Below are 115343 nucleotides of genomic sequence, written 5' to 3'. Positions count from 1 at the left end.
TTTCGACGATGCGCTGGCACAAAGCTATGTGGATGAAGCAGTGCAATGCGCTCTGACTAACCTTGATGCACGTCCAGCGCCCGCGGGCGAGATGAGTGTGGTGTTGGGCTCAGGCTGGCCCGGCATCTTGTTGCATGAAGCGATTGGCCACGGCTTAGAAGGTGACTTCAACCGCAAAGGCTCTAGCGCATTCAGCGGTCGCATCGGTCAGCGCGTTGCTGCCAAAGGCGTGACCGTGCTCGATGACGGAACCATTCCAGACCGCCGTGGCTCACTCAATGTGGACGACGAAGGCAACCCGAGTCAGCGCAACGTGCTGATTGAAGACGGCATCTTGAAGGGCTACATCCAAGACGGCATGAATGCCCGCTTGATGGGCGTCAAGCCCACCGGCAATGGCCGCCGCGAAAGCTACGCCCATGTGCCCATGCCACGCATGACAAACACCTACATGCTGGGTGGCGATAAATCGCCTGAAGAAATTGTGTCGAGCTTGAAGAAGGGCTTGTACGCCGTGAACTTCGGCGGTGGCCAAGTGGACATCACCTCAGGCAAGTTTGTGTTCTCGACATCTCAAGCGTTTTGGGTGGAGAACGGCAAGATTCAATACCCTGTTAAAGGTGCCACCTTGGTGGGCAACGGCCCCGATGCATTGACGCGCGTGAGTTTGATTGGCAACGACATGAAGCTTGACCCAGGCGTGGGCACCTGTGGCAAAGAAGGTCAGAGCGTGCCAGTGGGTGTGGGGCAGCCGACGTTGCGTATTGATGGTTTGACAGTCGGAGGAACAGCCTAAAGGCTGTGTTTGGGACCACGTAAACCCTAGCAACTTGTCAGCAAACTGCCAGATTCCTTGTGCTACATTCAAACCCATGAGTTCAGCCCGTTTTTACTTTGCTTACTTTTTTATCTCACGCCCCCTCGGCGGTCGAGAGATCTGAACGTAGCCCAAACGCTCTGAACTCCCAAACCAACCGCCGGACCCCGGCGGTTTTTTTTTTGCCAAATTCTTAAATCACTTTTTTCAAACTTCAGGACGAGACCATGAAAACGAACACCAGTTATCCAAGCCACGTTGAAAACACCAGTCAAACCGACGACCAACGTATCAAGGACATCACCGTGCTGCCTCCTCCCGAACATTTGATTCGCTTCTTCCCCATTCAGGGCACGCCCGTGGAGAAGCTGATTACCAAGACCCGCAAGACCATTCACAACATCATGCACGGCAGCGATGACCGTCTGCTGGTGGTGATTGGTCCATGTTCTATCCATGACCCCGCTGCCGCGATTGACTACGCACGTCGTTTGCAACCGCTGCGCGAAAAATACGCCGACACGCTTGAAATTGTGATGCGCGTGTACTTCGAAAAACCACGTACCACCGTGGGCTGGAAGGGTTTGATCAACGACCCGTATTTGGACGAGAGCTACCGCATCGACGAAGGTCTGCGCATTGCTCGCCAGCTGCTGATTGAAATTAACCGCCTCGGTTTGCCCGCAGGCAGCGAGTTCTTGGATGCCATCAGCCCGCAATACATTGGTGACTTGATTTCGTGGGGCGCGATTGGCGCGCGCACGACCGAGAGCCAAGTGCACCGCGAATTGGCCTCTGGTATTTCTGCGCCCATCGGTTTCAAGAATGGCACCGACGGCAACATCAAAATCGCGACTGATGCGATTCAAGCCGCTGCAGGCGCGCACCACTTTTTGTCGGTGCACAAAAACGGTCAAGTGGCGATTGTGCAAACCAAGGGCAACAAAGATTGCCACGTCATTTTGCGTGGCGGAAAAGCCCCGAACTACGACGCAGTTAGTGTGACCGCCGCCTGTGAAGAATTGGCCAAAGCTAAGTTGCCAGCCACCTTGATGGTGGATTGCAGCCACGCCAACAGCAGCAAACAACACGAACGTCAGTTGGTGGTGGCTAAAGACATCGCCGAGCAAATCAGTGGTGGTTCAAACCAAGTGTTTGGCGTGATGATTGAAAGCCACATTCAAGGCGGTGCTCAGAAGTTCACGCCAGGAAAGGACGATGTGTCTAAGCTGGAATACGGCAAGAGCATCACCGATGCGTGCTTGGATTGGGATGACTCGGTCGCTTCGTTGGACGTGTTGTCTCACGCTGTGGCTGCGCGTCGCAAGCGCGGTTAATTGCGTGTTGCTTTCCTTGCGCTGGGATTTGAATTCCTCGCGCAAGGTTGAGCTTCTTTGATGCCCGTACGGCGAGAGCGCGGTGTCTGACTTGGCTTAACGTCCCTTCGGGCCGTGATGGCGCCAAATCAGACACCGCGCTCTCGGCGTTTTGGTTGTACGAAAAACCTCGTGCATGCAAATCTGCGGTGCTCACTGTGTCATCGAACTGAGAAGCAGGAGCAAATACCAACACAGTTCTAGCGCTCACTTTCAGCGCGCAGAGTGGTCAGCGCCTGATACGGCGCCATCACGGCCCGCAGGGACGCTAAGCCGTGTCAGGTGCTGGCCGCTCTGTGTGTGTGCGAAAGAAATAGTAGCAACACACACACAAGCAGCGATAGAAGAAGAGAAGTTAAGAAGCCAGAGCAGCCAGCAACTTCGCGTGAATCCCACCAAAGCCACCATTGCTCATGCACAGCACATGGTCCCCTGCACGCGCAGCAGCCACGACTTGTGCAATCACTTCATCCACAGACCCCGCCACCGAAGCCCTTGCGCCCATGGGCGACAAAGCCTCGACGGCATCCCAGTCCAAACCACCTGAGTGACAAAACGCGAGGTCTGCGTCTTCCAAACTCCAAGGCAGTTGCGACTTCATCGTGCCCAGCTTCATCGTGTTGCTGCGGGGCTCAAACACCGCCAAGATGCGGGCGTTGGGTCCTACTTTGCGGCGCAGACCATCGACCGTGGTTCGAATGGCGGTGGGGTGGTGCGCGAAGTCGTCGTACACCGTGATGTCGCCACCCGCGCGAGGCACCGTGCCGCGCACTTCCATGCGTCGGCGTACGTTTTGAAACTTGGTCAAAGAGGCTGCCGCTTGTGCGGGTGATACGCCCAAGTGCTCTGCTGCGGCAATCGCCGCCAAAGCGTTGAGCTGGTTGTGCACGCCGGTGATGTCCCATTGCACGCGGCCTACTTCTTGGCCGTGGTTCAGTACTGCAAAGTTGTCGGGCTCACCTTGCACAGACCAACCATCTTGGCCGGTTGCGTTGGCGCTTACGCCAAACTTGGCCACGCCGCTCCAGCAGCCTTGGTCCAACACGCGCTGCAAACTGTCTTCATCTGCATTGACCACCACACGGCCACTGCCGGGTACCGTACGCACCAAGTGGTGGAACTGGCGCTCGATGGCGGCGAGGTTGTCAAAGATATCGGCATGATCGAACTCGAGGTTGTTCAGAATCGCTGTGCGGGGGTGGTAGTGCACAAACTTGCTGCGTTTGTCGAAGAAGGCGGTGTCGTACTCATCGGCTTCAATCACGAAGGGTGTGCGCTTGTGCGCGGCCACATCGGCAGCGCTGCTCAAACGACCCAAGCGGGCCGACACGCCAAAGTTCATGGGCACGCCGCCTACCAAGAATCCAGGCTCCAAGCCAGCCGCTTGAAGAATCCAAGCCAGCATGGAAGTGGTGGTGGTTTTGCCGTGTGTGCCAGCCACAGCCAGCACATGGCGGGGTTGGCTGGGGTGGTGCAGCACGTGTTCTGCCAGCCATTGGGGGCCGCTGGTGTAAGTGGCGCCGCTTTCCAAAATGGCTTCCATTAGCGGGAACTTTGGGCTGCCGTCGCCCAAGCGTGCGCGTGAGACGACGTTGCCAATCACGTACACATCGGGCTTCAAAGCCATTTGGTCAGCGCCAAAGCCTTCAATCAGTTCAATGCCTAAGGCGCGGAGTTGGTCACTCATGGGCGGGTAGACGCCCGCGTCGCAACCTGTCACTTTGTGGCCCGCTTCGCGTGCCAACGCAGCCAGTCCACCCATGAACGTGCCGCAAATTCCCAAAATATGTATATGCATCTACCCATTTTAGGAGGGTGTTTCGGCTGCGCTTGAGCGGCTTGGTCTGGGTGGCCCCACAATCGCGTCTATATGAATACGGTTCAAGAAGAAATAGCAGCCACGGCTGCACGCATGGTGGTGGAAGAAGGGCTCGAATACGGCCCCGCCAAACGCCGTGCGGTCAAACAACTGGGTTTGAACGCGCGCGCGCAGTTGCCCAACAACGACCAAGTCGAAGACGCGGTGCGTGAATACTTAGATTTGTTTTGTGCTGACACCCAACCCGCAGAACTGCAAGCCTTGCGTGAACTGGCTGCGGTGTGGATGGAGCGCATGTCAGCTTTTCGGCCGCATTTAGGTGGGGCGGTTTTGCGGGGTACGGCCACCGGTTTGTCCGATATTTATCTGCAGTTGTTTTGTGATGACCCCAAATCAGCAGAAATTAGCCTCATTGACCACAATGTGCGCTACGAGGTCAGCACGGTTCAGGGCTTTCAAGGCGAGGCAGTGGACGCCCTAAGTATCTTGAGCAGTTGTCCAGGTTTGTCGCAAAAAGTGCTGGTCCATCTGATGATTTATGACTTGGACGATATGCGTGGCGCCTTGAAGTCTGATGGGCAAGGCAGAACCTACCGTGGTGACTTGGCTGCACTAAATAGACTGATGAAGGAAGTTGAATGACGTTCAATGCAAATAGACGTACCGCCATGTATGCAGGCGTTGCCGCGCTGGCTGCCATTGCAGGTGCTGGGGTGGCATGGAAACGGCAATTATTGGATGACATGGCGCCTGAGGTCATGGCTGCATTTTGGTCTGCTGAGTTTGATACCCCCAATGGCGAGTCCTTGCCCATGACTACTTTTCAAGGAAAACCGCTTGTCATCAACTTTTGGGCCACATGGTGCACGCCTTGCATTGAAGAAATGCCTTTAATTGAGGCTTTTTTTCGTGAAAATGAATCAAAAGGCTGGCAAGTTCTCGGCTTGGCGATTGATCAACCCAGCCGTATTCGTCAGTTTTTAAGCCAGTTTCCAGTCAATTACAAGATCGGACTCGCTGGCTTGAATGGTACCGATTTGGCCAAGAAGCTAGGAAATGACGTCGGCGGATTGCCTTTTACGATCGTTTTAGATGCAAAAGGACAACTTAAGCAACGTAAGCTAGGAAAATTAACGCCCGATGACATCAAAAAGTGGACTGAATAAGCGGTTTTGGGTCGCACAAATTTGCAAATTGGTGTAAATTAGCACCTTATTTACAACAAATAGGATGTAGTTATGGATTTGCGAAAACTCAAGACGTTGATTGACCTGGTCTCCGACTCCAATGTGTCTGAACTCGAAATCACCGAGGCAGAAGGCACGGTCCGTATCGTTAAGAGTGCACCTGCCCCCGTGGCGATGGTGACGCAAATGGCTGCTCCTGTTGCGGTGGCCGCGCCTGTGGCTGCTGCCCCAGCACCTGCTGCTGCCCCTGTGGTTGATGCTGCACCTGCCGGTCACACCGTCAAGTCGCCGATGGTGGGCACGTTCTACCGTTCTTCTAGCCCTGGCGCCAAGGCATTTGCCGAAGTGGGTCAGCAAGTCAAAGAAGGCGAGACCATCTGCATCATTGAAGCCATGAAGATCTTGAACGAGATCGAGGCGGACAAGTCCGGCACCATCACCAAAATCTTGGCTGAAAACGGCCAGGCTGTGGAATACGGCGCACCCCTGTTCATCATTGAATAACAGGCGGGCTTCCCATGTTTAAAAAAATCCTGATCGCCAACCGTGGCGAAATCGCGCTGCGCATTCAACGCGCCTGTCGCGAGTTGGGTGTCAAAGCGGTGATGGTGTACTCCGAAGCCGACCGTGATGCCAAATACGTCAAGTTGGCTGACGAAGCCGTTTGTATTGGCCCAGCGTCATCGGCGCTGAGCTATCTCAATATGCCTGCCATCATTGCAGCCGCTGAAGTGACGGACGCCGAAGCCATTCACCCTGGCTACGGCTTCTTGAGCGAAAACGCCGACTTTGCCGAGCGCGTTGAAAAGAGTGGTTTTCAGTTCATTGGCCCGACCGCTGAATCCATCCGCATCATGGGCGACAAAGTGTCGGCCAAGCAAGCCATGATCAAAGCAGGCGTGCCTTGCGTGCCAGGCTCTGAAGGCGAATTGCCTGACGATCCAGCTGCCATCAAGCGCATTGCCAAGAGCGTGGGCTATCCCGTCATCATCAAAGCCGCTGGCGGTGGCGGTGGTCGCGGCATGCGCGTGGTGCACACTGAAGCTGCCTTGATCAACGCCGTGGCGATGACCAAAGCCGAAGCGGGCACTGCCTTTGGCAACCCTGCGGTGTACATGGAGAAATACCTCCAGAACCCACGACACATCGAAATCCAAATCTTGGCTGACAAGCATAAGAACGCTGTGTACTTGGGCGAGCGCGATTGCTCGATGCAACGTCGTCACCAAAAAGTGATCGAAGAAGCACCTGCGCCTGGCATTCCACGCAAGTTGATCGACAAGATCGGCGAGCGTTGTGCGGCGGCTTGTAAAAAGATCAACTACCGCGGTGCGGGCACGTTTGAGTTCCTGTACGAAAACGGTGAGTTCTATTTCATTGAAATGAATACCCGCGTTCAGGTCGAACACCCAGTGACGGAATACATCACCGGCGTGGACATCGTGAAAACACAAATCATGGTGGCTGCTGGTTTGAAACTGCCTTTTGCGCAGCGCGACATCCAAGTGCGCGGCCACTCGATTGAGTGCCGTATTAACGCGGAAGACCCGTTTAAGTTCATTCCGTCGCCTGGCCGCATCACCATGTGGCACGCCCCTGGTGGTCCTGGCGTGCGTGTGGATTCGCACATCTATACCAACTACTACGTGCCACCAAACTACGACTCGATGATCGGCAAGATCATCGTGCACGGTGACACCCGTGACGAAGCCTTGGCGCGTATGCGCACGGCCTTGAACGAAACTTTGGTTGAAGGCATCAACACCAACATCCCGCTGCACCGCGAGTTGATGGTGGACGCCAAGTTCATGGCTGGTGGTACCAACATCCATTACTTGGAAGAGTGGCTCGCCGCTCACAAGCGCTGATGTTTGAGTTGCGACTGATGTGCCCCGAAGACAGCGTCGAAGCTGTTTGCGAGGCACTGGATGCACTCGACGCTTTGAGTGTGTCCGTCGAAGATGCGGATGCCCAAACCGATGCCGAGCAAGCCTTGTTTGGCGAGCCCGGCATGCCGCCTCCCAAAGAAGGTTGGAAGCGTTCGCGCATTGTTGCCTTGTTCGCTGAAGAGTCCACGGCTAAAGATGCATCACGTTTGTTGGCCCTGCAAGATTTCTTTGCGGACAGCCAAGTGTTGGGCATTCAGCCTGTGGCCGATCAAGACTGGGTGCGCTTGACGCAGTCGCAATTTGCGCCGGTCGAAATCACGCCTGAGTTTTGGATTGTTCCTACGTGGCACGAACCACCTGAGCAAGCCCAAAAAGTCATTCGCTTAGACCCAGGTCTGGCGTTTGGCACAGGCACACACCCCACCACCCGTATGTGTTTGCGCTGGATCGCCACGCACGATGTGAAGAATCAACGCGTGCTTGATTACGGTTGCGGTTCAGGCATTTTGGCCATCGGCGCTGCTTTGTATGGTGCCAACACCATTGATGCCGTGGATATCGACGACGCGGCTGTGACAGCCACAGTGCTCAATGCCGACGCTAACAATGTGCAATTGCATGCTGGCTTGCCCGACAAGGCCACAGGTCAATACCAAACAGTGCTAGCCAACATTTTGGCCACGCCGCTCAAAGTGCTGGCACCGTTGTTACGCAGCCATGTCGCCGCTGGTGGAAACCTCGTGTTAGCGGGTATCCTTGAGCGACAAGCCCAAGAACTCAAAGACGCTTATGCGCCTTATTGCACTTTGCAAGTGAGCGACTCTGAAGATGGCTGGATTTTGATGACCGCCCACTGCTGATGCACATTACCCACTGCCCCCAATGCGAGACCGCCTTCAAGGTGTCGCCCCAACAGCTTGAGCTGGCCAAAGGGTGGGTGCGGTGTGGTCGTTGTGCGCATGTGTTCGAAGCGGCACTGTATTTTGAAACACCGCCTGATATCCCCGCGCCGCCCTTGCCTAGCGCAGATGCGCCTTCTTTGTTTCGTGCCGCCATGGCTCCTGCTATGGCCGCTCAAGAAGTCAAACCTTCTCATTTGAAAACCGAATCGGTTCAAACTACAGATGAAGCATTGCCGTTTAAGTGGGTTGTGGCTGCAAGTGTGTTGGTGATGGCGTTACTCATGCAGTTGGTTGTGTCTCAGCGTGATTGGTTAGCTGCTGAGGAGCCTGCTTTACGTCCTTTGCTCTCAGCGATGTGTAGCTGTGAAGTGAAATGGCCTCGTGAGCCTGAGGCTGTGTTAATTGAGAGTAGTAGCTTCACAGAAAATCCACAAGGCGGATACACCGTACAGCTACGCTTGAAAAACACCCAGCACCATCCAGTCGCCATGCCTGCCTTAGAACTCAGTTTGACTGACTTACAAGACCAAGTTCTGGTGCGTCGTGTGTTTACCGCCGAAGAGTTGTCGGGCAAAGACCATGTGCAAGCGTTGCGTGATGTACGTTCAACCTTAAATTTTGAGTTGGACGAGAAAGTCAGCAAACGCATCACTGGATTTCGCGCCTTCGTTTTTTATCCTTGATTTTTTGAAAGTAATTTATGGCATCGCTGATTTGCGGCTCGCTCGCGTTTGACACCATCATGGATTTTGAAGGCCGATTTGCTGAGCAAATCTTGCCTGACCAATTGCACATTTTGAACGTGTCGTTCCTGGTACCGGCTTTGCGTCGCGACTTTGGCGGCTGCGCTGGCAACATTGCCTACAGCTTGAAAAGCTTGGGCGGTACGCCCGTGCCCATGGCCACATTGGGCACCGATGCGGCGGACTATTTGCAGCGCCTCAAAACCTTGGGTATCTCCACTGAGTACGTGCGCCAAGTTGAAGGCAGCTACACCGCGCAAGCCATGATCATGACCGATCGTGACAACAACCAAATCACGGCCTTTCACCCTGGTGCAATGATGCAAGCGCACATCACCAAGATTGAAAAACGATCAGACATCAAATTGGCCATCATTTCCCCTGACGGTCGTGATGCGATGGTTCAACACGCGGAACAACTCAAAGCGGCTGACATTCCTTTTGTGTTCGATCCAGGTCAAGGTCTGCCGATGTTTGATGGCGACGACCTCAATCGTTTCATCGATCAAGCCACTTGGGTGACGGTCAATGACTATGAAGGCAAGATGTTGAGTGATCGCACAGGTCTGAGCCATGCTGACATTTCACGCCGCGTAAAGGGGTTAATCGTCACTTTGGGCGCAGAGGGCTGCGAAGTGTGGGTTGACGGCGAGAAGACCCTTGTGCCGCCTGTCAGGGCTGCTGCCGTGGTTGATCCCACGGGCTGCGGTGATGCTTGGCGTGGTGCCTTGCTGTTTGGCTTGGAGCAAGGTTGGTCGTTGGCCAAGTGCGCAGCCTTGGGTAACCAAGTGGGTGCGCTAAAAATTGCACAACGCGGGCCACAGAACTACAACGTGGATAGTTTGCGCATCGCTTAATTCGAATCGTTTAACTCGCCAAAGCTGACCAATCGGCTTTGCCACAAGCAGCTGCGCTCACCCGCAGCTGTTTTCGTTTGGACGTTTGTCCTCGAATCAATTCCACATCACGTTTGGCAATACCTAATGCAGCCGCTAACCACGCTACCAATGCCAAGTTGGCCTTGCCATCGACTGGCGGTGCATGCAAACGTATGCGCAACGCACCATCGTGCTCGCCATCTGCCTGTGTGCGTGAGGCGTTGGGGATCACGTGGATGTCAACGATGACATCGCCTGTTTTTTCTAGACGAAGGTAAGTGGTTGTTGGAAGTGTCATGGAGGAGAGCCAAAGAAAAAGCCCGAGACCTTGCGGCGTCGGGCTTGAGCTTCGGTAAACCGAGCCTTGATCCGTGAGGATTAAGGCTTGCTCGCTGTTGGGAAAGGCCAAGCAGCTTGCGGGTTCAACGTGGTCTGTGCGCGGGCAGCGGGTGCTTTCGCAGCTTTCTTTGCAGCAGGCTTTTTAGCGGCTTTTTTCGCAGCTGGTTTTTTGGCAGCAGGCTTTTTAGCAGCAGCTTTCTTAGCGGCTACTTTCTTAGCTGCTGGCTTTTTAGCTGCGGCTTTTTTCGCAGCAGGCTTTTTAGCGGCTACTTTTTTGGCTGCTGGCTTCTTAGCCGCAACTTTCTTAGCAGCTGGCTTTTTGGCCGCTACTTTTTTAGCTGCTGGCTTCTTAGCTGCAACTTTTTTGGCAGCAGGCTTCTTAGCCGCTACTTTTTTAGCTGCTGGCTTTTTAGCCGCGACTTTCTTAGCTGCTGGCTTTTTGGCCGCGACAGCTTTCTTTGCAGGGGCCTTTTTAGCGGCCGGTTTTTTTGCAGTTGCCATTTCTGTTCTCCTAGATCGAATTTAGATCATTGGGTGATAAACACTTTGCACTGGTTTTTGTGTGCAAAGCGATTCATGGCGCTGGACCCGGGTCCAACCCCATGAACAGGGTACGTCTACCACCACACCTCGATGGGTGTTTGTGTTGGTGGATGACAAGTTCGTTGACATGTATGTATTTAGGCAATCAATCCCAAGACAGAGCACCACCAGATTGGTACTCGATCACGCGGGTTTCAAAGAAGTTGCGTTCTTTCTTGAGGTCGATCATCTCGCTCATCCAAGGGAACGGATTCTCTTCGTTAGGGAACAGGGCTTCCAAACCGATTTGTGTGGCACGGCGGTTGGCGATGTAGCGCAAGTAGCCTTTGAACATGGATGCATTCAAGCCCAACACGCCACGTGGCATGGTGTCTTCGGCATAGCGGTACTCGAGTTCAACGGCTTTCATGAACAAGGCGTTGATCTCTTCCTTGAACTCGGCTGTCCACAGTTGTGGATTCTCGAGTTTGATCTGATTGATCAAGTCGATGCCAAAGTTGCAGTGCATAGACTCGTCACGCAAGATGTACTGGTATTGCTCGGCAGCACCGGTCATTTTGTTTTGACGGCCCAAAGCCAAAATTTGTGTGAAGCCCACGTAGAAGAACAAGCCTTCCATCAAGCAAGCGAACACGATCAACGATTTCAAGAGCGTTTGGTCGGTTTGCAGAGTGCCCGTGTGGAAGTTGGGGTCCATGATCGCGTCGATGAACGGAATCAAGAACTCGTCTTTGTCGCGAATCGATTTAACTTCGTGGTATGCGTTGAAGATTTCGCCTTCGTCCAAGCCCAAAGACTCGACGATGTATTGGTAAGCGTGTGTGTGGATCGCTTCTTCAAACGCTTGGCGCAGCAAGAACTGGCGGCACTCGGGTGCTGTGATGTGGCGGTAAGTGCCCAACACGATGTTGTTGGCAGCCAATGAGTCGGCCGTTACGAAGAAGCCGAGGTTACGCATGATCAAACGGCGCTCGTCGTCGGTCAGACCGTTGGGGTCTTTCCACAAGGCGATGTCGCGTGTCATGTTCACTTCTTGCGGCATCCAGTGGTTGGCGCAAGTGGCGAGGTATTTTTCCCAAGCCCATTTGTATTTGAACGGCACCAACTGGTTGACGTCGGTTTGGCCGTTGATGATGCGCTTGTCAGCAGCCGTCACACGGCGCGCGCTGGCGGCAGACGAAGTAGGCGCTGGCGTGGCAGATGGTGTAGGTGCTGCAGTTGAAAGCGGCACGGTTGCGCCGTCATTCAAAGTGCGAGTAGCAGCAACAGGCTGCATGGCAGGTGTCGCAGAAACAGGTGGGAGTTCCATCGAGCGGTTAGGTAGTCCGCTTGCAAGAGGTGATGGCGATGAGGGCTTGACTTCTTCGTCCCAGGTCAGCATATGTATTTATCCAATGTATGAATTATGAATGCAACGAAGACAAACGCAAAGCATTCGTGAACTTCGTTGCAAGTTTGTGTTGTATCACTGACACGATTCGCAGGTGGGGTCATCCACACCGCAGAATTTGATGTCGGTGGCGGGGATGGCATTCATCTGCGCTTGCGCAGCAGCGGCAGCTGCTTCGAGTGCGCTCATACCACCTGCTGCTGGGCCTGAAGACACAGCGTTGTGTGAGCCAGCTTGCACAGTTGATTTCTCGACTTGTTGTGCGCTTGAGGTACGGAGGTAGTACGTGGTCTTCAAGCCGCGCAACCAAGCGAGCTTGTAAGTCTCGTCCAGCTTCTTGCCTGATGCACCAGCCATGTAGATGTTGAGTGACTGCGCTTGGTCAATCCACTTCTGACGACGTGATGCAGCTTCGACCAACCATGTGGGTTCGACTTCAAATGCGGTGGCGTACAAGGCTTTGATTTCTTGTGGCACGCGGTCGATGGGGCGCAAAGAGCCATCGAAGTGTTTCAGGTCCATGACCATCACGTCGTCCCACAAGCCAAGGCGCTTCAAGTCGTGCACCAAGTAGTGGTTGATGATGGTGAACTCACCAGACAAGTTGGACTTGACGGACAAGTTACCAAAGCAAGGTTCGATCGACGCGTCCACACCAATGATGTTGGAGATGGTCGCTGTAGGAGCGATGGCCACGCAGTTGGAGTTGCGCATACCGTCTTTGGCGATCTTGGCGCGCAGTGCGTCCCAGTCCATGGTCTTGCTGCGGTCGACTTCGAGGTAGCCGCCACGTGCTTGAGACAACATGTCGAGTGAGTCGATCGGCAAGATACCTTGGTCCCACAACGAGCCTTTGTAGCTGGCGTATTGGCCGCGTTCTTTGGCCAACTCAGATGATGCCCAGTAAGCGTAGTAGCAAACGGCTTCCATCGAGCGGTCAGCAAACTCAACTGCGGCTTGTGAGGCGTAAGGCACGCGCATTTCGTACAAGCTGTCTTGGAAGGCCATGATGCCCATGCCCACCGGACGGTGACGCAAGTTGGAGTCGCGTGCTTTCTTGACGGCGTAGTAGTTGATGTCGATCACGTTGTCGAGCATGCGCATAGCCACTTTGATGGTGCGCTTGAGTTTGTCGTGGTCGAGTTCTTTGCCGTTAGGACCGTCTTTCAAGTGTTGAGACAGGTTGACGGAGCCCAAGTTACACACCGCAGTTTCAGTGTCGCTGGTGTTGAGTGTGATCTCTGTGCACAGGTTGGACGAATGCACGACGCCCACGTGTTGTTGAGGTGAGCGCACGTTGCATGGGTCTTTGAACGTGATCCATGGGTGGCCAGTTTCAAACAACATGGTGAGCATCTTGCGCCACATGTCGGTCGCTTGCACGGTCTTGCAAGGCTTGATTTCGCCGCGCTTGGCTTTGGCTTCGTAAGCCACGTAAGCGGTTTCGAAGGCGGTGCCGAACAAATCGTGCAAATCAGGCACATCAGAAGGAGAGAACAAAGTCCACTCACCTTTTTCCATCACGCGACGCATGAACAAGTCTGGAATCCAGTTGGCCGTGTTCATGTCGTGGGTACGACGGCGGTCGTCACCGGTGTTCTTGCGCAACTCGAGGAATTCTTCGATGTCCAAGTGCCAAGTTTCGAGGTATGTACACACAGCGCCTTTGCGCTTGCCGCCTTGGTTCACAGCCACAGCGGTGTCGTTGACGACTTTCAAGAATGGCACCACGCCTTGCGATTCGCCATTGGTGCCTTTGATGTGGCTACCCAAAGCGCGCACACGGGTCCAGTCGTTGCCTAAGCCGCCAGCAAATTTAGACAGCAATGCGTTTTCTTTGATCAACTCATAGATGCCGTCCAAGTGGTCAGGCACGGTGGACAAGTAGCAGCTAGAGAGTTGTGAACGCAAGGTGCCGCTGTTGAACAGGGTCGGCGTGCTCGACATGAAGTCGAACGACGACAGCACTTCATAGAACTCAATGGCACGGGCTTCGCGGTCCACTTCGTTGAGCGACAGGCCCATGGCGACGCGCATAAAGAAAGCTTGTGGCAATTCAATGCGGGTCTTGCGCACGTGCAAGAAGTAGCGGTCATACAGGGTTTGCAGGCCGAGGTAATCAAATTGCAAATCACGGCTGGCTTTGAGAGCTGCGCCCAAACGTGGCAGGTCGAACTGCAACATGGCTGGGTCGAGCAAGTCGTTGTCCACACCTTTTTGGATGAACTGTGGGAAGTACTCGGCGTAGTGCTGGCCCATGTCGGCGTGCAGCACTTCTTTGCCCAACACTTCTTTGGCGATCGTGTGCATCAACAAACGCGCGGTAGCGTAGGTGTAGTCTGGGTCTTTTTCGATCAGCGTACGTGTAGCCAAGATGGCGGCTTTGTACACCTCGTCCATCGGCACACCGTCGTACAGGTTGCGCATGGTCTCGGCCATGATGGGATCTGGTTTGACGTCAACGCCTAAGCCAGCGCATGAATCGTTGATCAAACGCTTGAGGTTATTCATGTCCAAGGCCACACGTTGGCCGTTGTCAATCACGTGCAACATAGGAGCTGCAGGCGCTTGTTCTTCTTTGATGTGGGCACGCTCTTGGTTGCGGCTTTCGCGGTAGAGCACGTAAGCACGTGCGATTTCGTGGTGGCCGCCACGCATCAAGCCCAATTCCACTTGGTCTTGCACGTCTTCAATGTGGAAGGTGCCACCGCCTGGGCGTGAGCGCATCAGCGCACGCACCACGGCTTGGGTGAGCGCCTCGACCATTTCACGAACGCTGGCAGATGCCGCACCTTGGGTGCCGTGCACGGCCAAAAACGCTTTCATCATGGCGACCGCAATTTTGGCGGGTTCGAAGGGAACCACAGCGCCGTTACGGCGAATGATTTGGTAATGGGCCAACATGGTGGGATTTTCATTAGCTGCGCGGTCTTGCGCCACGGATGGATTGACCATGGGGCTTGTTGCGTGCACAGAGGTCTCAGCTGTTTGCATGTCTTTTTTCTTTCGGGTGGGCAGTTCAATAGAGCGTACAAAAACGGCACTTTGGCCGGTTTTTTGAATGTCAGGCCGACACTATATCTGGTGTTCGAGTTGATGCCAAGACGCTACCGGTAGTGTTTTGGTAGGAAATACTTACATTTGAAATTTCACAAAATGAAGTCGTCCTAGACATTAATTTTTCATGCCCGTATGAGCTTAGTATTTGCGGGAATTTGAATTGGCGATCAAGCGTTTACGCCGTGTTCCGAGTTGTTTGCGGCGCAGATGCGCATGGCGTCTCAAAATGAAAATGATGTGCACAAACTCAGTGCAAAATTTTTTTTTTCGCAGATGATGAAAAATTAATTTTTCTGCGGGAAAGAATGATCAGTCCAACCTAAAGATTGCTGCAAATGTTTCCAATTAAACCCAGCCCCCGGGTCTTGCTTGCGTGTTGGTGCCACATGTTCGTGACCCGCAATGTGATGCAGTTGGTAGTGTTGTGCGATGGCTGCACACAAGCTGCTGAGGGTTTCGTATTGAGGTGATTCAAAAGTCTGGCCTTCTAAACCTTCAAGTTCTATCCCAATCGAGAAATCGTTGCAGTTGTCGCGCCCTTGGTAGTTGGAGCGACCTGCGTGCCACGCACGGTCATCGCAGCTGACAAATTGGATGAGAGCACCGTCGCGGCGGATCACAAAATGCGCCGAGACCTCTGCACCACGAATTTGCTGGTAGTAGGGGTGTGCATCCCAATCCAGGGTGTTTGTGAACAAGGCTTCAATTTCAGGACCACCGTATTGCCCTGGCGGCAAGCTGATGGAGTGCACGACCACCAAATCAATGGAGGTATTCGCGGGGCGAGGTCCAAAGTTGGGCGAGGGCGTGTGCTTGGCAAACCGATACCAGCCATCGCGCCAAAGGGAGGTCATGGCATCAGCCTTCATGGCTGTCGCGATGCGCAGCGCTGCAATACAGGCCACGCGAGCCACGTATAGCATCGTCTTCAGGCACATGAGTGCCGCAGTGGGCACAAGGCACCATCACTTGCGGGCCTGAAGGTTTGTGGCTGGTTTGATCGGGTTTTCGTTGCTCGCGAATCCACCAGATACCGCCTAACACGATGAGCAGCAGAACGAGGTATTTCATGTCACACGTCCCAACACCACTTCCAGCACAAAGCGTGAGCCTGCATAGCCCAACAGCAACAAGCCTGTGCCGATGTAGAGCACGCGCACTGCTTTGCGGCCACGCCAGCCAAAGCGGCTGCGTCCCACCAGCAGCACTGCAAATGTGATCCAAGACAGCAGTGAGAACACCGTTTTGTGGTCCCAGCGCCAAGCGGCTTGGGCGCCATACAAACTATCGCCAAAGAGCCAGCCTGCGCCCAAGGTTGCGGTCAGCAGCGCAAAGCCTGCGGTGACAAAGCGAAAGGTCAAACGTTCTAGGGTGAGCAAAGGCAAGCCCACATGGGTGTCTGCACCCAAACGCATATTCTTCTCAGCACGGGTCATCAGCCAAGCATGCACCACGGCTGCAGCAAACAAACCGTAAGAGGCCACACCTAGTGCCAAGTGCAGCGGCAGCAAGGGCGAGCTTTGTGTTTGCAGCACAGTGCCAGGGAAGGCCGTCGCCAACAAGACAACGACCGCGCCCACGATTGACAACGTCCAACGGGTGCGCAGTTGTGGAAACCAATGCTGTTCCAGCACATAAAACGTCAGCATGAGCCAAGCTGTGACCGACAAAGCCGGTGCAAAGCCAAATCGCAATCCACCGTCTTGTGGGGCAAACAAAGCGAATACAAGACCTAAGCCGTGCAGTGCCCAAGGCACGCTCAAGAGGCGGTGGCCCATGTCGGGCGCGACGCGAGGCCCAATGAGGGCGGTCAACGCATAGGCCGCTGCCGTGGGCAGTGCGAGCCAAAGGTTAAGCGGGATGTCGCTGGCTAAAATCATGGCAACAGTTTAGCGTTTCGCTACACACGAAAAACCAAGCCCTATCAAGGGGTACATATGGCATCAGCCCTTACCGACAAACTCTCACGCCTCGTCAAACACATCAGCGGACAGGCCCGCATCACCGAAAGCAACGTGGCCGACATGTTGCGCGAGGTGCGCATGGCCTTGCTCGAAGCCGACGTGGCCTTGCCTGTGGTGCGCGATTTCATCGCGCGCGTCAAAGAAAAAGCCCTTGGCCAAGAAGTGATTGGCTCTTTGCAGCCCGGCCAAGCCTTGGTGGCAATCGTCAACCAAGAGTTGGCCGCCACCATGGGCGAAGGTGTGAGCGACTTGAACCTCGCTGCTCAGCCACCCGCCGTGATCTTGATGGCAGGTTTGCAAGGTGCAGGTAAAACCACCACCACCGCCAAGCTGGCGCGTTGGCTCATCAACCAACGCAAGAAAAAAGTGCTGACGGTTTCAGGCGACGTGTACCGCCCAGCGGCGATTGAGCAGCTCAAAACTGTCACGGCCCAAGCCGGCGCCGAATGGTTCCCCAGCACGCCCGACCAAAAGCCCGCAGACATTGCCCGTGCTGCGCTGGACTACGCCCGCAAACATTACTTTGATGTGTTGCTGGTCGACACCGCGGGTCGCCTGGCCATTGACGAAGCCTTGATGGCTGAGATCAAAGATTTGCACAGCGTGTTGAACCCGATTGAAACCTTGTTCGTGGTCGATGCCATGCAAGGTCAAGACGCCATCAACACCGCCAAGGCGTTCAGCGATGCATTGCCATTGACTGGCATTGTCCTCACCAAGCTCGATGGTGATTCACGTGGTGGTGCGGCGTTGTCTGTGCGCCAGATCACGGGTGCGCCCATCAAGTTTGCGGGTACCAGCGAGAAGCTCGATGGCTTGGAGTTGTTCGATGCCAACCGTCATGCCGGCCGTGTGCTGGGCATGGGCGACATCTTGGCCTTGGTCGAGCAAGTCACCGCCGGCGTGGACATGGCGGCTGCGCAAAAGCTGGCCGAGAAGGTCAAGCGCGGCGATGCGTTTGACTTGAACGACTTCCTTGCGCAAATTCAGCAAATGCGCTCCATGGGTGGCTTGTCCAACATCATGGACAAATTGCCCACGCAAATGGCCGCTAAGGCAGGTCAAGTAGACATGGACAAAGCCGAAAAAGACATTGGTCGCAAGCAAGGCATCATCCACAGCATGACGCCGCTGGAGCGCCGCAAGCCCGACCTCATCAAAGCCACCCGCAAGCGCCGCATTGCGGCCGGCGCAGGCGTTCAAGTGCAAGACGTGAACCGCTTGCTCAAAGAGTTTGAGCAAATGCAAACCATGATGAAGAAGATGAGCGGCGGCGGCATGATGAAAATGATGAAAAAGCTCGGCGGTATGAAAGGCATGATGGGCGGCGGCGGTGGCTTCCCAGGTATGCGCTGAGCTTCTAATCGCCAAAGAAAAAATCCCTGATGCTTTTCAGCTTCAGGGATTTTTTTCATGGTGCACGCCAAACGCATCGCAGCGTCATGGTCTCACGTTTGTAACAAGGCCGAAGCTTCATCAATCAGTGAGTCATCGCTTTAAGCCGACTCTTTCACAAACACCTCGCCACGCAACGAATGCGGGTTGGCTTCCGTGATCTTCACGTCAATCAATTGGTTCATCAGGCGCTCAGGGTTAGGGCCTGCTTTGAAGTTGACGATGCGGTTGCACTCGGTGCGGGCGCGTAGTTCGGTCACGTCTTTTTTGGCGTAACCATCCACCAACACACGTTGCACCGTACCCACACGTTGCACATTGATGTCGCGCATGTTGTCTTCTATGATTCTTTGCACCTCTTGCAACCGGCGCAGTTTCACCTCGTGTGGTGTGTCATCGTGCAGATTGGCCGCAGGCGTGCCAGGGCGGGGGCTGAAGATGAAGCTAAACGAGTTGTCAAAGTACACATCGTGCATGAGCTTGATGAGCTTTTGGTGGTCCTCTTCTGTCTCACCCGGAAAACCCACGATGAAGTCCGAGCTCATCGCCATGTCAGGACGAATGGCGCGCAGCTTTTTCACTGTGCTCTTGTATTCCATGGCGGTGTAGCCGCGCTTCATGGCCATCAAGATGCGGTCGCTGCCGTGCTGCACGGGCAGGTGCAAGTGGCTCACCAACTGAGGCACCTTGGCGTACACATCGATCAAGCGCTGTGTGAACTCGTTGGGGTGGCTGGTGGTGTAGCGGATGCGCTCGATGCCAGGAATCTCGGCCACGTATTCAATCAGCAACGCAAAGTCGGCAATCTCAGCCGTGCCGCCCATGGTGCCACGGTAAGCGTTGACGTTTTGACCCAAGAGCGTGACTTCTTTCACGCCTTGTGCGGCCAAGCCTGCCACTTCCACCAACACATCGTCAAACGGACGGCTCACCTCTTCGCCGCGGGTGTAAGGCACCACGCAGTAGCTGCAATATTTGCTGCAGCCTTCCATGATGCTCACAAAAGCGCTACCGCCTTCCACGCGCGCGGGTGGCAAGTGGTCAAACTTCTCAATTTCTGGAAAGCTGATGTCCACTTGAGGCTTGGCCAAGCTTTCGCGTTGGTTCAACAATTCAGGCAAGCGGTGCAGGGTTTGGGGCCCAAACACCACGTCCACATAAGGCGCGCGGGCAATGATGGTGTCGCCTTCTTGGCTAGCCACGCAGCCGCCCACAGCAATCTTGACGCCCTTGGCTTTCAAATGCTGGATGCGGCCAAGGTCAGAAAACACCTTTTCTTGGGCTTTTTCTCGCACTGAGCAGGTGTTGAAGACGATCAAGTCGGCTTCCTCGACATCGTTGGTTTTTTCGTAACCTTGGGCTTCGCCCAGCACGTCGACCATCTTGTCCGAGTCGTACTCGTTCATTTGGCAACCGAAGGTTTTAATAAAGACTTTGCGGCTCATGGCTGAGCCTCCCCGTAGGGATAAATGCAGCGGTTCATGGCGTTGATCCAGAGGCTGTTGATGAAGCTATCAATTGTAGTGGTGGCTTCTTTTGCGTACGTTTTTTGCTTTTGTCATTTGCGGCAATAATTTGCCGACATCTGTGGTGATTAAAGCTTGTGTCAAATCGAGCCGATACTCACTCACTTGCCCGAACAGGGGCGCGTGCTGCGCGTGTCTGTTTGGCTTTATCAAATGCACCCACTCAAGTGAATGGCCATGAAAAAATATTTACGACTGATCATTGAAATCGTCATGGGTCTGCTTCTCGCAGGCGCCTTGGCGTTTGGCTACTGGAGCTATACCGGTAAAAACCACATCCTGAGCGAGCTCACAGAAGCAAGCGAAGGCGCGAGCGAAGCTCAACAAGAGCTTGAAAAGCTCACCAAAGAATTGGAAGAAGCCAAAGAAAAGCTGGAAGAGTACGAACCTGCTGCTCAGCAAATGGCGGCGGTCAAAGAATCGTTCAGCAATGGCATCGTGTTGCAAGACTACGAAGCGTTCATCAAGGCCCAAAAAGGTCCAGTGACGAGCGAACGCCAATTGGGCTTGGGCGCTTTGCGTTTGCTTACCAAAGGTGCTGAAGACCCAGACACCGTGAGTGCTTTCCAAAAGGCGCTGGAGATGGCTGAGTGGTCGTCGCGCGTGAAATCCATCTGTGCTGCGCAAAACGCGTTGGCTGCAGCTGGTCAAAAAGTTAAGGTCTTGGCGGACTGCGCTGCTGAGAAGCCTGATGCAAAAGCCCATAAAAAAGGCCATGCAGTGCATTGGGATTACGCTGGTGACATGGGTCCAGAAAACTGGGGTGACGAATTCCCAACTTGCGGCAAAGGCCAAAAACAATCACCTTTGAACATCACCGGCCCTTTCGAGAAGTCGAAAGACGTGTTGGTGGTGAACTACAAAGAAGGCCCGCTGAAAATTTTAAACAACGGTCACACCATCCAAGTGAACGTGGAGCCAGGCAGCACCTTGAAGATCAACAAGGATGTTTACAACCTGTTGCAATTCCACTTCCATCGTCCTAGCGAAGAGCAAATCGATGGCAAGCCCATGGCCATGGTGGCGCATTTTGTGCACAAGAATGCCGATGGCAAACTGGCTGTGTTGGGCGTGTTGCTCAACGACGGCAAAGACAACGCATCCATCCAAACTTTGTGGGACAGCGCACCTAAAGCCGAAGGCCCAGAAGTCGTGTTTGACAAGATCAAGTTTGACCCAAGCAGCTTGGTTCCAGCCGCTTTGACACATTACAGCTACGAAGGTTCGTTGACCACGCCCCCTTGTACAGAAGGCGTGAACTTCTACATCTTGAAGACGCCGGTGGACATCGGCAAGAAGCAGGTGGTGGAGTTTCCATTTAAGCGCAACGCACGCCCAGTGCAACCTTTGAATGGCCGCAAGATCAACGCCAACTGATCGTTATTGCCCTCCATGAAAAACGCCTGCAGATGCAGGCGTTTTTTTATGGGGCCTAAAGAATCAAGAAAGCTTAGGTGGTGGTGAGGGGAGGGTGTAAAGCAACGGCATGGCAACGGCCACCAATAAAAAGACCATCACCACAAAGATCAGCAGAAGCTTGAAAAATTCCGGTGAATCAGGAAATTTTTGTTTGGGCGCAGGTGGTGTCTCAAAGTTAACGTGGGGCATTTGCAATCCAAGGCCTTCAGATCCTGCGTGCGATCGAAACACATTGACCACGGGCATGCCGTTAGGTTGTGCACCACTCAATGCGCATGCGAATCTCAATGCAGCCTGAACTTTCAATTCGCGTGAGGCAAATTGACTATATCCACCGTCTTCTAATTCGCGAACTTGCGCTACGGTTAATCCGCACAAATTTGCTGCACGTGCATGGTCTAACTTGCATACGGTTCGAAGGCGCAGCACGGCTTGTGGGTCAATCAGTTCAGCATTCATGGAATCAACTTTTTATATCTTTAAGCCTTATGGATTTATACGCCACAAAGCGTATAGACCTCGTAAATTTTTCAAATGACAATCTTGTCATATTTTGCGATTAACTTAAATACTTTTCTTTTTTCTATTTCTAGATGAATTTCCAAAAAATCAAAGAAAGCGACGAGGTTGAGTTGCCCTTGCTTTTGAAGAGCAGGCTAGTTAGCTTGGTGGATTACATCCAGCAAAAAATCAATGATGGCAAGTTTGATGCGCTGTCATTGGCAGAGATCGCTAAAGATAATCGCATGACTATCCCACAGCTGATGGAGTTTGGTTTTACGAAAGCCAATTTGGTCTGTCATGCTGTTGTTGTCAAGAATGACGCCATGATTAAAAAAATGATCGGCATGGATTTATCTGCAATGGGTAAGACGCTGACCGAGCAGGTCAAGGCTTATTTGCTTCAGATGTTTCAATATGACCTCGATCAATTGGTTTTTCGTACAGCGATCCAACCTTATGCATGGGTGTGGTCTGTGGTTGATGAAGAACGTGTGACCAACCAAGCCATGAAATTAATGACGCCTATATACATCGCACTGCACACACATGAGCTAGATCGAATTGATGCACGTTGCCAAAGTATTTGGGCGCTTTATATGCGGGGTCTGCGAACAGCAGCCCTAAGTAAAGGCACTGCCGACGATTGCTTAGCGGCTATTGCAACATCTCTCGAATTAATCACTGAAAGCTAAAAATGAACGACCAAAAAGACATGTCCAAAGAAAACAGTATCTTCATTGGTGAAGGTGTTGTGTTCAAAGGATCAATCAAAGCGCCGAATCAAGCCATTATTTCGGGAAAGTTTGATGGCGAATTAGATGCACGCGATGTGCTGATTGGAGCTTCAGGTGTCGTGACTGGAAAAACGACCGCTCAGTTCGTCGACGTCAAAGGTGAACTCAATGAAAGCGTAATCAGTCGCGAATTGTTGATTGTGCGAGGCACAGGCCGCGTACGCGGCACTGTGACTTATGGCGAGATTGAGATCGAGCGCGGCGGTCAGGTCAAAGGTGACATGATCCAACGCTAAATCAGCCCAACCAAGCTCTAGGCTTAGCGCTTAGATCAGTTTGAGGCGCTCTGAAGAGGGCACCACACGCGTCAGGCGAACACCGTAGCGGTCGTTTACCAAGACAATCTCACCTTGGGCAACCACTGAGTTGTTGACCAGCAGATCGAGTGGTTCGCCCGCAATACGGTCGAGCTCTACCACGCTACCTTGCGTGAGACGCATCAAGTCCTTGATCTTGATCTGTGCACGACCCACTTCGATGGATAAGTTCACAACGATGTTTTGCAGAACTTCAGGGTTGATGTTGCCCGGCATGGTGGGTTTGAAGTCCTCCAAGCTGGGCTCAGTATCTTCCTCTTGTGTAGCAACTTCGGCCACTTCTTCGTGTTCAGTCGCCTCAGCGGCTTGCGCAGCAGCAGTCTCGGCTTCGTCGTGTTCTGGAGTTGGGTTTTCTTTTTCGTCAGTCATGATGTATTCCTGTCTCAGGGTTTGCCGTGAACGTGTTCGTGGTCAATTTGAACGGCCACTTGTGAGCCGCGCGTGCCCACATTGACGTGGAAGGTTGGGACGCCATTGGCTGTCATCAGCGCTGTATCGTCCTTCTTGAAGAACAACAAATCGCCTTCTTGCAAATGGTTCAAGTGGTGCAGCGTGGTTTTGATTTCACCCATGGTGACTTGCAATTCCAGCTTGGCATCACCGACCGCAGCAGCAAGTTCTTTACGCCATTTTTTGTCTGACTCTTCGTTGCCTTCGCCACTTTGTACACGGCTGCTGAGCAGTTCGCGTACGGGCTTCAAGGTCGCGTAGGGGTAGACCAAATCAATGAAGCCTTTGCCGCCGCTGACGGTGGCGTCGGCTTCAAAGCGGCTCAAGACCACCAAGTCGTTTTCATCGGCAATTTGTGCGAACTGAGGGTTGATCTCAGAGCTCACGTGTTCGCATTCGATCGGCATCAAGGGGCCCCACGCTTCGGTGAGGGAGCGGAAGAACACTTCAAGAATGATCTTGATGATGCGTGTTTCAGTTGGAGTGAACAAACGGCTAGGCGGTAATTCGCCCACGCCTTTACCAAATCCACCAAAGAAACTGTCGAGCGAGCTGAACACCACATTGGGGTCAATGATGATCACCGAGTTGCCACGTAGTGGATTCATGCGAATCATATTGACTGACAAGGGCGCACGCAGGCCTTTGAGGTAGTCGCCAAACTTCAAAATTTGAACGCGTGTGGGGTTCACGCGTGGGCTGGTACGTAGCACTTCTAGCAGGCCAAGACGGAACAGTCGGATGAAGCGTTCGTTGATCATGTCGATCGACGAAACGTTCACACCTAAGCTGCTGTCTTCGCTGGCGAGGTCGTGCTTACGCACCCGCACGCTTTCATTGAAGCCAGTGTCGGTCTCGATCGAACCGTCGCGCACGCCTTCCGACAGTGCGGCCAGTTCTTCGTCCGAGAGCAGGTTTGATTTCATGGGTGTTAAAGAGTTACTGCATCACAAAAGAGGTGAAGAACACGTCTTCGATGCCGCCGAAGTCTTCGTACTTCATCAAAATTTCATTCATCACAACTTTGATTTTCGCAGCCATGTCTGTCCGGAAGTCGGCTTTGGACACGTCGGCTTCAGTGCTTTGACGCATCACGTCCAGTACAGCAGCGCGAATAGCAAATTCATGCTTTTTCACATTGTCGAACACGCGCGAATCGTAGTGGGTCATGATTGCCACTTTGACGACCATGATTTTTTTCGAGTTCGTGATATTGGTCATGAACTCTTTGTCGATTTCCAAGTAGGTGTTCTCAAAGCGCGTGGCTTCGGCTTCCTTCTTGACTTTCGATGGGCCTTCTGGTGTAGCGTTGTGTGCGTTCTCCGCTTCTTTCTCTAATTCATCCACTTTTTCATGGACTGCCGCTTCGCTCTTGTGTTCGAAGTAACCAGAGAAAAATAAGGTGCCGAACATCACTGACATGATCAGGATGATCACGGACAACACAATGACCAAAATCAAAAGAATGGGTTTCTTTTTCTTGGGTTCGCCTTCAACAACTTCTTCTGTTGCCGGTGCTGCTTCTGCTTCTGCCATATCGTTCTCCTAATGTTCAGATTGTCATGCGTAATTTATGCATAGAGGTCAAGCAAGGACGCATTGGCCTTGTTACGGGTTGAAGTAGCGCCAGAAGCGCTGCCTGTACCGCTGACTTGCGATGGTGAATTGTCTCTAACTTGGGTATTCCTATTGGAATTTCCAGAATTGTTTTGTTGGGTGTTGCCGCCGCCTTGACCCACGTTCACTTGTCCGGCATTAATGCCAAAGTTTCCAAGTGCTTCTTTTAATCGCTGGCTACTGTTTTGCAGCAAGTCGCGCGTGAGCGGGTTGTCAGCACGGAAAACAGCATCGAGTTTGCCGTCTTTCATTTCGAGTTGAATTTCTACGCCGCCTAAGTTTGAGGGACGCAGCGCAAACTTCATCTTCCACTCGCCATCGCTGAGCTGCTTGTGCATGCGAGCCGCCATTTCGGTGGCCATCTTGTCACTCAGCTGGTCATAGACCTCGCTCATGTTGGAGGCAGAGGCTTGTGCGGCATTGGCTGGGTTTGCATTCGCGGCATTTTTGTTGCTGCCGAGTGCTTGGGCAAAGCTGCTGAAGTTATTGCCTTCACCTTGTGAGGGCTGTTGGTCTGGATTGCTGTTGCCGCCGGGGTCTTCAGAGAAGCGAGTCAAGAGAGCGCTCACATCTTTTTCGTCCACGCCGGTGCCTAACAGAGACAACATATCGATGGTGCTCGGCGTTGGCGTGTTCGCTGCGCTGGTGTTCACGGGCAACACGACGGCAGGCAAGACGGTGATTTGTAATTGTTGGATCGCTGCCATGTCGGTAGGCGTCAGTCCACGTACCGTAGGCGCCACCAAAGTGGTGGCCGCTGCTGCCAAGCCCGCACCAGACACCACAACGGGTTGGTCGGCTGAGGCTGTCATGGCAGCTAACTGTGCAGCCACAGCGCTGTCTGCTGTCGCAGTTACGTTTTGTGGCACACCATTGAGGAGCACACCGCTCATAGCTGCTGGCTGTCCGTTTGGCATAGTTAGTTGTAAACCTGTGGCGTTTGCAGCGGTGGTGCCGACGAGCACAGTGGCCGGTGTGGCAGGTTGCTGCGCCAATAAGTCTTGAATGGCTGATTCATCCAGTCCCATTGATTTCGCAAAAGCGGCCAGGCTTTCTGGGCTAGGTGCCTTCTTGGGGTCGGTGATGATGCGCATTTGTGGGCTGAGCTCAACCGTTTGCAACAAGGCTGCGTTGGCGGGAGCGGTTTGTTCTGCTTGAGCTGACGTGAGTTCTGCCGCGGTGATGGCTGTATTCGCAGTCCCGATGGCGTTGGCCGCAGCTGTTTCTGCTGAAGCCACAGGTGCGGGGGCAACGGGGGCGCCTTGCATCAGGCCTGCCAAAAGCACATCTACATCGGTGTGTTCTGTTTTGCGTGTGTTGTCTTTGCTGCGCTGACGGGTGTGGCTAGAAGATGTATCGCTGTCATCAGCCTCAGACGTGGTGTTGTCTGCACGCGCCTGCTGAGTGTCTGTTTCTGAGCGATCTGCGCTGCGTTTGTCTTCAATTGGCCGTGAATCTTGTTTATCAATGACGGGTTCGGCCTGTTCGGTCGTATCAGCGGCAATAGTTTGCCGCTGCAGCGGAACCAAGCGCTGAAGCTGTCGCGCCATCACATCGGCGAAATCGAACCCCAAATTGGCACCCGCAGACGGGACCACACCAGTGCGCGCGCCTTGAGGCACCGCATTTCCGGTGTTGTTTGGCACCAGCGGCGCTGGTGGCATTTGGAGATAGCTGGACAGGTTCATGGTGGTCTTTAAACGAGTTTGCCAAGGAGTTAAGCAAGAACCGTGACAGGACAGTTCTTGCCGTTCTGGGCTGAGAGGTTGATCAGTGTCAGTTTGACTTGGCACATCGATTGCTTAATGAACATGCCTCGAAAGTATTTTCAAAGCAAAAAGAAACCTAAACGTTCCACTTTCAACTGGATTCCTTCAATGAGCACTCTCACTCTGTCAACGATTCGACACAACTTGTCGAAATTTGACCTCTCCGGACTAAGTATTCCGGTGGTGGTGCTCGTCATCATGGCGATGCTGGTCCTGCCACTGCCGCCTTTGTTGTTGGACTTTTTGTTTACTTTCAACATTCTTTGCAGCTTGGTGGTGATCATGATCGCCATCGGCACACGTAAGCCGCTCGAGTTTTCATCCTTTCCTACGGTCTTGTTGTTTGCCACCATGTTGCGCTTGGCGCTGAACGTGGCATCCACTCGTGTGGTGTTGGTCAACGGCCACGAAGGCGCTCATGCTGCCGGTAAGGTGGTGCAGGCTTTCGGTGAGTTCGTGATCGCTGGTAACTATGTGGTCGGTTTCATCATCTTCGCGATTTTGATGATCATCAACTTTGTGGTGGTGACCAAAGGTGCTGGCCGCGTTTCTGAAGTGAACGCCCGTTTTACTTTGGACGCCATGCCCGGTAAACAAATGTCGATCGACGCTGACTTGAACGCTGGCGTGATTGACCAAGATACCGCCAAACAACGCCGCGCCGAACTGGCCCAAGAATCTGACTTCTTCGGTTCCATGGACGGTGCTTCTAAATTCGTGAGCGGCGACGCCATGGCCGGCTTGTTGATTCTGTTGATCAACTTAATCGGTGGTTTGATCATCGGCGTGGCTCAGCATGACTTGCCAGTCGCAGAAGCCGGTCGCATTTACACCTTGCTCACCATTGGTGATGGCTTGGTTGCTCAAATTCCATCGTTGTTGTTGTCACTGGCCACTGCCATCATCGTGACCCGTGTGACGACCGCTGAATCTATTTCTGAGCAGGCTTCTGTTCAGTTGGCTAATCCAACGGCTTTGTTTATCTCTGCTGTGATCTTGATGATCTTGGGGATGGTGCCTGGCATGCCGCACTTGATGTTCATCACTTTGGCTTTGGCTTCTGCCGGCTTGGGTTTAATGATCGTCACACGTGAAGTACAAGACGAACAAGCTGTGCAAGCTGAAAAAGACGCTGCACCCACAGACGCTCCCAAAGAACTCGACTGGGACGATGTGGACCAAGTCGACCTCATTGGTTTGGAAATTGGCTATGGCCTGATTCCCTTGGTCAACGCCGAAACTGGCGGCGAGCTGATGACACGCGTCAAAGGCGTGCGCAAAAAATTGTCTGCCGAATTGGGCTTCTTGGTTCAACCCGTGCGTATCCGTGATGACTTGAACATCGACCCAGATGCTTACAACATCGTGCTCAAAGGCGTGGTGCGGGGCAAGGGCGAAGTCAAAGTCGGTCGCGAGCTGGCGATTAACCCAGGCCACGTGTATGGCCAATTGGAAGGTATTCCAACTCGCGAGCCAGCATTTGGTTTGGAAGCGGTGTGGATCGAACCTTCACAACGCGACCAAGCCCGCACCCTCGGTTACACCGTGGTCGATGCTGCCACCGCTATTTCGACCCATCTCAACAAAGTGTTGCGCGAAAACGCTTCTGACTTGTTGAGCCATGACGAAACCCAACAGTTACTCGACAAGTTGGCGGCCAAGTCACCCAAGATCGTCGAAGACTTGGTGCCAGGCAAGTTGTCACTCGGCATCTTGACCCGCACCTTGCAAAATTTGTTACAAGAGTCGGTGTCAATTCGCGACATGCGCACGATTGCGGAAGCTTTGACCGAAGCCAGCACCCGCACGCAAGACCCAGAACAACTGACCGCCATGGTTCGCCCCAAACTTGGCCGCATGATCATGCAAAGTTTGATTGATGGTGACAACGGTTTGCAAGTCATGACGCTCGAGCCTTCTTTGGAGCAATTGCTGCACAACGTGTTGCAGCAAAGCCAACCAGGCCAAGCCGTAGTGATGGAGCCAGGCCTATCAGAAAACTTATTTGCCGGTCTGCGCGAAGGTGCGCGCACCGTAGAAGAAATGGGCCACCCCGCTGTGTTGGTGGTGTCCCCCGTGATCCGTGGCTGGCTGTCCAAAGCCGCACGATTCCGCGTGAACGATTTGACTGTGCTGTCTTACAGCGAAATTCCGGACGATCAGGCCGTCAAAGTGATCCACACCGTGGACGCCAAAGCCCGATAACCCGTAAACCTATAACAAAGACAGAGTGAGCTGACCTATGGAACTCAAACGCATCCTTGCCCGCGACATCCGCACCGCGAACGAAAAGGCCGTGGCCCAATATGGCCCCGACGTGCTCGTCATCTCGAGTGGCCAAGTCAATGGCTTGACCGAACTGATCGTCGCGGTCGATTTGGCACCTTTGACGCCTGAAGAGGCTGATCCGTTTGTCAAGTCGGAGTATTCCAAGCCCGGCAAGCCTTCTGGCAAGTTTGATGTGTTGTTGGGTCAAACCATCGACCAAAACAAGCGTGATGCACGTGAGCGCCAAGCCACCAAAGTAGCCAAGCCTCTCGTAGAAATGGCTGCCAAAGCTGCTGCGCCTAAGGCCAAGCTCGCTGCCAAAGTAGCAGCTCACCCTGTGGACGAAAAAGCCCAGCGCGCCGCCGAAGAACACGACACCTTGCGTGGCCGCGAAATCGTGGCGCTGGTGCGTGAAGAACTCAACTCCTTGCGTCGTGAATTTAAACTCGGCCAACAAATGGCCGCTTGGCAACAAGGTGGCATGCAATTGCCTGCAGCCATTGCACCTTTGCGTGATGCCTTAAACGACGCCCCCATTCCTGTCGCCTTGCGCGCCTTGTTGATCGACAACATCAAAGACCACGACAACATGGCTGATGCCATGGGTGCGTTGAGCCGTCAATTGGCCCACTCTGTGGAACAAGAGCAAGCGCAAACGCCAGTGTCAGGTATTCATGCCTTGGCTGGCCCATCGGGTGCTGGCAAGTCGATGATGGTGGCTCGTTTGGCCCAACATGCAGCGCAATTGCACGGCAGCGAAAAAGTCATGGTCATCAGCTTCCAAGATCAGCGGGCTGGCGCTTGGAATCAAACTCAGTTGCTGTGTGCCCAGTCCGGTGTGGATTCATTCCGCGCCACCAACGCATCAACCTTGGAGTTGTTGCTCGACGAGCACACCGATCGCAAACTCATCTTGATTGACACCGCAGGTGTGCAAATGAACGAGCGCTTGGCCGAAATTCGCGCCTTTAACCTGAATGTGCAATGCCACGCTGTGATTCCCGCTGATGCATCCGCAGCCAATATCCGCCGCGTGTTTGACAACGCCGATAACGTGTGGGCCTCTTTGATGCTCAGTAAGTTGGACGAGTCCACTCAGCCATGGGCTTTGTTGCAGTTCTTGACCGACAAATCTTTGAGCGTGTCTGTCGCCAGTCATGGCGAGCGCACCTTAGATTTGGTGCAAGACGTGTCTTTGGCAGGCTTGGTGCAATGCGCTCTCGACAACCTGCCATTGCCAGAAACCGAAGAGCAAGCGCAACAAAACGCACGTGATGCAGCTGTCAATGATTTGGCTGCTTCCAAACTGGCGCAAATCGCCGCTAAATTTAAAACCGAAACCACAGGCTTGACCCATGAGTAATCCACGTAGAACAGAAGTCATCGGCATTGCCAGCGGCAAGGGCGGCGTCGGTAAAACCACTACCTCCATCAACTTGGCGGTGGCGCTGACTCAGCTCGGTCACAGCGTCATGCTGTTTGACGCTGATTTGGGTCTGGCCAACGCACAAATTGCACTGGGCGCTCGCGCTGAGTACAACTTGGGTCACTTCTTGGCAGGTCAAAAAACCTTGCAAGAAATTCTTATTACCACTCGCCAAGGCGTGAAGCTGATTCCTGGTGCCTCCGGCATGCAAGAGTTGGCTGGCTTGAGCGACATTCAAGCGGCCAGCATCGTGCAGTCGTTTGGCGTGTTGGCAGACGATGTCGATTATTTGATCGTTGACGTCGCCGCCGGTATTTCACCCTCGGTGCTGTCTTTCTTGGCTGCTTGCCAACGCCGCTTCATCGTGGTCAAAGACGACCCGTCGTCGATTGCCGATGCCTACGGCACCATCAAGATCTTGAGCAAAGAGATGGGCCTCGACGAAATCTACCTCTTGCCCAACATGGTCAAGAGCCAGTCGGAAGGCTGGAAACTGTACAAAAAGCTCAACGACGTCTGTGTGCGTTTCTTGGGCGAGTCGGTGCACTACCTCACCTCGATCGAAGAAGACGAGATGGTGTTGCGTGCCCTCAAAAAATACCAGTCGGTGATGGAACTCGCCCCTGGTACGGCCGCCGCTCGTGATTACATGCGCTTAGCTGAGGCATGTACGCACTTGCGTCCGATTGACCACCCATCCGGTGGTCTGCAATTCTTCATGGAACGACTGATGAAAAACAGTTCGGCTGACGCATGAGAACACTATCTCCCGTACAAATGTACGAGTCCTGCAAGCCCAAAGGCGAGGACTTGGTCATGGCCCATTTGGGTCTGGTCAAGCGTGTTGCCTTGCACTTGAAGGCCCGTATTCCTGCATTCATGGAGCTCGATGAGCTAGTCCAAGTGGGCATGATTGGCTTGCTTGAGGCTTCTCGCGCTTTTGATCCGTCAAAAGGCATTGAGTTTGAAAACTTTGCACACAGCCGTGTGCGTGGTGCCATGCTTGATGAGGTACGACGTTTGTCGTTCTTACCCCGTTCAGCCGTGGCCTTTAACAAAGAACACAACACCACGGTGCACGCCTTGGCAGCCGAGTTGGGCCGCACGCCCACGCAGGCTGAAATTGCCGAATACATGGGCAAAGACCTTGAAGAGTTTCATAAAGAGCGTGGCAAAGCCAAACGCTTTGAAACCTATTCGATGGAAGTGGTCACCGAAGAGGTGATGACGATTGCTGACGACAGCTCACAGCAACCCGAAGTGATCGTCGAAGAAGCCCAGTTCATGGATGCCGTGACCGATGCGATTGCCCAACTGCCCGAACGTGAGCAGTTGGTCATGCAGCTCTACTATGTGGAAGAGTTCAACCTCAAAGAGATTGGCGAAACATTGGGTGTGAGCGAATCTCGCGTCAGTCAAATTTTGTCTTCTGTTGTGAAGAAATTGCGTGGCACGCTGAAGGTGGGCGATGCTGAAGAAACAGAGAAAGTTGAGACAAGGAGACGCGCATGAGTAATTTCATGATGAACATGATCTCTTGGGTCTTGCTGATCTTGGTGATCTTGACTTTGTATCTCATCGACAAGATCAATCACTTGGCTCGGATGTATGAGGCACCTAAGCCTGAAACGCCAGGTCTACCTCAGTTCGAAACAGAAATTCCGAGCGACTTGCTGTTTTCTGGCTTAGAAGGCAAAAAGTTGTGGGACGCCATGAACGGCAGGCAGGTTGACGGCTTTGATGCAACGTTGATTGAAGCTTTACGCCCACACTACGAACCTATCTTGCGCGAGCACATCACAGCCACCTTCAAAGATGGACTTGAAGAGGAAGGCAGTGACGAGAGTAAGGTGCCAAGCTCATTGCGAAAAATATCAACTGTGCGTGGCTTTATCCAATCTTGGTTGCCACCACAGCATCTGGGCAGCATTTATCGTTCGGCGGTGGAATTCGCTGGCACGTATGCCAACAATCCTGACCCCGAGGTATTGCTCCGTTTGAAGCAAACCGTCGATAGCGTGGCAGACATGCTTTATCAACGCGTAGGTATTACCAATGAAGTGCCGTTCTCAGACTTCTTGTTTGATGATGTAGAAATTCATGAGCCTGAAGAAGAAATGCTCGCATTGACAGATCAATCGGGTGCAGCACAGACTCTGGGCGAGGGCGTTTTGGAAAACAGTGACACCTTTGAACCTACGCCGCTAGAGCTTGCGCAGGGTTTAGAGCATGTGCAGGCTTACGAGGATGAACAGCGGCAAGAAATTGCCGCCGAAACAGTCGAGGCGGTGATGATTCCTGAAGACACACATGAAGAAGCATCAGTGGTTGACGTATCAGCTGAGGCGAAACCTGCTTAATATGAATTCATCTATCGTTGCTGCGAATATCTCTCAAGTTTGGGGTGACTCTTCCGATACTGTCTGTGTACGCTAAGAAATACACAGGAGTTATCAGATGCGAGCCAATTCACGAGCCATTCAAAGTTACGGCGATGTCAAAGTCAGTAGCGGCGTAGCCACAGCGAACAATGTGCAATTGATTCAAATGTTGTTTGATGGCTTGTTGGAAAGTCTGTCCACTGCACGTGGCCACATCCAACATAAAAATATCAATGAAAAATCTAAAGCCATTGCACGTGCCAGTCGCATTGTGATTGGCTTGCAAGGTGCTTTGGATTTTGAAAAAGGCGGCGATCTGGCCAACAACCTCAATGAGTTGTACAGCTATGTGACCCGTCGACTGTTTCACGCAAACGCCCACAATGATGTGGTTGTTTTGGATGAAATTTACGGTTTGATGCGCGAAATTCGCGATGCTTGGGAGGGCGTGCCTTCCTTGGTGCCAGCGAGCAACCGACCAGCCGGCATGATGAATTGATAGGGCTTTTCTGCTTTCCAGCAGATTTGTCTTGTTTATCAGTTAATCTTGCAGGTTGTGAGGGACAATTTATAGGCGCATCCAAGTTTTTTGCTTGGATGCGCCAACCTGCTTGGGGAGAGTGTTAGATGTCAGCAATTATTGGTTTGGTCGTTCTGTTCATTTGCGTGTTCGGTGGTTTCGTGATCGCCGGCGGTAGTTTGGCGCCCATTATCAAATCCACTCCCTACGAGATGTTCATTATTGGTGGTGCGGGTGTGGCCGGCATGATCACAGGTAACTCGGGTGCCATCTTTAAGGGCGCTTGGGGCGGCATGGGGCGCGTTTTGAAAGGTCCCAAGTACCACAAGGAAGACTATATTGGCATCATTGCCGTCATCTCCAAGCTGATGAAAACACTCAAAGCTGAAGGTGCTGTGGCGATGGAATCTCACGTCGAGAACCCTGAGGCGAGTGCCATATTTGGCGAATGTCCCAAGATGTTAGCTGACCACGGACTGGTGGGTTTGATTTGCGACACCATCCGTTTGATGGTGGTTTCTTCCGGTACTTTGAGCCCTTATGCGGTGGAAGACGTGATGACCGCTTCTATCAAGCATCACCACCACAGCGAAATGCAAAACGCAGATGCGTTGTCTACCCTTGCAGGCGCGCTGCCCGCGTTGGGTATTGTGGCTTGCGTGTTGGGTGTGGTGAAGACCATGGGCGCGATTGACCAACCTCCACCTGTGCTGGGTGCCTTGATTGGTGGCGCGTTGGTGGGTACGTTCTTGGGTGTGTTCTTGGCTTACGGTATTTTTGAACCTTTTGGCAAGCGCTTGGTGCAAATCATTGATGAAGATAGCGAAGCTTTGAAAGTTGCTCAGCAAGTCATCATTGGCAATATGCATGGTTATCCAGTTCCTTTGGTGATTGAAGCTGCACGTGTGTGTATCAATCACCACGCTCAGCCGACCTTTGGCGAACTCTTTGACGCATTGAGGAAATAATGGCTGACGAAAAAGACGCGGCAGCCGCCCCAGCGGATGCCGATAAAGCAGCACAAGAAGCCGCAGCAGCGGCCGCTGCCGCTGCTGAAGCTGCAAAAGCGGAAGAAGAAAAAGAAGAAGCACCAGCCCCTGTCATCATCATTAAGAAAATCATTGATGAGGGCCACGGTGGTGCTCATGGTGGTGCTTGGAAGATTGCGTTGGCCGACATGATGACGGCGATGATGGCCTTCTTCTTGTTGATGTGGCTGTTGGGCGCGTCTAACGAAGATCAGCGCAAAAGCATTGCCGATTACTTCAAACCCACTTCACAAAGTTTGGTTGCTATCGGTCAACTGGCGGGCTCCAACGGCGTGTTGGGTGGCCGATCCATCATTGATCCCGATGGCTTTCCGTTTGCAGCCAAGCAAACTGCGTTGCTGGAGCGTTTGACACCTCGCTCTGAAGGTGGCCCCAACCCTAGCACTGACCCCGGTCAAGAAAACAACAATCCCTATTCAGACCCAGACAAGCTGACGCCTGAACAGAAGAAAGAAATTGCCCAAGCCCAAGAAAAGGCCGACTTTGACAAGCTTGAAAAAGAGATTGAGCAAAAGCTGTCGGAAAACAAAAAGCTGGGTGGACTGAAAGACCAAGTGTCTGTCACGCGTGACAAGCAAGGCTTGCGTATTGAGATCATCGACAAAGCCGACTTTGCCATGTTCCCAAGCGGTGGCATGAGCATGCAAGGCAAAGCATCTAGCTTGATCACTGAAATCGCAGCTTCATTGGCGGATATGCCCAACAAAATAGCGATTCGTGGCCATACCGACAGCGTGCCCTTCAACAACAAAGAAGGTCGCAACAACTGGTCGCTCTCTGCCGAGCGTGCAGAAGTGACCCGTGCTTTGCTGGAAAAGAGTGGGATCAAAGAAAGCCGCTTCGCTCGCATTGAGGGCGTAGCTGACACCGATCCTTTCAACCCGAAAGACCCGCGTGATCCTCGCAACCGTCGCATGAGTATCACGGTGCTTTACAACGAACAGGACTGATCAGTCTTTTTCAAACAAAAAAAGGCAGCTTGATGAGCTGCCTTTTTTGTGTCGGAAATTAGCTGTGGTTTTTAAGCAGGACGCAACTCATACTTGTTGATTTTCTCAATCAAAGTGGTGCGCTGCAAATTCAACAATTTAGCTGTACGTGACACATTGCCAGAGTTACGAGTGAGTGCCTGCTCAATGATGCTGCGTTCAATTTGCGCCATACGTTCTTTGAGTGACATGCCTTCTGGCGGCAGTTGAGGCATACCTTGCGCCAACATGATCAAGCCTTCGATTTCGTTTTCCTCTTCCTCAGGCTCGTCTTGCATTTCTGCCAGAACTTCTGGGGGCGGCGTCATTTCGAGCTTGGCCAGCAGTGGCGCTTGAGCTTGCAACTCAGCTTGTGCAGAAACCAACCCCTTGGGCAGCAGGGTAGGAGGAATGGCGCGTAAATCGAGTTCTTGGCCAGCGTAGAGCGTGCTGAACCGGTCCACAACGTTGGAAAGCTCGCGAACGTTTCCAGGCCAGGGGTATTTTTGCAAAGCCGCTAAAAAATCGGGTTTGAATCGAATCGGTTGCTTGCCAAAGGTGACACATTTTTTTGCAAAAAAAGCCAACAATTCTGGGATGTCTGTGTTGCGTTCACGCAACGGAGGCGTCACCATGGGCAGCACATTGAGGCGGTAGTACAAGTCTTCGCGGAACCGACCTGCTGCAATTTCGTTTTCTAAGTCACGGTGCGTCGCGGCGACAACACGAACATCGACTTGAACTTGCCGTGTTCCACCGATGGGGTCGACGGTGCGTTCTTGCAAAACGCGTAGCAACTTCACTTGCATGTCTAAAGACATGTCGCCGATTTCATCGAGAAAGATCGTACCGCCATGGGCCAATTCAAAACGACCAATGCGATCTGCGACGGCGCCCGTGAATGCGCCCTTTCTGTGGCCAAACAGCTCACTTTCCAGCAAATCCTTGGGGATTGCGGCACAGTTGATGGGTACAAAGTTAGCGCCACAGCGGTCAGATTGCTCATGCAGCAGCCGAGCTAAAAGCTCTTTACCTGTTCCGCTTTCACCAGTGATCATCACCGTAGCGTTGGAGTTGGCCATCGTAGCGACCAACTGACGCAGAGCTGCGGCTGATTCGCTGGAGCCAATAAAGTTTGTTGTGGGCTTCATGTCAAAAATTCCTACACATGATTGTCGGTGACAACAAATCTTTCACAAGACAGAAAAAGTATTCGTATTGCAAATAATTAAAGATGCAACGCTCGGTGCCGAATCTAGGGGGAGACCTCTCAAGGACATAAATATGAACCGCATCACCATTTGGGCTGTGACAGCCGCCACCATCCTGTTGACAGCTTGCGCCAACACGCCGCCACCCATGCCTGCACCAGCGCGTGTCGATGAATCGGCCAATATGATCACGCCCATGACCCAAAAACGTGAGACTTTGGTGGCAACTGGCTACGCGGTCATTAGTATCCAAAATCATCGCAATCCAGCCCAGCAGCGTTTGTTGGCCATTCGTGCTTCAAAACTTGACGCTTATCGCGCTTTGACGGAGCAGGTCTATGGTCAACAACTGGACGCCAGTACCACTGTGGCAGATATGACCGTCATGAGTGATACCTTCCGAGCCCGCGTGGAAGGTGTGATCTATGGCGCTGTTTTAGTCAGTATCACGCCTGTGGGTGATGACACTTATGAAACCACCATGTCACTGGATCGCAACGTGGTCAATGACTTACGTGCTTTGTACATAGCCAGTTTGAGCAGCAAGCGTAATTAAGCATTGCCAAAGAAGCGTTTTTATGTGGACTTCGCCTTATCGACACCTTTATTTACCAATCCTGTTGGGGTTGTTGGGTGTCAACTTTTCAGTCGCAGCTGCAGACTTGAGCGCTGAAGAGCGACTCAGGGCTATTCGTGCCGCCATGGTGGAAGCTGCTATGAAGTCCAACACCCGTGTCAGCGCTACCAGCTGGATGGAAAGCGATGGCAAGCTGCGTGAGTTGAATCGTTTTTCATCAGAAATTAAATTGCGTGATTTGCAGGTGGCTCAATACGTGCGTGACGCAGGACAGCAACCTCGAGCGGAGTTGGCAGTTACTAACAACGTAGAAGCAGTCCAGCCGGGTCGATGCGAAGCACCTCAAGCCAAAGCCCCTTTGCGTCAGGTCATGACAGTGGGCGTTGATTTATCCCCAGGTCTGGCCCCAGCGCAACGCTATCAAGCGCAACAACTTGTATTTGCCGCACGTACAAAGCTCATGCAAGCTGGGGCAAGAGCTGATCGTTGGCATTTGATCAGTGCGCAAGCTCAAACACGGACTTATGACAGATTGGTTCATGGCCATGGTGAAGAGCATGTGCAGTGGCATGCGCAACTCACTGTCACGCCAGTACCTTTGGCAGGTGTTTCCGATGACTATTCTGCATTTGGTCTGAATTTGTCTGTGAGTGGGCCTGGTAAGCGCCAAGCTTGGTTCAATGCACAAGAAGTGGTGATGCCGAGTATCCCTACGCAAACCTATGGCACACCTAAGATGGACACTGACACCAATGCAGAGATTGCCCGTGCAGTCTCTGCCATGGTGCAGCAACTGGATAAACAATTGGCTTGTGAACCACAAACCTTCACAGTTCAGCAAACACAAGGACGCTTAGCGCTCAATGCTGGTGAAAACGCGGGACTTCGCGTAGGCGATAAGCTCATGGTGGCAGATCCATCTGTCCTGCCGCGCCATACCTTGGAGCCGGGTGCACTTGACGCGGCTGTCCTGGCCGAAGTCAAATCAGTCAGCGCGTATCAAGCCGAAATCAAACAAGTGGCTGGACGCAAACAAAAATTCAATGGGGCTTGGGTTGCTTGGCCTTACACGTACTAAGAGATGACGGGAGAACCGACTATGAACATGACTACCACTTCCGTTCGCACCTTGCTGAGCTGCATCGCCTTGGCTTACCCATTGTGGGCGATTGCTGCAGGCCCAACGACTCGGACCACATATCAAGTGGAGACGGGTGAAACGTTGGATAAGGTCATCCGCAAAACGATGCCCGATAGTCCACTGCGTATCGAAATTTTGCGCAATGCCTTTGTTCAACAAAATCCTCAAGCATTCACCAAATCTCCTCCCCGTTCTTTGATGGCGGGCGCTATCTTGAATGTCCCTAGCCATGATGATCTCTTGCGCAGCTATACCGTGCCAGGCCACTCACCGGGCAACAGCGGCCTACACAGAGGTGGTGGCTATTCCACGGCTGATATCAACATGAACGAGCGCAAAAACTGGGTGCGCTTTCCCTAAAGGGCCAACATGGCCATCATGGGACCAGAAGGCGTCCACGCGATTGCGCGTGTGGCGCCTATTCATTTGGAGACGCGTACAGTTTATGTAGAGGCACCTGTTGCGCGTCAGTTGGGGCTGCATGATGGGCAAATTGTGCAAGCTGTCGCAGCCATGCGCAACGATCAGCTCAAACTGGTTCTGAATGAGCACAGTTTCAATATTCCCCTGTTTCCGTACATCAAAGAGGGTGACCACCTTCAGTTGCGTGCGCAGGAATTGAGTAACGGCAAATGGGCTTTGCAGTTGCTGCACACTGGTAGTTTTGCAGGAACTGAAGCATCGCAAGCAGCTATTCCGACGCGCCTGAATGCACTCATGTTTCAGCCCGGTGGTTTTGCAAACCTATTGACGTTGCTACGTCCTGGGGTGCTCGAAAGTCTGGTTCCTCCTGTTCAAGATGCGGCCGAGTTAAAAAAACGTATCAATGCACAGCGCCTAAGCATGGGTGGTTTGCAAGCGCAAACTTTGAAGCGCTTTGTACTGGGCCATGCCAAGACAAGTGAATCAAGCTTGGCTGATGGTGATGCTGTGCCAGACAACACCAAAGTTTTGCTGCGCTTATTAATGGCGGAGCGCGAAGGCATCGAAGACAAAGATGCCGATTCTGAACATAGTTTGCATCATGCCTTGGATGAGCTAGAGGCAGCGCAAGTTCAGTCGGCTCAAAACCTGCATAAAGGTGATTTGAATTTAGCTTTGGTGATCCCATTTCGAGATGCGGACCCTGTGGAGTTGCACTTCGAACAAAAAGGTAACAAGCCAGGGCAACCCAAAAACCCATTGGTGGTGAACATGCACACGCAAAGTCGGGTGCTAGGTGAAGTCTGGCTAAAAACCACGATAAGCAATAGCTCTCAGGTCGACCTCACCATGTGGGCTGTAAAAAAAGACATTGCTGAGTTAGCCAAGTTCAATGCCAGTGAGCTTACTTATGAGCTTGAAAATGCAGGCTTGGTTATGGGCAGTTTTCAGGTCTTTAATGCACCAAGACCAGATGCCAAACAAGATAGACCAACACCAGATCACGGTGCATTGGTGGACACCCAAGCATGACCGACAAACACTACACGCAAGCCGTAGCGCTGGAATATGGTCGTAACAAGGCACCTGTGCTGACAGCCAAAGGCGATGACGAACTCGCGCGTCGGATCGTGGCAGAAGCAAAAAAACAGGGTGTCTATGTGGCAGAAGACCCGAGACTCTTAGCCATGCTGAGTCGACTCGATGTAGGTCAGGAAATACCGCAAGATATGTTTACGGCAGTCGCAGTGATTCTTGCTTGGGTGTATTGGCTCAAGGGCATGCAGCCCGGTGATGAAAAGCCTAATCAGGCTTGATAAGCAGTATTTACGCCTCTGCGTAGCCGCGTCCACCGCGGCGTCCGCGCGAGAGTTTGCCCAAACGGTCATAAATTTCAACCGAGCTCGTGGGGTCTTCCACTTGCAGGCTTTGCAAAGCGCCGCGGATGGCGTCAATTTTTCGAACGATCAGCACTTCATTGCGGCGATGCAGATCGCGGCAATGAGCCATGCGTTCTTTGAAGCCATCCCACTCGGGGCCGAGTTCATCAGCAGACTCGGGACCGTGAATACCCGCCAACTCTGCGAGCTGTTGCAGTAGCGAATTTTTAGTGGTCTGCGATGCTTCAAAGGCATCTAAGTTTTGCGCTTTGAGTTGCTCAAACTCAAGTTCGAGCATGTCCTCAAGCGTTTGCGCCAGCGCCAAAGCCTGCTCCAATGAGGAGGCCTCAGTCGCGGCTGTTGTTGTCATCTCGGGCAAGGCCAGATCAGTTAGAAATCATTTTTTCCAAGGCCACAAAGTTTTCAGCAATGCGGCGTGGATTAACGGGGTATTTGCCGTCTTTGATCGCTTGTTTGATCGCGTCCACTTTCGAGCGATCGAAGTCAGGCTGAGCCATGACTTTTTGGGCGACGTTGCTCAAGCTCACTTTGTCTGCTCCTGTGGAAGATGCTTTATCCATAGATGGAGCCAAGTCTTCTTTCGCCTGAGCGGCAGAAGGGCTTCGTTTTTCGACTTTATCGATGGTACTGCGCAGCGCAGCATTCGACTGGGTCATACGACCATAGTTTGAAATAGCGTCATTCATGATGTTTTCACTTTCTTAACCTGTTAGCAGGTCAAACTTTTTCACAACACTTCAATCGACTCCAAATTCTAGAACTTGAGAGTTTTTTTGAAATATTTTTTTAATACCGCTTTTTACTTAACCTTTGCGGCATTCGGTCCAGTGATCACGCCATAGAGTGATCGACCCGACTCGACATTTTTCAAGCGAATTTGTTCACCTAAACCACCATCTTGCAACGCTTCAGCGCGCATTGTGATGGAAAAGCCTCTTCCTTCGCCAGCTGTCACTTGAACCTCTTGCCCGCGCTTCACGAGCACGGCATTTTTCACGTCATAGGAGCGAAGAGGTGTATTGGGCGTGAGGTCACGCACCAATTCCATGTTTTTTAATAAATTAGCATCAGAAATGATTTGGTTTTCCATGCCTGCTGCTGGCATCTCTGCGTAACTGAACATCGAGGGCGAGATCACAGTCCCACGCTTGAGCAACTCTTTAGACACCAAAACTTTGGACAAAACTGGCGCAGAGGCAACAGTTCGATTCACTTGTGCAGGGGCTTGTCCAGTATTCAGGTTGATGAAAAGTTGCCAAACAGGCTGTGCGCAGCGCACCCGTACAGCAGGTTGATTGGGAAAAGGATGCTCAAACTGCAGGTTTTGTTGACAGTTTTGTACCGCGATGCGTGGGTCAACAGGGACAACTTGCACCTGTTTTCCTTGAAAAGAGGGGTGGCTTGCAGCCCATTCTTGGGCTTGTTTTTGCAGAACCTCAAAGGCACTGTCATTCGTCACCAAATCGGCAGCAAACCCAAGCTGGGCTTGGCTTAGCAAGCATGCAGCCAGCCATAGACCCACGCTTGAAGCGCGAGGGGTGTCGGCATTTTTTAGGCACAGCAATTGCATAGTCGTTAGGGTCAGTGTGAATGTTTTGACATTTGTTCAGATACACACCCTCATGCAAAAACGAAGCCAACTTTTAAAACGGACCGAATAAACGGAGCACTCCATGCGACTCGACCCGTCCTATAACCCGCAGGTGAATACCGCCGACGCCTCTGGCATGCCAAAGCTGCCACGCAGTCAGCTGGCCTACGCGCGCACTGCGCCAGCCTTCACCCGTGCGTTGGCGAGTGCAAATCAATCAGGGGCATTAGCGCCAGAGGGTAGTACCGCGGCATGGAACACGCAGGTGCGTTCTGGTCAAACTTTGACAGGGATCGTTCGAGAGCAAATGGCGCAACGCGGCGTCAACGTCTCCAGCAATGAAGCCATGCGTTTGGCGCAAACCGTGGCGCGATCGAACAACATCACCAACGCGAACATGATTCATCCAGGTCAACAATTGAACCTGGACAGTCTGAATTTCTCTTTGCAGCAAGCTATGGCCGTGAATCAGGCCATCGCAGCCAATAAAGCTGCAGCGGCAGTGGCGGCATCTCCAGTCGTCACGCCTGCCGCCAATGTGAATACGCTCAATACCAACACGCCCATGGGTGCAACTGCCCTAGCGGGTACTGCCCAAGTACAGTTACTCACGCGCTCAGACCGCAGCGGTAACGTGGTGCTCGAAAAAACCATCGATCGCGCCATTGAAAAGGGCTTCATCCCCGCACAAGACAAACAGGCTGTGATGAACAAAATTGTTCAGCTCTCGCAAGAGCACCGCTTTGCCCCCGATGACTTTGCCCGCCTCACCTTGATGGAGAGCGATGGCATGAACCCCAAAGCCTCCAACAGTCGTTGTCACGGCATCATTCAGTTTTGTGATGGACCTGATCGCGGCGCTGCAAGCGCAGGCTTTGGCGCGAACCCCAAAGCGATTTTGGGCCACAGCGTGTTGCAGCAGCTCGACATGGTGGGTAAGTATTTTGAAGACACGGGCCTGAAGAACTTTGGCCCTGTAGGTTTGGATGATCTGTACTTAACAGTACTCACCCCAGCGGCGCGCAACGAAACGCGACCCAATGCGGCGTTGAACATTCCAGGTCAGCAAGCGGCTTACTTGCATGTGAACCGCGACATGCGTGCGCCCATCACGCGCAATTCAATCTTGGCGGGTTTGCATCAAAACGCCAATGAACGTTTAGGTACGGAAGTGGCGCAACGCCCCTCCATGCAGGCAGCTCGCTTGAGCGCCTATGCCGCACAGGCGGCTGTGACGGAATCTCGCTAATTTCAGTTCAGCGGCAAAAGATTGCCGCTTAAACCGTCAAAACCGCCGTGGCACGGCTCTTGCATTAATCGACATGAGGTCTCACAACTTGAGGCCATGTGTCAATAAACAGGAGTCTTGTTATGGACGTTTTTTCATCTGCTTTCGGAATACATGAGCGAGCGCTCGGCGTGAGAAGCCAGCGCATGGAAGTATTGGCGCGCAACATCGCCAACGCTGACACGCCCAACTACAAAGCACAAGACGTCGATTTCAAGGCCATGCTCAAAGAAGCCAAGACTGAATATTTGACGGCCACCAATGAGAAGCACTACGCCGGTCTGCAAGAAGCCCCAGACAACGGCATGCGCTATCGCACACCTTTTAACAGTTCATTCGACGGCAACACCGTTGAGATGAACGTCGAACAAGCCCAATACGGTAAGGCAGCTGGTGACTACCAAGCCACCTTGCAGTTCCTGCAAAACCGCATCGGCGGCTTGCGTAAAGCCATGCGCGGGGAGTAATAAACCATGCAACTCGATAACGTCTTTGGTATTGCAGGCACAGCGCTAAACGCGCAAGCCATTCGCATGAACACCACGGCCTCTAACTTAGCCAACGCCAACTCGGTGGCAGGCTCAGAAGAAGAAGCCTACCGCGGCCGTCGCCCCTTGTTCAAAGCCTTGATGGAAGAGCAAATGACACACGGTGGCGCTCAGTTTGTTGGCGGCGTCAAAGTTGACCGCATCGTCAACGACCCAGCACCCATTCGCAAAACTTGGGAGCCAGGTAACCCACTCGCTGACAAAGAAGGCTACGTCTTTCACTCCAACGTGAATGAAATGTCTGAAATGGTCGACATGATGGCTGCATCGCGTTCATACCAAAACAACGTTGAAGTGGTGAACACCGCTCGTCAATTGATGATGCGCACCCTAGAAATTACCAAGAGCTGATTCAAGCTAAACCGGAGTCTTAAATGGCCATCGATACCTCATCATCTATTAGCGGCATCATGACGACGGCGCAATACAACGCGCAAAAGGCAGCAACCCCGCAGAAAACGAGCATGGGTCAATCTGAGTTTTTGACACTGTTCACCACACAGCTCAAAAACCAAGATCCAACAGACCCTGTGAAAAACGAAGCTTTCGTGGCGCAGCTTGCACAGTTCTCGCAACTTGAAGCGACAACAGGCATGAAAACCAGCATGGAAAGCTTGGTTTCTAGCTTGGCGAATGATCGTCTCTTGGGCGCAACCTCATTGATTGGTAAGACAGTTGGTGTGCCTGACGGTCCTGTGGAAGTGACAGATACCACCGTTTCACAAGGCACGATCAATCTTCCAACCGGTGCCGATGGCATCAAGTTGCAAGTGTTTGATGACAAAGGCATTTTGGTGCGCTCTCAAATCATGGGTGCACAAGCTGTGGGTGATGTCACTTTGTCATGGGATGGCATGACCGATGGTGGAACTGCAGCAGCCAATGGCCTCTATCGCTATGTGGCCACAGTCAACAGCAACGGCAATGTGACCAAACCAACTGTCAACACTTACGCCACCGTCAAGGGCGTCAGCAGTGCAGGCACTTCAGACGGCACCATGCTGCTGGAAGTCGCAGGCGGCAAGACTGTCAACTTGGCCGATGTCAAACGCATCAGCAACTAATTTTCAGAACAAAGAATTTCTCTCAGGAGCTAAAGCACCATGTCCTTCTATACCGCACTCACAGGTTTGAACGCAGCCACCGCCCAAATGGGTGTCACGTCCAACAACATTGCCAACGTTTCCACCACTGGTTTCAAACGCAGTCGTACCGACTTTGGTGACATTTTTGCGACATCGCCTCTGCAAAAAGCCTCGGCCACGATTGGTCAAGGTGTTGCGTTGAAGAAGGTGACGCAAGAGTTTGGTCAAGGTAACTTGGTGTTCTCGTCAAACACACTTGACTTGGCCATCAGCGGTGACGGTTTCTTCCCCTTGAAATCTCAAGACGGTTTCCAAGACATCTTCACGCGTAACGGTGTGTTCATGATGAACGACCAAAACAACGTGGTGAACACGGCAGGTCAAAAGTTGATGGCGGCGTCAGTCGACTCGTCCGGCAAAGCGAACTTGGACGACATGAACGTGTTGACCATTCCTCAAAAAACAACGGGCATGGCCAAGCAAACCAGCAAAGTGTCATTGGGTTTGAACTTTCCTGCTGACGCCACGGTGATTACCAAAGATTTCAACCGCAATGATCCAACCACCTACAACAAGAGCACGGCGCTCACGGTGTATGACGCCGGTGGTAACTCGTATTTGGCGTCTGTCTATTACGTGAAGACTCAAAACGCGAGCCAGCAAATGCCAAACAACAAGTGGCAGACCTATGTGTATGTAGGCGACAAGTTGGTCAATGCGTCTCTGCAACAAGCTACCAATAGCCTTGGCGAAGAAATGTACGTCAACAAGTATGGTGAACTGCGAGCGAAAAGCGAATTCAAAACACCAGAACAAATTGCCGAATTGAACAGTAGCTTCTCCAAGAAGACCATCAAGTTTTCTTTGGACCAACTGACCGATGTGCGAGTGTCTAAACCTGCAACCGTAACCGGTGGTATGGCTACCGACCTGGGCACAGGCTCTAACGACGGCATTGACTTCGGCAATTATTTGAACATCAGCAAGTCTGATTTGCTGCGTCAACAGGGCAGCAGTGCTGTCACTTACTCCATGGATTCCAACATCACAGGCGCACGTTCTGTCGAGTTTGGTCCAGATGCCGCTCGCGTCACCGTGGATATTCCTGCAACAGGTTCTACACCTCCAACGCCAGAAGATGTGGCTTCTGCATTGAACCTCAATGCCAGTTTTGCATCGACCTATGTTGCGCAAGCGGCCAAGCCCTCAGTCACGCTGCAAGGCATGAACTTTGGCGCTACCGCACCAACTTCAAACCCATTTGCCAGCTTCAGTATCAACATCGGTGGCAAACAGATGGACTTGAAATCTCTGTCTGTCGACACCGTAGCTGGTGCAGACATGGCCACAGAGCTGCAAACCAAATTGCAAGCCATGGACGAAGGTCGCACAGACATCACCGTGACTTGGGATGACGCAGCCAAATCAATCACGGTCACAGATGCCGCGCAACGCAACATCAGCGGCGCAACGCTGACCAAAGTCACTGGTGCCGCCTCGGACGTGTCTGTTGGCTCCACCATTAAATACGCCGATTCCATCCTGAAAATCACAGCCCTAGACCCGAATGTCTCGGCTGCTGATATCAAGGGAACAACGTCTGCAAAAGGTGTGGTCATCACGCAAGGCACGACGGTGATGACTGCTGACAAGATCACCGCTCAAAATACACCATATACCCGCGCAACTGCTGCATTCACATTTGATGATGCAACCAAGGGCTTTAAGGTGACCTTTGGTACAGCAACACCGCCACTGTTTGAAGAAGCCGCATCAGGCGCTGATTTGGCTGACAAATTGAATACCAATGCAGCTTTCGTGACCGATTACATCGCCACTTATTCAGCAACTGACAAGGCGTTGACGATCAAAGCAAAAGATCCATCAAGTGCCAGCTCACAAGCCATTGCGAATTCAGTCAAGGTTTTCCAAAGCGTGACCGATGTCACGGGGCCGTTTGCTCAAATCAATGATGTCGATGCAACGACAGGCGTGTCTAACAATCCTGTATTGACAACAGGTGTGGCATCTGCACTGGACAGCAGCAAACGCAGTATTGATGATTTGCGAAATCTCTTCACAGTGAACGTGGACAACTCCATTGATTCAGTCACAGTTGGCTTGGATCATTTGGTTGAAACCATGAGCAAATTGCCAGCATCTGCAAATAAGAAGCTGTCAGGTACCCAGATCGCTGCCGAATTGACGAACGTCATGGCACGTGCATATGGCGACGAGAAACCATTCAACTTCTCAACCATTGGCGCGCCGACATTCGCGCTCACACTGACTCGCGCTGATAAATCCACGTTGCCAACCTTGCCCATCGATCTCTCTGCATCCAAAGACATGCGCAGTGAGGACATGGTGCGTGAAGTGCAAAAGCAAATTGATGCAGATCCTCAGTACAAAGGCAATGTTGCAGTGAGCTATGACACTGCCATGCAAAAGTTAATCTTTACACCAACCAATAACTCAAAGCTCAAAGTTTCTAGCGATCAAGCTGCTATGAACTTGGCAGACCCATTGGTGCAGGGTGTGAACGATGGCGATGTGGGCTTGACTCTGTCACCGTCTGTCTCTACATCGCCTTTCCGTGCTATGAATGATCAACGCTACGGCATGAAGGTTGAGTACGACTCTGTCAAACAATCTTTCGTGTTCCAGTCTGGCACAACAGGCGACACATCTGGCTTGTCGGTCACAGGTATCCGTCCTGGCAGTTTGGCCACGCAGATTTCCAAAGGCTTGGGCATGACGGGTGACCCTGCTGCCTATATTGTGACGCCATCAACAGTGGATGCTTTGCGCGGTGTGACATCAAAACCAGCAGTTTTGACTGCCAATCCTCTGGCAGTGAACGTAGACAACAACTTCTCAGTGGACAGTACCAACAACCAATTCGTGGTGTCTGTCAACGGCATCACGGGCACGGTGGTCATTCCTCCAAAAGATAACTACACCTTAGGTACGTTCATGGAGGCATTGCAAAACGGCATCAACAACTTGCAAGGCCCTTCCAAAAATGGACTGACTCCAGACTCTGTCAACGGCGTCAAGGTGAGCTACAACAGCAAGAGCAATGCACTCGAATTCACCACAGGTACAGCATCCAATAGCTCTTACGTCAAGATCACCGGCGATTCACGCTGGGGCTTAGACAACTTAGATGCCAAATTTGGCACAACCACAACTTGGATCAAACCCACACCGTTCAAGGACGATAAAGGTGCAACGGTCTACATCGATGGTTTTGGTGCAGAGTCATCCACCGCGACAGGCTTTGACACATTGCCTTCATGGTCACCGGTCTATTTCGACAAAGGTGAGCTGACGTTTGACACTGCGGGTAACTTGATCTCCCCGAAACAAGGTGCTCAGTTGGACACGGTGTACTTGCCAAACGGTAAGGGCGCTTTGACCATGAACATCGACTACTCCAAGTCAAGCCAATTTGCGTCACCATTCTCTGTGTTGTCGCAGTCGCAAGACGGCGCACCTGAAGGTGACTTGGTCGGTTTGGCCATTGGTGACGATGGCCTGGTGACTGCTAGCTTCTCCAACAGCTCACAAAAAGCCCTAGGCAAAGTGGTGTTGGTGAACTTCTCCAACCCATCTGGCCTGCGTCAGATTGGTGATACCAACTACTACAAAACCTCTGATTCTGGTGTGCCTCGATACGGCGAAGCTGGTGCAGCAGGTTACGGCACGGTGCGCTCAGGCGCCACAGAACGCGCCAACGTCGACTTGACCCAAGAATTGGTGGACTTGATCACCGAGCAGCGTAACTTCCAAGCCAACGCCAAGGCCATGGAAACCAGCACCTCGATGACCAACACCATCATTCAGATCCGTAACTAATAAGTTGCATTAAGAGCCTGATATGGACCGCTTATCCTTTAACGCGATGGCTGCGATCAACGAAGATCGCTTGATTCGACAGCAGCTGTCGAACGACATCGCCAACGTCACCACCGTCGGTTTCAAGCAAACCTTCGAAGCCACCATCCAGCCGCATCAAGCAGTGGGTGAGGGCTTTGATTCACGCTTGCAACCCCGTCTGTACACCACAGACCGTGTGCGCTTGGATGCGGGCCCTTTGATGGTCACAGGCCGCGATTTGGATGTGTCCTTCAACCACAAAACCGTTTTGGGCGTGACCGGCAATGACGGAAAACTGGCATTTACTCGCCGCGGTGATTTGCGAGTCAATCCCAACGGCGTATTGGAGACAGGGTCGGGCCATATGGTTCAAAGCCAAGATGGCGGCCCTATCACCATCCCCGTAGGGTCAGTGGTCAACATCACCAATACGGGCCAAATTTATGCCTCAGACCCCACACAGCAAGGCGTTCCGCAAGAGCAGCTCATTGGCAACTTGTTGCTGCGCGATGCGAGTACCACGCACCTGATCAAACGCGAAGACGGCTTGTATCGCGTTGACGAAAAACCACTTGGCACGGACTTTGCAACTGGTCCTGAGCCAGTTTCTTTGACACCGAAGGCCCTCGAGGGCAGCAGTGTCAATCCAATGGCATCGATGGTGAAGCTGATTGAACAGAGTCGCTCTTTTGAGCATCAGATTCGAATGATCAAAGAAAGCAAATCCAACGATGAGTCGGGCGCCTCCATGATGAAGGTGTCCTGAATTTGACAGATTAAAGGGGGCGATAAGCCATGGACGCATCATTATGGGTAGCCAAAACGGGTCTTGACGCGCAGCAGACGCGCATGAACGTCATCTCGAACAACTTGGCGAACGTGAATACGACCGGCTTCAAACGCGACCGTGCCGTTTTTGAAGACTTGCTCTATCAAAACGTCAAACAACCCGGTGGTCAAACCACCAACAACACCTTGTCACCTACAGGCTTGATGCTCGGTACCGGTGTGAAGATCAATGCCACCGAGAAGCTGCACTTGCAAGGTAACTTGGTCAACACCCAATCGCCACTGGATTTGGCGATCATGGGCAACGGCTTCTTCCAAATTCAAATGCCAGACGGCACCACGTCCTACACACGTGACGGTAACTTCAAAATCAGTAACACCGGTCAAGTCGTGACGGCCTCTGGCTTTCCTCTGATTCCTGCCATCACCATTCCAGCCAATACGGCCGCTGTGACCTTTGGTCAAGATGGCACCGTGTCTGCTGAGCTAGATGCAGGGGCTGGTTCTCAAAACATTGGACAAGTACAAATTGCCCGCTTCGTGAACCCAAGTGGTTTGAAGCCCATCGGCAATAACTTGTATGAAGCCTCACAAGCCAGTGGCGTTGGGCAAATTCTCACGCCAGGTCTCACGGGCGCAGGTGCGTTGAAGCAAGGTTCTTTGGAAGCTTCTAACGTGAACGTGGTCGAGGAAATGGTCAACATGATCGAAACCCAGCGCGCTTACGAGATCAACTCTAAGGCTATCTCCGCTGTGGACGGCATGCTGAAGTTCTTGAACCAAAACATCTGATCAAGGTTCAACATGATTGCTCTTCGCCTTCTCGCACTCGTCGCCATTGTTTATTTGCTGCAAGGCTGCGCCGCCGACCCCGTGGATTTGGTCTTACGACCCTCCCCAGAGTTTCAGCCTGTCTATCCACTTGCCGCTGACCGGCAAAAAGTTGCCACCGGCGGCATTTATAGCAACCGGCAAAGTGATGCCTGGTTCGGCCGTGGCCGCAATTACCAAGTGGGCGACATCATCACTGTTTTGTTGAATGAATCGACTCAAGCCGCTCGCACCCAAAACACCGATGTCAGCCGTGAGTCTAAAAACTCATTGCCATCTGGCTTCAATACCAAGATCGGCAGCATGTCTCCTTTCTTGAATGGTATTGATGTCAACAATAACAACAACAGTTCCAAGGGCGCAGGTAAGGCTGACCAACAAGCTTCTTTGTCTGGCTCTGTGGCTGTGACCGTGGTTGAAATTTTGGCCAACGGTAACTTGATGATTCGTGGCGAGAAAAAACTCGGCCTGTCTGAAGGCACCGAAGTCATTCAAGTCTCTGGCGTGATTCGTCCAGAAGACGTGGGCCCCAACAGCACCGTGCAATCACGCCGTTTGGCCAATGCACAAATCGCGTACCGCGGTTCAGGTGATTTGGCCAATGCCACCAAAGCAGGCTGGGGTACCAGTTTCATGCACAAATACTGGCCGTTTTAATCATGAACATCATGTCTACATTCCTGCGTATCGCGTTAGCTAGCCTGTGCCTGATGGCTGCAGGTGCTGCACAAGCCGACCGCGTCAAAGACATTGCCACGCTCGCCGCCCAACGCCCTAACCAATTGATTGGTTATGGTTTGGTGGTTGGCTTGCAAGGCACGGGCGATGACGCCTCTGTACCCTTCACCACACAAAGCATGAAAGCCATGCTCTCGCAAATGGGTGTACGCATAGACGGCCCATTGACCGACTTTGAACAAGCCGCTACAGCTGCACGTGTAGACATCAAAAACACGGCTGCAGTGTTGGTGACTGCTGATTTGCCAGGTTTTGCCAAACCAGGCCAACGCATTGACATCAACGTGTCTGCCATTGGTAAGGCTTCCAACCTTCGCGGTGGTAGCTTGATCATGACAGCCATGCGTGGTGTGGACGGAGAAATCTACGCCTTGGCACAAGGTGCTTTGACAGCCACGGGTATTGACGCCAGCGCTGCTGGCTCGAAGGTGCAAATTGGTGTTCCCACATCAGCCCGCATTCCTGGTGGCGCGATTGTGGAACGCATTGTGGACACACCGTTTGAATCGGCAGAGCACGTGATCTACAACATCCGTGAAAACGACTTTTCCACGACGACTGCTATCGTCAATGCGATCAATAAAAAATTTGGCGGTGACGTGGCACAAGCCATTGATGGTGTATCGGTATCGGTACGAGCCCCCCAAAACTTGAATCAACGCGTGGCATTTATGAGCATGGTTGAGGCCTTAGAGGTCACGCCAGGTGAGCCACCCGCTCGCGTGGTGATCAATTCACGCACAGGCACGGTGGTGATTAACCGCTCAGTGCGTGTCACGGCTGCAGCGGTGTCACACGGCACCATCTCGGTAGCCATCACGGCCACCAATGAGGTGTCACAACCCAACATGCTCGCAGGTGGTCAAACCACCGAAGTGCAAAACGCCGACATCAAAGTGGCTGAGCCAAACAAGCCTATGTTCTTGTTCCAGCCCGGTGTCGAGCTTCGCCAAATTGTGGATGCGGTCAACCAAGTGGGCGCCACGCCTTCGGCTTTGATTGCCATTCTTGAAGCTTTGAAAAGTTCTGGCAGCTTGCGCGCCGAATTGGTCATCATCTAAACGAGACGAATCATGAGTAACTCCGTCGATACCTCCACCTCTAAGTCCTATATGGACTTTTCGGGCCTGGGCGAATTGCGCGGCAAGGCTCAGCAAAACCAAGACAAGGCTCTGAAAGAGTCGGCCCAACAGTTTGAAGGACTCTTCATCCAAATGATGATGAAGTCCATGCGCGAAGCCAATGCGCCGATGAAGGATGAAGACAACCAATCTCAAGCCATGGAAACGTTTGAAGGCATGTTCGACAAAGAAGTGTCCTTGCAAATGTCAAAACGTGGCGCGATGGGCGTGGGTGCATTCATGGAGCGTGCGGTGAAGCAACAAACATCAGCACCGCCCAGCACCGAGGCTTTGCTCAAAGCCCGCGGTAAAGCGATCCCGCTCAACCCTAAGCAAGAAGCCATGCCATTGCCGACAGCGGCTGATTTAGCCAAAGGCATTCTGATGGATAAGCCTGCACGCATCAAGACTTTGCAAGAGTTCAAGATGCCATTCTCTGGGGGTGCTAAATGAGTGACATGCTCGGCATCAGCAGTGGTGCAATCGGTGCTTATCAACGTGCACTGACCACAGTCAGTAACAACATTGCCAACGTCAATACCGAAGGGTATTCACGTCAAGATGTTGTGCTGCAAGACTCAGCCCCCAAGAAGTTGGCTGGCATGTACATCGGTACCGGTGTCATGCTGCAGACGGTCAAACGTCAGTTTGATGCATTTGCAGAATCGAACCTGCGCAACAGCACCAGCGATTTATCCAGTCAAAAGCCGATGGTTGATTACGCCAAGCGCGTGATGGACATCATGGGTGACAAAAGCATTGGTTTGAGCTCTGCTTTTGATAATTTCTTTGCTGCTGCAAGTGCCTTGTCAGCAGATCCTGCCTCTACGGTCCAACGCACCAGCTTCATGCGTACTGCAGATGGCGTGGCCTCACGTTTTGGTGAATTAAACACACAGCTCGACTTGATTTCTACGGAAACACGTCAAGGCTTGGAAAGTGCAGCGACTCAAGTCAACACCCTGACAAGTCAATTGGCTTTGATTAACCAAAGCTTGACCAAGTCACCAACCTTGGCTGGACAACCGCCAGAATTGTTAGATCGCCGCGATTTGACATTGCGTCAGCTGTCAGACTTGGCACGCATTAAAACCAGTTTCGCACCTAACGGCGCGGTCAGCGTCAGTATGGGCGCGACCATGACACAAGGTCTTGTGGTTGATGGCAACAAAGCCCGTCCCATCGGTTTGAACAGTACGGTCAAAGACAAAGTTGAACTGATTCTTGATCCATACGGCAAGACTGAATCACTGGCAAGTGCGAGTGGCGGCCAAATCGGTGGCTATCAAAGCTTCATCAGCCAAGTGCTCGAACCTGCACAAAAGAATTTGTCTGCATTGGCTCAAACCTTTGCGACCGAGACCAATAGCATTCAAAAGAATGGTATCGACGGTTACGGTCAAATGGGACAAGATTTGTTTGCATTTGACCCCGCAGCTTCTAGCCCCGCAGCAGGCCTGCGTCTGGCGATGAATGATGGCATGCGTGTGGCTACCGCTTCACAATTTCGTGTGAGTGAAGGTAATACCAACATCACCACCACACGTGCCACGGTGAAGTTCACAGGTACTACGCCCACGACACCACTGAGCAACTCCAACCTCGTCAACAACGGTAACGCAACAGCTGGCGTGACCTTCAAGGTTGACGGCGCGCAGGCTTATGCACCCGTGACAACACTGTCTGGTGGTGTCGGCGCGACGTTTTACTTAGATGATGCAGCGGCAGGTCAGCAACTCCAAGTCATGACCCGTGACGGCCGTCAATTGCTGGGCCAAACCCTCAATGAAAACGAAAAATTTCAACTCTTCAAGCCAGCCAATGGTTTTGCAGACAACGCCACCTACAGCGATCAATACCTGAATAAAACAGGGCCTAACGCTTATCGCAATCTAGATTTGTTCTATGGTGCCAAGGCGAAGGTCTTGTTTGGTCAAAACTTTGACCAATATGGCGCAGCAGGTGCACCCATTCCTATGCCTGCAGTCATGGAGACCTCACGCATTCCTGGCAATGGTGACTACATTCCAGATGGTGCACTCTCGCTCAATGGCGTCAAGCTGGGCGAACTCAAAGCTTTGGCGATCCCTGCAGATGTGGCTGCTTGGATCAACGACAAAACACCAGATACCAATATTCGCGCTGAGGTATTCAGTGAAATTCGTGTCCCTACAGGTCAAATTGACCTCAAAAAAGGCCTGACCATCAATGGTGAGGTGATCCAGGGCTACCACGACCTAAAAGGTTTGGTGGATGCGATCAACAGTTCGCTCAACCCTGATCAAACATCCTCACTTGATGTCAGCAAGCGCGTCGAGGCTTCGCTCACTTCTTCAGGCGAATTGGTGTTGAGAAATTCGAATGGTCAACCCATTCAAATCAATGCAAACGTCGGCACTTTAGAGCCTGCAGCCAATGCATTGAATATGCAACTTGGTACCTATAACGCTCAGGTACGCATGACGCAAATCGTGCGTGATTTGCATGTGCCAAGTGGCAATTTGCAGTTTGCTAAATCATTAGAAATCAACGGCGTTAATCTGAGTCAAGCTTCTTATAGCTTGGGTGCTGATACGTCTTATAAAGTCAGCTTTGGCTATCCACAGCAAGATTTCACGGGCACACCGTCAGAGCTGATGGCAGCCATGAGCGACCGCACCAAAGCATCAATGTCTGGCATTGATTTCGGTACCGTATCACCTGCCGATGCATTCAAGTCATTCAACATCGAAATCAATGGCGCAAAAGTCAACTTAGACAACATTCATCCTGCGACAGGCGATCTGGCTGGGATGGCGACTGAACTTGAAGCCCGTTTGAACGAGGCAGATGCAGGACGTAACGCGCTGCACGTCAACGTGTCCGGTAACCAATTGGTGTTTACCGATGATCTCGGGCGTAATTTGACCAATCTGAGTTTGACAACCAGCGAATCAGCAGCCTTGGCCGGAACTAAAACAGGTCAAATGGATCAACGCTTTGGCGATGAATACCATGCAGAATTTAACAACGGTGAACTGGTCATCAAGGCCTATGACGCCAAAATGTCTGATGCAGACATTGCCAATAAATTCAGCATCAAGCTTGGCAACCTCACCGTAGACGCGAAGGCAGGCATGTCATCAATGGATGATTTGATTGCTCGCATCAATAGCCACCAAGCCGATACAGGGGTCACCGCTGGTTACGACAGTAACCTAGATTTGAAATTGACGGTCACCGATGAGAAGGGCGTCAAAACCATCTCGATTGGCCCTGGTAAAAATGCCGATGGCACATTCACCAGCAATGCCTTGGGTCTTGAACCCATGGACTATTCTGCAACCGAGCGCTTAAAGCGCATGTTGGCAGACGATCCGACTAAAACAGACATTCGTATGTCGTTTAGTACCTACACCTATGGTGATCCAAAGCACGAGCAATTTGGCAGTCCAGCAGATTTGGCCAAAATCGGTTTGCGCACGGGTGCGTATATCGAAGGTGGTTCACCGGATGATTTGTTGCTGTTCGTCACTGGCAAAGGCTCAGCCAAGGTAGCAACCACTTTCAGTGGTGAGCCTGCCAACGCACGCGATACTTTGCGCAGCCAAACGCTCACCGTTAAATTTACTGCGGCAGACCGCTACAGCATCTTTGATGCAAAAACTGGAACCGAATTGGCTAGCCGTCAGTACGACCCAACATCTTTGGAACCAGTGATCGAGTTTCAAGGTCTGAACATCAAACTGACGCATGCTGCGTCGGTGGGTGACAGCTTCTCCATTGATGGCAACTTCGATGGCTTGGCAAACAACGTCAACATGCTTGACATGGTTGATTTGAATAAAAAGCCAGTCACCAATGGCAAAACGATTGCCAATACCTACATTGATCAAATCAACAACGTCGGTAATTTGGCGCAACAAGCCATCATCACGCAACAAGCTTTGACAGTGGTCAACGACCAAGCTGTTGCAGCGCGTGACAAAGTTTCGGGCGTGAATTTGGATGACGAAGCTGCGGCTTTGATCCGCTACCAACAGGCCTACCAAGCATGCGCAAAAGCACTTCAAGTTTCGGGCGAACTGTTCGACACGATTGCCCAAATTCGCTGATAAAAGAGAGCTCCTATGAAAATCTCAACCTCACTCTACTTTGACCGTTCGACACAACAATTGGGCAACGTACAGGCCAATTTGTCCAAAGTGCAGGAGCAAATGTCGACGGGTTTGCAAATTGTCAAACCCAGTGATTCACCTGACAAAGCGGCATTGGTCACACGCATTGAGTCCGAACTTGCCCGTCAAACCAGCTACCAAGACACCCTGAAAGCTGTGAACGTGCGTTTGACTGCACAAGAAACAGCACTCACCAACACCAGTGATGTGTTGTCGCGCGTCAAAGAGTTGGCAACACAAGCAGCCAACGACACACTAAGCCCTGCTGATCGTCAAACTGTGGCTATTGAGCTGAGTTCGCTGCGCGACCAAATCATGAGCTTAGGCAATACACAAGACAGCAATGGCAACTACCTTTTCTCAGGTAGCAAGGCCAGTGTTCCGCCTTATTCAAAAGATGACAAGGGCGTGGTGACTTACCAAGGTGATCAATCGCGCATGAAAGTCAACGTTGGCGACAGCCGTCGCATGAACTTGAACATGCCCGGCACAGACGCTTATGTTCGCTTGGTTCGCGATGACGGAAAAGGCGGAAAAGTCGGTGTTGATTTTTTCCAAGCCTTGGATGATTTGGTGACTGCCGTTAAAAGCAGTGATCACACTAATATCCAGCGTGGTATTTCGGAAGTAGACGGTATGCAGCAAGGCGTCAGCGATGGCTTGGCGCAAGTCGGTACCGACCTCAGCGTGGTAGACATGCAAAACAGTGTGTTGGACCAAGTGGTGCTGCGTTTAAAAACCACACGTTCAGACATTGAAGATTTGGACTACACCGAAGCTGCAACGCGCCTCAATAAAGATCAACTGTCTTTGCAAGCTGCACAAAGTAGCTTTGCCAAGATTTCGCAGCTGAGCTTGTTCAACTTCATTAAGTAAAGACGCTCAAGTTTTTACTTAAGCTGCCGATTCGATCGTCGATAAGCCTTTAAAGAAACCCAACACCATGGCCACCACCGCAGTTTCATCCAGCACCACGTCAGCCACCTCGGCTGCCAGCACTGCGAATAGCGCGGCCACAACTGCGGCTGCCAATCGTGCGGCTGCGCAAAAACTGTTGAGTTCATTGGGGGCTGGTTCGGGCGTCGACGTTGCATCATTGGCTCAAAACTTGGTGGATGCTGAAAAGACACCGCAAGCCAACGCAATCAATCAAAAAATCACCAAGAACGAAGCTCGCATCTCTGGTTATGCAGCCATTTCTTTCGTGATGTCGGGTTTGAATGACGCGTTCACTGCGCTCAAAGACCAAAATAACTTCAGCTCGCTCACTGCCAGCAACAGCCAGCCAAGTGCATTCACCGTCACAACCACGGCTGCTGCAGTGGGTGGCAGTCATGACATCGAAGTCATGCAGCTGGCCAAGGCGCAACGCAGCATCAGCGGCGGTTTTTCATCTGCCGGTGTGCCCATCAACGGCGGCAACGCCATGTCGCTCACCCTGACCGTCGGCGGAAAAGCTGCACCTGCCATCAGCTTGGCTGCTGGCAAAGACACGCCGCAAGACATTGTCAATGCCATCAATGCTGCTAAAACTGGTGTGACAGCCACCTTGGTCAATACTGGCGATGGATCAGCTAACCCATTTCAAATTGTGCTCACAGGTGCCAAAGGCGCTGCGAATAATTTTTCACTGGCCACTTCTTACACACAGATAGACGGTTCGAGCAGCAGCAGCCCTAACACGGGCTCGTTGGGTTTGAATTTCACAGGCAATGCCGCTGATCAAGTGGCGGCAGATGCCAAAGTGAAGGTTGATGGCATTACCTTCACACGCAATACCAATACGTTGACCGATGTGCTGCCTGGCGGCACCTTGGATCTGAAAACAGTCACCAGTGGCTCTGCATCACTGAGCTTGGTGCGTGACACCACAGCGATCAAAGACAAATTCAAGGCATTGGTCACCAGCTACAACGATGCAGCATCCATGCTCAACGTGGTGTCTGACCCTAAATCCACGGTTGATACCTATGGCGCGACTTTGGTGGGTGACTCCACTGCACGTAGCGTCAAAGCGCAAATGCGCGCGTTGGTTCAAGGCGTGTCCAATACACCTGGCACAAAAATCACTGCCATGTGGCAACTCGGCATCAGCACTGATCGCAGTGGTGTGATGGCCTTGGATGAAGCCAAACTAGACGCTGCGTTGAATGACAACTTTGAGGATGTCGTCAAAACCATGACGGGTAACACCAATGGCTTGAGCGCCTACAGCTCTCAGCCAGCTGGTTTTGCCGGTGAGGCGATGCGCAAGTTGTCAAAGTTGATTGGACCCAACGGCCCGTTGCTGACCAACACGCAAAACGCAGACACGCAAAACGCCAAATACAAAGACAACTTGTCCAAGCTGGACACGCGTATGACGGCTTTGCTTGCACGTTACAACAAGCAATTCTCTAGTATGGAAAGCATCGTGGGTAACGTGAATAGCCAAAAGACCAGCCTCAAATCTAGCTTTGACGGCATGATGTCTGTTTATACAAACAAAGCCTAAAAATTCTTTTTTAAATTCCTAAAGTTCCGTCGAGTCGTGCCGATTTAGGGCGAAACCCCACATTTGTTTGGGGTAAAGGCGGTTCTTATGGGTAATGAAATTCAACCAAAAGTACCTCAGCCAGCACCTGCTCGGCCTGAGGCCGTTGTCGCGGGTCAAAAGCCGCCTGCAGCTCAATCGGCTGTTGAACTGAAAAAAGACATCGAACTATTGCCTCTTCCAAAGCCAGTCATCAAGTTTGATTCTGAGGCTGCGCACAAGAACTTAGAAGAGGCACTTCAAAAGCTCAATGACATGATGAAAGACAGCGGACGCACGCTGAGCTTTTCTATGGACGTCAAGCTGGGCCGCCCCATTGTCTTTGTCAAGAATATGGCCAATGGCGAAGTGGTTCGTCAAATACCCAATGAAGTTGTGGTGCGCGTGGCCCATGGCATTGAAGACTTCAAAGGCATGTTGCATAACGAAGCTGCCTAAGGCATACGCCACTTGGCATATAGATACATCTTTATTTGATTTTTTTCAAAAAAACGCTCAAGTAAAAACCACCAACACCGAATCACTGGGTATCAGGAATTGAAATTCTTGAAATTTTTCACCCTCTCTTTGGACTTTTAGGAGAAACACCATGTCCGTTATCAACACCAACGTCAAAGCATTGACAGCGCAAGCATCTATGAGCAATGTCGAGAAATTGACTGCAACAACTATGGAGCGTCTCTCCACTGGTCTGCGCATCAATAGCGCCAAAGATGACGCTGCTGGCCTCGCCATCACAAACCGTATGACATCACAAATCCGTGGTTATGCAGTTGCCATCCGCAACTCTAACGACGGCATCTCGATGGCTCAAACCGCTGAAGGCGCGATGGGTCAAGTGACCAACATGCTGCAACGTATGCGTGAACTGTCAGTGCAAGCTGCAACTGGCTCTGTGAACGCCGATGACCGCAAGTCGATCCAACAAGAAGTGGATCAACTCAAGGCAGAAATCGACAACGTTGCTACTAAAACAAACCACAACAACATCAACTTGCTCGATGGCAGCGCCGGCAAAATTGTGTTGCAAACTGGTGTGAATGCCAACGACACCATGAACATCGCTTTCGGTTCTGTGAAGACGAAAGACATCGGCATGGGCTCACGTGCTTCTTTGTCTTCTGTGGCAACAAACTATGCAGTGGCTTCTACAGATGCGCCTGCTTTGAAAGACGGCGACTTGCTCTTGAACGGCGTGGTGGTCGGTGCCTCTTTGGCCACTGACGACACCAAGTCTTTTGACAGCAACGCTTCTAGCGCCATTTCTAAGGCTGCTGCGATCAACCGCGTGACAGAGCAAAGCGGTGTGACTGCCACTGTCAATCAAACGACTGTTCACGGTAGCGTGATGACGGCAGCAGCTACAACTGGTGTCACTATCAAAATCAACGGTGTTGATACTGCTGCATTTGCGACAGCTGACGATGCTGAGCTCTCACGTGCATCTGTGGTGACTGCCATCAATAACATTTCAGGCCAAACTGGCGTGAAAGCGATCAACACGCACGACGACAGCAAGGGTGTTGTTTTGGTTGCGGAAGATGGTCGCAACATCACCATCGAAACTGCTACAGCAGAAGAGAAGACTGGTTTGGCAGTTGGTGGTACAGGTGCAGCTGCTAAAACCTATGAAGGTACATTCGAGCTGAATACACAAGACGGCCGAGCTATCAATGTGTCCAGCAATGTATCTGGAAAATTGTCAAACTCAGGCTTGAACTTCGGTACTTTCCAGGCTGATACAGCACAAGCTGTGACACTGAGTCGTACCGGGCACACAGGTACTGCGGGTCCTGTGACTGGTGATGCCGCTGGCGCCTTGATGGGTAACACTTTGGTAATCAATGGTGTGGGCATTGATTCTGCAAACGCTAATGATGATCAAGCCTCGGTAGATACAACGGTTATTGGTTCATCTTCTAAGTCTGCAAGCGCAATTGCGATTGCCGCTGCCATCAACAAGAAGACAGGTATGACTGGTGTGACTGCAACAGCAGAGCCAAATACAGTTCGTGGATCTGGCTTTACCGCAGGTACAGTGACTAAGCTGAACTTGAATGGTGTTGATGTAGCGATTAATTTGACATCTGATTCCAAGCGCGATGATGTGTTGAATGCAATCAATACTTACCAAGGTCAAACTGGCGTGGTGGCTTCCGCATGGGGTGATGGCATTACATTGACAGCAGCAGATGGTCGTAACATTACGATCGATACAGATGCAGACGCTGAAAATTTAGGCTTGAAAGGCGTTTCAGTTGGTGATACCGGTGCTACTGGTGATGGTACGAAAGCGGTTGCATATTATTCAACTGTGAAACTGTCATCTGATAAAGCTTTCTCTTTAGAGAGCGGCTCTGAAGGCAACGACAACTTTGCAGCTTTGGGCTTCCGCCGCGGTAGCTTCGGTGGTTCTGACAATGCCTTGAAGATCAAAGACATCGATGTGACCACACAAACTGGTGCCACCGAAGCCCTCAAGGCCATCGATGCCGCATTGAACACTGTGGCAGCTGACGAAGCCCGTGCCGGCGCCTTCCAAAACCGTTTGGAAGCCGTGGTGTCTAACTTGACCGAGTCAAACCAAAACATGTCTGCATCACGCAGCCGTATCTTGGACACTGACTACGCGACAGAAACCACCAACATGGCGAAAAACCAGATTATTTCGCAAGCCGCTACAGCGATGTTGGCGCAAGCGAACCAATCTTCGCAATCTGTCTTGTCACTCTTGAAGTAATCAAGACAAAGCCCCAAGCGATTGGGGTTTCTAAAAAAGCGAGCCTTGTGCTCGCTTTTTTTATTGGAATTCACTCAAGTTTTACTGACTCGTGCCGATTAGTAGGAGACGAATCCCTGCAAGGGGAGTCTTTTGCTGTGTAAAAGACTTCTATTGCCCCTCCATTTGTGAGAAAAGAGTACACCATGGCTAACACAATCAACACCTTCAGCAGTCCAGTAGTGACATTTCGAAATGCTCCAGCCAAGGTGACATCCACCACGGATATCTCTCTTTTCACGGCAGATCAAATCAAGGCGCTCAGCTCTGCCGAAGTAGCTGGTTTGAATGAAGATCAAGTGTCTTCAGTTGCTGTTTCAGCCATGTCTGGTTTTACGGCCAAACAGTTGTCAGTCATGTCAGCCTCCAATGTGGCGGCTATGAACGATTCGCAGATTGGTGCACTCAACAATACGCAATTGGCAGGATTCGGTGCCAAGCAAATGAACGCATTAACGGCATCTCAAATTAATGCATTAAATACATCTCAGCTTTATGCATTAAAGGCCACGCAAATTTCGTCGCTCAGTACAGCTCAGATGGGCTATGTGAGCACGGCGCAGCTGGGGGCTTTGTCATCCAATCAAATTCAAGCGCTGACCACCGACCAAATTGTGAGTTTGATTGCAGATCAATTAGGTGCCTTGGGTACTTCGCAAGTTGCTAATTTGAAAGATACCCAAATTAAGGCAATTGAAACGCGTGACATCAACGGTTTCACCACCGCTCAAATGGTTGCCTTGACATTGAACCACGTCAAATCACTCACGACGGCGCAATTGCGTGCCATGGGTACGGATCAAATTCAAGCGATTGAAAGCAAAGATATCGTGGGCATGAGTGCGTCCCAATTGGATGCATTCACATCGACCCAATTGGCTGGGTTGAGCAGTGCACAGCTCAATGCCATGACTGTGACTCAGCTCTCATCACTCGATGATGCGCAAATCCAGTCGTTCACCACAGCTCAAGTGGCAGCGCTTAGCACCACACAAATCAGCCGTCTGAGAGCCAATCAAGTCGATGCATTCAGCAGCGAGCAATTAACGGCTTTGAGCAGCACGCAAGTCAAGGCTTTGACGGCTTCTGCGCTTGAAACGCTGAACAGCACAGATTTATCTTTGTTCACGACGGCAGAAGTTGCCGCACTCACCAATGCACAAGTCAAAGGCCTAAGCGCCACATTCGTGTCAGGTCTGAGCACCGCCCAAGTCAAAGGCATGGGCACAGCTCAAATTCAAAGCTTAACGGCAAACGCTTTGTCTGCACTCTCAGATGCGCAGACACAGGCGCTGACCACAGATCAAGTTCAATCGATCAGCGTCGCGCAACTCAAATCGATGACTGCATCGAAAATGGGCCAACTCACCACGGCTCAAGTTGAAAAATTAACTGCTGACCAAGTTAAAAACCTCAGCGGTTCGCAGCTTCAATCGCTGACCACCAACGGTGTAGCCGCGTTGAACACCACGCAAATCAACACACTCACTGCCACGCAAGTGAAGCTGTTGAGCACGGCAGCCATGAATGCCCTCACCACGGCACAAATGAGTGGTTTGAACGCTGCTCAGTTGAAAGTAATCAGCGCTTCGCAAATTCAAGCCATGCGTACCGATTCAATCGCCGCGTTGAGTACTGACCAAGTTAAGTTACTTTCAACGGCTCAGCTTCGTGCATTGACGACAGGTGCAGCAGCTGCCTTGACGGCAGATTTGGTCAATGCTTTGACAGCTACCCAAGTAAAAGCCCTCAGTGGTGAGCAAGTGGCTGTCTTGTCGACCAATGTGATAGCTGGTATCAGCAGCACAAACTTGGCAGCGTTGACAACTGGACAAATTCAAGCCCTCACAACCACTGGTGTAGCCCAGTTGACGACTGACCGCGTGCACGATTTGACGACAAGTCAACTCAAAGCCATGACCACGACAGTGTTGGCATCTTTGAATACAGACCAGCTCAAGGAATTGAGTACTTCGCAAGTCAAAGCATTGACATTGGATGGCTTGAATGCATTGAGCTCAACCAAGCTGCAAGCACTCGATACGACTCAATTGACGGCGTTGACCACCACTCAGGTGAATGGCTTGTCAAGTACCCAATTGGCCTTGCTGAGCACGGATCAAGTTTCAGCTTTGACAGATGCCCAAATCACAGGTTTGGAGTCCACTGACTTTGCTGCCATGTCTACAGCACAAGTGAAAGCATTGACAACAGCTCAGCTGTCAGTCATGGCGACCGATGACATCTTGGCACTGAGTTCAGGGCAAGTTTCTGCCATGACCACAGACCAACTCCAAAGTTTGAGCCAGGCTCAAATCAAGGCGCTGGAGACCAGTGACGTTGTCGCGCTCAATACGGACCAGATTCAATCTCTGGGTACAAACCAAGTGAAGGCTTTGACAACGGCTGATATGGCCGCGTTGACCACAAGTCAAGTGGAGAGCCTCACGACAGACCAAGTGAAGGTCATTTCTTCTAACAACGTGCGCGCTCTAGCTACGGCACAAGTTGCCCACTTGAGCACGGACCAAGTGAGCGTCTTGAGCCACGGCGCCATTGGTGCACTGACTGGTGCACAAATTGATGCGTTGGCAGACAAGGTGTCGAGCATTACCACTAGCCAAATCAGGTACCTGAGCACATCGGCTGTGTCGGCTCTCGACACAGCGCAGGTGGGTGGTATGTCCACAGACCAAGTCAAAGCCTTGACCGTTGAGCAAGTGGCTTCTATCAACACAGCCGCTGCTTCTAACTTGTCTACCGAACAATTGGTGGAGTTGTCGACTGACCAAATCAATGCTTTGTCAGCAGACAGCATCAAAGCCATTGGTGTGAATGTGGGCGACTTGACCACCAACCAAACCAAAGCGATCAATACTGCAGCGATTGCGAATTTGAGCAGTTCACAAGCTGTGATTCTCAGCACTGAACAAGTTGCAGCATTGACCACAGACCAAATTGGCGCATTCAGCACGGCCAATATCCATGCCATGGGCACGGATCAAGTCAACGCATTGACCAAAGGTCAAGTCGTTGCCATGCGTGATACGCAAATTCAAGCATTGAATACGGATCAAGTGGCAGTCTTGGAGACGGATCGTGTGGCAGCTTTGCATACGTCGCAGCTGCAAGCATTGGGTTCTACGAACTTGGGTGGTATGACCACTGCACAAGTCGCTTCATTGACAAGTAATCAAGTGAAGAGCTTGTCTACAGCTGCTGTGGCTGGACTAAGCACGGCACAGGTAAGCGGTCTCAAAACAACTCAAATTGCGCAGCTCAGCACAGCACAAGTTCAAAGCCTAGAAACGGCCGATTTGGCAGTGCTCAACAGCGATCAGCTCAAAGCACTCAGTACCTCACAGGTCAGCACCTTGAACAGTGCTCAGATCAGCGCATTGAATGCTTCTGAAGTCGATGGATTGACAACCGATGCTGTGCGAGCACTGAGCACAAACCAAATTCAAGCACTCACAACCGATGCTGTTGCAACACTAGGCACTGCACAAATTGGTGCCATGGCTGTTGCGCAAATTCAATCGCTGACGACAGCTGAAGTGTCAGCTTTGACAACCGATGTGATTCATAGCCTGAGCACGACGCATATTCTTGCCATGGAAACTCAAGATGTTGCCGCTTTGAGCACTGCTCAAGTGGATGCACTGACAACCTTGCAGGTAAGTGTGTTGACGACAGGTCAAATTCAGTCGCTTTCTACAGATCAATTGAAAGCGCTGGATCAAGGTAAGTTGCAAGCTTTGACCACTGCACAGGTTGTCGCTATGAGTACACAGCAACTCAGCAGTTTGTCGACTGATCAAGTGTCTTATCTGAAAGATGCAAGTGTTAAGGCTATGACAACTGATCAGGTTGTTAATCTGACGACTGAACAATTTACGGCCCTGACAACCAGTGCTGTGAACAACTTAAGTACGGCACAGATTGCTGTCATCACAACTGCACAAATTGCTGCGATGAGCGTAGGTCAAGTGCAAGTCATCAACACCGCTCAAGCCGCAGCACTCAATGCGCAGCAGTTGGTAGCAATGAACACAGACGAAGTACAGGCATTGACAACCAGTGCAGTGGCTGCATTGACAGTAGGTACAGCTTCGTCATTCAGCACAACGCAAATTTTGGCCTTGAGTACTGACCAAGTGCTGGCCATGGAAACGGCTGATTTTGCGGGATTGAGTGGTGCGCAAGTGAAGGCACTGACGGCTGATCAAGTGGCGGTCTTGGAAACGGGCGATGTCAGAGCTTTGGTGGCTGATCGCATCAACCAATTCAGCACAGATCAAGTGCATGCCTTGACTACCACGCAGGTGGCCGTCTTGACATCGGATCAAGTGTCTGGGCTATCGTCGACTCAGCTCAATGCGTTGACGACAGATCAATTGGTGCAAGTATCCACCTCTGCGGTCAAACAATTAGGTACCGCTCAAGTGGCTGCGTTGACAACGGCGCTGTTATCTGCCCTGACGGCCAATCAAGTCGGCGCATTGACTCTGGGCTCGGTGCGTGCCATCACAACAGCACAAGTATCAACACTGACAACGGATCAGTTGAATGCTCTGAAAACTAGCAACGTGGCTGGTTTGTTGACAACGCAAGTCACTGCACTTTCTTCAGTACAAGTGGCTGGCTTGAATACGGCAACAACCAATGCGTTGACTACCGATCAAATTAAAGTGCTCAGCACCGATCAAGTCAAAGCACTGGATGTGGCTGTGATCACCGCGTTGAAGACTGAGCAAGGCAAAGTATTGTCCACATCCCAAGTGGCAGCATTGACCACAGATCAGGTGAATGCACTGACGACATTGGCTGTTTCCAAGTTGAGCACCACACAGCTTGTAGCGATGACAACGGACCAAGTTGCCGTCTTGTCAACGGCTAAAGTTGAAAAACTCAGCACAGGTCAAATCTCCGCCTTGACCACAGATCAAGTTGCTGCAATCAACACCTCGGCAGTTGCCAAGTTGAGTTCTGCGCAGTTGACTGTGTTGAACACATCACAAGCTGCCGCTTTGACTGATGGTCAAATCACTGCGCTTTCAACCAATCAAGTTGTTGTTCTGAAAGCAGACCAGGTGGCCGCACTTGGCACCGCTCAGTTGAGCGCCATGAACGACGACGACATCAGGGCTTTGACAACCGACCAACTGCGTGCCTTGACATCAGCACAGCTTCAGTCGCTCGTGACGACCGATGTGGCATTGATCAGTACGGCCAAGCTGTCTGCAATGCGTGGTGATCAAATCTCATCCTTGACGACTGACCAAGTGGTTGCTCTGTCAACAGATCAAGTGGGTGTGTTGACGTACGACCAAGTCAGAAGTTTGACGACAGATCAAGTCAGCAACATGGAAACTGTGGATGTGGCAACGCTGAGTGCCGCTCAAGCCACAGCCTTGACAACATCACAAATTGGCGCCATGTCTACTTCGCAAGTGGATGCTTTGACGACATCTGTGGTGGCTGGTTTGAGCAGCACACAGCTGAATGCGCTGAGTACGGATCAAGTGTCTAACTTGACGACAGATCAAGTGCATGCGTTGACGAATGGTTTGATTCGTGACTTGAGTACAGCTCAGGTCAGTGTGTTGACTGCGGGCCAATTGGGTGCCTTGAGCACAGCTCAAGTCCGCTCGATTGAGACACAAGACATTGCGGTGCTCAGCACGGACAGTGTGAATCAACTGAGCTCGGATCAATTCCAAGCGCTGACAACATCACAAGTGACGGCTCTGACGGCTGACCAGGTGACGAACTTGACAACAACCAACGTCCAGGCGATGAGCACAGATGATGTGCAGGCGCTGCTCACAACACAAGTTGAATCGTTGACTACGGCACAAGTGGCGGTGTTGACAGTCAATCAAATTCAGTCGTTGACAACGGACAGTGTTGTGACATTGAACACAGCGCAGTTGCAGGCCTTGGATACTTTGACTCAAATCCAAGCTGTGACGACAGATCAAGTGGGCGCGTTGTCGTCCGATCAAATTGTTGGATTGACCACGGGGCAAATCCATGTGCTGAACACCTCTCAAGTGAAGGCGCTACGTGCTGATTTGGTCTCTGCATTGAAAACAGTTCAAGTGGAACAACTCACCACAGAACAATTGCATGTACTGACTACGTCGAACGTAAGCGTTTTGACGGCAGATCAAGTCAATGCGTTGGGCGTGGACAACTTGAATTCCTTGTCTTCTGATCAAGTGAGCTCAATTTCAGGTGCTGCAATCGCTGCGCTGAATACAGATACGTTTGCTGGCTTGAGCACAACTCAAATCCATTCACTGTCTGTGAATCAGATCAACGTTCTGACAACAGATGAAGTGGGTGCCTTGATTGAAGATCAAGTCAAAGCCCTGACTTCGTCACAGATCCAAGCATTGACAACAACGGCTGTGCGTTCTCTGAGTTCTACTCAGCTCCAAGCATTGACAACGTCACAAATTGCTACGTTGACCAACAACACAGTGGCATCGTTGAGCACAGATCAGTTGAATAATTTGACAACTGATCAAGTCCAATATCTGTCGAATGCTGTGGTGTCAAGCTTGTCTACGGATCAAATCTCAAACTTGAACACAGATTCGTTGAATGCCATGACCACTGCACAGGTTCGCGCATTGACATCGGCTGAAGTGACTGTGTTGACAACAACGCAAGTTCAAGGTCTTCGTTCTGAGCAAGTCTCTGCCTTGGATGTTGAAGATGTGGTGGGCATGTCGACCGACAGCTTTGCCGCCTTGAACACAGCACAGGTTTCAGCCTTGACATTTGCAATGGTGAAAGCCTTGCATGACGATCAATTGATTGCCATCGATGCCAATGTGAGTGCATTGACACAAATTAAGGCATTGACAGCTGGATTGACTGCTGTTTTGACGACCGGCCAGATCCAAGCCTTGACAACCAGCCAAATCGCCGACTTGACAACAATTGCTGCAAATGCGTTGACCACGGATCAAGTTGCTGCACTGAGCACTGATCAAGTTGTGAAATTGTCTACAGCCAATGTGGTGGCTATGACAGCAACTCAGATTGAGGCTTTGACGACTGCACAGTTGCCTTCATTGACGACAGCACAGATTAAAGTCTTGGCTGCTGAGGATGTGCAAACCTTCACAACTGATGAGGTTCAGGCGCTAGACACGGTTCAGTTGCGAGCTTTGAGCACATCAGTAGTGGCTGGTTTGACAACGGACCAAGTGACAGCAATTGATACTGCGAAGCTCCAAACTTTGACGACAGCTCAAGTCAAGGCATTGACAGTGACGCAAGTCCCAACCTTGACAACTGATCAGGTCAGTCATTTGACGACAACGCAATTGACTGCGTTGAGCAGTACACAGGTTGGTGCGCTGACTACGACCCAAATTGGTTCGTTGACTGCAGGTCAGATCTACGGGTTGATTAGTCGTAGTTGATTTAGAAAATAAAACCCTAGGTGTGCGGTGTACACCTAGGGGAATTATTTAAATTTCATACAAATCTAAAAAAAAGCCAGGTAAAACCTGGCTTTTTTTAGGTGAAATTATTAACTTATTTATCAGATTACGCTTTCATAAGTCCCTTATTCGCGAGTACTAGGCCAGTTTGTGCGAGGTAAGTGGCACCATCTTGCTGTGCAAGCTTGCGGATTCTGTTGGAGTCTTCAACCAAGACTTCACAATTGTATTTTTTGAGATTTTCAATCCAATATTCAGTAGGTTGCTCATTGACATGATGATGACCACCTTGCCCTGGAAGTGCATTAGTCATCACAATAATCCGTCCACAAGTTAATGACGATAAAAGATTATCTAAAAATTCAGCTTCAATGTGTTCCACAACTTCTTGACAGTGCACTAAGTCGACGCGGGCAACTACCTTAGATTTGGTCAAGTCAATTTGGACTGTAGGGTAGATTGCATTTAAACAGTTGTCTAGCATTCCATCAACTGCCAATACCTTAAGACCAGCTTTGTGGAAGTACTGAGATGAATACCCTCTGCCAGATCCCAAATCTAGTACAGAGTTAATAGCAAAACGTTTTATCAAATAATCCCATACTGAGGGCGCGTGGGTAAATGGGTCACCATCGGTTATGTTGCCTCCTAAATGAGGGCTATTTTCGTTTGTAACTGGTGTCAATCCTGAGTAAGACATAGGTATCCTTTGCGCTGAGTGAATTGTGGGTGGAGGGGGTAAATTTTATCTAAACTTGACATCAATAGGAAAATAAAATTCAGTTTTATATCCTAGGTGTTATTTCGTCGATAAAATTTTTGTATATTGTTGGTATGCCATTCATAATAAATAAATTTTTTGCATACTCAATGAACAATGATTTGTTGCATGCTGTGTAATCATTTCCTTTTGGAATCAACAGGTAATCATTTTTTTCCAGAGCTTCAAATAATTGTTGAATTTCGTATTCTTCTAAACATTGAATTTCAAAATGGATTATGTCTGGTAATATTTTCGAATCCAAAAAACTTGTTTATAATTGTAAAATCCATTCCTTCAGCATCAATTACAAGTATATTTGGACCTGTGTAGTTGTTTATTTCTAATAGCTTCGAAATATTGATTGTTTCAGTTTCTATTATTTCGATGCATTGATTTATTTTTTCTTTTAATTCATGTGTTATTGTTTTTCCGCCAATGGCATTCTTATTGTCAAACGCTGAAGATATACCATTAACCCAGTTTGGTAAACCGAGTGCTTCAACTTTCGAAGGATTGATGCAGTTCATTTTTAATGTTGAATCTTCAACACCAAATGATTTATTTAGGAGAGTACAGTTTTTATTGTTTTTGTATGACTCCTTGAGCTTCTCGAATAGATAAGGATTCGGTTCAAGAAGCGTGCAAATAGGATCGAAGTTTATTAATGCTGGACGAATCGGATCGACGAGTATTCCATCGGCGGCGCCTATTTGCCATATTGTTGGATTTGACTTTTTTTGCAAAAAATAAAATATTAATTTAATTAAGTCAAAAGGAAGTAAGTTTGCTGTTTCTAGAAGGTGCGAATTTCCCCATTTTTGCTGATAGCTTAAAAAATCTTTTCTTAATTTTTTAATATCTTCAATTTTTTCAATAATCAACTTCTTGTTATCCGTGTTTACAATTTCTAGCATGGATAAGGCATCTTCAATGTCACCACGTTTAATTAACTCATGAGCTTTTTCAGTAATTTTATCTGTGCTTACCCAAGAGCTACCCCAAGTATGCACTCCCCAAGTGTTTGACAAATCCAAATTGGTTAATTTGGATGAAGGCTCATTGTATGAATACGGATAAAATGTCGCTGTATTTTTCCTGATGTGCTTATGCTTCTTTAGAAATTCACCAAATAACCATGGACCTGTTTCGAAGTTAGGTTCTTTCATATTGAGCTGGATGGTATTTATATGCTCAATCATTTCAATAAAAATTGGATGTAATTTAGGTGCAGCTATAAATCCAATGGAGCAGTAATTGGTATTTTCATCTTCGTTGCAAACTACTAGTTCACGTGAAAGATCACTAACGTCAAACCATTCGAGCGGCATCATGTCACAATCTAAAAATATGCCGCCATATTTATACAATATTTCATAACGAGCAATGTCTGCTTTTCCGGCAAGCGAATTCATCTCATGAATTTTTGCTTTAGAAAAGTTTAGTTCGCTGATATCAGAATCAGTCCACGTGCGAAATTCGCATTGGGGGAATTGTCTTTGCCACGATAACCAGAAATTTTCATAATTATCTGGAATATCATTATTGCCAAACCAAATGCGATGAAAGATTACATTTTTCATTTTATTTTATTTCACTTTTTGAAATTGTATTCGTCTTGTGTCGAATCATAATTTACTGTTTGCTTGTATGTTCCATGAGTACTCATAAACATTTGCTTTGAGAAAACAGGTCCAAGTCCTTGGTATTGCGGTGCCCATCGATGTTGTGGAATAAAGTAGTGACTAGGCCAAATTCGAAATTCTGGATCAACGGGCCTGCGTTTGTGGTACTCATATGTAATTTGCATTGTTGCAAGCGCCCTCCAAGCTGGAAAATTTTCCATACGATTATTTTTTGCTATACGTTCAATAATAGTATTTACAATTTCATTTTTAGGCATGCAATATAAGTATCCAGATGCTATGCGGCCTGGTAATGCATATTCTGATTCGTAGCATGCAGCCATCTTTGTGCCTTCAAATAACCAGTCTTCTAGTGGTCTGATGCATGGACCATCTGCATCAATACCAAAACCGCCTTCGTTATGAATGATTTCCCATCGCATAATATCTGCTACGCCATTCATTTCTTTCATCGTATGCCAACGGTGCATGAGTTGAGATTTAAGTCGCCACTCGTAGTTCTCAAGTTCATGGTTACCCCAAACTTTAATTTCCCATGTTGGATTTAAATCTACCCAACTGTTTATATAAGCATCAGGCCTTATTGACTCATCTCCTACCCACACAATATGAATTGTTTTTTTCATATATTTTAAATGTTTTGTTTAGAAAGTAATGGGTGGATTTTTTTCTCGTTATGTATGGGGGCATTTGCTACAAAGTTTGCAACATCGCAGCATCCATGCTCGAGTGTATGAAGAATTAATTTTTCTGCCATACTCGGCTTTATTACATAGCCAAGTAAATAAGATCCAAAATTTAATTTTAAAATTCCATTAAATTCTATTTCTTCCCAGTCATGAGTAAAAAAAGCATCTTGCTCAGTAATTATTATATTTTGATTTATTGCTACGCAGCGTTCCCAAAGTGAAAAATGGGAAACGAATCTAAGAATTTCATTCTGGGTAATAGAAGGCGTTTCTTTATTTAATTTAATATTTAAATTTTCGAAAACGAATTGGGCTTGGCTAATGTTTATCGGGTCAATTATTTCAGGTTTATAGCCATTGCAATAGTATGCAGAATCTCTCGTTAGTTCCGCAACCGCCCGTGCTGATCGATCATGGTTTGTAATGATATAAGTTAACATTTGAGTTTTCATTTCGATAAATAATCATTTGAATAAAAACCAGCAATAATCGTGCTCATTGCTTTTTGATGATTTGCGAATGTTCCATTTTTTATCCGAGTTAATTCGTCATTGATATCATTTTCATTGCCATTTATCCATATTAATTTTCGAAATGTATGCCAAACTAATTCTGTGTAGGCATGTTGTGCCGTTTGAATGTTTGAATCTTCAGATCGTGATGATAGAGAAGTTAAAAAAGGAAAGGTGACAAAGGCTTTTAACTCGCCGGAATGCACGAGGCTTCGGTAGTAAAGATCAATGGGGATGTTCAGTTCATCTGGTGCGTTGAGTAGGGCCGCTACTTTGGCGATAGATTTCTTATTCACAATGTAGGCAGCTGTGCTTGCGAAATTCATTTGCGCAAGATCAAGCACACGTAATTGGTCTTCCTTGGTGCATTCTTGCTTCAGCTGATACAGCGTCATCATTTGCGAGGCTTGCGGAATACAGACATCTGTGTACAACATGTCCCAATCCATGCTGTCGAGTGAAGTGACTTTTTCGACTAGGTGTTGTGTCTTGTTACAAAACACAACATCATCTTCAACGATATAAAGGTGGCTGTCGCTCTGTATGTGCTGGTTCATCAAGGCGCGGTGACTCAGAAAGCAACCCTTGGCGCCATCCGATATTTGGCCTTTGACTTGGTTCGTTTGAACAAAATTTTTATCAATGGCTTCAAACCGGTTTAAAACCCATTTTTTGGAATTGAATTGATGAAAATTGGCTTCGATCAGATGCCGTTTCTCATGTTCAAAGCTTAGATTGATGTAGTGACAATTCATATAATCAAACTATTAAGCGGTCAGATAAATGCCGATGCCGTTATTGCCGCGACCAAATACGAATTGCTTTTCGCCGGCTTGAATTTTTTCGAGTTCTAAGACCATTGCGTGGACCCGGTGCGTAATCAAAGCAGTATTGATGACGAAGTCGGTTCGGGCTGTGATGCCCTCATCGCCCATTTGGTCAAAGTTGGAGATGGCTGTTGCAATACCAGCTCTGACATGCTCTGGACTTAGATCTTTGATTCGCACAATGCCGAGTCGTTGTTGGTCTTCGACTGAAATGGCAGACTCTAAATCCCGAATGTTTTCGGGGATGATGGGAATTAGACCGGTGGCTAATGCATCAAAGACACGTGTAGATAAATCCTCGACCAAAGGCAAAATGACTGTGCACTTGTGATTTGCCCATTCGTCATATCGTTCAGCGATTGACTTATCCCAATAGCGCCCGCGATTGGATGTGGAAGTGATGAAGAATTCAGCAACATCGCTGATGGAAGCCTCTAAATTTTTGATGATGCTTGCTCGGGGTGACTCAGGATAGTCAAAATAATTGAACAATGCTTTATTGACGCGCGAGGTTGAATTGCGTTTGTAACGCTCTTCAACAATCATATTTTTACTGAACTGCAGCGTACATGGAGGAATGTGAGATGCGACAGCTGAGTATGGATTTGTCAGATAGCCGGGTACGCCAATGTTGTGCGTTAAAAAATTCAAATCACATGAAATGGCTGATTTGTAATTATTGAAATATGCAATATGGTTGTCAAAGTGCCAGAGCGAAATGACCGAGTTGCTATTTGCCTTCGCTCGCAATTCCCATAGTAAGTTAGAAATGTCAGCCCCATGTGTTTCAACAATGTATAGGCATGGGAGCTCAAATGAGGCGCTATACGTCACGGGTGTCCAGTTGGCCTGAGAGAAATGATGCTCTAGGTCAAAAAAGTAATCACTGTTCCACTTGCTGGTGTCGTTTGGTGTTTCTATTTCTGAGTAAAGAATGTAGCAAACCGTTTTACTTTCGCAGACGTTTGCAATTCTGACTTTCATGTTGTCAATGATGGTGTTGGGAGTCATTTCAATGCCTTAGGAAAGCTTTTGAATTTTTCCGACATACGGAGAAAATTTCTCTAATGCAGTCAAATTGATTTTTTGAAGGATGGTTTCTTGAGTCGCTTTTTCTAAGGCTTTGAGGTACCGATCCTCGTTTGAGTTCATAAACTCAAGTGTTGCGACTTCTCTGAAACCAAACCAGCCTTTTGCAAATGCATGTTCACCAGCATTGATTTGACTGTTGTTTGATTCCTCACCAGGTGCACAAAGAAATGGAACACTGATGTAGGCACTGATCAAGCCTTCTTGGATGCCAGCGCAAAGCACGTTGTCAATAGCAATGCCCGATTTCGCATTCTTCATAAGAATTTTCGAAATTTTGGATAAGCTGTTTTGATTGATGATGTAAGCGTGTGTTCCATAGACGGTCGCGCTCAACGAGAGTTTCAACGGAGTTGGTTTTTTGCCAGCAAGAAATTGGGCCTTGCATGCTCTGGCAATGTGAAGCTGGTCCTCGGGTTCCACAATGGTGGCGTCTAGGTAAAGCATGTCCCAGTCAGTGCCACTGAGTTGTTGAACCAAGTCGTCGATCAGAGTCAATGAATGGTTGAATAGCTCATCATCTTCTATGAGCAAGAGATGCTCATGGGTGCTTTTGGCTAATTCAATACAACCCATGTGACTTAGCCAGCACCCCCATTGCCCATTTGAAAGAGAAGGATTGCTGTCAGCATAGTTAGCGCCTAGTACGGCAGGAAAACGTTTGATTTCAAAGGGTAAACCTGCTGCTGAAATTTGCTGTTCAATCAATTCACGCCGTTGTTCGGCTGAATCGAGGTTGATGTAATAAGCATTCATGGCTTAAATGTCCAAAATTAAATCTTCGAGCGCTTTGGCTTGCTGCTTAGGCGTTGGTGGCCATGATTGGCGATCTAATATTCCTGCTAGTTTTGATTTTGTTTTTTCACGCTCACTTGAGTTAGTGGCTAGCAAGAGTGCCTTGTCATGGTATTCATCAAAGCTTGTGCATGTCAGCTCGCTCATGCCAATGTCATGTAGCAGGCTGGCAGCGACGCGTGACGCGAAGCTACCCCCGCACAGCGTGACCACAGGCAAACCAGCGCGCAATGCATCGCCAGCTGTGGTGTGACCGTTGTAGGGGTATGTGTCAATGAAGACATCAGCCAGACGGTACCGGGCTAAGTGATCTTCCACGCGTGGGAGGCGTGATGCAAAGATGATGCGATCAGGATCAATACCATGGTCGCGTGCGCTTTGCGTCAAGTTTGTATGTGCGCCTTCGTTGAGCTTCATCAACCATAAGACACTGCCTGGCACCTCTTTGAGCAAATCCATCCAGACTTTGAAGAGGGGTGGATTGATTTTGTAGTCATGGTTGAAGCTGCAAAACACCACGCCTTCCTCGGGTAGACCAAAATCAGAGCGCTTGGGCGTTTCAGCAGAGGGCACTACAGAGTCATCGCGCGGCAGATAGCAATGAGGCAGCGTCAAGATTTTTTCTTGATAGTGTTGTTCAAACTCGGCTGGAATGATGCGTGGATCAGAAATCAGGTAGTCAATGTAGGGCAGGCCAAGTGTTCCAGGAAAGCCAAGATACGTGACTTGGGTTGGCGCAGGGCGATGTGCCAAGATGTCTAGGCGAGTGCCTTCGGTATGACCAGATAGCTCGATGACCACATCAATTTCCATAGCTCGCATGAGCTTGGCAACTTCAATGCTAGGCATCGTGTGGCAATCGATGTAGTTGTCAAACGCGCAGCGGTAACGACGCCATAAATCGCTGTCGTCAGCTACGCCAGTGAAAAATCCCGTCAATTCAAATTTAGATTTGTCGAACTGCTCAATCAAACCAATCAGTAAATAGCCAACTGGATGAATGCGGAAGTCGGCTGACATAAATGCCACACGTTTTTTACGGTGGTGGTATTTTTCGCCAGTCCAAAGCGGGTTGGGTGATGCTTGGTACTTGTCAGCGGCATAAAGTTCGGCGCACTTGCGAATGGTCGCAGCATCGTCTGTGATGGACATGATGGTCAACGGGCCGCATGTAAGCTTTCCTGCATCGATGCCAGCCATGATGCGCGCTTTAGCGCCTTCAAAATCTGTCCAATCACAGTTGCTCATGCGAGCGCCCATGAGGTGGCCTTCCCCATAGGCGTAGTCGGGGGCAACTTGCAACGCGTGCGCAAAGGCTCGCGTGGCAAGTGTGTATTGTTTGTACTGACCTAAGAGTTGGCCTTGGCCTTCGAGGGCACGGACATGGTTGGGTTCAATTTCAGTAGCCGCCGTTAATGCAAGAAGCGCATCATGGTGACGGTTGATGCTTTGAAGCAATGCAGCCTTGTTGGTGTAAGACTCCATATAGTGTGGGTCTACCTCAATAGCTTGGTCATACGCTGTCAATGCATTTTCTGCCAAACCTAAATCATGCAAGGTTTTGGCTTTTGCAAAAAAGCCTAATGGCAATTGAGGGGCGGCTTGAGTGGCTCGATCAAAGAACGTTAAAGCTTCTTTTGGATTGCCTAGTGCACTACATGACACGCCCAAGGAATAGAGTGACATGAAGTTATTTCCATCCAAAGTCAACGCTTGACGCAAAAGCTGTTCTGCTTGTGCATGCTGGCCTGAACCTTGGAGGGAAATGGCTTGTGAATTAAGCGCTGCTGCTTCAGGGTTTGTGCTGACCGCATGCGACACGCCTTTACTAGACAGACGCAATATTTCTAGATGTGCTTGCGCTCCAGCGAGTTTGGCATCGAGCTTCAGCGCCTTAGTGACGGCTGCTGTCGCTTCTGGTATTTGATTGAGGTGATAGTAAATGACAGACAAAGCCAAATGTGCTTGTGCAAAATTTGGCGATGCTTTGACCGCTTTTTGCATGTGAGTCAGTGCTTCAGCGTAGCGGCCGCGACCGGATTCAATTGCGCCTATTGAGTAAAGCGCTGCGGCATTTTTGCTATCCATCTTCAGGGCTTGCATAAATAAAGCCAATGCCTCATCCATTTCGCCCGCATGCTGGTGTGCAATGGCATCATTGATGATGGTTTGAATTGATTTTTTCGGTGCTTTGGTATTCATACAGATCTTTTCGATGTCGTTATACCCAGTCAATCGGAACATGTTGTCCGGCTGAGGCTAAAAGTTGTTGACGTTTGACCCGCAGATCAAGGCTGGGAGCCGGCCACTTTTTATAGATTGACAGATAGTCTGTGACTGTGGACATGCCGTTTGCAGTGGTGGTGTGGCCGCGACGTTGTTCTTGATTGACATAGTCTTTGTAGACCATTGCACCTGTGATGCTGGCGTGTACAAATGGTGTGTCACTGGCCACATTGAGCAAAAAGTCCCAATCATCCAAACTGGATAGGTGTGGGTCTTGAAAACGCCCATGAACAGCTTCATGCGGAAAGATGACACTGTGATTCAGTATGAAGTTTTTGACATACAAGGCATTGAAGTCTGCATTTGCCACGGAAAACGCTTGACCTGGCAAGGGAGGAATATCAGGACGTTCTCGATCTTCTTGAATCACGCAGTAGTCTGTGTAGATGACACAACCTGGGTTGTCTAATGTGGTGAGGAAAGCACGCTCTAGATAGTCAATGCTAAAAGCATCGTCGTCATCCAAAAAAATAATGTATTTTCCACGAGCCAGTGAAAGGCCCATGTTTCTGCTGAGTGCTGGGCCGTGTTTACCGATGCGTTTACTAAAGGTGTCTTGTGGCCTTAGGTTTTGGCTAACCACGTGCATGGTTTGTGCATCCACAGTGTCCGATATGACAATCATTTCATGGTCTGTGAAAGTATTTGCGCAGACAGACTGCATCGCGCGCGCCAACAATCTTGGACGCTCATGCGTTGCAATGATGATGCTGAAGTAGGGCGGCTTCATACGTTGAATTTATTTTTCAATGAATGTGTGATGTCAGTGATGACAGGTACCCAAGCTTTGGCTTCAGGTTGTCGAAACAACGTGATGCTGGGGTACCAAGGTGAATCAGGCCGATCAAGTAACCAACGGAAATCTGGCGCAAAGGGCAACATGACCCAAGTGGGCTTACCCAGTGCGCTGGTCAAATGTGCAACAGAGGTATCGACGCTGATGACCAGATCAAGTTGATCGACCAAACCTGCTGTTTCGTTGAAAGAACTTAACTGTGATCGCCAGTCGTGCAAATGCGGCCATTGCTTCAGACGTGCTTCGTCGTAGGGCCGAATTTCTGTTTGCAGAATATGGAAGTCAATTCCTAATGAGAGCACAGGTGCAAGCATGTCTATGGTCATGCTGCGGTTGTGGTCGTTGATGTGTGTGGTGCTGCCAGACCAACTGATACCGACTTTTGGTCGGTACGTTGGGGTCATGCGCTGCCTCCATTGCTGGCTGATGTTTGAATCAACTTTCAGATAGTTGGGTGTAGCTGGAATGCTGCCGACTAGTGTCTGGAAGATGCGCGGTAGGCTCATCATGGTGATGTAAAAATCATGCGCAGGTAAGCTGTTTACAGTCTGATGAGACGAAACCACTTGAATGTCAGGATGCATGCTGCTGAGCAGTTGTATCAAACATGGTTCTACGGAAAGCACCACCTGGACGCCGCGCTGCTGAAGCAAGACAGCGTAACGCGCAAACTGAATTTGATCGCCTAAGCCTTGCTCAGGACATATCAGTAGGGTTTTGCCTGTGATGTCTTGCACGCCGTCCCAAATAGGACGATGCATAGGCAGGGTCGGGTTGTTGATAAAGTTTTTGGTTTGAAAGCGTTTTTCGTAATGCTTCCAACCCTCTTCAAAATTTCCCGCAAGTAATAAGTCAAACGAGAGGTTGTATTCGTATTCGGGGTTTTCTGGCTTGAGTTTCATTGCGATACGAAGGTCAGCAATGCTTTCGTCAAGTTGAGCCAACCCTCGGTACGCATTACTGCGTGCCATATAGGCCGTTGTTGTTGTGCCATCAAGCTTGATCGCTTGGGTAGCGGCTTGAATGGCTAATTCAAATCTTTCTTGCTGAACAAGAACCTGCGCTTGCCTTGCATGAGAAATGGCTTTGTTTGGTCGCAAAGCTATGGCTGCGCTGATGCTTAAAAACGCATCGTCAAACATTTGCATTTCTGCTTGCGCGTCTGAGAGGTTTTCGAAGGCATCCGCATAGTCAATTTTGATTTGCAAGGCTGCGCAGTAACAGTCAATTGCTTTTAAAAATTGACGTTCTTGATGGTGAGCTACACCTTTGCAGTAATAAAAGTGGGCATCATCCGGAAAATCGTCTATCGCGAGGCCATACCAATGGGCGGCTTCGTCAAATTGGTTCGCTTGCATAAGCGCAGCACCCTGACGTAGCAATGCCTCTCGCGTGCGGCGAGATGTGGCGATAAGACTGACGGCTGTGTGGCTCATGACAATTTTTTGACACTTTTAAACAAGATTGCAAGCTCGATATGCAATAAGCAAGCCAACATGAATAACCAGGTCTAGGTGTCAAGCAAAGCGGCAAACAAAAGCTGGCATAGAAATCGCATGTGTGTCGGTAACCTAATTGCACAACCAGGAGTTTTTAAATGACCCTTATCCAAGAATTAATGAACCAAAGCGCCACCGGTAGCCTTTTGCAAGGTGGCATGGTGAAACGTTTCAGCCCTTTGGAAATTCGCGAAACCATTCAAACTTTGGTGGCGACCGAGCAAATTGATACGGCATATGCTTTGGGCGAAGCCGGTTTGGCGATTTACCCCGCCAGTGAAGACATGTTGGCCATTTGCGGCTTGCTGGCTGTGATGCGCCAGGACTGGCCAGCTGCCGTTGAGTTGCTGCAAGAGTTGGTTGAAGCACAAGGACAAAACATTCAACCCTTCACATATGTGATGCTGGTGCGTGCGCTGCGTTGTAACCTTGACCCCGCTGGTGCATTGAAGATGGCCAATCAAGGCTTGCAATACTATCCAGGCCAATTGGAGTTGGAAGCCGAGCGTTTGTCGCTTGACATCTACTCTGATGCTGTGACCAGCTCAGCACACACCCATTAAAGCGGCAATCTTGCCGCTTGGAGCGGCAAGTGTTTGCCACGTGGTTTAAACCGATATGGATGTTGAAGAAATCAGTCAGCTAGGACTTGACCAAGTTATTCAGCTGGCTGAACAATTTCAAAGGGCAGGGCGCATTGCAGATGCGATTGCGCTTTATAGCCTTTGGAATGAAAACACAGCATCCAATGATCGCCACATTGGCTGGTTCAACCAAGGTGTCATGCAGCTCAATGCAGGTGATATCAATGGTGCAGAACATGCCTACCGTGCTAGTTTAGAAATATTCCCTGCATTTGCTCAAGCACGTATCAATTTAGGACTATTGTTAGAGCGTAAAGGCTTGAACGATGAGGCTATGTTGGAATGGAGCCAGGTTGCTAACTCTGGCTATTTGCAAGTTGCAGCAAATTTAGATTTGCAAACCCTTGCACTTAATCACATAGGTCGTTTGCAAGAGCAGTTGAAGCACTACGATTTGGCAGAGAACGCGCTTACCCAGAGTTTGCAGCTCAAGCCTCGTCAAGCGGATGCATTGCAGCATTGGGTTCATTTGCGGAGCAAACAATGCAAGTGGCCTGCGATGCAGGCGATGCCCGGCGTGCCTGTGAATGCCATGCTCACTGGCACATCGCCTTTGGCTATGTTGGCATTGCACGATGATCCTGCCTTGCAACTCATGGCTGCGCAGTCATTTGTCCAGCGTAAATTTAATTTGTCCACGCACCGCCTATGTGTGAATGCGCCATATCGCCATGAACGTATCCGAATTGGATATTTGTCTGGTGATCTGTGTACTCATGCGGTCGGTTTGTTGATGGCGGATTTATTAGAAGCGCACGATCACGAACGATTTGAAATCTATGCCTTTGACTACAGTGTTGAAGATGGCAGTGAATACCGAGCACGTTTGAAACGCGCCTTTGATCATGTGATTGACATTCGACATTTGAATGATCACCAAGCCGCCTTAGAAATTGCGAACGCAGAAATTGATGTACTGCTTGACTTGCATGGGTTGAGTTCCGGTGCGCGACCTGGTATTTTGGCTATGCAGCCTTCGCCTCTGCAGGGCACCTACTTGGGGTTTATTGGTACGACCGCATTGCCATGGATTCAATTCGTGGTGACCGATCGGTTTACGTTGCCAGAGACATTGATTCCATATTTCTCAGAAAAACCGTTGTATGTGGACGGAAGTTTCTTACCGTTAAATCACGCACCAACGCCAGCATGCAGCGAAACTCGCACAGAGCTAGGTTTGCCCGAAGATGCTTTTGTCATGGTGTGTTTTAACAACGTCTATAAATTCAATGCAGACATGTTCGCCACTTGGATGAACATATTGAAACGTGTTGATGATGCTGTGCTGTGGCTATTGGATGACAATGCCAGCGCCACGCGTGAACTTAAAAAAAGAATCACGCAGCATGGCGTTTCTGCAGATCGAGTAATTTTTGCAAAGCGCACATCGCATGCACAATACCGTGCGCGTATGCAGTTAGCAGATGTGTTTTTGGATACAACACCTTACAACTCAGGTTCTACAGCGCGTGATGTGCTTGACTGCGGCTTACCCCTAGTGACATTGAGTGGTCGCACCTGTGTAGCCCGCATGGCTGGTAGTTTGTTGCACTCGGTTGGATTGGATGAATTGATTACCTACAACCACGCAGATTATGAGAATTTGGTGGTGGATTTGGCACAAGACCGTGCGCGTTTGGCTTCCTATCGCTATCAATTGATTCAAGGTGGCAGCGTCCGTGAAGCTGCACCCGCTAAGTTAGTACGCAGCTTAGAAACACAGCTGGCGCAGCTGGTCGACACTCTCTAATACATTTAATAGCTTTAGATTCAGCGTTAGCTGTCGATCAAAGAAGGTCTATCTTCTTTGATTGCTTCTACGTGTCACTTTCTGTCTCCACAAGTTCCAGCTTAAAGCCCGTGCTCAGCATGGCTTCCGGCAGCAGCAGTGGCATGAGTGTCAGTCAGGCGATAGCCGCCAAAAGTCTTACGCCCATCGTGGTGCAGGACAGCTTAGCCAATGTGCAGGCTAATTTGTCTGGGCTACAAAAACTTGCTGCTTCAGGAAAATTAGGAAGTTTTAGCATCTCTGAATCGACAGCCAAGGTTCAATTCACAGCGGCACAGCTCAATACCAGTGCGGCTTTGGTCTCCAAGCTCAGCGCCTCAGGAGTTGCGATGTCGGTCAAAGACACGGCAGCCAATCTTGCGCGCATTGCCTCACGATTGACACCAGATATGGAAGTGTTCGTTCAGGACAGTTCGGCTCACGTGCTTACCAGCTTAAGTGCATTGCAGTCTTTGGCAACCGCCAACAAGCTAGATGCTGTAAGTTTTACAGATAGCAATCCAACTTTGATATTGAATGCAAGCCAATTTGCAGGAACATCAGCTTTGCGCGCATTGATGACAGCCAATATCCAAGTTGTGGATACAGCAGCAAATCTGGTTTCTAGTAGCGTGATAGGCGCAGCATCTGTCACAGTGAAAGATACAGCTTCGGCATTGCTGCGTAACTTTGATGTGATGCGAGTCAAGGCTGCCAATGGTGGGTTGTCTTCTGTGGTCCTCACTGATAAAAAACCAGCCCTCACCTTGACAGCTGCACAGTATCTAGGGAGCGAAGCGCTACGAGCGAAGCTACAGGGGGTGGGTTACACCATCCAAGACACGGCAACTGCTATAGCTAGTAATGCACAGGCTTTAGCGGGCTTGAACGTGTCTGTCATCGATACGGTAGCCAATGTGCAGAGCAATTTGGATGCATTGCAAGGTTTCGCTGAAGGGGGCAAGCTGAGCGCTTTGAAGTTCACAAATGCCAACAACCCAACGCTGACCATGACAGCCGCGCAGGCTTTGAAATTAGGCAACATAGCAGCAGCTTCTATTACCTTAAAAGACACGGCAGCGAATATTCAGAGTAATTTTGATGGATTGTCACTTTCTAAAAAAATTACTTCTGTTCAACTCACCGACACAGCACGACCAGTTTTACAGTTGACTGAGGCTCAGTACAAAAAAGGTGCAACATTCATGGCCAAGGTCACGGGTGTGGCTGTATCCGTGCAGTTCAGTGGCAACTACGGCGACTACAAAGTCAAAGCGAATACCGATGGAAGTTATTCAGTAGGAAGTAACAAGTACAAAGGTGTGAATATCTTTTCTTTTCGCGATACAGCTACATTCGTTGATACAGGTGATGCGAATATCAATGCAGTGTTGTTGGGCGGTACACCCTATTGGTGGCGAGATGCAAGCAAGCCAATGGGTACATCGGATGTTCAGGTCAAGTCTGGTGTTTATGCATTAGCAGAAGGGGCAAGTCGTCAGACCTTGACTTACAGCTTTTTGAACCAGCAAAACGTGGCGGGTACTGCAGATGATGTGCACTTTCAGAGTATGACTTTGCCTCAAAAGAAAGCAGTGCGTGACGCATTTGACTATCTATCCAGCATCATTAACGTTAAGTTTGAAGAGTCAAATGTGCCTGGCCAGGCTGACATTAACTTTGGTACCAATGACCAATCGGCTAAGAGTAGTTCCGGTTATGCCAATGTGCCAAACGGTAGTGGAGATCACGGTACTTACTTGATGCTTGATAACAGCAGGGGTAATTTAAACGGCAATATGGATCAAGGTAGCTATGGCTGGGAAACACTGATACATGAAATTGGTCATACATTGGGTCTCAAACACCCAGGTGATTACAACGCCAGCGGCGGCGGTTCGCCAGGACCATTCTTAAGTAAGGCTTTGGATAGTCGCCAATATACGGTGATGTCATACAACAATCCGGCCGGCAGCATGCTGGTCAATGCCACTTCCATTGGCGGTGGTGTGACCAGTTACAAAGGCACGACAGTCAACCCCAGTACTTACATGATGTTTGACATGGCAGCCTTGCAGTTCATGTATGGCGCGGGTGATGGCAAAGTGGCAGATAAGTATCAAGTCACATCATTCACCGCAAATTGGGCCGGAATGGAAACTTTGTGGGCACCTAAAAACGGTGTCATTGATGCTTCTGCGGTTCGAAATTCCAATATCATTGATTTGCGTGCGGGTGCTTTCAGCTCAATCAATGTGATTCCACAAAGTATTACGAACAATTTTCCAACATCGTTAAAAAATTCGGCGACTTATATGGGTCTGAACAACGTCGGATTAGCTTATGGTAGCGAAGTCAGTTTAGCTAAGGGCGGGAGTGGCGATGATATTTTTTACACCAGCGCAGCATCTGATGTGACTATTGATGGTGGTGCAGGGGCGAATGACACCGTTTACTTAGCAGGTTCGGCTTCTGATTGGGTGCGAAGTAATAACAGCTACGTGAATTCAAAACTATCACGCACGGTCACTATCAGCAATGTAGAGGTTATTAAGTATTACAGCCCTGAAACCAATGCAATGACACACGCGCGTTTGGACATGCAAGCCTAATTGAGGTGAACATGATGAAACAAAGTGCTGCAAATGCAGCACTTTGAATTTATAAGCCTAATGCAGCACGTTGTTCATTCGTCATCGCAGCAAGCTGTGAAGAGCCAAACGCAGCAGCTTGTTGTGCATTGAAGGCAGACAATTGTGCTGTACTAAATGCAGAGACTTGTGATGTCAGCATATTTGACAGGTTTTCAACTGGAATGGCTGGAACTTGCCAGTTGGTGAATGCGGAAATTTGATCCGTTGTGAATGCCTGCATTTGACGCGTGCTGAAAGCCGCAATTTCTGTCGTTGTTAAATTAGAAATTTGATCAGAGTTGAAGGCGGGAATTTGCGTGTATTGGAATCCGCGAATTTGCCCCGTCGACAAAGCGGCGAAATGCTCGGTTGTCATGGCTTCAATTTGCGCAGAGGTCAGTGCTTTCATGGCACCAGTAGCAATTGATTGAGCTTGGGCGGCAGACATAACGCCAATTTGTTCAACAGTAAGTACGCCGATTTGATGGCTATTGAGAGCAGCAATATCGTTAGATTCCAATGCAACAAACTGATCTGCTGTCAAAGAAGCCAATTGGTCTGTTCGAAGCGCGCTCACTTGATCACTACTCAACGACACAATTTGGTCAGAAGTGAATGCGCGTAGGGCAGTTGTACTGATTGCAGGCATATCGCCAGAATCGATGGCACTGATCTGCGAGGTTGTAAATGATGGCAGTTGATCTGCCGTCAATGCACCAATTTGCAAGCTAGACATTGCCGCCATGTTGTCTGATGTCAAGGCTGACAACAATGAACCAGAGATACTGGATAGTTGTGATGTCGTGAATGCAGATATTTGCGTGCTATCGAAGTTGGCGTATTGCCCTGTGGTCATTGTGTTGAGCGTTGCATTGCTCAGTACAGAAATCGCGGAGGTGCGTATGGCTGGAATCAAAGCGTTTGGCAATGCGCTGAGTTGATCTGCGCTGAATGCGCCAATTTGTGTTGCATTGAGTCCTGCGATATCTGCGGATTCGAGTGCTTGAATCTGCTCGGAACCCATGGCAGCCAATTGGCTGGTAGACATACCAGCAATTTGCTGGCTGCTCATGGCAGAGATAGAAGCAGGTACCAAACTGGCAAGTTGCTGTGTAGAAAGCAAAGCAACTTGTGCCACAGAAAGTGCCTGTATCTGGGTGTTTCCCATGGTGGGCAATTGATCCGTCGTCAGCGCGCTCAGTTGTGTAGTTGTTAAGTTGCGTAGCTGTGAAGATGTCAGGGCATTCACTTGATCGCTTGTCAACGCAGTAATTTGTGCAGAAGTGATGCTTTGAATTTGCTCAATGCTCAACCCAGCAACTTGTGCCGTTGTGAGACTGCTAATTTTCGAATTTGGAAGCGATGCAAGCGCTGTAGTACTCAAGTTTTGTACTTGCGGAACAGTCAAAGCAACCAATTGATCGGCGTTGAATGCATTGGTTTGAGTGGTCGTCATAGCAGCCAGTTGAGCGTTGCTCAAAATCGATACTTGTGACGTGTTCATTGCTGCAACTTGAGAAGTTGCCAGTTGCGGCATTTGGTTAATGGTCAGTGAACCAATTTGTGATGTGCTCAAGAGCGCAACGTCTGAATCACTCAATGCCGATAAGTTGCTGCTGTTCAATGCACTGACTTGCGTTGTGGTCAATGCCTTGAGTTGATCATTCGTCAGTGCACTGAATTGTGCCGAACTCAAGACATTAATTTTTGCAGAATCCCAAGTTGCTACTTGCGCCGTCGTCAATGTCTGTAGTTGATCTGAAAGTAAGACTTGCACTTGAGTTGTGCTAATGCTATTGACCTGAGTAGAGCTGAGCGCGCTAATTTGGCTGTCATGCAAGAGCTGAACTTTGGCGGTTGAGAGGCTAGCCAATTGCGATGCACTTAAACCTACGACTTGGTCGCTAGGCCATGTTTGGAATTGAGACGTACTGAGCGCATCAATTTGCGCAGTGCGCAAAGCCGACACTTGTGTCGTGCTTAGGCTGGATAGCTGTTCTTCGCGCAGTGCCGGTATGTCTTGGGTATCAATCGCTGCAATCTGGCTTGTTGACAAGGCTTGAACCTGATCTGTGCTGAGTGCAGAAATTTGATCACTGAGCAGTGCAGAAACGTTTGCCGTGGTCACGACTTGAATTTGTGCCGTACTCAATGCGCCTAGTTGTTCGTTCGTAAGCGCTGCGGTCAAGCTAGTACTTAGTCCTTTGATGACGTCAGTGGTCAGTGTCGAAATTTGTTCTGACTTCAGAGTTACCAACTGGGTGCTACTTAGGGCGTTGAATTGTGTTGTAGTCAATGCATTGATCTGTTCGCTAGACAAAGCGCGCAGTTGTTGCGATGCAAAGGCACCTACTTGAGTCGCTGTAACAGCTTGCATTTGTGCTGTTGTGATTGACGGCAGCTGATCGCTCGTGAATGACTTGATTTGGTTGGTTGTGAGCGCTGCAAAGTCATTTGTTTCAATTGCAACGATTTGGTCAGGGCTAAATGCTGTAATTTGATCCGTGAACATTGCACTAATTTGGGCGTTCGTTAGATCTGCGATTTGATTGGTGAGCAAGGCAGAAATTTGTTCAGCACTCATGGCAACCAAGTCGCGAGTTTCAATCGCTTGGAGTTGTGCGCTAGTCATATTCTGAATTTGATCATTGGTCACAACAGCCATTTGTTGTGCTGTGAGTGCAACAATATCTCGTGTTTCCAAAGCTGCAAACTGCGTCGTGTCCAACCAAGTGACTTGATCATTGGTCAATGCTTGAATTTGAGTTTCAGATAAGGCGACCACTTGCTTGGTTGTGAGTGAGCCTATTTGATCTCCATTCATGGCTGCGAGAGTATCGGCACGAAGGGCTTGGACATAGCTGGTGCCCAGTGTTTTGATTTGATCTGGCGTCATTTGCTGCATTTGTGCTGAGGTCAAAGACCCAAATGCATTTGTTGTCAATGCTGCCAATTGGCTGGTAGATATGGTGCTGATGTTTTCTACACTGATGCTGGCTACTTGGGCGCCATTCAAGACGCCCAACTGTGAAGTGGTGAGGGCGCCCAACTGTTCGGCAGACAGAGCGCCGATTTGCCGGTTGACTAACCCTGTGATGTCTAGGGTTTCAATAGCAGCAATCTGATCGGTGCTTAGTGCATTGATTTGTGGATTGGTTAAGCTGGCTACTTGCGCACGTTTGAGGCTTACCACTTGTGATGTGGTTAATGCACCGATCTGATCAGGACTGAAAGCCGTGATTTGGTTGGCTGACATTGCACTCAAGTCATTGCTTTCAATGGCAATAATCTGTTCCGTGGAAAGCACAGAGATTTGTGAACCTGTGAGGCTTTGTATTTGTCGGCTGCTCACTGCTGCAATTTGTGCTGTGTTAAGTGCGCCAACTTGATCAAGTCCTAATGAGGCGATTTGATTATTTGTCAGTGCAGTGATTTGACCTGTACTCAAAGAGTTCACTTGGTCAGTGTTCAGAGCGTTGAGTTGTCCTGCTGACAGCAATGCCACGTCATTTTTTTCTATGGCAGGAATTTGATCTGTGGTGAGCGAGAGCATTTGACTCGTGCTCAGAACTTTGATTTGATTGCCCGTCAGTGCGACGACTTGTGAAGTTGTGAGTGAACTGACCTGATCAGTGGTTAACGCGGTTACCCCCGTTAATGTGATGGCCTGAACTTGCTTACTGGTCAGAGCCGACATTTGGTCGGTGGTCAGTTTGCTCAGTTGTTGATTTGTGAGAACACTGATGGCCTTGGGCGTCAGGGCTTGAATTTGATCAGTGCTGAGTGCAACCAACATGGCTGTCGTTAAGCGACTGACTTGATAGTTCGTCAGGGCAGGTAGCTGTGAAGTGGTCAGCGCTTGGACTTGTGTGTCATCCCAAGCAGCAATATCTTGCGTTTCAATCGATGCAATTTGTTTTGCTGTTAGTGCGGCAATTTGATCTGTTTCCATGGCCGCAAATTGCTGCGTTTGCATGGCAATGATCTGATTGCTTGTGAGTGATGCCAAATCTTCTGTTTCTAGGGCTTTGATTTGATCGTCGGTGAGGCTTGTAATTTGTCCAGCTGTGATGGCGCGGACTTGTTGGTTTGATAAGGCTGCAATATTGGTGGTCGATAGCGCTGATAAATCTTGTGCCTCAAGTGCAATGATTTGCTTTGCTGTCAATTGACTCGCTTGTTCACTCGTCAACGCGGCTACTTGTGATGTTGTTAGCGCAATAATTTGGTCTTTCGTTAAGCTCTGGATGTCTTGTGAATCAATCGCAGCTATTTGTGTCGTTGACAGAGATGCAATTTGACCAGCACTGAAACCGGTAAATTGGGCGCCTGTCAATGCGGACATTTGCGACTCATCTAAGCCAGAAAGTGCACTGGTGCTTAATGCGGAAAGCTGAATGGGTTTGAAACTTGCGACTTGTGAACCCAAGGCCTTGACTTGGTCGCTACCCAAAGAACCCATTTGGCTATTGCTCAAATACGGTACTTGCTGCGCCGAGATGGCTGCAACCTGTGTTGTGGTCAGTGCCGCAATGTTTTGAGTCGGGATGGCACTGACCTGTGAGGGCTTGAGTGCTGTCACTTGATCTGCTGTTAACCCTTGAATTTGGCTGGTACTAAACGCAGCTAATTGACGTGGATTCAGTGCAGTGACTTCATTCGAAGAAATGGCAGCAATTTGCTCATTGTTCAGTGCGCCAATTTGTGCGGATGTCATTTGCGCCAATTGGTTGCCAATCAATGTATTGACTTGCGCTGTACTTAAACCTGCAATCGTTGAAGTTTGAATAGCGCCAACTAAGCTTGCTTTAAGCGTGCCAAATGATGTTGAGTCAATGGCTGCAATTTGAGTACTACTTAACGTAGCGATTTGTGAAGAGCCGAATGCTTGTAATTGATCGCTGCTGATAACAGCGATCTGAGCAGTGCTCATACTTTGGAGAGCCGCTGTACTGAGTTTGGTAATTTGTGTTCTGGTCAGCGCGCTGATCTGTTGCGTTGACATGGCTTGCACTTGTGTGGGCGTGAACGATGCAAATTCAGTGTTACGAACCGTGGCTAAGTCTGTTGTTTGAACTGCATGAACCTGTGTCGTTGACAGTGCGGCTAATTGCCCACCAGAGAAACCGACGATTTGACTGCTGGTTAAGGCGGCTATTTGATCAGTACCTAGCCCAGACAGATCTCGCGTTTCAATGGCTGCTAATTGCTTGGCAGTTAATCCATTGATTAATTCAGTACCCAAGGCAGTTAGTTGTGAGCCACTCATGGCTTGAATTTGCGCAGGTTTCAGCGCAGAGACTTGGTTGGCTGACAGTGACTTGATTTGTGCAGCACTCATAGCCGCTATGCCATCTGTACTGATGGCGGCCAATTGATATGCGTGTAGATTACTCACTTGCGAAGTGCTCATACCGCCAATTTGGGCGGCACTAAATGCAGCAATTTGCTTGCTAGAGAGGGCAGCTAAGTCCGCAGTTTCGATGGCTGCAACTTGTGTGGTTGTGAGTGCATTGAGTTGACTATTCGAAAAGGCGGCTAACTGTGTGACGTTGAGAGCCACCATTTGTGCAGTGGTCAATCCAAGCAAATCACGCGTCTCTATCGCTTTAATTTGCGTGGCTTTCATGCCCGCAATTTGTGAAGTGCCTAAGGCAGCGAGTTGTGTGTCAATCAAGCCAATGATCTGGTTGGTCGTGAGGGCTTGAATTTGACTTGTTGTTAAGTTGCTTAGTACTCCAGTGCTAACCGATCCCATGCGTTGATTATTCAGAGCAGACACTTGTGACGCGCGCAGGCCTGACAGTTGAGACGCAGTCAGCGCGTTGACTTGAGTGGATGTCAAGGCACTGATTTGTGTGGGACGCAAGCTATTCAATTGGTCTGCACTAAAAGCAGCAATTTGTGAAGTTGTTAAAACAGCCAAGTTGCTGTTGTTCAAACCTTGAATTTGTTTGGCTGACAAGCCTGCCAGTGCTGCAGTTGTGATCGCTGTGGCTTGTGTGCCTGTTAGTCCGCTGATTTGGCTAACTGATAAAGCGCTGACTTGTGTTGAGCTAAAGCCGGAGATATCTGTGGTCGTTCCAAGTGTCGGCGCACTCATTTGTACGCTGGCATATGAATAGCTGCCTAGCGTATTGCCCAGAGGTGAATTGATACCGTTTGACATATAGAACGAACTTTTAAAAGTGTTGTGTTGAGTACTCGACACCACGCATGCAAAATTCGAGCCGGATTAATGACGGAACGGTAATTTTCACAAAAAACGGCATTTGTAGTTAAAAATCGGCAATATGTTGCCGTTTTGCCGCCATTTCTTTGCCGCTTTGCCGCTCCTTAGCCACCGATATAGGGTAAATATTTCTTTATGAGCCCCTCAAGTTGTCGGAAAACAAGTTGGCACGGTTACTGCTTGATAGCTTGGAAATTTGATTGACCCGTATCGGGCAGGAGAAAAAAATGGCAGTTATCAATACCAACGTCAAAGCATTGTTCTCTCAGGCAGCCTTGCGCTCTACTGAGAGAAGCCAGTCCGTGGCTATGCAGCAATTGTCGACAGGCAAACGCATTAACTCGGCTCGCGACGATGCTGCAGGTATGGCCATCGCCACACGCATGACGCATCAAATTCGCAGCTTGAACCAAGCAGTGCGAAATGCAGGCGACGCGATCACCCTTATTCAGACGGCTGAAGGCGCGACCAACGAAATCACGGACATGATGCAACGCATGCGTGAGTTGGCCGTTCAAGCAGTCAACGACACCAACGACAACGCACAACGTTCTTATTTAGATCTGGAATTCCAGCAACTCAAACAAGAAATCGTGCACATCTCCGAGACAACAGAGTGGAACGGGTTCCCTGTGCTGAACGGTACGGCCGGTGAACGTGTGGGTGAGATGCCTGTCTATAAAGCAACTGCCACCAGTGAGTTTTCGACAGCGTATGTCAACCCACAAACTGAGCGCAAGATCTCTGGGACTGGTGCTGGTGAAACGCAGCGCATTACTTTCTCGGGTGATGGCTCTGGATTAAGTGTGACTGGTTCAGACAAATCAATTTCTATTGATGGCGTGACTGTTCCTGTTACGAAAACAAACTTGTCTGATGCTCTCGTTGAAATTCGCGACGCATTGAAACAAAATGAACGTTTCTCTGGTACGTCGGGTCGCGAAGTGACGATTGATGCTGCAAACAATGCATTGGTCATCAAGTACGCAGGCTCAGACAAAGATGTATCTAAAGTGGATGTAACAATGTCAGCCGCTTTGGCCGCTACATTGACGGCAGAAGTCGCGCCGCAAACGGCACCTGATGTTGCTGTAGTCGCTGCCAGTGAATCGTTTTCAGATGGCCAAGGTGCTTTCCTGAAGAGTGGTGCCTTGACGATTGATTGGACGCCGAATTCACTCGATGCGACCCAAAATAAACTGACTGCATCGTTCTTGACGAGCGATGGCAAGACGATCCAAATGACGGGTGTGCTTGGTGATCCAGATGGATCCACCATTACTTTCCCTAAAGATCAGGGTTTGAATGGTCAAGTGATCTCCAATGACATGACCTATACCTTCCGCGATAGCCAAGGCAATGCCATGGATGTGACAGATCGTCCGGTCTCTATGGAAGTTAACGTTTCTGGCGGAATTCCTGCGCTCAAAGCGGGTGACTTGTTGATCAACGGCGTAGATGTAGGTCCTACATTTGCTGAAGACGACACGTTATCGCCTCCTAACAACGCGGCAGGTAGTGCAATTGCCAAGGCTGCTGCGATTAACCGTAAAGCTGTGAGCACCACACAATCTGTTGGTGAATCACAAACCTTGACTTTGATGGGGACGCCTAAGTCCGGCACTATCACCGTGGGTGGTGTTTCAGTTCAATTGAACGAAACTGTACACACCACGCCTGTTCAAGCTGCTGCAGCGATTGCAGCTGCATTGCGCGCTAGCCCACTTTACGATGCTGGCACAGGTCGAACAATTACTTACAACGCAGGCAGTAGCACCATTGGTGTCAATTACGGGGTAAATGAAGGCGATATGCCTGACATGCCTTTTGCATCGGGCACGACTGGTTTGGTTGGTACTGTTGATACAACAGTCCAACATCAAACAACGGTTCAAGGTACAGGTGTTTTTGCGAAAGTGAATGCAAACATCGTGACTGGCCGAGCTATGTCATCAACCAACGTGGTCAAAGGTGCTGTTTTCATTAACGGTTTTGCCAGTGCAGACATCACCACCGTGTTGAATAACCCACGCGAGACACGTGCGAATGTGGTTCGTGCGATCAACTTGATTACAGATAAAACTGGCGTCAAAGCGATTGACACCGGCTTTGATAACCAAGGTGTGACTTTGGTTGCCGCCGATGGCCGCAACATTGAAGTTAAATTTGAATCTGATTTCAATGCCAACTTGTTTGGTCAGAGCATTGGTATGCGTGAGGGTGTCCAAGCGGGTACTTTTGCTTTGGAATCAAAGATTGAAGCGCCTGTGATCCTGACCTCTTCTGCCATTGGTGACATTGGCCGCTCAGGCTTGACGGCTGGTAACTTCACAAAGAACCAATCGGTGTTCAACACCAGCGAGCGTGCGCCTGTGGTGGCGACGCAAGCACAAGTCGAGAGTGTCAAATTTTCTACAGGTAACGGCCCAGCGGTCGCTGATGAGTTGTTCACTCTCACCATCAATGGTGTCGAGTTCACGCATAAAGCGGTGGGTGGTGAAACTCCTGCTCAAATCCGTAACTCTTTGATTTCAAAGGTCAAAGATGTTGGCGTCACGGCGACAGCCGGTAATTCGACAGATGAGTTGTTGCTGACTGCTGATGTTCCAGGCATCGCCTATTCATTGAAAGTCTCGGATACAAGCGCCGCTGGTGCTGTGACGAATGACAACGTCTATGGTGTGACAAAAGCCAATGTCCCAGCTGATGTCAAATCGTTGGGTTTGAATGACTTGGTCATCAACGGTGTGAAGATTCGTGCGACAACTACTGCAGACGACAAGTTCTCCAGTACAGCTGCCACGAGCAGTGATAAAACAGCCAGTGCCATTGCTATTGCCACTGCTATCAATTCGCAATCTGCTGAGACCGGTGTACGCGCTATTCCCAACCCAGTGATCAGCCAAGGAGCTATCACAACCGTGTTGCCACAGCCTCTCAAAGGCCCGCAATCGTTGTTTGTCAACGGTACAGAAGTGACGGTCGAACTCGATCCGATGGACTCTCCATTGCAACGTCGTACCAAGGTTGTTGATGCGATCAATCAACGCGTGGGTCAGCATGGCGTGACAGCCAGCGATAACGGCTATGGCGTTAGCTTGGCCAGCGACGGTCGCAACCTGTCTGTGTGGTTTGACTCCAGCGTGGGAAGCTTAGATGCTGCCAGTTTTGGTTTAGATAAGGGCGGTTCTGTCGCTCAGGTCTCACAAATTGCATTGAGTGGCACAGATGTGGGCGCCCAGTTGAGCATCAAACTCAATGGCAAAACCATCACGACAGCAGGCAGTGCCACAAGTTTGGCAGATGTTGCTGCACAAATGAAAACGGCCATCGAGAATTCTGGTTTGAAGAACATCGGTGTGTCAGTGGTTGGCAATGCCTTGCAGTTGACCTCTCAAGTCCCTGGTACTGCTTTCAGTCTGACAGGGGCATCAGTGACGCCAGCCGACTCTAATTTGAGCATGAAGCTCGAAACCATTACGCCAAATGGCACTGGTAGCAATGATGTGACGGGCATTTTGCACGCCACAGAAAAATCAACAACAGCGACAACGCTTTATGGCACTGTTCGCATGATCTCTGATCCAGCCTTGTTGCCAAACTTGCCTGCGCCTGAAGGTGCACCACCCTCAGACAAGCTTGCATTACAAAAGGCATCTGGCAAACCATTCACCATTTCGGTTGGTGATGATGGCTTCGGAAAAAATAGCAACTTCGCAGCCATGGGCTTTGAAGTGGGCACATTCGGCGGTCAATCCAGCGCTGCTATGGATCCTCCACGTGTGGGCCGCTTGGCTTTCCAGGTGGGTGCCAGTGCCAACCAAATGATCACCATCGATTTGGCGGACTTTGGCAAGAATGGTTCGATCACTAGCCAAATTACCGGTGACGTCGATTTGAACGTCGAGCAGCGTACTGCACGCATCAACACCCGTGATGGTGCGACAGCTGTATTGACCATGTTGGATGATTCGATGGACAAGATCAACGCCACACGCGCCACCATGGGTGCGGTGATGAACCGCTTGGATCACGTGATCAATAACTTGACCAACGTGTCGATGAATTTGTCTGCATCACGCAGCCAGATTGAAGACGCGGACTACGCTCAGGCCTCGACCAACTTGGCCAAGACGCAGATCATGCAACAAGCCGCGACGGCAGTGCTGGCGCAAGCCAACACCAGCCAGCAATCGGTGATGAAGCTCTTGGGTGGTTAATATCCATCTTTGAGTTAACGCATGAAAGCTGAGAAGGGCACCGTGCCTTCACCTTCCAACCTTCCTAAAGGCCCCAATTGCTGGGAGTGTCGCTACATGGCGGTCACTTGGGATGTGCGCATGCCATACGGTTGCAAACTCATGGGATTTCGTTCGAAAGTAGTTCCCTCTTTAGAGGTGCTGCGCACGGACGGGCGGTTTTGTGGCGGTTTCTCGCCTAAACCAACCAAACAAGAATCAGCTACTAAGGCCCAAAAAGCGTCTAAAAAGCCTGTCGGCAACTCGTCGAAACGTCGAGAAAATGACCCTCGTAGGCCGATTTACCACATAAATTTAATTACATAGGTTTCAAAACAACCTGGCACGGCCTTTGCATAACAGTCTTACCTTTATTTCGGACTGTACTCAAAGTGAATGCTTCTTCTGTCAACGTAATTCATGCCGTGTGGCTGGACCCTTTTAGTCCAATCGACGCCGCAGAACGCGCCCAGCTGGATGCCGCAGGTATCAGTCTGGAAACTGTTTCAACCTTGGGCGACCTCACGCTGGCTCTGCGCCGCGCACATGTGCTGGTCATTCGCTTGGGCGATAGCGCCGAGCTGCTCCAAGAAGTTCAAACCCTCATTGCCCAACTCGGCCACACCGTGCCCGTGCTGTGCCGCGTAGACCGCCGCCGCATGGAAGTGGCTGTGGACGCGATGCGCTTGGGTGCTTTGCATGTGTTGTCGGCCGATGAGTGGTCAGCCGCAGCTTGGCAAGGCGCTGTGAAAGGCTTGAACGCTCCTGAACTCAAAACCAAGAGCTACGTGTTTGTGGACCCTATCAGCCAGCATTTGTTGGCCTTGGCCCAACGCGTGGCACAAACCGATGTGACGGCTTTGCTGGTTGGCCCCACAGGCGCTGGTAAAGAAGTGTTGGCCCGTGTGTTGCACGAGTCTTCACCTCGCGCTAAGGCCCCATTCGTGGCCCTCAATTGCGCGGCCATGCCAGAGCACTTGATCGAAGACATGTTGTTCGGTCACGAGAAGGGCGCTTTCACTGGCGCTTTGAAAGAGCACAAAGGTTTGTTTGAACAAGCCCACGGCGGCACCATCTTCTTGGACGAAATTGGCGAGATGCCCATGAACTTGCAAGCCAAGTTGCTGCGTGTCTTGCAAGAGAAAAAACTCAACCGCTTGGGCGGTGAAGGCACGATTGACCTCGACGTGCGCGTGATCGCCGCCACCAACAAAGATTTGAAGCTCGCCATCGAGCAACGCGAATTCCGCGAAGACTTGTATTTCCGTATCAGTACCTTCCGCTTGCGCATTCAGCCATTGAAAGACCGTCCAGGTGACATCGTGCCTTTGGTGGCGCAGTCTTTGGCCCGTCATGTCAAAGGTGGTTTGCCTTTCACGGTGACGGCTGAAGCTCAAGTGTTGTTGCAAAGCTACCCATGGCCTGGCAACGTGCGCGAACTCGAAAACGTGGTGCAACGCGCCGTGGTGTTGAGCGGTGGCCGCACCATCAGCCCAGCGCATTTGATGTTCGATGATGCACAAATGGACGAGCAAGCTATGCCTGTGATGTCCAGCATCCAAGCCGCCTTGCCTCAAGCTTTGGCTGAAGCGCCTGTAGCTGCTTCGCCTGTAGCACCCGTAATGCCGACTGCAAGCGCACCGACTTATTACTCCCCCATGGCTCCGATCGAAACACGTGAAGAGCCGACCGCCCCTGTGAACTTAGACAGCGCTGTGAAAGCCAGCGAATTGCAAGTGATCATGGCCGCCATTGAAAGCACCGACAGCCGCATGGAAGCGGCTGCCAAGTTGGGCATCAGCCCACGCACATTGCGCTACAAGCTGGCACAAATGCGTACCCGTGGCATGAATGAAGGAGCCTCAGCATGATTGATCGCATCTCACAAGCCAACGTTCAATCGATGATTGAAACGCTGCGTTCTTACCAAACGCAGTCCACTGGCACTACCTCAAACGTCAACGAGCCATCGACCACCAAGGTCGGTCAGCCGACGTTCTTTGACTCGGTTAAGAACGCGCTGGACAAAGTCAACGAAGCCGATGTCAAAGCTGACGCGATGACGGAAGCCTATGACCGTGGCGAAGAAGTGCCTTTGACCGAAGTGGTCTTGAGCATGCAGAAATCGTCACTGGCTTTTGAAGCCACCTTGCAAGTACGCAACAAAGTGATGAAAGCGTACGAAGAAATCATGAACATGCCTGTTTGATACAGGATTGAGAGACTGATATGGCAACCGATACTTTAAATATGAACGCTGTGGGCATGCCCGTAGCCAACGGCATAGAGACCACCGGCGCAAACAATGCGAATGGTTCTACTGGCAGCGATGCCAGCCGTGTGCCAGCGTGGATTAACGCCAAAGAAGGCCCGGGCGCTGTGGTGATGGATGTGCTGCGTCAACCCAGCGTACGCAAGGCGTTGCCCTTCATCGTGATCTTCATGTTGTTGATGTCGGTGGCTGTGTTCTTCACCTCCATGAAGCCCACACCGTACCGTCCTTTGGTGTTAATGCTCAGTGATGCCGACAAGCAGTTGGCCATTGAAGCCTTGAAGGCGGGTGAGTACAAGCCAGAGGTCGATGCCAACACCGGTCAAATCTCTGTGCCAACCGCACGCTTCCAAGAAGCTCGCATGTTATTGGCTTCTAAAGGTTTACCACGCACAGAAGCTTCTGGCATGGACAACCTCAAAGACATGCCCGCCATGACCACCAGCCAGTTCATGGAGCAGGTGCGTTACAACAACGCGATGGAGCAAGAGCTTTCGCGCAGCATTGTGCAAATCGGCGGTATCAAATCGGCTCGCGTCCATTTGGCTGCGCCCAAGCAAAGCGTGTTTGTGCGTGACCGTGCACCTACCAAGGCATCTGTGATCATCACGCGTTTGCCAGGCCGCACCATTTCATCCGCCAACGTGCAAGCCATCATCCAATTGGTGGCCTCGAGCGTTCCATACTTGGCACCAGAGAACGTGTCAGTGGTAGACAACTTTGGTAGCTTGATGAACGACATGTTGACGGAGCAGCCTTTGGGTCTGACCGCACAACAGTTGACGCAAAAGCAGCAGATGGAAGACCTCTATCGCACCCGCTTGATTCAGTTGCTCGCACCCATCGTGGGCGAGTCCAACGTGACGGCACAGGTGAGCATGAGCTTGGACTTCACGCAAACCGAAGTGACCAACGAAGAATTTGACGCACAAGACAAAGGTCCGAAGACACGTTCTGAATTGTTTGTGGAAGACCGCAACACATTCCGTGACGCGATTGGTATTCCTGGCGCGTTGTCCAACACGCCACCAGCACCGACCAACCCACAAGCTACGACGCAAACCAACGCTGACCCTTTGAAGGGCGTGAGCGAAAAAGGCGTGCAAGTGACGGCTCGTAGCACCAAAAACTACGAACTCGACCGCGCTGTGCGCCACACCAAAGCAGCGATGGGCACCATCAGCAAAATCGGTGTGGGTGTGTTGATCAACGAACGTCCCATTCCCCCAGGTGCCAAAGTCGAAAAGAACGCCGATGGTTCAACCCCAACGTCTATTCCTTACACGCCTGAAGAAATCGAACGCTTAAATCAATTGGTCAAAGGTGCTGTGGGCTTCAACGAAACCCGTGGTGACGCTGTGACTGTGGTGGGCACCAAGTTTGAACCTCAATACGACCCAACCGTGATCCCATGGTGGCGCGACGAAAACTACCAAGTGATGGTGAACGCCGGTGTGGTGGGTGGCATCTTCTTGCTCATCCTCTTGACTGTGGTTCGTCCGATGGTCCGCCGCTTGTTGGCCCCCGAGATCGATCCCAAAGCCTTGGCAGCCGCTGCTGCAGATGCAGCGACCAACCAAGCCCAGATGGCGATTGATGTGGCCACGGCAGAGAATGCGGCAGCGCAAACTGCAGCCGCTCAGTCCAAGAAAGTCCACGAAGACGAAATGCTGCGTATCTCTGATGAGGCCATGCGTGCTGCTGAAGAGTCGGTCCGCTTGTCTCAAGAAGCCACTTACGCTGCTGAGCAAGCGCGTTTGGCAGCAGAGGCCAAAGCAGCAGCCGAAGCCTTGGCATTGGAAGAAGAACGTCAACTTCAAGCCGCTTTGCTTGCGCAAGAACAAGCCAACGCCGCAGCATTGGCTGCGCAATTGGCAGAGCGCGAAGCCGCCGCTAAGTTGGCCGCAGAGCAAGAAGCAGCTCAGGCTGGCGTTGACATGGCAGACATCGAAATTGAAGAGGGTGAGTCTTTGGAAGAAGTCAAAGCCCGTATGGCGACCATGAAGCCTAAGAAACAATCGATTTCTGCAGATTTGCTCAACACAGCAAATTCGTATGACGATAAAGTGGCATTGATTCGCATGATCATGTCTGAGGACTCCACCCGAGTGGCTGGCGTTCTGAAGAGTTTGATCGAGAAGTAATAAATAGTGAGGATTTGAATCATGGCTGAAGACACCATTGTGATGACCGACAAGCTGCGTGCTGAGCTTGCAAACATTACCAGCACACAGCGCGCCGCAGTTTTGATGTTGCTGCTGGGCGAAGAGCAAGCCGCAGAGATCATCAAGTACTTGAACCCTAAAGAAGTTCAAGCCCTTGGTGCCGCTATGGTGCAGGTAGCTAACTTCTCGCAAGAGGCGGTGAACTTTGTGCTCGATGAATTTGTGGAGCACTTAAAGAAGCAAAACAACGTCAGTATTGGCGGTGCTGACTATGTTGAAAAAGTCATGCGCTTGGCCTTGGGTGACGACAAAGCAGCCTCAGTGTTGGGTCGAATCATGCCAGGCCAAGGGACCAAAGGTCTGGATATCTTGTCTTGGATGGATGCGCGTGGCATTGCAGACATGATTCGTGGTGAGCATCCACAAGTCGTTGCCATCATTTTGTCTTTGCTCGAGAGCGAAGTGGCGGCTGACGTACTGACGTATTTGCCCCCTGATGTGAGACCTGAGGTGATTCAGCGCGTAGCCAGCTTAGACACGGTTCAGCCTTCTGCCATGGCTGAGCTTGAAGCCATCATGAAACAGCAGTTCTCAAAGAACGCATCAGCCCAATCCTCTAGTTTTGGAGGAATTAAAGCTGCAGCGAAGATCATGAACTTGACCAAAACAGCCTTGGAAGCCAGCATCATGAATGGTTTGAATGACATCGACCCAGACTTGATGTTGAAGATTCAAGACAACATGTTCACCTTCGAAAATTTGGTCAGCGTGGACAACAAAGGTATTCAGGTGCTCATGCGTGCGGTGGAGCCAGACATGTTGATGATGGCTTTGAAGAGCTGCAGCGAAGAAACAGCCAATCGATTCTTCGACAACATGTCCGAGCGCGCTCGCGGTATGTTCAAAGACGACATGGAAGCCAAAGGCCCACAACGCATGGCAGATGTGGAAGATGCACAAAAGCAAATCATGCGTAAGGCACGTAAGTTGTCGGATTCAGGTGAATTGATCTTGGGCGGTGCAGACTTTGTTTAATCAACCTCAACCTGCTCGGTCTGCCGTATCTTGGCAGCCCAATGCGGGCATTGCTAAAAAGCTGAGTGAACGTGGCTATGACACGACCAGCTGGACCAGTGATGATCCGTCAGCGTATGCTGATCTTGGCTATCCTGCCAAGGCCAGTGGCTTTTCTGCGGCTCATTACCAGTCTAAGACGCAGGTTTTGAGTGAGCAAGCAAAAGCATCTCTGGCGCTGTTAGATGGTGCATATCGCAACGATCAACTTGGCCAAGAACCGGCTGCACCAGTTCAAGGTGAAGTGCTCAACGAGCATTTGCCTTTTGTGACGGATTTGTTTGCTGCCACACGTAAGTCAAAGTTGCGTGTGAACGTGGATTCTGCAGTTCTGAAACGCGCCATGGCGCATGCTGAGTTGTCGGAAACCTTGGTGTTGAGTCCTATTACGACAGATGAGACGACGGCAGAGCTGATCGTGATTCACCCTGATGTTTTTGATGTTGAAGATGCATCCCAAGATGTATTGATATCGGCAAATTCATCGATTGAAGGCGAGGTATCCGAACCTGTTGAAGCTGCGAATCCAGAAGTTGAAGAAACGATAGAAGTTGTTGAAAATCTCGTGCCTGCAATTGTGGGTGGTATAGCGCCAGAAGAGGTAGAGCAACGCGAGATTGAGCAATTTACAAAGGGCTTGGCTCAGGGCAAAGAAGAAGCATCGGTCGAACTTGCTGTTGCCATTGAAAAAGCCATGGCCGAAGGGCTAGAAAAAGGCATTCAGCAAGGCTTAGAGCAAGGTCGTGCTGAAGGCAAAGAACAGGGAATGAGTGAAGGTTTAGAACTCGGTTTGGCACAAGGTGTTGAACAGGGAAAAGCTCAAGGCATCGAAGAGGGTAGGGCACAGGGCGACATCGAAGCGCGGGATGCATTGACTCAAGAGATGAGCGACCAACGCGAAGTTTTTGAAAATGCATCCAAGGAGTTGTTAGCGCTCATTGACGATCCGAAAAAGTTTTTTGAGCCATTGAAGCGACTTGCACTGCACATTGCAGAGCAGGTGGTGATAGGTGAGCTGAAAACTTCATCGAAAGCTGTTGAACGGCTGGTTCAGCGTTGTTTGGATGAGTTGGATCATCCTGTGCACGGCGCAGTTGTCTTAGAGCTCAATGCGGATGACAAAGCACGCTTACAAGAGCATGCAGGTGACTTCATCAAAGGCATGCGTTTGGAAGCTGTTCCAGAGATGCAGCCAGGCAGTGTCCGTGTTTTTGCGAATGACACAGTTGTTGAAGATTTGGTTGAGCATCGATTGGACGGCTTAGCACGTGCTTTGTTAGTCGATGTAGAGGCGTGGCGTGAAAAGTCACCATTGGCTAAGCGGATCTTAAAAATTGAAGAAGAAGAGGAGGATGGCGATGTTCATTCCTGACGTCATCAATACATTGTTGATGGGTTTGATATTTATGGTGGTCATTGTGACTATCGTGCGCCCCTTCGTGCTCAATATGGTGGGGCAAGCAGCATCTAACGGTGATATGCAAAAAGCGGCCATTGAAGCTGTTGAACGTGAAATGATCCGTAAAGCGGAGTTGTTTGAAGCACAACGGGCTGAAAAAATCAGATTTCAAATGATGCTTCTGGAAAAGCCAGAAAAACCAAAACCAAAACCCGTGGTTGAGCCAGAGCCAGAAGTTGTTCCAGAGCCAGTAGCCGAGGTTGTTCCAGATCCAGTGGTCGAAGAACCCGAGCAAGAAGAGGTGGCTGTGATGGAAGTGCCTGAAGAGGCATCTGCGGATGAAGTAGTCTCCACTGAGGAGATGGCTGCTGAGGAAGCTCCCGTTGAAGTTGCTGCTGAGGATGAGCCAATGGCTGAGGGTGAAATTGAAATTCGCGAAGGCGAGACCTTGGCTGAAGTCAAAGAACGCATTCGTAAAGAACAGCAAAAAGCTAAAAAGCCTGCTATTCCACCTGAATTGCTTAATTCGGCCAACAGCTATGAAGACAAAGTGGGCGTGGTGCGGATGGTGGTTCAAGCCGATCAAAGTCGCGTGGCCTCTGTGATCCGTGGCATGATCCAAGTTAAATAAACAAGACACATCATGATCGACTTTGCCGAAGAAGTGCAAGGCAGCTTACCCAAGCTGCGCACGCCAGATCCACAACGTAGCGGGACCTTAGTGCGCTTGGTGGGTTTGACGTTGGAAACGCGCGGGATCATGGCGCCATTAGGTGCCTGCTGTGAAGTGATTGGCCAAGGTGGACATCGCGTCGAAGCAGAAGTGGTTGGGTTCAATGACAAGACTTTGTACTTGATGCCATTCACCGACCCTGTTGGTGTAGGTCCGGGCGATACCGTGCGCATCATGTCCAACTCAGGTCAAGTACGATTAGGCAACGAGCTTTTAGGTCGCGTGATTGATGGCCGTGGTGTTCCAATTGATGGCAAGCCCATGCCACATTTGCCTGATCAACTGAGTTTGTTGGGATGCCCGCTTAACCCTATGGAGCGTGGCCCAATTACAGAAGTTTTGGATGTCGGTGTCAAAGCGATCAATGGGGCATTGACGATAGGTCGCGGCCAACGCATCGGCTTGGTGGCAGGTTCTGGTGTGGGTAAGAGCGTGCTTTTGGGCATGTTGACTCGCTTCACGAAGGCTGACATCGTGGTGATCGGTTTGATTGGTGAGCGTGGTCGTGAAGTGCAGGCCTTCATTCATGAGTCATTGGGCGAAGAAGGTTTGGCTAAATCGGTCGTGATTGCGGCACCTGCCAACGTGTCACCCGTGTTGCGCCTCAAAGCCACGCACATGACACACGTCATCGCAGAATACTTCCGTGATCAAGGCAAGAACGTGTTGATGCTGTGCGACAGCTTGACGCGAGTTGCCCACGCACAGCGAGAAATTGGTTTGGCCATTGGCGAGCCACCCACTGCCAAAGGTTATCCACCTTCGGTGTTCGCTTTGTTACCAAATTTGATTGAACGTGGTGGTGTGGGCCGTCATGGTCATGGCTCCATCACATCGATTTACACAGTACTTGCTGAAGGTGATGACGGCAATGATCCAATTGTGGACATTGCGCGTGCTTCGCTCGATGGGCAAGTGATGTTGTCACGTCGCTTGGCTGATCAGGCGCACTATCCAGCGATTGATTTGAATGGCTCGATCTCACGTGTCATGCAAGCTTTGGTCAGTCCGGAAGAGCTGAAGCAGTCGAACAAACTGCGCCGTTTGTGGTCGGTCTATCAACAAAACGCTGACTTGGTGCAAGTGGGTGCATATGAAGCTGGCTCTAATCCCGAGTTGGATGATGCCATTCGTTTACGCGATCAAATCGTTGATTTCTTGCGCCAAGATATGGATAAGGGTGAAGACTACGCCATGACGCGTAATCAGCTTCACCATATGCTGTCATGAAGCCGCGCGCTGCATGGCCTGTCTTGGCGAAGAAAGCCAAAGAGAAATGTGACGATGCACTGGCTGAGCTCAAGAAATCACGTGATCGTGTCGCGCATTTGATCCAAAGTCGTGAGCGTATGGAGCTGCTCTATGCGGACTATGTTGCTCGGAGCAAGGAAGCCGAAAAACGTCCGCACAGCATGTCAGAAACATTGAACTTTCGTGGATTCATGCAGCAGTTGCAAGCGTTGATTGCTCGGGTGGACATCGATTTGAATGAAGCTCAGCATGCGACAGAGGTTGCGCGTTTGGCACTCAAAGCGGCAGAACAAAAACGCATTCAGATGGAAACTTTGGTCGAACAGGATATGAAAGCCGTTCGCGATTTCCATCGTAAGCGTGAGCAAAAAGAGATGGATGCTGCAGGCATCACCCTTTTTAACCTCAAGCACTGATCAGGCGCACTGCCAGCCTGCCTGTAGCCAGTGCCAGTAGTTGGCCTTAAACGACCAAGGAAGCCAAGTCGTAGGGGTGTGCGGCGCAAATACCTTCAAAGTGAGGTGGTCTTGCCACACATCTTTTGCCCCAACGCTCGCGAGTAATCGCTGTGCAAATGCAGCATCTGTGCTTTCTTTTGCCGTGACATGGTGCGTCCAAACGTTTAAGCCAGCTGGCAATAAACGCCCATCAGTTGGGCCTGACAGCACATCATGCAAGCTTCCCCAGCTGCGGCCTCTCAGTGTGGTTTTCAATTCGTTCAATTCACGTTCGACGCGTGCTTCATCGCGGATGCGATAGCGGTGTTGGCCTAACACGTTGTCAAACCAGAGGCATGCATGTGGGTGTGCTTGTAGTATTTCAGGCAGACGGCTCAGGGCATCTTCGCGATGGTGAACGACAGTAACGCCTGTGGATGTCAGGTACTTGCCGTGACGCAAGTTAAACAGCCAAGCAGCCAAAGGGTCAATGTCATACGCATCGATGCGTTTGAAGCGGGCTAGCCAGCTAAACGGCATCATCCATCCTGCACTACCACCCATCAATAGCAAATGGTCCGATTGGGGTTCTACTTGGGCTAAGAATTGCTCAATCAGTTGAACTGTTGGCTGCCATCGCTTGCGCGAGTAGTGCGCGTGCACATGCCAGTTAAGGCCACCGGTGCCCCCTGCATGGATCAGATCTCGCAACAAACTCATGTTGATCAGCAGACCAAGCGCATGATTTTGTAAATAGGTGTTTCAGGTGGCACGGGTTCGAAAGCGCCAATGACTCCCTCAGTTGACAAAGTGTCACCACTCAAACGCACACCCGTGTGGTACGAGAGCGATAAGGTGCGCACGGTTTGTTCCTTGCAATCGAATTCCATTTGCATGCGGGTCGACTTGAAGTTTTTGCCAGTAGGCCCATGCACTTTGGGGTCACGATAGTCCAGCATGGTCCAAGCTTTGTGGTGATCTCCGGAATGACTGATGTTGTCCGTGTCGACATAGAACGTACCGACGTCAAACAAGCCGATGGCAGTCCATTGGTTGGCGTGGACTAAGTTGCAGGTCAATAGAAGACTGGCTAGAAAGAGGGCTTTGAGGTGATACATGAAATAACTATACCGTGATCAGAAGTTGGCACGTGCTTTGCAATACCTCTACATACTGGCACGTCTAGTGTCAAAAAACCGTCATTGCGCACAGGAAAACATCATGCAAAGTTTCGATTGGGGTCAATTCATCGCCAGCACCTTCAGTGTGTTGTTACTGCTCTGTGGCGCCTTGTGGTGGGTCAAGCGTAACCGTGGCTTTGCAGCAAACGGTTCAGAAGAAAAACGTATCCAAGTGCTCGAGGCATTGCCCTTGAGCCTCAAGCACAAGATGGTGCTGATTCAAGTGGACAACCAAATGGTGCTGGCCAGTGTCAGCCCAGCTGAGGTGAAAACACTGCATGCATGGGCGCAGGAGGCTGGCCATGCTGCGTAAGCCCATCACCAAAAAGATTCTTTACGTCATCTTGGTCATGCTCTTAGTGGCACTGGCGTCGTTGCCTATGATGGCGCACGCCCAAGGCATTCCTTTGGTGAACGTCAGTGGTGGCAAAGGCGGCCAGCAATACAGCATGAGTCTGCAATTGCTGGGCTTGATGACAACCCTCACGTTGTTGCCATCCATGTTGTTGATGATGACCTCATTCGTGCGCATCATCATTGTGCTGTCGATTTTGCGTCAAGCCATTGGTACAGCCCAAACACCACCCAACACCGTCTTGGTTGGTTTGGCTTTGTTTTTGACCTTCTTCATCATGTCGCCTGTGTTTGAAACGGTTTACAAAGACGCCCTGGGCCCTTATATGAATGGCAACCTCGACTTCGACAAAGCCTTGATCAAGGCAGAAGTACCGGTGCGTGACTTCATGACCAAGCAAACCCGTGAAGACGACATTGCCATGTTCATGCAAATCGCCAACCGACGTGAACTCGATGACGCGACACAAGTGCCTTTCACTACCTTGATGCCCGCTTTCATTACCTCTGAAATCAAGAGTGCATTCACGATTGGTTTCTTGATTTACATCCCGTTTGTGGTGATCGATTTGATCGTCGCCAGCGTGTTGATGTCTATGGGCATGATGATGTTGTCACCCATGATTATTTCAATGCCGATCAAGCTCATGTTGTTCGTGCTGATTGACGGTTGGACGCTGTTGATGGCTTCGCTCGCCAACAGCTTTGTTTTCTAAGGAGTGCCATCATGGATAGCGCAGCAGTAGTAGATTTAGCTCGTCAAGCCCTTTGGATGACCATGATCATCTCTGGACCCTTGTTGGCTGTGGGTTTGATCGTGGGTTTGGTGGTGGGTATTTTTCAAGCCGCCACCTCGATCAACGAACAAACCTTGAGTTTCATTCCCAAAATTTTGGCAGTGGGTATGACTATGTCCATCGCCGGTGGTTGGATGATCAACACCATGGTGGACTACACCAAGGGCATCTTCATCCGCATTCCAAGCTTGTTCATGTAATAGCGCCTTTGTCATGAACGCCTCGCTCATTGAAATCCTAGACAAGTTTTTGGTCGTCATTTGGCCCATGCTTCGCTTGTCTGCGTTTTTGGCGTTCACGTCCATTTTTTCAATTCGTGCCGTCAATATGCGCATTCGCACGTCATTGGCGTTCGCGATGGCATTTTTTGTATCGCAACAAATTGACATTCCAAAAATTGACCCTGTCACAGCCGATGGTTTGATGGAAATTTCACGTCAAATTTTGATTGGTTTAACCCTTGGTCTGATTTTCCAAGTGGCATCTGCTGCATTGGTGGTGGCAGGTCAGGCCGTTTCTGGTTCGATGGGCCTGTCCATGGCCAACATGGTTGACCCCAATATGGGCAGCGTGCCTGTGTTGTCACAGATGTTCAACATCATGGGCACCTTGGTGTTTTTAGGCATGGGCGGTCACTTGATTGTGTTTGGCTTGGTGATGGAGTCGTTCAAGCTCATTCCAATTGGCCAACCATTTTTCAGTCAAGACATGCTCGGCAAGATGATCAACTGGAGTTCCATGATGTTCTTGGGTGCTTTGCTGATTGCCTTGCCCGTGATGATGACCTTGTTATTCATCAACATTGGTTTGGGTTTCGTGGCGCGTGCGGCACCGAGTTTGAATATTTTTACTGTGGGCTTTCCCGCGCTCATCTTGACTGGTTTCGTGGTCATGATGTTTTCGATGGGCAATAACGTGGCCCGCATTGATTGGGTATGGACGCAAGCATTCATGATGTTGCGTTCCTATTTAGGAGGCTGATATGTCGGAAGAAAGCGGCCAAGACAAAACCGAAGAACCGACGGCGCAGCGGTTAAAGAAAGCCCGTGAAGACGGGCAGATCGCACGCTCGCAAGAGCTGGCCCCTGCGGCCATGATGATTATTGCCACTCTGTTTTTCACCATGATGGGGCAGCATATTTTCTCCAGCATGAGCAACTTATTCAAACATCAGTTGCAGTTTGACCGTCAAATTCACGACAAGCCCGAGTTATTGCCTGCCATTTTCGGCAGCTCGGTGGTGGACGGTTTTTTGATTGTCTTGCCTTTGTTGGCCATTCTTTATGTGATTGCTATTTTGTCGACCACGTTGGCTGGCGGATTTATCTTTTCACCCAGCATGATCATGCCCAAGTTCAGCAAGCTGAACCCCATGACAGGTTTGGCACGCATGTTTGGTCCTGATGCTTTCATCAACCTTGGTAAATCTCTACTCAAGTTTTTCTTGGTCGGCGCTATTTTGTTGGTGTCGGTGATGAACAACTTGCAGGATTTGACGCACATCTCACAAATGGACTTAAATCCAGCCATCAAGGTAGCGGGCACCATCATTGTGGATTCGTGCTTCTGGCTCAGTTTGGGTTTGGTATTGGTTGCTTTGGTGGATGTGCCATTGCAACGCCATCAGCTCAACAAGAAATTGAAGATGACCAAACAGGAGGTACGTGACGAGATGAAGAACTCGGAAGGTAACCCAGAGGTCAAAGGCCAAATTCGTCGTCGTCAGCACGAAATTTTGAACAACAAGATGATGAGCAAGGTCAAAGATGCTGACGTGGTCATCACCAACCCAACCCACTTCGCTGTAGCTTTGTCTTATGACCCAATGGGTGATGGTGCACCACTCTTGGTAGCCAAGGGCGAAGATGGCTTAGCTGCCCGTATTCGTGAGGAAGCCAAAGAGCACAATGTTTATATTTTTGAGGCGCCTTTGCTGGCTCGCGCCTTATACTTCACGACCAAGCTGGATCATCCGATTCCAGAGGCGCTGTATCACGCTGTTGCGCAGGTCATTGCCTATGTGTTCAGCCTGAACCAGTCTTATGGTCGTGGCCAGGAAGTGGTCAAGCCATCGCCTTCCATTCCAGACGAAATGAAGTTCGACTCGAATGGTGCTTTGATGAACTCTTAAGACCCGAAGTTTGAGCCGCATGACAGACATCTACCAAAGCCCCGGTGACCGGTTGCGATTTGAAATACTCCTGAAGTCTTTGACCGAAGGCAGTATCAATCTCGCCGTGTTGAGCGAGCACGACATGGTGCTCGACTATTACGGCAGCTTGTTTGAAGAGCGCTTGCGAGCGAAAGGCGAAACTCACATTGAATGGTGCAGTTCAACGAACTCAGAACATTTGGTTCAAAAGTTCAACGAAATTTTGTCTGAAATTACGCTCAATCAAGCGCTCGAAAAAGACAAAAAGCACGCACCTCGACGTTTCTTGTTATTCCGTGACTCCATCCTGATGCAGGATTTTGAATTGCAATTGTTAGCTCGATTGGTCAATGGTTTTCCTGCTGGCAATATCAGCTTGATATTACTCATCAACAGCGCCGGTAACTACAAGAGCAAAACGCTTGCGTTCGGTAAAAACTTACTTGAATGGGAAGTTGAAACTGAAGCCGGCGAACCTAAGAAAAAATTAACCGATTGGGTCGCTACCGAGCCTGCGCCAATTCAAATTGAACCAACTTTATTGCCCGAGCCGCCAACACTTCAAGAGGAAGTGACGCCAGTCTCGAAGCTGCTGAATATTCCCGCGAAAACAGCCTGGCGTGTACCTGGTTTTGGTAAAAAACAAGAACCAAAATTAGATGCAGATCCTTTACCAGCTTTCGTACCAACGCCCGCCCCATTGCCTAGCTCGCCAACGCCCGCTGGTTTGGCTACGCAGGCCGACCGAGCCGAAGTGGCGGTAGAGACACCGCGACAACCTTTGTTGACCTCGCCATCAACAGTTAGCGCGGCGCTGTCCAGTGACGACGCTGAGTTATTTAAGCGACCTGCTCGCCAATCACGCGCAGGTTGGATTTTGTTAGTCTTGCTTTTGTCAATTGCAGTCTTTGCATTGATGTACAGAGATTTGATTCTTCTAGAAGCAGAATCGTTGAAAAAATATTTGCTCCGTGGCACGCCTGCGGTAGCTGCTGCCGACGAAGCCGCTAGCGCTGCAATGGCCGCTGCGGCTGCGAGCGCTGAAGCCTTAGCTGCTGCAGAGCAAGCTGCCTCAGTCGCTGCAGAAGCAGAGCGCGTGGCAAGCGAAGCGCAAGCGACAGCATCTGCCGCAAGTGCTGCGGCATTGACTGCCGCAGCCGAACCCGCAGTCGCTGCTTCAGCTGAAGCAACTGAAAAGAAAAAGACTGAAAAAGAAACTAAATCTGAAAAAGCAGAGACCAACCCTGTTGCAAAACAAGATGTCAAAGCAGAAGCCAATACAGATGAGGCTTGGGTCAAACAATTGCCTGCGAATGGATTTGTGGTCCAACTCGCCGCTATGGATACGCAAGAGGACATGCGCAGTTTTCAGCGCAGCAATGCCGCGTATGCCAAGGCTCGAATCATGCGTGCACGACAAAAAGATGCGGGCAAACGTTACTTTATTTTGGTGGCTGGACCTTTTGAATCCAAGGCCCAAGCCGATGCATTCATGCAATCTAACCCATTGCTTAGTAAAGGCTGGTTACGCAGTACAAAGTCAATGCAAAATCAATTTATTAAGCCCTGACGCGCAGGTATGAGCATATGAGTCAAGAACACGATAAAAAAAGCCCAGATGAATCCGCTGTTGATAACACGATTCACACTGAGTCTGCGCCTTTTGAGCCCGGCTACCATCCCGATCAGCTACCCAAAATATCAGTGCCAGACTTGTCTGATGACGTGCAGGGCTTGAGTGCAGAAGCCTTAGCGCAAGTGCCAACCTTGACCGAGTTGGTAGATACACCGGCTCCATCTGATTTGATGGATATACCCACGGATGTCCCAGCGATATTGGACGAGGTCGTCACTTCAGAGGAAGTGCCTGAAATTCAAGACGCGCCTGCTCAAGCCGATACAGGTGTGGAGGGGCTTCAAGTTCGCATGGGCAGACTCACTGACGACATAAATACACTCAACGCCCGCTTAGATCGGCTTGAGGCACGCAATAAAAAGGTTTAAATATGGCTGAAGAACAAAAAGCTGATGAAGTTGCAGAAGCTGCTGAAATTTCAGTAGCAACTGATGCGTCCGAAGCATCAGCTCAAGTTTTGGTCGATGTAGAAGCGACGGCAGATCGCTTGAACGAAATAGCTTCGCAATCGTTGGATACGAATGAGGTGGCCCGTCAGATCGAAGAGCTCACATCGGTCGTACTTGATTCTGCAGAGGTATCGACGCGTTCAGCATCTATTGCAGCTGATGTCAGCGCAACGATGCGAGCCGTCGTTTCGAAAATTCAAGAAAACAACCGCCTTAACGTGCTGCACTCTCGCATCATGCTGGGTGTTTTTTGCGCTTGTTTGTTGATTGCCATGGGCATTTTCTTCGCCATCACCATGAAGATGACAAAGTCCATCAAAGAACTCGACACCATGGTTTATGCCATGGCTAAGCGCGTGATTGAAGTCGACGCGAGCTTGACGGCAATTGGTAAGACCAATTCCGATTTCTCGGAAATCAATGAGAAGCAAGAGGAAGTAATTACCACTCAAACGCAAGTTGCTAAGCGTTTGGAAGAGCTTGGCAAGAGCTTGGCAGCTATGCCAACTGTGGTTGCGACTGAGGCTAATAAATCAAGTGACCTCAAATTCAAGGACATGCAAAAGCAGTTGTCCGGTTTGGAAAGCAAGTTGCAAACGTTTGACACCAAACTGCAAACCGTTGCTGAAAAAGCTGCGTCACGGGTGCAGCCACCATTGCCGCCTGCTGCGCCGCAAGGTCCGAGTACGCAAGTATTGCTGACCGAGATTCAAAAAATCAAATCAGATTTGAATTTAGCTGTGCAAGTGCGTGAGCGTGCTCAAACTGCTGCCGAAGCTGCAGCGATCAAAAACATTGAGAAGACCATAGACAAAGCTGCTGTCGCGGCTGGTGATGCTCAGAAAGCAGCCGATAAAGCTGCGCAATCAGCTAAGGCCGCTACAGATGCGCAAAAGGCAGCCCTTGATGCTCAAAAAGCTGCCGCTGCATCTGAGAAAGCATCTGCCGCTGAGCGTTTGGCTCAGCAAAAAGCTGCAGCTGAGCGCGCCGTCATGATGCGCATGCAGCCCGAAAAGCCTGTGAAGTCTGCAGAGCAAATCGCAGAGGAGAAAGCTGCCGCTGAAAAGGCTGCTGCAGCACGCGCTGCAAAAGCTGCGGCTGAAAAAGCCGCAGCCGATAAAGCGGCGGCCGCTGAGCGTGCTGCGGCAGAGAAAGCTCGTGCTGCAGCGGCTGCTGCCAACGTGCCGCCTGTGGTGCGTGAAAAGCCTATCCAGTACCCTCGCGTGCCGGATTAATTCAGACGCTTCGCGATCTGAATCAACACATCAAAAAGGCGACCCATGGGTCGCCTTTTTTGTCATCATCATCAGCAGTTATCTGAATTGTTAATTCGCTTGAATCGCAAAGCTCTTGGCATGGGCCAACGGCCAATCGCTGAACACTGAAGGCAGAGTGCTGACATCCTCATTGAGCAAAGCCCCTGCTTCTAAAGTGTCGACCAGGTCTGACAAATGCAAGGTTTGTGTTTCGCTCACGCGGCGCATGATATGACGTGGCGTGAAGTCATGTGGCGTTTGCAAGCCAGAGGCTTCCATCAGTTCCTGCAAAGCCTCCAGCGTGTGTGAGTGGAAGTTTTGTACGCGTTCAGCTTTGCTGGGTACGACCAGTGCCATTTGGCGCGTGGGGTCTTGGGTGGTGACGCCTGTGGGGCAGTTGCCGCTGTGACAGGTTTGCGCTTGGATGCAACCGAGTGCAAACATGAAGCCCCGAGCGCTGTTGCACCAATCCGCGCCTAAAGCCAATGCGCGTGCCATGTCAAAGGCACTCACAATCTTGCCGCTGGCGCCTACGCGAATGCTGTCTCGTAAGCCTGCCCCGACCAAAGTGTTGTGCACCAAGCGTAGCGCTTCTTGCAAGGGCATGCCCATGTGGTCGGAGAACTCCAAAGGCGCAGCACCTGTACCGCCTTCCGCACCATCGACCACGATGAAGTCGGGTTGAATGCCCGTCTCTAACATGGCTTTGACAATGGCAAACCATTCCCAAGGGTGACCGATGCAGAGCTTGAAACCCACAGGTTTACCTTCACTCAGCGTGCGCAGTTGCTGGATGAAGTGAACCATCTCAAGGGGTGTTGAAAAGCTGCTGTGCGAGGAGGGTGACACACAGTCTTCACCCACCATGACACCACGTGCTTCTGCAATTTCTTCTGTGACTTTGGGGCCTGGTAATACACCGCCGTGACCAGGCTTCGCACCTTGGCTAAGTTTAATTTCCACCATCTTGACCTGGGGTGAGCGCACGTTTTCTACAAAGTGCTCGGGGCTGAAATGGCCATGCGCGTCTCGGCAACCAAAGTAGCCTGAGCCTATTTCCCAGATCAGGTCGCCGCCGTGCGTGCGGTGATGGCGTGAGATAGAGCCTTCACCTGTGTCGTGCGCGAAACCGCCCATCTTGGCACCTAGGTTCAAAGCTTGAATTGCATTTGCACTCAAAGCACCAAAGCTCATGGCAGACACATTGAACAAGCTGATGTCGTAAGGCTGTGTGCAGTCTTTGCCACCCACTTTCACGCGAAAGTTGTGACCTGCTAATTTAGAGGGCGCGATAGAGTGATTGATCCACTCGTAGCCGATGGCGCGCACATCCAGCTGTGTGCCAAAGGGGCGTTTGTCTGACTGACCTTTGGCACGTGTGTACACCAACGTGCGCTGTGCGCGCGAGAAGGGGGATGCTTCGGTTTCTGACTCAAGAAAGTATTGGCGAATTTCAGGCCGAATGGTTTCGAGCATGAAGCGCAAGTGCCCAATGATGGGGTAGTTGCGCAAAATCGCGTGGTGCGATTGTTGTAAGTCATGCAGGCCAACGATGCTCAACAGCATAAATATGGTGGGCCACCAACCGCTGAGGCCCATCACGCCTGCACCCAGGAGGGAGAAAACGAGTAAGACAACCGATGCAATGAACGCCGTGTAGCGCACCGGATAAATCTGATTGAGTTTGTCCAGCATACGCTTCGCTCCTAGGCGTTTAATTGGTTATCGGTTTTTTGTGAGTTTAGCTGCGAGTTTCGTTTGAGCCAGCGCTGACACTTCTGCACGCAAGCGAGCTGAAGTGAGTTGTTGGTCCGCTGCCTGTTGCACGTCTGACAAGTGGGACAAAATCGTGCCCCGCAATTCGACCAAATCTTGGTCAAGCTTTTGCAAACGATCTTTCAGTTCACGTTGCAAAGCCATGCGTTGCGTTAGCAAATTAACCTCCGCTGCAATGGTGCGCCACGTTTGTGTCAATTCATCGCTAGGCGCGACACGCAGTTGTTCAAACAGCTCATTGATCAGCGGATCAAACACGGGACCAGAGGATTCACCGGTATCTGGCGTTTCAGTCAACGTGGGAACGTTTTCTGGCGCAATATGCTGCGGCTGATGAAAGCTTTGCTGAAAATGCGGTGCAGGCTGTGACGGTGCTGAAGGCGTGCTTTGGGCATGCGATTGCAAAATCGCATTCACCTGCCCCCATCCGTCTTCAGGCGAGTATTGTTTGAGTCCTTTGAAGGACAGAAATTGTGGTTCGGAACTCATTTATTCATGACACCCATGGACATGCGTTTGAGAAACTGGGGAATGCCCATAGATGCAATGTGCGTGTTCTGTGGCGCATCGGTGTGTGGTGCCGATTTGTTGGTCATGTCTTCTGGACGTACTTTTTGCATGCGGTGGCGACCCAAGATGGAATATTGGCTTGAGAGCGTAGCCGAATTGCCGAGCAAATTGTTGCGCTTCACTCCCGCAGTGGCCATGTTGGACATACCTGCTGTGCGCATGCTTGGCGCTGTGATGCGTGAATTTGTGGTTTGGCGCATGCCTTGGGCTGATTCGCGCATTTCGCGTGCGGCGCACACAGACTTACCAAATTCATTGAACGAGGTACCGCAGGCGTCTTGCAAGTCCATCAAGTAGCCACGCTCAAACATTTCACGGGCCGATTGAGCTTCGAGTACTGGGGGAGCCAACATGAAGCTAACGGGGAAACGCTGTTTAGAAAAAACATCGCTTTGCAATTGTTCAGGCTGAACACGTGTGGGGCAAACCAAGAGTGTCGGTGGTGTATGAATCGCAGAGTCAAACACCCAGCGATGGCGGCTCAAGAAACCTGCAGTGGCTGCCAATTCAATTTCAGAGACTGAGGTTGGGACGATGACCAAGTCGTATTCAAACATCAG

The 115343-nt window shown here is 50.4% G+C and carries 96 protein-coding genes (2 of these 96 cut by a window edge); 62 read left to right on the top strand and 34 right to left on the bottom strand.

Annotation, left to right across the window (positions count from 1 at the left end; genetic code table 11):
- Together tldD and B9Z35_RS08485 are read left to right on the top strand one after the other, a co-directional pair.
- Positions 1-796, top strand: the 3' portion of a protein-coding gene (gene tldD, locus B9Z35_RS08490) for a metalloprotease TldD (protein WP_108283258.1). The gene continues 665 nt to the left of window position 1, outside the view; 796 of the gene's 1461 nt are visible here — the last part of the coding sequence; the start codon falls outside the window, past its left edge; the stop codon is at positions 794-796.
- A gap of 248 nt (positions 797-1044) precedes the next feature.
- On the top strand, positions 1045-2154 hold the full coding sequence (locus B9Z35_RS08485; protein WP_108283257.1) for a 3-deoxy-7-phosphoheptulonate synthase: 1110 nt from the start codon (positions 1045-1047) through the stop codon (positions 2152-2154).
- A gap of 394 nt (positions 2155-2548) precedes the next feature.
- Here the strand turns inward: B9Z35_RS08485 and mpl are convergent, their stop codons facing one another.
- Positions 2549-3991 carry a UDP-N-acetylmuramate:L-alanyl-gamma-D-glutamyl-meso-diaminopimelate ligase gene (gene mpl / locus B9Z35_RS08480; RefSeq protein ID WP_108283256.1) on the bottom strand — a complete coding sequence of 481 codons (1443 nt, stop codon included), beginning with the start codon at positions 3989-3991 and terminating at the stop codon, positions 2549-2551.
- A 72-nt stretch (positions 3992-4063) separates the two neighbouring features.
- Between mpl and B9Z35_RS08475 the strand changes: the two genes are divergently transcribed.
- From B9Z35_RS08475 to B9Z35_RS08445, 7 genes are all read left to right on the top strand, one after another.
- The gene (locus B9Z35_RS08475; RefSeq protein ID WP_108283255.1) at positions 4064-4654 is read left to right on the top strand and encodes a hypothetical protein; all 591 of its coding nucleotides are present in this window, start codon (positions 4064-4066) and stop codon (positions 4652-4654) included.
- Entirely contained in the window at positions 4651-5178 is a 528-nt protein-coding gene (locus tag B9Z35_RS08470; RefSeq protein ID WP_108283254.1) for a TlpA disulfide reductase family protein, read from the top strand. Before B9Z35_RS08475 ends, B9Z35_RS08470 begins: the two co-directional genes overlap by 4 nt.
- A gap of 72 nt (positions 5179-5250) precedes the next feature.
- A complete protein-coding gene (gene accB, locus B9Z35_RS08465; protein WP_108283253.1) occupies positions 5251-5703 on the top strand; it encodes an acetyl-CoA carboxylase biotin carboxyl carrier protein in 453 nt (150 codons plus the stop codon).
- Between the two features lie 14 nt (positions 5704-5717).
- Positions 5718-7067 carry an acetyl-CoA carboxylase biotin carboxylase subunit gene (gene accC, locus B9Z35_RS08460; RefSeq protein ID WP_108283252.1) on the top strand — a complete coding sequence of 450 codons (1350 nt, stop codon included), beginning with the start codon at positions 5718-5720 and terminating at the stop codon, positions 7065-7067.
- Positions 7067-7948: a 50S ribosomal protein L11 methyltransferase gene (prmA, locus tag B9Z35_RS08455; RefSeq protein ID WP_108283251.1), complete on the top strand. Its 882-nt coding sequence runs from the start codon at positions 7067-7069 to the stop codon at positions 7946-7948. Before accC ends, prmA begins: the two co-directional genes overlap by 1 nt.
- Complete coding sequence (locus B9Z35_RS08450; RefSeq protein ID WP_108283250.1) at positions 7948-8673, top strand: zinc-ribbon and DUF3426 domain-containing protein; 726 nt, start codon at positions 7948-7950, stop codon at positions 8671-8673. Before prmA ends, B9Z35_RS08450 begins: the two co-directional genes overlap by 1 nt.
- A gap of 17 nt (positions 8674-8690) precedes the next feature.
- Positions 8691-9590, top strand: coding sequence for a carbohydrate kinase family protein (locus B9Z35_RS08445; RefSeq protein WP_108283249.1), 900 nt, complete (start codon positions 8691-8693; stop codon positions 9588-9590).
- A 10-nt stretch (positions 9591-9600) separates the two neighbouring features.
- Here B9Z35_RS08445 and B9Z35_RS08440 read toward each other — a convergent pair whose 3' ends face one another.
- The 7 genes from B9Z35_RS08440 to B9Z35_RS08410 all read right to left on the bottom strand — a co-directional run bounded on the left by B9Z35_RS08440 (position 9601) and on the right by B9Z35_RS08410 (position 16823).
- Entirely contained in the window at positions 9601-9909 is a 309-nt protein-coding gene (locus tag B9Z35_RS08440; RefSeq protein WP_108283248.1) for a DUF167 domain-containing protein, read from the bottom strand.
- Between the two features lie 80 nt (positions 9910-9989).
- Positions 9990-10451 carry a histone H1-like DNA-binding protein gene (locus B9Z35_RS08435; RefSeq protein WP_108283247.1) on the bottom strand — a complete coding sequence of 154 codons (462 nt, stop codon included), beginning with the start codon at positions 10449-10451 and terminating at the stop codon, positions 9990-9992.
- Positions 10452-10638: 187 nt separating this feature from the next.
- A complete protein-coding gene (locus B9Z35_RS08430; RefSeq protein WP_108283246.1) occupies positions 10639-11874 on the bottom strand; it encodes a ribonucleotide-diphosphate reductase subunit beta in 1236 nt (411 codons plus the stop codon).
- An 84-nt stretch (positions 11875-11958) separates the two neighbouring features.
- Positions 11959-14838, bottom strand: coding sequence for a ribonucleoside-diphosphate reductase subunit alpha (locus tag B9Z35_RS08425; protein WP_233246536.1), 2880 nt, complete (start codon positions 14836-14838; stop codon positions 11959-11961).
- Positions 14839-15227: 389 nt separating this feature from the next.
- Complete coding sequence (gene ampD, locus B9Z35_RS08420) at positions 15228-15797, bottom strand: 1,6-anhydro-N-acetylmuramyl-L-alanine amidase AmpD (RefSeq protein ID WP_233246517.1); 570 nt, start codon at positions 15795-15797, stop codon at positions 15228-15230.
- Positions 15798-15801: 4 nt separating this feature from the next.
- Positions 15802-16014: a PP0621 family protein gene (locus B9Z35_RS08415; protein ID WP_108283243.1), complete on the bottom strand. Its 213-nt coding sequence runs from the start codon at positions 16012-16014 to the stop codon at positions 15802-15804.
- Positions 16011-16823 carry an inner membrane protein YpjD gene (locus B9Z35_RS08410; RefSeq protein WP_108283242.1) on the bottom strand — a complete coding sequence of 271 codons (813 nt, stop codon included), beginning with the start codon at positions 16821-16823 and terminating at the stop codon, positions 16011-16013. The genes B9Z35_RS08415 and B9Z35_RS08410 overlap by 4 nt, the downstream gene beginning before the upstream one ends.
- A 57-nt stretch (positions 16824-16880) precedes the next feature.
- On the opposite strand from B9Z35_RS08410, the gene ffh reads away from it, so the two are divergent.
- The gene (ffh, locus tag B9Z35_RS08405; protein WP_108283241.1) at positions 16881-18263 is read left to right on the top strand and encodes a signal recognition particle protein; all 1383 of its coding nucleotides are present in this window, start codon (positions 16881-16883) and stop codon (positions 18261-18263) included.
- A gap of 140 nt (positions 18264-18403) precedes the next feature.
- Here ffh and miaB read toward each other — a convergent pair whose 3' ends face one another.
- Positions 18404-19747: a tRNA (N6-isopentenyl adenosine(37)-C2)-methylthiotransferase MiaB gene (gene miaB, locus B9Z35_RS08400; RefSeq protein ID WP_108283240.1), complete on the bottom strand. Its 1344-nt coding sequence runs from the start codon at positions 19745-19747 to the stop codon at positions 18404-18406.
- A gap of 258 nt (positions 19748-20005) precedes the next feature.
- On the opposite strand from miaB, the gene B9Z35_RS08395 reads away from it, so the two are divergent.
- Positions 20006-21205: a carbonic anhydrase gene (locus B9Z35_RS08395; protein ID WP_158268132.1), complete on the top strand. Its 1200-nt coding sequence runs from the start codon at positions 20006-20008 to the stop codon at positions 21203-21205.
- 63 nt (positions 21206-21268) lie between these two features.
- Here B9Z35_RS08395 and B9Z35_RS08390 read toward each other — a convergent pair whose 3' ends face one another.
- Complete coding sequence (locus B9Z35_RS08390) at positions 21269-21706, bottom strand: hypothetical protein (protein ID WP_108283238.1); 438 nt, start codon at positions 21704-21706, stop codon at positions 21269-21271.
- Positions 21707-21840: 134 nt separating this feature from the next.
- Between B9Z35_RS08390 and B9Z35_RS08385 the strand changes: the two genes are divergently transcribed.
- Together B9Z35_RS08385 and B9Z35_RS08380 are read left to right on the top strand one after the other, a co-directional pair.
- A complete protein-coding gene (locus B9Z35_RS08385; RefSeq protein WP_108283237.1) occupies positions 21841-22443 on the top strand; it encodes a hypothetical protein in 603 nt (200 codons plus the stop codon).
- Between the two features lie 2 nt (positions 22444-22445).
- Positions 22446-22781: a polymer-forming cytoskeletal protein gene (locus B9Z35_RS08380; protein ID WP_108283236.1), complete on the top strand. Its 336-nt coding sequence runs from the start codon at positions 22446-22448 to the stop codon at positions 22779-22781.
- Between the two features lie 30 nt (positions 22782-22811).
- On the opposite strand, the gene fliN is transcribed toward B9Z35_RS08380, so the two are convergent.
- From fliN to B9Z35_RS08360, 4 genes are read right to left on the bottom strand one after another with little or no spacing between them, the layout of a single operon-like run.
- Positions 22812-23231, bottom strand: a complete 420-nt coding sequence (gene fliN / locus B9Z35_RS13095; RefSeq protein WP_233246516.1) for a flagellar motor switch protein FliN — start codon at positions 23229-23231, stop codon at positions 22812-22814.
- 14 nt (positions 23232-23245) lie between these two features.
- Complete coding sequence (gene fliM / locus B9Z35_RS08370; protein WP_108283235.1) at positions 23246-24238, bottom strand: flagellar motor switch protein FliM; 993 nt, start codon at positions 24236-24238, stop codon at positions 23246-23248.
- Between the two features lie 13 nt (positions 24239-24251).
- A complete protein-coding gene (gene fliL / locus B9Z35_RS08365; RefSeq protein WP_108283234.1) occupies positions 24252-24848 on the bottom strand; it encodes a flagellar basal body-associated protein FliL in 597 nt (198 codons plus the stop codon).
- Positions 24849-24883: 35 nt separating this feature from the next.
- Entirely contained in the window at positions 24884-26617 is a 1734-nt protein-coding gene (locus B9Z35_RS08360) for a flagellar hook-length control protein FliK (RefSeq protein WP_108283233.1), read from the bottom strand.
- 189 nt (positions 26618-26806) lie between these two features.
- Between B9Z35_RS08360 and flhA the strand changes: the two genes are divergently transcribed.
- The 8 genes from flhA to B9Z35_RS08320 all read left to right on the top strand — a co-directional run bounded on the left by flhA (position 26807) and on the right by B9Z35_RS08320 (position 35292).
- A complete protein-coding gene (flhA, locus tag B9Z35_RS08355; RefSeq protein WP_108283517.1) occupies positions 26807-28903 on the top strand; it encodes a flagellar biosynthesis protein FlhA in 2097 nt (698 codons plus the stop codon).
- 37 nt (positions 28904-28940) lie between these two features.
- Positions 28941-30329, top strand: a complete 1389-nt coding sequence (locus tag B9Z35_RS08350) for a hypothetical protein (protein ID WP_108283232.1) — start codon at positions 28941-28943, stop codon at positions 30327-30329.
- Positions 30322-31149 (top strand): MinD/ParA family protein, encoded by an 828-nt coding sequence (locus B9Z35_RS08345; RefSeq protein ID WP_108283231.1) that lies wholly within the window; start codon positions 30322-30324, stop codon positions 31147-31149. Before B9Z35_RS08350 ends, B9Z35_RS08345 begins: the two co-directional genes overlap by 8 nt.
- Entirely contained in the window at positions 31146-31904 is a 759-nt protein-coding gene (fliA, locus tag B9Z35_RS08340; RefSeq protein ID WP_108283230.1) for an RNA polymerase sigma factor FliA, read from the top strand. The genes B9Z35_RS08345 and fliA overlap by 4 nt, the downstream gene beginning before the upstream one ends.
- Complete coding sequence (locus tag B9Z35_RS08335) at positions 31901-32752, top strand: hypothetical protein (protein WP_146178979.1); 852 nt, start codon at positions 31901-31903, stop codon at positions 32750-32752. The genes fliA and B9Z35_RS08335 overlap by 4 nt, the downstream gene beginning before the upstream one ends.
- A gap of 97 nt (positions 32753-32849) precedes the next feature.
- Entirely contained in the window at positions 32850-33272 is a 423-nt protein-coding gene (gene fliS, locus B9Z35_RS08330) for a flagellar export chaperone FliS (RefSeq protein ID WP_108283228.1), read from the top strand.
- A gap of 128 nt (positions 33273-33400) precedes the next feature.
- The gene (motA, locus tag B9Z35_RS08325; protein WP_108283227.1) at positions 33401-34261 is read left to right on the top strand and encodes a flagellar motor stator protein MotA; all 861 of its coding nucleotides are present in this window, start codon (positions 33401-33403) and stop codon (positions 34259-34261) included.
- The gene (locus B9Z35_RS08320) at positions 34261-35292 is read left to right on the top strand and encodes a flagellar motor protein MotB (RefSeq protein ID WP_108283226.1); all 1032 of its coding nucleotides are present in this window, start codon (positions 34261-34263) and stop codon (positions 35290-35292) included. The genes motA and B9Z35_RS08320 overlap by 1 nt, the downstream gene beginning before the upstream one ends.
- Positions 35293-35363: 71 nt before the next feature.
- Here the strand turns inward: B9Z35_RS08320 and B9Z35_RS08315 are convergent, their stop codons facing one another.
- On the bottom strand, positions 35364-36461 hold the full coding sequence (locus B9Z35_RS08315; RefSeq protein ID WP_108283225.1) for a sigma-54-dependent Fis family transcriptional regulator: 1098 nt from the start codon (positions 36459-36461) through the stop codon (positions 35364-35366).
- Positions 36462-36594: 133 nt separating this feature from the next.
- Between B9Z35_RS08315 and B9Z35_RS08310 the strand changes: the two genes are divergently transcribed.
- From B9Z35_RS08310 to B9Z35_RS08290, 5 genes are read left to right on the top strand one after another with little or no spacing between them, the layout of a single operon-like run.
- Positions 36595-37077: an LPP20 family lipoprotein gene (locus B9Z35_RS08310; protein ID WP_108283224.1), complete on the top strand. Its 483-nt coding sequence runs from the start codon at positions 36595-36597 to the stop codon at positions 37075-37077.
- A gap of 22 nt (positions 37078-37099) precedes the next feature.
- Positions 37100-38176 (top strand): hypothetical protein, encoded by a 1077-nt coding sequence (locus B9Z35_RS08305; RefSeq protein ID WP_146178978.1) that lies wholly within the window; start codon positions 37100-37102, stop codon positions 38174-38176.
- A gap of 27 nt (positions 38177-38203) precedes the next feature.
- Entirely contained in the window at positions 38204-38599 is a 396-nt protein-coding gene (locus B9Z35_RS08300) for a FimV family protein (protein WP_146178977.1), read from the top strand.
- A gap of 9 nt (positions 38600-38608) precedes the next feature.
- Positions 38609-39694: a hypothetical protein gene (locus B9Z35_RS08295; RefSeq protein ID WP_108283221.1), complete on the top strand. Its 1086-nt coding sequence runs from the start codon at positions 38609-38611 to the stop codon at positions 39692-39694.
- Positions 39691-39978 (top strand): EscU/YscU/HrcU family type III secretion system export apparatus switch protein, encoded by a 288-nt coding sequence (locus tag B9Z35_RS08290; protein WP_108283220.1) that lies wholly within the window; start codon positions 39691-39693, stop codon positions 39976-39978. Before B9Z35_RS08295 ends, B9Z35_RS08290 begins: the two co-directional genes overlap by 4 nt.
- A 10-nt stretch (positions 39979-39988) precedes the next feature.
- On the opposite strand, the gene flgN is transcribed toward B9Z35_RS08290, so the two are convergent.
- The 3 genes from flgN to flgA form a co-directional block, all read right to left on the bottom strand.
- Positions 39989-40411 carry a flagellar export chaperone FlgN gene (gene flgN, locus B9Z35_RS08285; RefSeq protein WP_108283219.1) on the bottom strand — a complete coding sequence of 141 codons (423 nt, stop codon included), beginning with the start codon at positions 40409-40411 and terminating at the stop codon, positions 39989-39991.
- A 16-nt stretch (positions 40412-40427) separates the two neighbouring features.
- Positions 40428-40748 (bottom strand): flagellar biosynthesis anti-sigma factor FlgM, encoded by a 321-nt coding sequence (gene flgM, locus B9Z35_RS08280; protein WP_233246515.1) that lies wholly within the window; start codon positions 40746-40748, stop codon positions 40428-40430.
- A gap of 113 nt (positions 40749-40861) precedes the next feature.
- Positions 40862-41632, bottom strand: a complete 771-nt coding sequence (gene flgA, locus B9Z35_RS08275; protein WP_108283218.1) for a flagellar basal body P-ring formation chaperone FlgA — start codon at positions 41630-41632, stop codon at positions 40862-40864.
- A 103-nt stretch (positions 41633-41735) separates the two neighbouring features.
- Between flgA and B9Z35_RS08270 the strand changes: the two genes are divergently transcribed.
- The 16 genes from B9Z35_RS08270 (at position 41736) to B9Z35_RS08195 (ending at position 68846) form a co-directional block, all read left to right on the top strand.
- Positions 41736-42902 carry a LysM domain-containing protein gene (locus B9Z35_RS08270; protein WP_108283217.1) on the top strand — a complete coding sequence of 389 codons (1167 nt, stop codon included), beginning with the start codon at positions 41736-41738 and terminating at the stop codon, positions 42900-42902.
- A 122-nt stretch (positions 42903-43024) separates the two neighbouring features.
- On the top strand, positions 43025-43408 hold the full coding sequence (flgB, locus tag B9Z35_RS08265) for a flagellar basal body rod protein FlgB (protein ID WP_108283216.1): 384 nt from the start codon (positions 43025-43027) through the stop codon (positions 43406-43408).
- 6 nt (positions 43409-43414) lie between these two features.
- Complete coding sequence (gene flgC, locus B9Z35_RS08260) at positions 43415-43840, top strand: flagellar basal body rod protein FlgC (protein WP_108283215.1); 426 nt, start codon at positions 43415-43417, stop codon at positions 43838-43840.
- 23 nt (positions 43841-43863) lie between these two features.
- Positions 43864-44553, top strand: coding sequence for a flagellar hook assembly protein FlgD (locus B9Z35_RS08255; protein WP_108283214.1), 690 nt, complete (start codon positions 43864-43866; stop codon positions 44551-44553).
- Positions 44554-44592: 39 nt separating this feature from the next.
- Positions 44593-48435, top strand: coding sequence for a flagellar hook-basal body complex protein (locus B9Z35_RS08250; protein WP_108283213.1), 3843 nt, complete (start codon positions 44593-44595; stop codon positions 48433-48435).
- 22 nt (positions 48436-48457) lie between these two features.
- Entirely contained in the window at positions 48458-49222 is a 765-nt protein-coding gene (locus tag B9Z35_RS08245; RefSeq protein WP_108283212.1) for a flagellar basal body rod C-terminal domain-containing protein, read from the top strand.
- Positions 49223-49251: 29 nt separating this feature from the next.
- Entirely contained in the window at positions 49252-50037 is a 786-nt protein-coding gene (gene flgG, locus B9Z35_RS08240; RefSeq protein WP_108283211.1) for a flagellar basal-body rod protein FlgG, read from the top strand.
- Positions 50038-50049: 12 nt separating this feature from the next.
- The gene (locus tag B9Z35_RS08235) at positions 50050-50733 is read left to right on the top strand and encodes a flagellar basal body L-ring protein FlgH (RefSeq protein ID WP_108283210.1); all 684 of its coding nucleotides are present in this window, start codon (positions 50050-50052) and stop codon (positions 50731-50733) included.
- An 11-nt stretch (positions 50734-50744) separates the two neighbouring features.
- Entirely contained in the window at positions 50745-51875 is a 1131-nt protein-coding gene (locus B9Z35_RS08230; protein WP_199219794.1) for a flagellar basal body P-ring protein FlgI, read from the top strand.
- Positions 51876-51887: 12 nt separating this feature from the next.
- Positions 51888-52388, top strand: a complete 501-nt coding sequence (locus B9Z35_RS08225; protein ID WP_108283208.1) for a rod-binding protein — start codon at positions 51888-51890, stop codon at positions 52386-52388.
- Entirely contained in the window at positions 52385-56029 is a 3645-nt protein-coding gene (gene flgK, locus B9Z35_RS08220) for a flagellar hook-associated protein FlgK (protein WP_108283207.1), read from the top strand. Before B9Z35_RS08225 ends, flgK begins: the two co-directional genes overlap by 4 nt.
- Positions 56030-56044: 15 nt before the next feature.
- Positions 56045-56968 (top strand): flagellar hook-associated protein FlgL, encoded by a 924-nt coding sequence (gene flgL, locus B9Z35_RS08215; protein WP_108283206.1) that lies wholly within the window; start codon positions 56045-56047, stop codon positions 56966-56968.
- Positions 56969-57035: 67 nt separating this feature from the next.
- The gene (gene fliD, locus B9Z35_RS08210; RefSeq protein ID WP_108283205.1) at positions 57036-58586 is read left to right on the top strand and encodes a flagellar filament capping protein FliD; all 1551 of its coding nucleotides are present in this window, start codon (positions 57036-57038) and stop codon (positions 58584-58586) included.
- Positions 58587-58673: 87 nt separating this feature from the next.
- Positions 58674-59063 (top strand): flagellar protein FlaG, encoded by a 390-nt coding sequence (locus tag B9Z35_RS08205; protein WP_108283204.1) that lies wholly within the window; start codon positions 58674-58676, stop codon positions 59061-59063.
- A 151-nt stretch (positions 59064-59214) separates the two neighbouring features.
- Positions 59215-61365, top strand: a complete 2151-nt coding sequence (locus tag B9Z35_RS13150) for a flagellin (protein ID WP_108283203.1) — start codon at positions 59215-59217, stop codon at positions 61363-61365.
- Between the two features lie 185 nt (positions 61366-61550).
- On the top strand, positions 61551-68846 hold the full coding sequence (locus B9Z35_RS08195; RefSeq protein WP_108283202.1) for an S-layer family protein: 7296 nt from the start codon (positions 61551-61553) through the stop codon (positions 68844-68846).
- Between the two features lie 127 nt (positions 68847-68973).
- Here B9Z35_RS08195 and B9Z35_RS12920 read toward each other — a convergent pair whose 3' ends face one another.
- The 10 genes from B9Z35_RS12920 to B9Z35_RS08145 all read right to left on the bottom strand — a co-directional run bounded on the left by B9Z35_RS12920 (position 68974) and on the right by B9Z35_RS08145 (position 79703).
- Positions 68974-69567: a bifunctional 2-polyprenyl-6-hydroxyphenol methylase/3-demethylubiquinol 3-O-methyltransferase UbiG gene (locus tag B9Z35_RS12920; protein WP_146178976.1), complete on the bottom strand. Its 594-nt coding sequence runs from the start codon at positions 69565-69567 to the stop codon at positions 68974-68976.
- A 287-nt stretch (positions 69568-69854) separates the two neighbouring features.
- The gene (locus tag B9Z35_RS08185; protein ID WP_108283200.1) at positions 69855-71210 is read right to left on the bottom strand and encodes a glycosyltransferase; all 1356 of its coding nucleotides are present in this window, start codon (positions 71208-71210) and stop codon (positions 69855-69857) included.
- Positions 71211-71221: 11 nt separating this feature from the next.
- Positions 71222-71899, bottom strand: a complete 678-nt coding sequence (locus tag B9Z35_RS08180) for a glycosyltransferase (RefSeq protein ID WP_108283199.1) — start codon at positions 71897-71899, stop codon at positions 71222-71224.
- Positions 71900-71904: 5 nt separating this feature from the next.
- Positions 71905-72414 carry a glycosyltransferase family 25 protein gene (locus tag B9Z35_RS08175; RefSeq protein ID WP_108283198.1) on the bottom strand — a complete coding sequence of 170 codons (510 nt, stop codon included), beginning with the start codon at positions 72412-72414 and terminating at the stop codon, positions 71905-71907.
- Complete coding sequence (locus B9Z35_RS08170) at positions 72411-73229, bottom strand: glycosyltransferase family 25 protein (protein WP_108283197.1); 819 nt, start codon at positions 73227-73229, stop codon at positions 72411-72413. Before B9Z35_RS08170 ends, B9Z35_RS08175 begins: the two co-directional genes overlap by 4 nt.
- A 12-nt stretch (positions 73230-73241) precedes the next feature.
- Positions 73242-74312, bottom strand: coding sequence for a hypothetical protein (locus B9Z35_RS12915; protein ID WP_146178975.1), 1071 nt, complete (start codon positions 74310-74312; stop codon positions 73242-73244).
- Between the two features lie 9 nt (positions 74313-74321).
- On the bottom strand, positions 74322-75146 hold the full coding sequence (locus B9Z35_RS08160; protein WP_108283195.1) for a glycosyltransferase family 25 protein: 825 nt from the start codon (positions 75144-75146) through the stop codon (positions 74322-74324).
- Between the two features lie 3 nt (positions 75147-75149).
- The gene (locus tag B9Z35_RS08155) at positions 75150-77387 is read right to left on the bottom strand and encodes a tetratricopeptide repeat protein (protein ID WP_158268131.1); all 2238 of its coding nucleotides are present in this window, start codon (positions 77385-77387) and stop codon (positions 75150-75152) included.
- Between the two features lie 19 nt (positions 77388-77406).
- Positions 77407-78201, bottom strand: coding sequence for a glycosyltransferase family A protein (locus B9Z35_RS08150; protein ID WP_108283193.1), 795 nt, complete (start codon positions 78199-78201; stop codon positions 77407-77409).
- Positions 78198-79703 carry a tetratricopeptide repeat protein gene (locus B9Z35_RS08145; RefSeq protein ID WP_108283192.1) on the bottom strand — a complete coding sequence of 502 codons (1506 nt, stop codon included), beginning with the start codon at positions 79701-79703 and terminating at the stop codon, positions 78198-78200. Before B9Z35_RS08145 ends, B9Z35_RS08150 begins: the two co-directional genes overlap by 4 nt.
- Positions 79704-79864: 161 nt before the next feature.
- Here B9Z35_RS08145 and B9Z35_RS08140 point away from each other — a divergent pair, with 161 nt between their 5' ends.
- The 3 genes from B9Z35_RS08140 to B9Z35_RS08130 all read left to right on the top strand — a co-directional run bounded on the left by B9Z35_RS08140 (position 79865) and on the right by B9Z35_RS08130 (position 84790).
- On the top strand, positions 79865-80329 hold the full coding sequence (locus B9Z35_RS08140; protein WP_146178974.1) for a hypothetical protein: 465 nt from the start codon (positions 79865-79867) through the stop codon (positions 80327-80329).
- A 55-nt stretch (positions 80330-80384) separates the two neighbouring features.
- Complete coding sequence (locus B9Z35_RS08135; RefSeq protein ID WP_108283190.1) at positions 80385-82160, top strand: hypothetical protein; 1776 nt, start codon at positions 80385-80387, stop codon at positions 82158-82160.
- 119 nt (positions 82161-82279) lie between these two features.
- Complete coding sequence (locus B9Z35_RS08130) at positions 82280-84790, top strand: M10 family metallopeptidase (RefSeq protein ID WP_146178973.1); 2511 nt, start codon at positions 82280-82282, stop codon at positions 84788-84790.
- A gap of 49 nt (positions 84791-84839) precedes the next feature.
- Here the strand turns inward: B9Z35_RS08130 and B9Z35_RS08125 are convergent, their stop codons facing one another.
- A complete protein-coding gene (locus B9Z35_RS08125; protein WP_108283188.1) occupies positions 84840-90980 on the bottom strand; it encodes a hypothetical protein in 6141 nt (2046 codons plus the stop codon).
- 290 nt (positions 90981-91270) lie between these two features.
- Between B9Z35_RS08125 and B9Z35_RS13080 the strand changes: the two genes are divergently transcribed.
- The 9 genes from B9Z35_RS13080 (at position 91271) to B9Z35_RS08075 (ending at position 104591) form a co-directional block, all read left to right on the top strand.
- A complete protein-coding gene (locus B9Z35_RS13080; RefSeq protein ID WP_108283187.1) occupies positions 91271-95263 on the top strand; it encodes a flagellin in 3993 nt (1330 codons plus the stop codon).
- Between the two features lie 410 nt (positions 95264-95673).
- Positions 95674-97152 (top strand): sigma-54-dependent Fis family transcriptional regulator, encoded by a 1479-nt coding sequence (locus B9Z35_RS08110; protein ID WP_108283185.1) that lies wholly within the window; start codon positions 95674-95676, stop codon positions 97150-97152.
- A complete protein-coding gene (gene fliE / locus B9Z35_RS08105; RefSeq protein WP_108283184.1) occupies positions 97149-97490 on the top strand; it encodes a flagellar hook-basal body complex protein FliE in 342 nt (113 codons plus the stop codon). Before B9Z35_RS08110 ends, fliE begins: the two co-directional genes overlap by 4 nt.
- 20 nt (positions 97491-97510) lie before the next feature.
- Entirely contained in the window at positions 97511-99697 is a 2187-nt protein-coding gene (gene fliF, locus B9Z35_RS08100) for a flagellar basal-body MS-ring/collar protein FliF (RefSeq protein WP_108283183.1), read from the top strand.
- Positions 99698-99718: 21 nt separating this feature from the next.
- The gene (gene fliG, locus B9Z35_RS08095) at positions 99719-100753 is read left to right on the top strand and encodes a flagellar motor switch protein FliG (RefSeq protein ID WP_199219793.1); all 1035 of its coding nucleotides are present in this window, start codon (positions 99719-99721) and stop codon (positions 100751-100753) included.
- A gap of 382 nt (positions 100754-101135) precedes the next feature.
- A complete protein-coding gene (locus B9Z35_RS08090) occupies positions 101136-102164 on the top strand; it encodes a FliH/SctL family protein (RefSeq protein WP_146178972.1) in 1029 nt (342 codons plus the stop codon).
- Positions 102151-102822, top strand: a complete 672-nt coding sequence (locus tag B9Z35_RS08085) for a hypothetical protein (RefSeq protein WP_146178971.1) — start codon at positions 102151-102153, stop codon at positions 102820-102822. The genes B9Z35_RS08090 and B9Z35_RS08085 overlap by 14 nt, the downstream gene beginning before the upstream one ends.
- A gap of 12 nt (positions 102823-102834) precedes the next feature.
- Positions 102835-104154, top strand: coding sequence for a FliI/YscN family ATPase (locus B9Z35_RS08080; protein ID WP_108283180.1), 1320 nt, complete (start codon positions 102835-102837; stop codon positions 104152-104154).
- Entirely contained in the window at positions 104151-104591 is a 441-nt protein-coding gene (locus tag B9Z35_RS08075; protein WP_108283179.1) for a flagellar export protein FliJ, read from the top strand. Before B9Z35_RS08080 ends, B9Z35_RS08075 begins: the two co-directional genes overlap by 4 nt.
- Here B9Z35_RS08075 and B9Z35_RS08070 read toward each other — a convergent pair whose 3' ends face one another.
- Together B9Z35_RS08070 and B9Z35_RS08065 are read right to left on the bottom strand one after the other, a co-directional pair.
- On the bottom strand, positions 104592-105332 hold the full coding sequence (locus B9Z35_RS08070) for a hypothetical protein (protein WP_108283178.1): 741 nt from the start codon (positions 105330-105332) through the stop codon (positions 104592-104594). It abuts the gene before it with no gap.
- A 5-nt stretch (positions 105333-105337) separates the two neighbouring features.
- A complete protein-coding gene (locus tag B9Z35_RS08065; protein ID WP_146178970.1) occupies positions 105338-105730 on the bottom strand; it encodes a surface-adhesin E family protein in 393 nt (130 codons plus the stop codon).
- Positions 105731-105833: 103 nt separating this feature from the next.
- Here B9Z35_RS08065 and B9Z35_RS08060 point away from each other — a divergent pair, with 103 nt between their 5' ends.
- Genes B9Z35_RS08060 through B9Z35_RS08025 form a run of 8 tightly spaced genes read left to right on the top strand, consistent with a single transcriptional unit; the run spans position 105834 to position 112416 of the window.
- On the top strand, positions 105834-106106 hold the full coding sequence (locus tag B9Z35_RS08060; protein WP_146178969.1) for a flagellar biosynthetic protein FliO: 273 nt from the start codon (positions 105834-105836) through the stop codon (positions 106104-106106).
- The gene (gene fliP / locus B9Z35_RS08055) at positions 106096-106863 is read left to right on the top strand and encodes a flagellar type III secretion system pore protein FliP (protein ID WP_108283175.1); all 768 of its coding nucleotides are present in this window, start codon (positions 106096-106098) and stop codon (positions 106861-106863) included. The genes B9Z35_RS08060 and fliP overlap by 11 nt, the downstream gene beginning before the upstream one ends.
- 11 nt (positions 106864-106874) lie before the next feature.
- A complete protein-coding gene (gene fliQ / locus B9Z35_RS08050; RefSeq protein ID WP_108283174.1) occupies positions 106875-107144 on the top strand; it encodes a flagellar biosynthesis protein FliQ in 270 nt (89 codons plus the stop codon).
- A gap of 13 nt (positions 107145-107157) precedes the next feature.
- Positions 107158-107925 (top strand): flagellar biosynthetic protein FliR, encoded by a 768-nt coding sequence (gene fliR, locus B9Z35_RS08045; protein ID WP_108283173.1) that lies wholly within the window; start codon positions 107158-107160, stop codon positions 107923-107925.
- 1 nt (position 107926) lies between these two features.
- The gene (gene flhB, locus B9Z35_RS08040; protein ID WP_108283172.1) at positions 107927-109075 is read left to right on the top strand and encodes a flagellar biosynthesis protein FlhB; all 1149 of its coding nucleotides are present in this window, start codon (positions 107927-107929) and stop codon (positions 109073-109075) included.
- A 19-nt stretch (positions 109076-109094) separates the two neighbouring features.
- Entirely contained in the window at positions 109095-110666 is a 1572-nt protein-coding gene (locus tag B9Z35_RS08035; RefSeq protein WP_108283171.1) for an SPOR domain-containing protein, read from the top strand.
- Positions 110667-110683: 17 nt separating this feature from the next.
- Positions 110684-111100, top strand: a complete 417-nt coding sequence (locus B9Z35_RS08030) for a hypothetical protein (RefSeq protein ID WP_108283170.1) — start codon at positions 110684-110686, stop codon at positions 111098-111100.
- 2 nt (positions 111101-111102) lie between these two features.
- Positions 111103-112416, top strand: a complete 1314-nt coding sequence (locus tag B9Z35_RS08025; protein WP_108283169.1) for a hypothetical protein — start codon at positions 111103-111105, stop codon at positions 112414-112416.
- Between the two features lie 90 nt (positions 112417-112506).
- Here B9Z35_RS08025 and B9Z35_RS08020 read toward each other — a convergent pair whose 3' ends face one another.
- The 3 genes in view from B9Z35_RS08020 to B9Z35_RS08010 are tightly spaced (at most 27 nt apart) and all read right to left on the bottom strand, a layout consistent with a single transcriptional unit that may run on beyond the window.
- Positions 112507-114132 carry an FMN-binding glutamate synthase family protein gene (locus B9Z35_RS08020; protein ID WP_108283168.1) on the bottom strand — a complete coding sequence of 542 codons (1626 nt, stop codon included), beginning with the start codon at positions 114130-114132 and terminating at the stop codon, positions 112507-112509.
- 27 nt (positions 114133-114159) lie between these two features.
- Positions 114160-114702: a hypothetical protein gene (locus tag B9Z35_RS08015; protein WP_108283167.1), complete on the bottom strand. Its 543-nt coding sequence runs from the start codon at positions 114700-114702 to the stop codon at positions 114160-114162.
- A protein-coding gene (locus B9Z35_RS08010) for a ParA family protein (RefSeq protein ID WP_158268130.1) crosses the window boundary here: on the bottom strand, positions 114699-115343 show its 3' portion. It continues 315 nt past the right edge of the window; only the last 645 of its 960 coding nucleotides appear in the window; its start codon lies off the right edge, out of view — the gene reads right to left on this strand; it ends in the stop codon at positions 114699-114701. The genes B9Z35_RS08015 and B9Z35_RS08010 overlap by 4 nt, the downstream gene beginning before the upstream one ends.

This window comes from Limnohabitans sp. Jir61, assembly GCF_003063545.1.
Lineage (GTDB): Bacteria > Pseudomonadota > Gammaproteobacteria > Burkholderiales > Burkholderiaceae_C > Limnohabitans.
This window is presented reverse-complemented; position numbering and strand designations above follow the sequence as displayed.

What these genes read in the sequence shown, in the direction of transcription:
- B9Z35_RS08160 (WP_108283195.1), bottom strand. Translation starts at nt 75,146, where the DNA reads ATGAATGCTTATTACATCAACCTCGATTCAGCCGAACAACGGCGTGAA.
- B9Z35_RS08410 (WP_108283242.1), bottom strand. Translation starts at nt 16,823, where the DNA reads ATGATTTTAGCCAGCGACATCCCGCTTAACCTTTGGCTCGCACTGCCC.
- B9Z35_RS08305 (WP_146178978.1), top strand. Translation starts at nt 37,100, where the DNA reads ATGTGGACTTCGCCTTATCGACACCTTTATTTACCAATCCTGTTGGGG.
- fliF (WP_108283183.1), top strand. Translation starts at nt 97,511, where the DNA reads ATGGCAACCGATACTTTAAATATGAACGCTGTGGGCATGCCCGTAGCC.
- flgC (WP_108283215.1), top strand. Translation starts at nt 43,415, where the DNA reads ATGCAACTCGATAACGTCTTTGGTATTGCAGGCACAGCGCTAAACGCG.
- mpl (WP_108283256.1), bottom strand. Translation starts at nt 3,991, where the DNA reads ATGCATATACATATTTTGGGAATTTGCGGCACGTTCATGGGTGGACTG.
- flgM (WP_233246515.1), bottom strand. Translation starts at nt 40,748, where the DNA reads ATGAATGACGCTATTTCAAACTATGGTCGTATGACCCAGTCGAATGCT.
- fliG (WP_199219793.1), top strand. Translation starts at nt 99,719, where the DNA reads ATGGCTGAAGACACCATTGTGATGACCGACAAGCTGCGTGCTGAGCTT.
- B9Z35_RS08475 (WP_108283255.1), top strand. Translation starts at nt 4,064, where the DNA reads ATGAATACGGTTCAAGAAGAAATAGCAGCCACGGCTGCACGCATGGTG.
- B9Z35_RS08350 (WP_108283232.1), top strand. Translation starts at nt 28,941, where the DNA reads ATGGAACTCAAACGCATCCTTGCCCGCGACATCCGCACCGCGAACGAA.
- B9Z35_RS08470 (WP_108283254.1), top strand. Translation starts at nt 4,651, where the DNA reads ATGACGTTCAATGCAAATAGACGTACCGCCATGTATGCAGGCGTTGCC.
- B9Z35_RS08440 (WP_108283248.1), bottom strand. Translation starts at nt 9,909, where the DNA reads ATGACACTTCCAACAACCACTTACCTTCGTCTAGAAAAAACAGGCGAT.
- B9Z35_RS08180 (WP_108283199.1), bottom strand. Translation starts at nt 71,899, where the DNA reads ATGAAAAAAACAATTCATATTGTGTGGGTAGGAGATGAGTCAATAAGG.
- B9Z35_RS08290 (WP_108283220.1), top strand. Translation starts at nt 39,691, where the DNA reads ATGACCGACAAACACTACACGCAAGCCGTAGCGCTGGAATATGGTCGT.
- B9Z35_RS08415 (WP_108283243.1), bottom strand. Translation starts at nt 16,014, where the DNA reads ATGAAATACCTCGTTCTGCTGCTCATCGTGTTAGGCGGTATCTGGTGG.
- B9Z35_RS08445 (WP_108283249.1), top strand. Translation starts at nt 8,691, where the DNA reads ATGGCATCGCTGATTTGCGGCTCGCTCGCGTTTGACACCATCATGGAT.
- prmA (WP_108283251.1), top strand. Translation starts at nt 7,067, where the DNA reads ATGTTTGAGTTGCGACTGATGTGCCCCGAAGACAGCGTCGAAGCTGTT.
- B9Z35_RS08250 (WP_108283213.1), top strand. Translation starts at nt 44,593, where the DNA reads ATGTCCTTCTATACCGCACTCACAGGTTTGAACGCAGCCACCGCCCAA.
- B9Z35_RS08195 (WP_108283202.1), top strand. Translation starts at nt 61,551, where the DNA reads ATGGCTAACACAATCAACACCTTCAGCAGTCCAGTAGTGACATTTCGA.
- B9Z35_RS08155 (WP_158268131.1), bottom strand. Translation starts at nt 77,387, where the DNA reads ATGAATACCAAAGCACCGAAAAAATCAATTCAAACCATCATCAATGAT.
- ampD (WP_233246517.1), bottom strand. Translation starts at nt 15,797, where the DNA reads ATGACCTCCCTTTGGCGCGATGGCTGGTATCGGTTTGCCAAGCACACG.
- B9Z35_RS08025 (WP_108283169.1), top strand. Translation starts at nt 111,103, where the DNA reads ATGGCTGAAGAACAAAAAGCTGATGAAGTTGCAGAAGCTGCTGAAATT.
- B9Z35_RS08390 (WP_108283238.1), bottom strand. Translation starts at nt 21,706, where the DNA reads ATGAATGCTGAACTGATTGACCCACAAGCCGTGCTGCGCCTTCGAACC.
- B9Z35_RS08320 (WP_108283226.1), top strand. Translation starts at nt 34,261, where the DNA reads ATGGCTGACGAAAAAGACGCGGCAGCCGCCCCAGCGGATGCCGATAAA.
- B9Z35_RS13080 (WP_108283187.1), top strand. Translation starts at nt 91,271, where the DNA reads ATGGCAGTTATCAATACCAACGTCAAAGCATTGTTCTCTCAGGCAGCC.
- B9Z35_RS08125 (WP_108283188.1), bottom strand. Translation starts at nt 90,980, where the DNA reads ATGTCAAACGGTATCAATTCACCTCTGGGCAATACGCTAGGCAGCTAT.
- B9Z35_RS08485 (WP_108283257.1), top strand. Translation starts at nt 1,045, where the DNA reads ATGAAAACGAACACCAGTTATCCAAGCCACGTTGAAAACACCAGTCAA.
- B9Z35_RS08295 (WP_108283221.1), top strand. Translation starts at nt 38,609, where the DNA reads ATGGCCATCATGGGACCAGAAGGCGTCCACGCGATTGCGCGTGTGGCG.
- B9Z35_RS08070 (WP_108283178.1), bottom strand. Translation starts at nt 105,332, where the DNA reads ATGAGTTTGTTGCGAGATCTGATCCATGCAGGGGGCACCGGTGGCCTT.
- B9Z35_RS08170 (WP_108283197.1), bottom strand. Translation starts at nt 73,229, where the DNA reads ATGAATTGTCACTACATCAATCTAAGCTTTGAACATGAGAAACGGCAT.
- B9Z35_RS12915 (WP_146178975.1), bottom strand. Translation starts at nt 74,312, where the DNA reads ATGACTCCCAACACCATCATTGACAACATGAAAGTCAGAATTGCAAAC.
- accB (WP_108283253.1), top strand. Translation starts at nt 5,251, where the DNA reads ATGGATTTGCGAAAACTCAAGACGTTGATTGACCTGGTCTCCGACTCC.
- B9Z35_RS08090 (WP_146178972.1), top strand. Translation starts at nt 101,136, where the DNA reads ATGGCGCATGCTGAGTTGTCGGAAACCTTGGTGTTGAGTCCTATTACG.
- B9Z35_RS13150 (WP_108283203.1), top strand. Translation starts at nt 59,215, where the DNA reads ATGTCCGTTATCAACACCAACGTCAAAGCATTGACAGCGCAAGCATCT.
- B9Z35_RS08065 (WP_146178970.1), bottom strand. Translation starts at nt 105,730, where the DNA reads ATGTATCACCTCAAAGCCCTCTTTCTAGCCAGTCTTCTATTGACCTGC.
- B9Z35_RS08315 (WP_108283225.1), bottom strand. Translation starts at nt 36,461, where the DNA reads ATGAAGCCCACAACAAACTTTATTGGCTCCAGCGAATCAGCCGCAGCT.
- fliA (WP_108283230.1), top strand. Translation starts at nt 31,146, where the DNA reads ATGAGAACACTATCTCCCGTACAAATGTACGAGTCCTGCAAGCCCAAA.
- B9Z35_RS08150 (WP_108283193.1), bottom strand. Translation starts at nt 78,201, where the DNA reads ATGAAGCCGCCCTACTTCAGCATCATCATTGCAACGCATGAGCGTCCA.
- motA (WP_108283227.1), top strand. Translation starts at nt 33,401, where the DNA reads ATGTCAGCAATTATTGGTTTGGTCGTTCTGTTCATTTGCGTGTTCGGT.
- fliS (WP_108283228.1), top strand. Translation starts at nt 32,850, where the DNA reads ATGCGAGCCAATTCACGAGCCATTCAAAGTTACGGCGATGTCAAAGTC.
- B9Z35_RS08245 (WP_108283212.1), top strand. Translation starts at nt 48,458, where the DNA reads ATGGACCGCTTATCCTTTAACGCGATGGCTGCGATCAACGAAGATCGC.
- ffh (WP_108283241.1), top strand. Translation starts at nt 16,881, where the DNA reads ATGGCATCAGCCCTTACCGACAAACTCTCACGCCTCGTCAAACACATC.
- B9Z35_RS08130 (WP_146178973.1), top strand. Translation starts at nt 82,280, where the DNA reads ATGGCTTCCGGCAGCAGCAGTGGCATGAGTGTCAGTCAGGCGATAGCC.
- fliP (WP_108283175.1), top strand. Translation starts at nt 106,096, where the DNA reads ATGCTGCGTAAGCCCATCACCAAAAAGATTCTTTACGTCATCTTGGTC.
- fliN (WP_233246516.1), bottom strand. Translation starts at nt 23,231, where the DNA reads ATGACTGACGAAAAAGAAAACCCAACTCCAGAACACGACGAAGCCGAG.
- accC (WP_108283252.1), top strand. Translation starts at nt 5,718, where the DNA reads ATGTTTAAAAAAATCCTGATCGCCAACCGTGGCGAAATCGCGCTGCGC.
- B9Z35_RS08300 (WP_146178977.1), top strand. Translation starts at nt 38,204, where the DNA reads ATGACTACCACTTCCGTTCGCACCTTGCTGAGCTGCATCGCCTTGGCT.
- B9Z35_RS08020 (WP_108283168.1), bottom strand. Translation starts at nt 114,132, where the DNA reads ATGCTGGACAAACTCAATCAGATTTATCCGGTGCGCTACACGGCGTTC.
- fliL (WP_108283234.1), bottom strand. Translation starts at nt 24,848, where the DNA reads ATGGCAGAAGCAGAAGCAGCACCGGCAACAGAAGAAGTTGTTGAAGGC.
- flgL (WP_108283206.1), top strand. Translation starts at nt 56,045, where the DNA reads ATGAAAATCTCAACCTCACTCTACTTTGACCGTTCGACACAACAATTG.
- flgG (WP_108283211.1), top strand. Translation starts at nt 49,252, where the DNA reads ATGGACGCATCATTATGGGTAGCCAAAACGGGTCTTGACGCGCAGCAG.
- B9Z35_RS08435 (WP_108283247.1), bottom strand. Translation starts at nt 10,451, where the DNA reads ATGGCAACTGCAAAAAAACCGGCCGCTAAAAAGGCCCCTGCAAAGAAA.
- B9Z35_RS08205 (WP_108283204.1), top strand. Translation starts at nt 58,674, where the DNA reads ATGGGTAATGAAATTCAACCAAAAGTACCTCAGCCAGCACCTGCTCGG.
- B9Z35_RS08385 (WP_108283237.1), top strand. Translation starts at nt 21,841, where the DNA reads ATGAATTTCCAAAAAATCAAAGAAAGCGACGAGGTTGAGTTGCCCTTG.
- miaB (WP_108283240.1), bottom strand. Translation starts at nt 19,747, where the DNA reads ATGAGCCGCAAAGTCTTTATTAAAACCTTCGGTTGCCAAATGAACGAG.
- B9Z35_RS08035 (WP_108283171.1), top strand. Translation starts at nt 109,095, where the DNA reads ATGACAGACATCTACCAAAGCCCCGGTGACCGGTTGCGATTTGAAATA.
- B9Z35_RS08135 (WP_108283190.1), top strand. Translation starts at nt 80,385, where the DNA reads ATGGATGTTGAAGAAATCAGTCAGCTAGGACTTGACCAAGTTATTCAG.
- B9Z35_RS08235 (WP_108283210.1), top strand. Translation starts at nt 50,050, where the DNA reads ATGATTGCTCTTCGCCTTCTCGCACTCGTCGCCATTGTTTATTTGCTG.
- B9Z35_RS08430 (WP_108283246.1), bottom strand. Translation starts at nt 11,874, where the DNA reads ATGCTGACCTGGGACGAAGAAGTCAAGCCCTCATCGCCATCACCTCTT.
- B9Z35_RS08395 (WP_158268132.1), top strand. Translation starts at nt 20,006, where the DNA reads ATGAAAAAATATTTACGACTGATCATTGAAATCGTCATGGGTCTGCTT.
- B9Z35_RS08255 (WP_108283214.1), top strand. Translation starts at nt 43,864, where the DNA reads ATGGCCATCGATACCTCATCATCTATTAGCGGCATCATGACGACGGCG.
- fliQ (WP_108283174.1), top strand. Translation starts at nt 106,875, where the DNA reads ATGGATAGCGCAGCAGTAGTAGATTTAGCTCGTCAAGCCCTTTGGATG.
- B9Z35_RS08080 (WP_108283180.1), top strand. Translation starts at nt 102,835, where the DNA reads ATGATCGACTTTGCCGAAGAAGTGCAAGGCAGCTTACCCAAGCTGCGC.
- B9Z35_RS08075 (WP_108283179.1), top strand. Translation starts at nt 104,151, where the DNA reads ATGAAGCCGCGCGCTGCATGGCCTGTCTTGGCGAAGAAAGCCAAAGAG.
- B9Z35_RS08060 (WP_146178969.1), top strand. Translation starts at nt 105,834, where the DNA reads ATGCAAAGTTTCGATTGGGGTCAATTCATCGCCAGCACCTTCAGTGTG.
- B9Z35_RS08345 (WP_108283231.1), top strand. Translation starts at nt 30,322, where the DNA reads ATGAGTAATCCACGTAGAACAGAAGTCATCGGCATTGCCAGCGGCAAG.
- flhB (WP_108283172.1), top strand. Translation starts at nt 107,927, where the DNA reads ATGTCGGAAGAAAGCGGCCAAGACAAAACCGAAGAACCGACGGCGCAG.
- B9Z35_RS08425 (WP_233246536.1), bottom strand. Translation starts at nt 14,838, where the DNA reads ATGGTCAATCCATCCGTGGCGCAAGACCGCGCAGCTAATGAAAATCCC.
- fliD (WP_108283205.1), top strand. Translation starts at nt 57,036, where the DNA reads ATGGCCACCACCGCAGTTTCATCCAGCACCACGTCAGCCACCTCGGCT.
- fliM (WP_108283235.1), bottom strand. Translation starts at nt 24,238, where the DNA reads ATGAAATCAAACCTGCTCTCGGACGAAGAACTGGCCGCACTGTCGGAA.
- flgB (WP_108283216.1), top strand. Translation starts at nt 43,025, where the DNA reads ATGGACGTTTTTTCATCTGCTTTCGGAATACATGAGCGAGCGCTCGGC.
- B9Z35_RS08230 (WP_199219794.1), top strand. Translation starts at nt 50,745, where the DNA reads ATGTCTACATTCCTGCGTATCGCGTTAGCTAGCCTGTGCCTGATGGCT.
- B9Z35_RS08085 (WP_146178971.1), top strand. Translation starts at nt 102,151, where the DNA reads ATGTTCATTCCTGACGTCATCAATACATTGTTGATGGGTTTGATATTT.
- flgN (WP_108283219.1), bottom strand. Translation starts at nt 40,411, where the DNA reads ATGACAACAACAGCCGCGACTGAGGCCTCCTCATTGGAGCAGGCTTTG.
- B9Z35_RS08030 (WP_108283170.1), top strand. Translation starts at nt 110,684, where the DNA reads ATGAGTCAAGAACACGATAAAAAAAGCCCAGATGAATCCGCTGTTGAT.
- flgA (WP_108283218.1), bottom strand. Translation starts at nt 41,632, where the DNA reads ATGCAATTGCTGTGCCTAAAAAATGCCGACACCCCTCGCGCTTCAAGC.
- fliE (WP_108283184.1), top strand. Translation starts at nt 97,149, where the DNA reads ATGATTGATCGCATCTCACAAGCCAACGTTCAATCGATGATTGAAACG.
- B9Z35_RS08310 (WP_108283224.1), top strand. Translation starts at nt 36,595, where the DNA reads ATGAACCGCATCACCATTTGGGCTGTGACAGCCGCCACCATCCTGTTG.
- B9Z35_RS08015 (WP_108283167.1), bottom strand. Translation starts at nt 114,702, where the DNA reads ATGAGTTCCGAACCACAATTTCTGTCCTTCAAAGGACTCAAACAATAC.
- B9Z35_RS08185 (WP_108283200.1), bottom strand. Translation starts at nt 71,210, where the DNA reads ATGAAAAATGTAATCTTTCATCGCATTTGGTTTGGCAATAATGATATT.
- B9Z35_RS08450 (WP_108283250.1), top strand. Translation starts at nt 7,948, where the DNA reads ATGCACATTACCCACTGCCCCCAATGCGAGACCGCCTTCAAGGTGTCG.
- fliR (WP_108283173.1), top strand. Translation starts at nt 107,158, where the DNA reads ATGAACGCCTCGCTCATTGAAATCCTAGACAAGTTTTTGGTCGTCATT.
- B9Z35_RS08140 (WP_146178974.1), top strand. Translation starts at nt 79,865, where the DNA reads ATGACCCTTATCCAAGAATTAATGAACCAAAGCGCCACCGGTAGCCTT.
- flhA (WP_108283517.1), top strand. Translation starts at nt 26,807, where the DNA reads ATGAGCACTCTCACTCTGTCAACGATTCGACACAACTTGTCGAAATTT.
- B9Z35_RS08270 (WP_108283217.1), top strand. Translation starts at nt 41,736, where the DNA reads ATGCGACTCGACCCGTCCTATAACCCGCAGGTGAATACCGCCGACGCC.
- B9Z35_RS08380 (WP_108283236.1), top strand. Translation starts at nt 22,446, where the DNA reads ATGAACGACCAAAAAGACATGTCCAAAGAAAACAGTATCTTCATTGGT.
- B9Z35_RS12920 (WP_146178976.1), bottom strand. Translation starts at nt 69,567, where the DNA reads ATGTCTTACTCAGGATTGACACCAGTTACAAACGAAAATAGCCCTCAT.
- B9Z35_RS08335 (WP_146178979.1), top strand. Translation starts at nt 31,901, where the DNA reads ATGAGTAATTTCATGATGAACATGATCTCTTGGGTCTTGCTGATCTTG.
- B9Z35_RS08145 (WP_108283192.1), bottom strand. Translation starts at nt 79,703, where the DNA reads ATGAGCCACACAGCCGTCAGTCTTATCGCCACATCTCGCCGCACGCGA.
- B9Z35_RS08360 (WP_108283233.1), bottom strand. Translation starts at nt 26,617, where the DNA reads ATGAACCTGTCCAGCTATCTCCAAATGCCACCAGCGCCGCTGGTGCCA.
- B9Z35_RS08225 (WP_108283208.1), top strand. Translation starts at nt 51,888, where the DNA reads ATGAGTAACTCCGTCGATACCTCCACCTCTAAGTCCTATATGGACTTT.
- flgK (WP_108283207.1), top strand. Translation starts at nt 52,385, where the DNA reads ATGAGTGACATGCTCGGCATCAGCAGTGGTGCAATCGGTGCTTATCAA.
- B9Z35_RS08175 (WP_108283198.1), bottom strand. Translation starts at nt 72,414, where the DNA reads ATGAAAACTCAAATGTTAACTTATATCATTACAAACCATGATCGATCA.